The following is a 114939-nucleotide window of genomic DNA, read 5'->3' on the forward strand; positions in this document are numbered from 1 at the left end:
CCCAGCTCGGCGGAAATCTCATGACCTGGACCCTGCACGCCACCGGCCCCCGCCCCCTCGGCGACTGGCCTCACCTCACCACCACCGCCATGCACGCGGCCTGGGCAGACACCCTCGGATTCCACATCACCGAAGCCCTGCCCGACACCCCGCCGCACACCACCCACCTGTGGGCGTGGACCACCGGCTGCTGGCTACGTGTGCGCGTCGACCATCCACACTGGTGGGCCGCCGCCCTCACCCACGACACCACCCCCACCGGCACCGCCTGGCGACCCGACCCCGAACGACTCCCCAGCACCACCATCCACCCGATCCTGCACTGGCCACCCGGCGCGGGTGAGATCGCCCAACGCACCCTCACCCCCACCGACATCCTCACCACCTACCGCATGATCGCGCTCACCCCGCTGCGCGCCAACACCGCGACCTTCTACGGCACCACCGACACCCACCCCACCACCTGATGCCCGCACTCATCGAACTACTCCTCGACATCCCGGCCCACCTCGACATCTACCCCGCCCGCCTGCACGGCGCGGCCTGCGCGCTGCTCGAACAACCCGACAGCGACCACACAGCCCAGATCAAACACTTCTCCACCACCCCACTGGTCGGCACGCCCCACGGCAGCCACTGGCGACTCGGCTGGCTCCCCGACACCCCACCCCCAACGCTGCCCACCACCATCACCTTCGGCGGCACCGACTGCACCATCCTCGACCACCACCACACCCACCACACCTACCTCCAACTCGCCACCACCCCCGCCCCCGTACGCGCCGTCGAGTTCGACATCACCAGCCCGATGTACTTCTCCCGCAACGGAAGAGACCACCCACTCCCCGACCCGGTGCTCATCCTGCGCAACCTCATCACCCGCTGGAACCACCACACCCCCAGCACAACCCACATCCCCGACGACCACGCCCGCGACCTCACCGGCCACATCCACCTCACCGACTTCGACGGCCACACCGTCCGCGCCCGAACCACCTACACCAAACACCAAACCGGCTTCCTCGGCACCCTCACCCTCGCCCTACCCGCCAAAGCCCCCACCCACACCCACCACACCCTCGCCACCCTCACCACCTACGCCACCATCACCGGCATCGGCGCCCAAACCACCCACGGATACGGAACCTGCCGCATCACCCGAACCACACCTCTGTGAACCCACCCGTACAGCGCTCGCACGAAACCCCGAAAAACGCCCCGGTGCTCGCAACCACATCACCGCAGCTCACAGCCGCTGCACACACCCTATCCGGCACGATCAAGATCGAACCAACACCCGCCGTGACGAGGTGCTCGCAAAATGCTACATTCACGCAGATCACAGCCACCGAAAATCGCTAGCCCTCGCTACGCACAGCCCGACCGACAGGGCATAGAAACTGCTCACGAACGTGTACACGGCCACAAAGGCCAGCGTTCTCGCTACGCACAGCCCGACCGACAGGGCATAGAAACACGTCAAGCTTGAAGCTCTGGCCGGCGTAGACCGCTCGCTACGCACAGCCCGACCGGAGGTCGGTGGTCGACCCGCGAATCAATCGCCGGGTTCGTCTTCGGCGGCGGCGAGGTATCCGGCCCAGCTGGCTTGGGCCAGTTCTGCCCATTGGTGTGCGGTGGTGACGTGGATGCCGAACAGGTCGCTGATCACGATGGCCGGTAGGTGACCGGCGGTTTCGATCATCGCCGTGTTGCGGGCGGCGAGGGTGGGCAGACCGTGTCGGTTGAGGACTCGGCTGATCGCGTTCTGTGTACGGGGCGGGGCTGGTGCACGAACAGGTGACAGTGGTTAGGCAGCCTGTCGGGCTGCCGGGGTCATGATCGCTTCGTACTCGATCGGGGTCAACCGGCCGAGCCGGTCCTGGCGCCGCCGCCGGTGGTAGGTGCGCTCGATCCAGACCACGATCGCGATCCGGAGCTGTTCACGGGTGCCCCAGCCGCGCCGGTCCAAGACGTTGCGTTGCAGCAGGCTGAAGAAGCTCTCCATCGCCGCGTTGTCACCCGCGGCGCCGACCCGGCCCATCGAGCCCACCATGCGAAACCTGTTCAGCGTGTGCACGAAGCGCCGCGAACGGAATTGCGACCCTCGGTCGGTGTGGACCACGCAGCCAGCCACCTCACCGCGGCGAGCGACCGCGTTGCGCAGAGCGGTCACCGCCAGCCGCGAGGTCATCCGGGAGTCGATCGAATAGCCGACGATCCGACCGGAGAACACGTCCTTGACCGCGCAGATATAGAGCTTTCCCTCACCCGTCCGATGCTCGCTGATATCGGCCAGCCACAACCGATTCGGGCGATCAGCGGTGAAGTCCCGGTGGACTCGGTCGTCGTGGACCGGTGGTCCTGGCCGTTTTCCCGAGCCGCGGCGGGGTTTGCCGAACGCACTCCACCACCGGTTCGCCGAGCAGATCCGCCACGCTGTCCGACCGGCCATCGGCTCACCCGCGGCACCGGCTTCGTCGGCGAGGAACCGATAGCCGAATTCCGGGTCGTCGCGGTGAGCGTCGAACAGGGCGTTCGCCCGGTAGGCCTCGGCGAGTTCCGCGGCGGTGACCGGGCTCGCCAGCCACCGATAGTAGGGCTGGCGAGCGAGCTTGAGCACCCGGCACGTCACCACGACGGGTATCCCGTCGGCGGCGAGCTCTTTCACGAGCGGGTAGATCTTTTTCCCGGCAGCTGAGCCTGGGACAGATAGGCAGCGGCCCGGCGCAGGACCTCGTTCTCCTGCTCGAGCAGCCGGTTACGGCGCCGCAGTTCCCGCAACTCAGCCGACTCCGAGGTCGTTGCTCCCGGCTTCACGCCCTCGTCGACATCAGCTTGGCGCATCCATTTCGACAAGGTCATCGGATGGATCCCGAAGTCGGCGGCGATCTGGTCCAGGGTCACCCCTTCGTCGCGGTTGCGGGCAACGCGGACGACGTCGTCACGGAACTCGCGGGGATAGGGCTTGGGCACGATGACATCCTTCCAGGCCCGCCTCCCGGCAAGCCAGATCGATGACACCTATCCCTGCAGCAGCCCCGTTCACTGTCGGAGTCGGTGACAGAAGGATCGTGCGTACTTCAGCCGGAAAGAGCGGGGTAGTGAGGGACTCCAGCACCCGCCGAAGGACCTAGCGAGACAGGCGTCTCACGCGAATGTCCGCCGCCGAAACTCCCCACACCGGGGTCCGTTCGATGCTTCCTGGCTTCTACCCACCACGCGCGGGCGAGTTGAAGCGCTTCATCTCCGAAGGCCTGGTCGTGCTCGACACGAACGGCTGCTGGCCTACCTCGACGGCCACAAGCAGCCCACATGGGGCCTGCTTGTGGTGCGGTCGGGCATTGCCCCCAGCACGGTCGGACGGCCCCGCCGGTACTGCAGCGACAACCACCGCCAGCACGGCTGCCAGGCGCGGAAGCGGCACGCCGAGCGGCTCCGTCGCACCGGCAGCGACCCGGACCGCGCACCGTAGGCACCCACCACTGTGGACACGGTCTCGTTGTCGAATCTTAGCTAGACCCGGACTACCATGCGCACACCTCGCAGACAGGTCCGTACCGCTTCCAGTGAACCGGTGGGCGGACATGTCGAACGGCGCACGAACCAACCCCACGCTGGCCACACTCAGGGGAGGTCCGATGACGCAAACAGCTGCCAGCGACGGTGATACCGCACGCCCGGAATGCCGACCTGTCACCAGTCCAGAAGGAAGAGTCGACCGATGAACCTGGTGGAACGCACGAGCGGGCGTACGCTGACTGCGCTGCTGTTAGTCACCGGATTGACCGGATGTGGTCAGGTCTCAGATCGGGAGGCGGCCCGTACCGAACGCCCGCAGCCACCCTCAGCAGCCCAGTCACTGCGAGCCCGGCACCGCCAGTCGCGACCACGCCGCCGGTGCTGCGGCCAACCGCCCTTCCAAACCGCGAATCGTGTTCCAGCACAAGCTGAACGAACTACCTGCTCCGCCGTTGCCCACTCTCGCGACAACCGAGCTGCCATCGGCCTACGTCGAGATCTCCGGTGCTTGGGCGGGCCGGATCGACACCACCAACATGACTCACCCGCCGCTCACCTCGACTTTCGTCGGCTGGGGTGCATCACGAGTCGACCCGACAGCCCGGCCAGTGCCCCATCGATCGACCTGCAGCTGTTCAAAGCCTACGAAGCCAAGACCGATCGCCGTCGCCCCCTCTACTCCCCGGAGTTGACCGTCTCGTTTCCCGACGAGCGCGGCTACACCTGGATCGCGCATTCACCCTGGGGCGGCCCGCTGTCCTGGGACGGCCCCACCATCGCGCTCTCAGCAGAGCGCCGCACCGTGTCCTTCAGCGCCGCCACCGCTGTCCGGACTGATGCCACGGCAAGTGTGGACCTCGACAGGATCTCCTGGGTCGCGTTGGCCGGAGCGATCACCTGCCCGGAACCGTTGCCCGACCTGCCATGAGAACCTACGACAAGTCAAATGAGGAGTCAGATACACTCTGCTACACCCGCGATCGGACTGAAATCTCCACCGGACAGTATCGGGGGTGTTCGAGCATCGCGTGGAAGTCGATGGCGGCACCATCGAGCACGGCGGATTCCGAGGTCATGTGGAACTCTCTCTGAGCCTCGACGAGATCCGCACTCAGCTGGTGGATCAGCTACGGCGGGTCACGCGCCGCTGATGACGATCAGTGCGATCTCAGGGCCCCGACCCGCGCGCGTCGGCTCGCCGGGGCGACACCGCAACCAGGCGAGTTCCCCCCGATGGCCTCGCCACCTCGTTCACCGCCAACCGACCAGCACCCCCTGCGCCGGCATGGCTGCCAGCTTCTCCGGTGTACCCCCGTCGACTCCTACCGTGTAGAGGGAAAAGCTGTTGTCGGCGTTGCGATACATGAACGCGACTCTTCGACCGTCGGGGCTCGTCACGGGATTGAAGACCTTGGCGGTGTTCGTTTTCGGCAGCAGCTTGAGCATCTCGCCGCAGAATCCGATCGGTCGAGGTTCCGCAGCGGTTGAGCGCACGACCTGCGCGCCTTCTGCGTAGGCGTAGTTCCGGCCTACCCACGTCTGCGCGTCGACGGCCGCGCATGCGTCATCGGAGGTGAAGGAGAGCTCGCCGTCCGCGGTGAACAGCGGCCGGGGGATCAACCCAGTCGATCCCACCGTGTACACCACTCGACCGCCACTGGCCTCTCCTGGTTCCAACATGAGAATCTTGGTTTCCTCTCCGAGACGGTGCGAGTAATGGAACCGCCCTTGGCCATCGAATCCGTGACCTATTCCCGTTACCGGGCCGCTGAAATCGTTCTTGGAACCCTGCACACCGGCGGTGACATCGGTGAAATTCCCATCGCGATCCAGCCAGCCCGCATGGAGGTCTCCGTTGATCTTCCTGTTGGCGAGGACTCTCGTCAGGTCGGGCGACACGAGCATGCGGAACTCGAGCTCGCTGTCCAGCCCTGGCTGATGCAAACCGCCGAGCAGTGTCGCGCCGGGAAAGCGGGCGACCGGACTCCGCTGTCCGGTGCTGGGGTCCACGATCTCGATTACCAAGGCATTCGGGTTGCTGATGTATTGGGCAAAGAGCAGACCATGCGTGGGCACCGAAACCGCCGATGTCGATGTGGCCAGCGGTGTGCCGGTGGGCATCGTGGTTGTTCCGCTCCTGACATCGTCTGACGTTGAGCAGCTGACCATGCTGGTAGCAGCAATTGCTATGGCGGAGAAGAAGATACGTGGTCTCATGGTGGATCCTTGTATAGGCATGGGGATAGGGGCCTGGCAGCGGTGGTCGGAGGGTCGGGAGCGGCCAACTCGACCAGCACTCCGATCGCTGAGGCTGAGGCGACACCTGCTGGGGTTAGGTCGGCGACAGCACCAGGAGGCAGGTTATAGATGATCTGTCGGCGATCTCACTCACCGCCGCGCGCCTCCTAGCTTCACGTTCGCAGTGCATCGACTCACCTACGAAGGGCATCTCTTCACTGTTGACACAGCGTGGCGCGCAGCTCGGCTTCGATCTCGTCCTGGGTGGCCGCCACATTTCCTACCGTCCAAGTCGCCCCTGACCGCAGAGACTTGCATGCTGCAAGCCCCGAATACAGTGCGCTGCCGCGGCCGCCTTCGAGTGCTTTGCGATGCTGATCGATGTCGACGCCGTTGGCACGCATCCAATCTTCTGACGGATTGTGCTGACAGACCCATGAGGTGTACTGCACGGCGCCCCCGGTCGGCAAAAGCCCAAATTCCCGCTCGACAGTCGTAAACAAGGCACGCGCCGACGCCGACGCATCGGCGCCAGTCGCTGCGCCAAGTGCGGACATAGAACGGGCGAGATCGGAGATGAATTGCTCTACGGACGGGTCGACCAAGTATCGGTCACAGCCGTCTTCGCCGAGATTGCCGCTCGGCTGCGGCGCCGGAGTCGTCCACCCAGGCAAGACTGCGCCGCCGCCGCCCTCGATCCGCTCTCCGCTGCACGCCAGAGTCCCCGCAATGACCACAATGACCACCGCGCCGGCCCAGAGACGACGTCCGCACGCCGATCCACCGCCCAGTTGCATGTGCCGAGGATAGATGACACCCACGCCCGGCTATGTCCGCCGAACAACGGACAGTTCCAGACAAGAATCCGTCACCTAGCTGCCGAGGCGACCGGGTCGAAGAGCAACCGCACTAGGTCATGTTTCGCAGTACCTTCAGCCATTCGACAGTGAGGGCCATGACGATCCCGGCCCGGTAGGTGCCTGTCGGTTGCCGCAGCCTGCCTGTGTGTCCGAACGCGTTGAATAGGTCCGATGTCCGATCACGGGCAGCGCTGCCACACCAGCTGCACAGGCGGCGTTTCCGACTACGACCCGGTGCTCACGAATTGGGCGAGACCAGGGGACCTTGGGCCGTTGTGGGCGTTGGGTAAGTCGATCGACTTCGGTGTCCCCTGTTCGACCGATACACCCTTGTCTGTGCACGTCATACGGTTTTCGAGTCAGTTTGCACGACCTTGCCTGATGAAGAGAATGCCGAAGTAGCGGAGGAACAGACTGTGCGTACGACGATGAATTCGAAGACCGCGTGGGCGACGGCGGGCCTTGCGACGTTGGCGTTGTCGCTCAGTGCGGCGCCGGGCGTGTCGCTAGCCGACACCGGCAGCGGTGATTCCGGCAGCGCGGTGATCGATACCGGTAGTGGAGTGCTCGATGGCGTCATCGACACTGGCAGCGGCATCCTCGACGGCGGAAGTGGCGTCTTGGGTGAGTTGTTCGGTAGCGGATCAGCGGCGACGCAGCAGTGCAACAACTCGACCAAGTCCGGCGGCGAGGGCGTCACCACGACGATTCATCAGCTCGGCACCGCAGGCCCGACTGGATTCGTTCTGGTCTATGAGACCTACGACGTTCCTGATCGTATCCAAGTATTCTATCAAGGCGCCCAGATTCACGACACCGGCTATGTAGGCGACCAGATCAACCAGGGCACCGGTTCGACGGTCGTCGCGGTCCCGGCCGGCGCGGCGACGTCGGTCACGGTCCGGGTCACCGGCCCGAGCGGCACCAAGTGGGACTACACCGTCCGCTGCCCCTAGGCATTCGCTTGGACCGGGCGCGAAGTCGGGAACATGTTTGTTCCTTTTGCCCGTGGCGGCTCGACCGGTGTTCATCGGGTTGCCGCAAAGGCTACAGCGCTCGGTTGCCATGCGAGAACGTCGGTGTGATCGCTAGTGCCTGGCGTCGCGGCCTCTCGGGGGCGAGGTCTGACATGGAAGGGCTGCCGTGGAGAACGTTTCGAGCGTGTTCCTGATTGGTCTCGTGGGGTTTGCGGTGGTGTGCGGCGCGCTGGCCGCTGCGATCGCGGGTGCGAAGGGCAACAATAGTGTCGGCTATTTCGTGCTCGGGGTGGTGTCCGGGGTGATCGGGATCGTTGTAGCGCTGGTGGTACCTGGTCGGGCGCGACCCCCGCGGGGGTGGGGGCGGATTCATTGCCCACGATGCGGCACCGAACAGAACGTCGAGCCTGGCAAGTTCGAGTTCGTCTGCTGGCGATGTGAATTCGATGGCCCGCTGGAGTGGTAGTGACATTCACGTCGTTCCTTGCCGCCGCCCTTCACCGGGCCCGCAGGATCCGGGTGCGTCTCAGGTGCTCGGCCTTGACTGGTGGGCGAATAATGGGGCGGGTGAGTTCGGATGCGGCGGCGACGCGGCCGGTGCTGGGTGCGCGCATCGATCGGATCGCGGCGTCGACGCTGAGTGTGGTCGAAGCGGCTGTCGCTGTGGTGTATCTGGTCGGTGGTGGCGTCGGCCTCGCGTCGATGCTCATCCACGCCGGACTGTTCGGGTGGGCTCTGTGGCGGTGGACCCGACCGTGGAATCCGGGGTGGGAGTTGATCGTTGCGGGGGCGTACTTGCTGTGCACGCCGCTGATGGTGGACGGCACTGAGTTCACGACAAGGGCCAGTCCCATGTTGGCGGTCGCAGGGACAGTGGTGGTGACAGTGGCGATGTCGCGCCCGATCCGCGTGTCGCTGCCCGCCACGGCGATCGTGGTCGCCGCCTGGGCATCGGGTGCGGTGCTGGTGCCCGGGGTCGATCGACCGTGGACCATCTTCAGTCTCGACTTCCTGGTAGTCGAGTGGGTCGTCGCCGCGGTGTTGCGTTCGCTCGTCTTGCGTTCGGCGCAGATCACCGATGACGCGTTCACCCAGTACACCACCAGCAGAATTGATGCTGAGGTCATGTCGGCGCGCCGCCGCGACGAGCGCGAGACATGGGCGACGCTGCACGACACCGCCGCGTCGACGTTGGCGATGGTCGGCCAAGGCATTGTTGTCGACGACGACCGGTTGCGGGCCCAAGCCCGCCGCGATCTGCAGGCCGTACGGCGCGGCGCTCAGGCGCTGGACATCGACGAATTCGCTCGCCGGATCGATAAGCTCGCGACAGGCATCGACACTCCGGTCCGGTTCTGTGGTCGCGCTGCGGGACCGGACAACCCGCGCACCAGCCAGGCGGTGGTGGCCGCGGTCGGTGAGGCATTGACCAATGTCGACCGGCATGCCGAAGCGAGCCTGGTGACGGTCGAATTCGGGGATCGGAACGTACGCGTCGTCGACGACGGCGTCGGCTTCGATCCCCGCGACACTGCGCTACCAGCTGACCGGTTCGGCATACGGAACTCGATCCGCGGTCGTCTCGCCGATGCGGGAGCCATCGTAGAGATTGTCTCGTCGCCGGGCGCGGGAACCACGGTCGAGATTCGATGGGACACCACCCATGAACCGGACCTGCGCCGTGATGCGGACGACGCGCTCCGGCTGCTGCGCGGCTACGGGTACGGACTGGTGGTGATCGCGGTCGTCGTCACCGGACTACAGAGCCTCAACGCCCTCTCCGCCGCGCACTCCATGGCGCAAGCCGGCATCCTGGCCACTGCCGTGCTGACCGCGTTCGTCGCGGTAGCAGAGATTCGCCATCACCTTCCCACTGCTTTGTGGTGGACGACAGCGACAGTCGTGGTGGTACTCGCACCGCTGCAAACGGCACTACTGACCCCCGAGCAGGTCACCAGCAGCGCAAACTGGGCCGTCGCCGCGCTCGGCTGGCAACTCGCCGCCCTGTCAGTGCATCGAGGAAGCCGCATCGGCCTGGGATTGCTCGCGGCGTTGTGGTCGGCCGGAACAGCCACGGCGGTCGCCGTCGCTACCATCGGGGTTCTGTCGACACTGCTGTACACCGTGATCAGCGTGACGGTCCTGCAGGGTGTTGCGCTTGGATTCAGCGACTTCCTGCGCTGGGCCGTGCGCCGGACGCGACAAGTCGGCACCGACCTGGCCGACCTGCAAATCCAGACCACGCTCACCGCGGCACTCCACCAGGACCGCCGCCGGCGTTATCAGCGCATGTCCCGCCAACTCGTTCCGGTACTGCAACAACTCGCCGACGACCCCCACTCGGCGTCCACACCGGCGGTCCGAGCCGCATGCTCGCTCGAGTCGACCAGGCTGCGACGGCTGTTCGCCGAGGACCCACCCGCGACGGCGGCGCTACTCGACGAACTGCTCCCCGCGATCGAGGCTGCCGAAGCACGCGGAGTCGCCGTGGTCACCCATTCGATCGGCAGGACCGTCGACCTCGATCCACAAGCACACACCGAAGCCCTGACCGTCGCGATAATCTTGCTCGCAGGCACCCGAACCCGCGCCAAGATCGTCCTCACCGGCACGCCCGACCAACGAGCCGATCTCAGCATCACCTGCGACTGCGACGACACCTGCACCCAGGCTGTCACCGCGATCACCCCACAGGCCACGCTGATCAGCTCCGACGGTCTGGTCTGGGCCACAGTGCCGCTGCCCTGAACCCGACCGGAGTCCGGGCAGACAGTGTCCCGGACAACAGAGGTGAAGGTGCCCCACCCCAGTGACAGCGGCATGCCGGTAGCGGTGGTCGACGACCATTCCGTCGTCCACGCCGGCATCGCCGGCTGGTGCGCCGACGCGGACCCACCGATCCGCGTCGCCGCCCGCTACCACAGCCCCGGCGAGATCCTGGCCGACCCCGACGCGACCCCCGACACCCTCGCCGCGGTCGTGTTGGATCTACAGTTCGCCGAATCCAGTCCCGACCTGTCCTCCACAGCAGCACTGTGCGAGAAGGGTTTCCGGATAGTGATCTTCTCCCAACACACCCGCAGCGACCTGATCCTTGACTGCCTCGATCTGGGCGTGGTCACCTACCTGTCCAAGCTCGAAGGCGAAGTCCACCTCGTTGCTGCACTCCAAGCTGCCGGCGCCGACCGCCCCTATCTCAGCCCGACGATGGCCCAGGCGATGAGCCAGGACGCCCGCCCGACCAGACCCACCCTGTCACCACGCGAACGGGAAGTCCTGCTCGCCTGGTTCCAAACCGAATCCAAAGCACTAGTCGGGAAACGACTGTTCATCACCGCGGGAACCGTGAACACCCACCTCGAACGGATCCGCGCGAAATACGCCCACGTCGGACGCCCCGCCCCCACCAAAGCCGCGCTCGTCGCCCGAGCGATCCAAGACGGGCTCGTCGACCCCGACCAGCTGTAGAAGTCTCCAGGCGCACGTTCTGCCGACTGCCCGGCAGAACGTGCGGCCGTGGTGGCGACACGCCTTGTCCCATTTGCGAGGTGCTGCAGTCACGCACCCGCACATCGCAGTGTTGGGCAACGACACTCACTACCGGCAGCACTGGACCTATCGCCTTGACGAATGCATGCCTGCTCGACTCCGGTAACGCCGACCACCGACCTCCTCCAGAGGTCGACCTACTGAACCGGCACGGACCTTGTCACACGCCATGATTCGCGCTCTCGCGGATGCGCTGATCGGCGTCGACGATATCGGTCGATCATCGGACAGACAGGGGAGACGACAAAGGCGGACACTTGCGAAATGCCCGGACGAGTAGTAGCCCTGCGCTGTGTTCTCCCGCTGGTTGTTGCCGCACTCGTGTCGTGTACCGCACCAGACCTCGTGCGTGACGGACTTGGGATCAGCGCCGATTCCGGTTGCGTCGACGCGCGTGGCCCGAACTCCACACTCGACGAGCTCGCTGACGCCATGATGTCGGCGCCGTTCACCGATCCGACCACAGGCAGACGCACCAGCGTCGAAGAGCAAGCGCGAGAAATGGTCAACGCGTTCGAGACACTCACCGGCCCTATGGCATCGATCGATACCTCGCCCGCAGGGGTCCGTGCCAAACTCATCAAAGCCCTGTACTCGGCAGTGCCGGACGGCGGTGACGCCCGGTTCGCCGAAGCGGTATGCGAATACGACGCCTCGGTCTTCGCTCGGCTCGGCCTGATATGGAACGAGCCCCACCAGCTCACCCGCACACCGCATCTGCTGCGTGCCAGCGGCCGCCTGGTCTGTGGCAACGTCGATGGCACGACCGCCGAGGCCTATCTCGAAGAGACAGACGAGCAGGCCGCCGCGGCCCAGGCCGATCCGCAAGTCTATGTTGCCGGGGAAATCACCAAGATCGAAGCCGTGTTGAATGATTGGACAGACGATCCCGACGAGACCGACACCGCCCGGCAGATCCGCGAAGGTCTGGAAGAATCGCTGAGGGTGCTTCGCGAACAGGACCCACACCAGGTCGCCGACGGCCTGAAAATGTTCCGGGACTTCAACTGGCTCGCCATCGAGCACCTGTGCCCATCCACGAGCGTGCTCGGCTTCGGAGAAGCTTGTGGGGAGGTCTCCTCGCCATTGGGCCACAGACCGATGACCGTCCGCACGCATTCAGGCCCCATCGATTGCGAATCCGCGCTGGACATCGTTCGAACTTTCACCACCGGCGAACGCTCGGCGATCGCGCCGTGGGTATGCGCATACAACAACGACGGCGACACGACCGAAGTCGTCATGATCAACTGCCACAACGGGCCAGCACGGATCGTCGTGCCACGCAAGCCAGGCTGATCGGCACGGCCTACTACCGGGTCGGGTGGTCAAGCGGACCACACGTAGATGGCCTCGACCAGTCTGCGGCGCCGAGTTGACCGACACACGGTGTCCGCGGTCGTCGAGCTGGCCACGGACTGGTACCAGCGCGGCGTCGCCGCCCGCCACCGCGCGCACACCGCTGGCACTGAACGTCGGTTGTCTCATATCAACCCGAGGAAGCGCGCTTGGTGCGCCAGGTGCTGGGTCATGCGCTGACGAACCTGATCAACGGTGACCGCGGGGCCTTCGAACCATTCCCCGTCGTTGTAACTGTCAACCCGCCATCCGCCGAACCAAGGAGTGGAGTGTTCCGGTGTGCGCGGGCCGCCTCAGGTCGCCGAACTCAAGGAACGCCTCGCCAAACGGGACGAGACCGTCGCCGAGCTCACCGCCTTCAAGAGCCTCGCCGTCTCGCGGCTGGCCGCCCAGCATGACGAGATCCAGCGGCTACGCGAGGAACTCACCGCCGCCGGTAACATCCGCAGGCTCCAAACCGACGATGCTGCCGCCCGGCTCCGCCAAGCGCCCGTCCACCCATGGAATTTTAGAAAAATATAGATATCCCGAATGAAGGCTGCTAAAGTTCCGGGCCATGAGGCGACTCGATGAAGACTTGGCGAAGGTGACCGCCGAACTGCAGGCGGCTCAGCACGACCTGGTGCGCCTCACCGCTCGGATCGAGGGCCTCCAGGCCCACCAGAAGGCGCTGCAACGGGCAGCTGCGGCGGCTGACGCCTCCGCGGACCAGGGCGTGGACCTGGGCTCGATGACGAAGGCGCGGGCGATCGTGGCCATCCTCAAGGCCGCACCCCATCCCATGAGCTTGCAGGACATCGCCGCGGCTCTGACCGATGCGGGAAAGGCATCCAAGGCCAGCGGCGTCTCGGTCTACCTCGACGGCCTGCTCAAGGACGGCCTGGTGGTCCGCGTCGAACGCGGTCTCTACACGGCCGCATAGCAGCGGCCCGGCGAGGAATGTCAGTGGCGATGGCTACGGTGCACTTCACGGTGACGAAGAGGGGGAGAAGATGACGAGCGCCACCCACCTGCGGTTGGAGGAGCTGACCCCGGGCACCGTGGTCGGTGGCCTGACGCCGGGCGCCGAGGTCACGGTGGTGGCGCTGCAGATGTTCGGCGACACCGCGGCACGGGTCACCTACCGCCGCGCGGACGGCACCGTCCAGGAAACCATCCTCTACCGTGACCAGGAGGCCCAGCTCACCGCGAGCCAAGCGGAAGACGGACGGCGTGGATTCGACGCGGACGCCGAGCTGTTCCGCGTGGCCGCCGAGGCGCTGCGCATCCGCATGGCCGCCCGGGGGGACGCCATGCTCGCGGTGTCCACCAGCGTGCTCGACCCGCTGCCCCACCAGATCCAGGCCGTGTACAACGAGTTGCTTCCCCGCACGCCGCTGCGGTTCCTGCTGGCCGACGACCCCGGCGCGGGCAAGACCATCATGGCCGGGCTCTACATCAAGGAACTGGCCCTACGCGGCGACCTGGAACGCTGCCTGATCGTGGCTCCCGGCGGCCTGGTCGAGCAGTGGCAGGACGAGCTCGCCGAGAAGTTCGGCCTAGACTTCGAACTGCTGACCAGGCAGATGGTGGACGCCACCATCGACGGCAACGTCTTCGACCGCCATCCGCGCCTGATTGCGCGGATGGACGCCCTGTCCCGCTCCGACGACCTTCAGCGCGCGCTGGCCGAGTCCTCCTGGGACCTGGTCGTGGTGGATGAGGCCCACCGGATGAGCGCGCACTACTTCGGCACTGAACTGAAGACCACCAAGCGCTATGCGCTGGGCAAGCTCCTCGGCCGGCTCACCCGGCACCTGCTGCTGATGACCGCGACCCCGCACGCGGGCAAGGAAGAGGACTTTCAGCTGTTCATGGCCCTGCTGGACGACGATCGCTTCGCCGGCAAGTACCGCGACGGCGTGCACCAGCACGACGCCACCGGGCTCATGCGGCGCATGATCAAGGAAGACCTGCTCACCTTCGACGGGAAGAAGCTCTTTCCGCAGCGCCGTGCCTACACCGTCCCCTACGAGCTGTCCCCACCCGAGCAGGAGCTGTACGAGCGCGTCACCCAGTACGTGCGAGAGGAGATGAACCGCGCCGAGCGGCTCGACGGCCAGCGGGGTAACCGGGTCGGCTTCGCGCTGACCGTCCTGCAACGGCGCCTGGCCTCCAGCCCGGAGGCGATTGGGAAGTCCCTTGAACGCCGCCGTCGGCGCTTGGAAGCCCGCCGCGACGAGATGCTCGCCGCCAAACTGGCCGCCGACCTCGACACCAGTGCGGCGTCGGCCCTTGCCGACGGGACACCGCTCCCCACAACGCTGGCCGCAGCGGCGGGGAACGAGGAGACCTTGGACGCGGAACTCGACGATCTGACCGGCTCCGAATTGGAGGAACTGGAGGAGCAGGTCGTCGACTCCGCCTCCGCCGCGCTCACCGCCGCCGAACTGGACGTCGAAATCCAAAGCCTCACCGAGCTGGAACGGCTGGCCACGCGCGTCCTCACGCTCGGCGAGGACCGCAAGTGGCGGGAGCTGTCCGCCTTGCTCCAAGACGACGAGCACATGCGCGACGCGGACGGCTGCCACCGCAAGATCATCATCTTCACCGAGCACCGCGACACGCTCGACTACCTGCAGCGCAAGATCCGCGCCCTCATCGGTCGCGTCGACGCGGTCGCCGCCATCCACGGCGGCACCCCGCGCGAGAAGCGCCGGGCAATCCGCGACCAGTTCAACCAGGACTCCGACGTACGCGTGCTGGTCGCCACCGACGCCGCTGGCGAGGGCCTGAACCTCCAGCGCGCCCACCTGATGGTCAACTACGACCTGCCGTGGAACCCCAACCGCATCGAACAGCGCTTCGGCCGCATCCACCGCATCGGCCAGACCGAGGTCTGCCATCTGTGGAACCTCGTCGCCGACAACACCCGGGAAGGCCAGGTCTTCCAGCGCCTCCTCGACAAGATCGAGCAGCAGAACCGGGCATACGACGGCAAGGTCTACAACGTCCTCGGCGAAATCTTCGACGGCGAGCCACTCCGCGACCTGCTGGTCCGCGCCATCCGCTACGGGGACCGCCCTGAAGTCCGCGCCCAGCTCGATGAGGTCATCGACGCCCGCGTCGGCGAACGCGCCGTCAAGCTGATCAAAGGCCTCGCCCTGGACGCCCAGGTCATGGGCATGGAGGACATCAACAAGATCCGCCTGCGCATGGAGGAGGTCCAGGCTCGCCGCCTGCACCCGCACTATATCCAGGCGTTCTTCCGCGACGCGTTCACCCGGGCCGGCGGCCGACTCATGCCCCGCGAGGCCGGACGCTTTGAGATCACCCACGTCCCCGTCGCCCTGCGCACCGCCCAGCAGCACGCGGCCCTCGGCGGTTTCGTGCAACGCAAGTACGAGCGCGTCTGCTTCGACCGCGACCGCATCAGCGTGCCCGGCAAGCCACGCGCCGACCTCCTGGCCCCCGGCCACCCTCTCTTCGACACGGTCCTCGACCACGTCATCGACCAGCACGCCCGCCTCCTTGCCCGCGGCGCCATACTCGTCGACGCTGCCGACCCGGGCGAACAGCCCCGCCTCCTCGTCGCCCTCGAACAGGAGGTCGTGGACGGTCACCGCCGCCCCGTCGATCGCGAATTTGCCTTCACCGAGCTTCTGCCGGACGGAACCGCCCGCAACGCCGGTCCCGCCCCCTACCTGGATTACCGGCCTGCCACCCCTGCGGAAACTGCGGTCGCCCGCATCCTTCTCGACCGGCCGTGGCTGCACGAGGGCGGCGAGGCTACCGCCCTCGAGTGGGCCATCCGCCAGGCCGTCCCCGACCACCTGCGCGACGTTCGCGAGCGCCTCCTGCCCGCCGTCGAACGCACCCGCAGCCAAGTCGAGCAGCGCCTCAAGCAGGAGATCAACTACTGGCACGCGCAGGCCGGAAAGCTGGAGCTGGACCTCGCCGCGGGCAAGCGCGTACGCCACAAGCCGGACAAGGCCCGCAACTGGGCCGAAGAACTCGAACACCGGCGTGCCCGGCGCCTGGCCGACCTGGACAAGGACGCGGCCCTCCAGCCTAAACCGCCACTCGTCGCTGGCTGCGCGCTCGTCGTTCCCGTGGGCTGGCTCGCCCGCGCCCTCGGTGATACCGAGGATCACCCCGTCGTCGGCCCGCACGCAGCCGACGGCTACGAGACCGACCGCCGGGCCATCGCCGCCGTCCTCAACGCTGAGAAGCTGCTCGGCCGCCACCCTGAGGAGATGGCCCACAACAACCCCGGCTACGACATCCGCTCGCTGACCTCCGACGGCCACCTGATCCACATCGAGGTCAAGGGGCGCCGCCTCGGCGCCGGCGAGTTCTACGTCAGCCGCAACGAGGTCCTCGTCGCCAAGAACCGTGGCGAACGTCACCGCCTCGCCCTCGTCACTGTCCACCCCGACGGCCCCGAACACGACGAGCTGCGCTACCTCGTCGACGCCTTCGCCGACACCGAGTTCGGCGACCTCAAAACCGAAGGGATTGTCCTGGACTGGCAGGACGCCTGGAACAAGGGAGGAGCCCCGCTGTGAGCGGCGCGCACAACAACGGAACCACGCTGCGCAAGCGGAAGCTCATCGAAGTGGCCCTTCCCCTGGAAGCGATCAGTAAGGCCAGCAAGGCCGACAAGGACCGCAAGGTCGGCACCATCAAGAACATCCACAAGTGGTTCGCACCCATGCCCGCACCGGCCTGGCGAGCCCTGCTCTTCGCTGCAACGATCGACGACCCCGGGGACGTGGCACGCCGCGCCGAACTCCTGGACATCATCGAGGGGCTGGTGCCGGACAACGGCACTGCTCCATCGCAGGAGGCGCTCAAGAAGGCCCGCGCCGCGCTGGCCGAGCAGGACGGCGAGCTGCCCGCGGTCCTCGACCCGTTCTGCGGCGGCGGCTCCACCCTGGTCGAGGCCCAGCGGCTCGGCTTTCCCACCGTCGCCAGCGACCTCAACCCTGTCCCCGCACTGATCACCCGGATCGAGACGCAGCTGGTGCCGAGCGTGCTCGGCAAGCCTGCGGTCACCGGACCGGGCCAGGGCATCGAGGGCATCGCTGGCGACCCGCTAGCCGGATTCCTCGCAGCGTCGCGCACTACGCGGGCCTGGTAGAGCGGCAAGTCCGAGAGCAGGTCGGCCATCTGTATGAGCCCGTTGACGATGGCGAGGTCGTCGCATGGCTTTGGGCCCGCACCGTGCCCTGCGCCAACCCCGCCTGCGCCATCCCGTTGCCGCTCTACAGCTCGCCTTGGCTCAGCAAGCAAAAGGGTCGGGAAGCCTGGCTTCGGCCGGTAACTACTTCCCAGGGCATCCGGTTCGAAATCGGCAAGGGCTCCGTACAGACCGTCCCGAACGCGACAAAGAAGGATGGACGCGGGGGCAAGTTCACCTGCCCGTCCTGCGGTACGGACGTCGACGAGAAGTACATTCGCAAGTCCGGGCTCCACGGACATATGGGTTTGCAGATGCTTGCGATCGCGGTCGATGACCAGTCGGGCCGACGTTTCATCCCCGAGCCCGCCGACGCCGTCGCCGATGATGTCCCGATCCCGGACGACGTGCCGGAACTCGAGTTCCCGGGAAACACCCGGGACTTCAGAACACCGCTTTACGGGCTGAAGCGTCAGGCAGACCTATACACTCCCCGCCAGCTGCACACGCTCGGGGCGTTTGCCGACGCCGTAGCCGAGGTGCCCGCGTGGGTGAAGCGCGACGGTGGCGACGAGGAGCAGGCGACGGCCATCGCCTCGGTACTGGCGATCTGCGTCAGCAAGATGGCGCAGGCAAATTCCTCGCAGTCTCGGTGGCGTCTCCGCGATGGGCCGTCAAAGGCGGAGCCGGGCTTCGGGCGTCAGGCGATTCCCATGCTGTGGGACTTCGCCGAGGTGAATCCGTTCGGAGATTCGGTCGGCGGCTGGAGCGTCCAGGTCAACACAGTGACTGCTGGGCTCAAGGCTTTGCCTCGGGCTCTGCGTCCCGGGGTCGTGCGGCAGGTCGACGCCCGCAAGGCCGGATCACTCCTCCCCGCAGGTAGCGCACTCGTCGCCACGGACCCCCCGTACTTCGCGCAGATCAACTACGCCGACCTCAGTGACTACTTCTATGTGTGGCTGCGGCGCGCGGCCGCCGGGATTCATCCGGATCTGTTCGGCACGATGGCCACGCCCAAGACCGATGAACTGATCGCCAACCCCTATCGCCACGGCGGCCAGGAGCAGGCGCGTCAGTACTTCATTGACGGCTTCGTGGAGGTCTTTTCCTCGCTCAAGAGGGCGTCTCGCCCGGACCTGCCAATGATCGTGATCTACGCTCATCGGCAGGAAGAGAGCAAGGACGGCGAGATGGCCTCCTCGGCGTGGGACGCGCTGCTTGAGGCGATGATCACCGCGGGTATCGGTGTGGTCGGAACCTGGCCGTTGCACGCGACCAACAGCACCCGCCAAGTCGGTCAGGGGGCGAACGCCCTGGCCTCCTATATCGTGATGATCTGCCGTCCGCGGGAAGCGACGGCTATGTCCGTTGACCGCCGCGGCTTCATCTCGGCGCTTCGTGAGGAGCTGCCGGGCGCGCTCAGAGACCTTCAGCAGAGCTCGATCCCGGCGGTGGACCTGGCCCAGGCCGCGATCGGTCCGGGGATGGCGGTGTTCTCCCGCTACGCCAAGGTGACAGAGCCGGATGGCTCGGCCATGCGGGTACGTGATGCTCTCGCACTCATCAACGACGAGCTGGCCCGGGTGCTCTCCGAACAGGAGGGCGACTTCGACACGGACACCCGGTGGTGCGTGCGGTGGTTCGAGCAGTACGAGTGGGAGCAGGGGCCATTCGGTGAGGCCGAGCTGCTGGCCAACGCGCTGAACACCTCGGTCCACGGTTTGGAGGACGCAGGTGTGGTCAAGGCGCGGGCAGGCAAAGCCGCCATGCTCCGGCCCGAGGAACTGCCGGCCTCCTACGACCCGGCCGCTGATCACCGCATCACCATCTGGGAGGTGGCGATGCACCTGTCCCGCGTACTGGAGGGCAAGGGGCCGGGCAGCGGTGTGGATGCGGCAGGAGCATTGCTGGCCCGTGCGCGGGCCCGGATCGATGACGACGCGATCAAGGAGCTCGGCTACCTCCTCTACAACATCTGCGAGCGCAGGGGCTGGTCGGACAGCGCGCGGTGCTTCAACAACCTGGTGAGCTCCTGGCCGGACCTGCAGACGGCGGCGCGCGCCGCGGACAAGCAGGGCGCCATGGCAGCGCAGGCGCAGCTGGCCTTCGGCGGCGCGGGCGAGGGCGACGAGGAGGACCTGTTGTTCTGACCAGGTGTTGGGCGAGGGGGCTGTGCGGGACGGCCCGCGCGGCATGCGGTGATATGACGAGGACGATGGGCGGGACGACGAGACCATGGTGATGAGCAACCGCGACCGGATCGGTCGCATGATCGAACTGCTACCGGAGGGACTGCTTCCCCTGGTCGACCGTGAGATGACCAGGCGGCAGGGCGAGGGCTGGTTCGACGACGCGGTGGCACATGCCCGCGAGGGGGGCTTCTCGATCTTGTCCAAGCAGGACCCGCAGTTCCTCATGCAGGTGATTCTGCGGAACTGGGCCTCCTATTTCCGGCAGGCGCTGCCTCCCGCGGCCCGCAACTACGTCGGCGAGCTGAACGACGTCCGCAACAACTGGGCGCACAACACCCCGTTCAACGCCGACGACACCGCCCGCGCGTTGGACACCGCCGAACGCCTCCTCACGGCTGTCGGCGCGCACAAGGACCTGGTGGACCAGGTACGCCGCTCCCGCCTGGAGCACCAGCGCGCCATGATCGAGGCCGAGACGCGCCGGGCCGCCCGCGACATCACCGTGACGCCAGGCGCGGCCGCGGAGGGGCTCAAACCGTGGCGGGAGGTGCTCGTCCCGCACGCGGACGTGGCGCGCGGCGACTTCAACGCCTCCGAGTTCGCCGCGAACCTCGCCCAGGTCGCCCAGGGCGAGGGCGCCCCGGAGTACACCCACCCGATCGAGTTCTTCCATCGCACCTATCTCACTGAGGGCCTGCGGGACTTGCTGGGTAAGTCGCTGCGCCGACTCGCCGGTGACCGCAACGCGCCGCCCACGGTCAACCTGCAGACCAACTTCGGCGGCGGCAAGACGCACTCAATGCTTGCCCTGTACCACCTGTTCAGCCCGGGGCTGCAGCCCCAGCGGCTGCCGCAGGAGGTGCACGAGCTCATCGACGCTCACCCCGGGGGTCTTCCCTCCGAGCCGGTGCGCCGCGTCGTGCTGGTGGGCACCGCGCTCAGCCCCGGCCAGCCCGAGGTCAAGGTCGACGGTACGAAGGTGAACACGCTGTGGGGTGAGCTGGCCTGGCAGCTGGGCGGCCGCACCGGGTACGACCTGGTCGCCGAGGCTGACCGCACCGGCACCAACCCGGGCGCCGCCCTGCAGGACCTGCTCGCCGCCTACGCCCCGTGCCTGATCCTCATCGACGAGTGGGTCGCCTACGCCCGGCAGCTGTACGACACCGAGAACCTGCCCGCAGGCTCCTTCGAGACGCACTTCACCTTCGCCCAGAACCTCACCGAGGCGGTCGAGGCCGTCTCCGGCGCCCAGCTCGTCGTCTCCATCCCCGCCTCCGACGACGGCACCGGGGCCGGCCAGGACACCGAGGTCGGCGGCCCGGCCGGCCAGCATGCGCTGGACCGGCTGCAGAACATCATCCGCCGCAAGGCCGACCCGTGGCGGCCGGCCAATGCGGATGAGTCGTTCGAGATCGTGCGCCGCCGGCTGTTCGAGCCCCAGCGCGGCGAGGCCCAGGTCGAGATCAACAAGGCGGCCCGCGTCTTCACCCGCTTCTACGCCAACCACAAGGCGGACTTCCCGTCCGGCGTGGACAGTACCGCCTACGAGAAGCGCATCAAGGCCGCCTATCCGATCCACCCGGAGCTGTTCGCCCGGCTGTACGAGGACTGGTCCACCCTGGAGCGCTTCCAGCGCACCCGCGGTGTGCTGCGGCTGATGAGCGCGGTGATCCACGCCCTGTGGCGGGACGGCAACCAAAGCCCCATGATCATGCCGGGCGACATCCCGCTCGCCGACCAGCATGTGGCCAGCGAGCTCACCCAGTACCTGGAGGACCGGTGGAAGCCGATCCTCGACACCGACGTCGACGGCACCGACTCCACCCCGCTGCAGATCGACAAGGAGAAGCCGTACCTCGGCGACCGCATGGTCACCCGACGGATCGCCCGTACCGTCTTCCTGGGCTCGGCAGCCACCTTGAAGGCGGCCACCAAGGGCCTCAGCGACCCTTATGTCCGCCTCGGCATGGCCATGCCCGGGGACACCATGGGCAACTTCCGCACCGCCTTGAACACCCTCGCCGACCGCTCCACCTACCTCTACTCCGAGGGCAACCGGTACTGGTACGACACCCAGGCCAGCGTCACCCGGATCGCGAAGGACGAGGCCGACCGGCTGGTCGAGCGCCCCGAGGACGTGTGGGCGGAACTGGTCCGCCGCCTGGCCCCCACGCAGCGCCGCCCCGGCGACTTCGCCGGCGTACACCTCGCGCCGCAGCACAGCAGCGACATCCCGGACGACCCAGAGGCCCGGCTGGTGCTGCTCCACCCGCAGCACCCGCACACCCGCAACAAGGACGACAGCCCGGCCATGCGCTTCGCGGCGGAAGTGCTCGGCTCGCGGGGCTCCGCTCAGCGCAACTGCCGGAACATGCTCGTTTTCCTCGCGCCGGACCAGAAGGAACTCGACAGCCTCATGGAAGCCGCCCGGGAGTACCTGGGGTGGCAGAAGGTCCTGGGCCGGGCCGACGAGCTCGACCTGACCGCGAGCCAGCGGCGCCAGGCCGAGTCCCGCCGCAGCCAGGCCGACGAGAAGGTCGAATTGCGGCTGAGCCTGACATACCAGTGGGCACTGGTGCCCGAGCAGCGGGAAGACCCCGCCAGGCCGGTGCAGTGGGAGGCCATCAAGGTCGAGACCGGCAAGCCGGACCTCGCCGTGCGCACCGCCAATCGCCTCAAGCGCGAGGCGCTGCTGTGGGTCGAGCAAGCGCCGGCGCTGCTGCACCAGAAACTCACCGGCCCCCTCGCCTCCATCTGGCAGCAGGACGGCCACATCAGCGTGAAGCGCATGTGGGACCTGCACACCCGCTACCCCTACATGAACCGGCTCCGTGACCGCTCCGTGCTCGACCGCGGCATCGACGACGTCCTGCACATGATCGACTGGGAACGGGAAGGGTTCGCCCTCGCCACCGGCTACGACGAGGCCACCGGCCGCTACTCCGGGCTTGTGTTGCCGGGCGGGAACGCACGCTTCGGCCAGATCACCGATGCCACCCTGCTGGTCAGGCCCGACCTCGCGCTGCGCCAGCGTGAAGCAGACGTCCAGGCGGCGAAGGCGCAGGCGGCCGACGAGAGCACACCCGCACACACCGCAAACACCAGCGTGAGCGCCAGCGAGCCCGGCGGGCCGCCCGAACCAGGCGCTCAGATCGCGGACGGCGAGGAGCCGACCCGTCCAGCGGCGGTCCCCAACACCCGGTTCTTTGCGCGTGCCGTTCTGACACCGGAGCAGTACAGCAAGAACGCCAGCAAGTACGCCATCGAGATCCTTCCGCACCTGGACCTGATCGGCTCCGAGGTCGAGATCACGGTCGAGATCCACGCGAAGCGACCCGAAGGCTACCCCGACGACAAGGTGCGCACCCTGACAGAAAACGCCAACATCCTGAAGCTGCAAGCTGAGTTCGAATCCGAGTAGAACGGGATGTAGCCGCGTGTCAGCGGCCACCGCTTGGCTATGTCACTTCGAACTGAGCCCACTCGTCCGCCTTCGATTGGACCCACTTCGCCGTAGTTCGCAAGCCTCTGCGAGGGTTTGGAGCGAGGCGCCCCAGGTCGGGGGGTCCAGTTGATCTCGGCATCGCTGGTGGGCTCAGTTGAGAGCAGCACCCTGGGCTCACTTCGGAGTGAGAAAGCCAACCGCTGTCACCCGGCCGTTGACTTGGTCGCCACAGCGCACCGCCCCACGTCAGTGCGCAACGGCGAGGTGGCTGCGCGGAGTCTATATGCAGCAACCCCAGGGTTTGTGATGTCAGACACACCCACGAACTGGCAAAGGGACATGATGGGTCTTCGTAACGCGACACGGCGAAGGAACTCAACCCTCATGTAAAGCGACACGGCCTGCGTGGGACACGGCGACTGCTGACACAACGGCGCTGGCGGCTCCACCCAGGGCGCATCGAAGGTGCCCGGTGTGCGCGTCACCCGCGCGGCGAACCACTGGGACAAGGACCTGTTGACTGCACTATCTCGGGGCTCACACAGGGTGAAGCCAGTTCTGGAGGTGGTGTTCGTGAACGGGGTACGTCGTGCCCTTCTCGACGGTCGAATCACGTTGCCCAAGGTCGGTGCGGTCCGGGAAGGTGTCCAGCCGTCGCTGCCCTATAGGGTTGTGGACGACGCGGGGCGGGAGATCGAGGCGTTCAGCAGGTTTCTGCGGGATATGGCGCTCACGGATGCGAGTCCGTTGACGGGCCGGTCCTATGGTCACGACCTGTTGCGCTGGTGGCGTCTGGTGCGGCTGGTCGAGGTCGGATGGGAGCGCGCGACTCGGGCCGAAGTGGAGTTGCTGGTCGGGTGGATGCGCATCGCACGGAACCCGCAGCGTGTGCGCAAGGGCGTTTCGGCGGGGGCGGCCGGGTCGGTGAACCTGCGCACCGGCAAACCGACTCTGGGTGCGGGGTACGCGCCGGCGACAGTGAATCACGCATTGTCGGTGCTGTCGGCGTTCTATACCTTTCATATGCATTTCGGTCGTGGTCCGCTGGTCAATCCGGTGCCGGTGGATGCCGCCCGGCGGCAGGTTCTGGCGCACCGCAGTCCGATCGAACCGAATGTCAGGCACCGGCGGGCTCCGTTGCGCCAGAAGAGCGACTGATCGGACGCCGCGTTCGATTCCCGATCGATTGTGGGACGAGGTGTTCGCCGAGATGACCAACGACCGTGACCGCGCTCTGCTCGCCTTTTTCGTCTCCAGCGGTGCCCGCGCCAGTGAACTGCTCGGCTTGCGCGGCCGGGACATCGACTGGGGTGGGCAGCGAGTCTGGGTGGTCTCCAAAGGAAGTCGGGTGCTGGAGGCTGTTCCCGGTTCGCCGGAGGCGTTCCGATATCTGGTGCTCTACTTCGGCAGGTGTGGGACGCCGGCATCTGAAGAACCTGTGTGGCGGACCCTGCGGGGAGGGTCTCGGCCGTTGTCGTATTGGGCGATGCGGCGGGTGCTGCAGCGGGCCAACGAGCGGCTGGGCACAAACTGGAGTCTGCACGATCTGCGGCACACTGCTGCTGCCCGGATGGCGGCCGACCCTGCATTGACGTTGCCGGAGGTCCAGGCGGTGCTTCGCCACCGGCAGTTGTCCACGACGACTCGCTATCTGCAGCCGCGGGTGGAAGAACTGCACGACAAGCTGGCCGAGCATTACAACCGACCGCGGCCACAGCAGACCTTCACTCCCGGATATGACCTCGACGACTTCCGGACGGTGTTCGGTGGCTGAGCCAAAGACGCGGGCCCGGCAGCGGCCGGTCCGTCCGGAGATCCGGAAGACCAAGTTCGTCCGCCACGCTGTGATCGCTGCCCCGGTTCCGGCGCCGGCTGTTGCCCCACGGCCTTGCGGTGTCCTGGGCAGTGCCCTGGTGGACGAGATCCGCACGGCGGCCGTTGCCATATGGCCGCACCCACTGGGCCGTCGAGGCAGCCGCGACCGCGGGTTGCGGGATCTGCTGCAGTATCTGAGCGGTTTTCCGGGGAGCAGCTGGCAAGAGCGGTGGGAATCCAGCGGGCTCGACGGGCGCGGTCGTCCGGTCCGGGGTCTGGCTGCTACACCCACCAAGGGCACCGAGCTGACGCAGGCGTTGGAAGCGCTGATCAGCATGCGGATCATCCAGCCGACGCTGGAAGCGTTCCGGGCCAACCAGTTCCGTGACTACCCGGAACGCTTCCGGATCGCACAGGCCGACCCGCAGCTCGACGCCTTCTTCGATGCGGTGGCCGCCACCGACACCAGCCCGCATTTTCGGCGGCGGGCACTGTTCGACGTCTGCACCGCGATCACCACCCAGGGCATCGCCTTCGCCGACCTCACGCCCGAAGCGTTCCTGCATTACGCCTGCCACACCCGTGATGCCGGGCTGGCGTGGAAATCTCACAGTTTCGACGGCAATCAACCGGCAACATCTGGGCTCATAGCGCGCAGTGCGTACTCGAAAAGGGTGAGCAATCAGGAACTTCCAGGCCGAACGAGACTCGCCGAGAAGAGGTCGCAGGTTCGGGGCCTGCCACTCCGATCGGAATGGCACCTCGCAGCCCGGTCCGGTGCACTTCCGCATTTGTGTCACGACACGAGGTTCGACCTGGGGCATCAGGGGCCGCGTTCGTCTCGTCGGGGTGGTGTCGGTCGGCTGATCCGTGATCGAGTGGTCGCTGTGGCGCAGCAGATCGTGTGTATTGTGTCGGTCCATGTGCACACTTGACTTGCGCTTTGGCCGGAAGTTGTGTGTCGTGGAGTCGTGACCAACACTTCCGGAGACGCGTATCCCCTGGCGGACACGATGACCACCTCCGTCGCGGTGCACGACGGGGCCACCGTGTTGACGGTGGCCGGCGAGGTGGACCTGGCGACCGCTCCCGCGCTGGAGAATGCGATCGAAGGGGTGCTCGGCGAGAAGCCGGCGGCCCTGATCATCGACCTCACGCGGGTCAGTTTCCTGGCTTCGGCCGGGATGGCGGCGCTGGTTGCCGCGCATCAGCGGGCCGGTGCGGCGACCACGATCGCGGTGGTCGCGGACGGGCCCGCCACCAGCAGACAGTTGAAGATGACCAGCTTGGACCAGGTGTTCGCGCTGTATTCGACCCTGGACGCGGCGCTGGCCGCGGTCGGCAAGGGCTGACCGCTCCCGAACCACGAACGGCGTCCCGGCGGAGAGCCGGGACGCCGTTCGTTCTGCGCTGTGTTCGTTCCGCGCTTGCCGGGGTCAGAGCAGTTCGCGCAGCTGCTCGATCAGTTTCACCCGTTCGGCGGCGGTGCCTGCCATCGGCACCACGTTCAGCACGGTGGCGCCCGCCTCGCGGAAGGCGGCGATGCGTTCCTTGACGAAACCGGCGGGGCCGACCAGGGAGATGTCGCGGACGAGCGCGTCGGGGACCACCTTGGCGGCCTCCTCCTTCTTGCCGGCCAGGTAGAGCTCCTGGATGCGGTCGGCTTCGGCGCCGTAGCCGTACTTGGTGGCCAGGGTGTGGTAGAAGTTCTTGCCCTTGGCGCCCATGCCGCCGATGTAGAGGGCCAGGTGCGGCTTGACGAACTCGAGCAGCGGGGTGACGTTCTCGCCGATGGCCAGCGCCGGGCCGGCGAACACCTCCAGCTCGCCCAGGGCGGGATCGCGCTTGGCGCGGCCCGCGGCCAGCGATTCGCCCCAGACCTCGGTGGCCTTCTCGGGCAGGAAGAAGATCGGCTGCCAGCCCTCGGCGATCTCGGCGGCCAGTTCGACGTTCTTGGGGCCGAGGGCGGCCAGCAGGACCGGGATGCGGTCGCGCACGGGGTGATTGATGAGCTTGAGCGGCTTGCCCAGGCCGGTGCCGCGCTCGGCGGGCAGCGGGATCTGGTAGTACTTGCCCTGGTATTCCAGGCGTTCGCGCCGCCACACCTTGCGGCAGATCTCCACCAGTTCGCGGGTGCGGCCGATGGGCGCGTCGTAGGGCACGCCGTGGAAGCCCTCGATGACCTGCGGGCCGGAGGCGCCGAGGCCGAGCAGGAAGCGGCCGTCGGAGACGAAGTCCAGGCCCGCGGCGGTCATGGCGGTGAGGCTGGGGGTGCGGGTGTAGAGCTGCAGGATGCCCGACGCCAGCTGCACCCGTTCGGTTCGGGCGGCCAGGTAGCCCAGCGCGCTGACCGCGTCGAAGGAGTACGCCTCGGGCACGAAGACGATGTCGAGTCCGGCTCTCTCCAGGTCGGCCACTTCGGCCGCCACCTCTTTGAAGCCGCCCGAGTAGTTGATGCCCAATCCGATCCGCATAGTGCTCAACATAACCCCGGCTATCGCGCGGGCGCGCACCGGCTCGCGGTGTCGGGCGCGGACGGCGCGCGGGCGCCGAGTAGCGTGAGGCCGTAGTCACTCGCCGAAGCAGGAAAGGCCACCCTCCGTGTCGCAGCCGACCACGTCGTCCCAGGCCACGTCGTCCCCGAGCGGGTCGTCCCAGGAAGCCGCGTCCTTCGGTGCGGCCACCCTCGCCGGGTACCTGTCGGAGCTGGCGGCGAAGGTGCCCGCCCCCGGTGGCGGCGCCGTCGCCGCGCTGCACGCCGCCCAGGGCGCGGCGCTGGTCGCGATGGTGGCCCGCTACACCACCCGGGCCAAGGACGCCGAGCACCGGCCGGTGATCGACCGGATCATCGAGGCCGCCGACGCGGCCCGCGCGCGCTCGCTGGCGCTGGCCGAGGCCGACGCCGCCGCCTTCACCGCCGTCGGCGACGCCTACAAGCTGCCCAAGAGCACCGACGCCGAGGCCCAGCACCGCCAGGAGGCCATCACCGCGGCGCTCATCGAGGCCGCACGCGTTCCGGCGGCCGTGGTGGATGAGGCCGACGAGGTGCTTTCGCTGGCCGCCGAGCTGCTGCCGATCGGCAATCCGAACGTGGTCACCGACATCGGCGCCGCCGCCGACGCCGCCCGGGCCGCCGCGACCAGCTCGCAGCTCAACATCGAGATCAACGTGGCCTCGCTGCCCGCCGCCGAGGGCGATCGGTTCGCGCCGACACTGGCCAGGATCGAGGAGATCACCGCGCGTGCCGACGGCCTGCACGTCGACGTGCTGCACGCGGTCCGCTCGTCCTAGCGCTCCGGCGTCCTCGCGGACTCGCCGACACGCCCGTCCGCGTGATCGCCCGGCTAACCGCTGGCATGTGAGGTGACCAGCGGCGTCGGAGCCACCTCGAACCCCAGGTCACAGGTAGTCGCGGCGCGGTTGCCCGCGGCCATCTACCGTTGGGTGTCATGAGTGACGAGGTGCCGTCCTCGCCAGGGGGCGATCATGATCCGGCGCGGCAACTGCTCGAACGCCGCGAGCAAGCGTGGAGCAATTTCCGCGCGGCCAGGATCGCCCTCAACGATCTGCGCATCCGCACCAATATCGACGGCTGGCCGACCTGGGTGCACCGACTGCCCGGCGGCAAGCTCGAACGCGCCGAACGCAAGCTCGACCGGCTGCGCCGGGAGCTGTCGCGCCACGGTGTCGGCGCGGAGGACCGGCGCTGGGGGGTGCTGTCGGGCGGCGAGACCCCCGGCACCCAGGGCGTGGTCGGGCTGGAGGCGACCATCGCCCGGCTGGTCCCGCGCTACCGGCTCGTCGCGCCGCGCTGGACCGAGGGGCTCGCGGCGGTCGCTCGCGCCTGCCCGGCGGTGCGCGAGCAGGCCGCCGAGGGCGACCGTTCGGGCGTGCACCAGCTGACCCAGCACCTGTTGACGCTGATCCGCCTGGCGCCCGACGACCTCGCACGCCGCCCGCTGATCGACCACCTGCCCGGTTCGCTGCGCCCGATCCCCGCCGACCCGGCCGGGCTGCGCCGGTCGGGGCCGGGCCCGGTCGAGGTGTCGTTCGAGATCCGCACCAGCACCATCGAACTCGACACGATCACGGTGGCCCCGGCGCTGCGCGGAATGGGTCTGGGCAGCGCGAACCTGCTGCATCTGTGCCGGGCCGCCGACGAGCACCGGATGACCATCGTCGGCAGGCTGGTGCCGATCTTCCACGACGAGACCGCGATTCCGGCGCTGGCCGCCTGGTGCCGCCGCTACGGGTTCACGGTGCAGGAGCGGGTCGGCGGTCGGATCACCCGGGCGCCGGAGACACCGAAAGCCGGTGTGACGGGACGCTTCTGACCCTCACGCCGCCGCGCGCGCCTGCCTGGCCACCCCGGCCCGGACGGCTCGCGCCGCCCGGCGCGCCCGCTTCTGCTGCGCGGTGATCAGCCGGATGACGGCCCGGTCGATGATCTGCTGTTGCTCGGTGAGATCGGTGACGCGGTCGGCCCGCCGCATCGCCGCCGCGATCGTCGCGCCCTCCTCGAACGCGGCCACCACCCGCGGGTCCACATAGGAGGACTTCGCGATGGCGGGGGTGTTGCCCAACGCGTTGGACACGTCCACCATCACCGCCCGGATCGCCTTGTTGCGTGCGCGCTGCGAGGTCGGCGGCGCGATGGCGCCGAACCCGACGGCGGCCAGCACCGTGCCCTGCCAGGTGCGCAGGTCCTTGGCGCTGCACTCCTCGCCGACCAGCTCCTTGAAGCGCGCGTTGATCTCCTCGGCGTGCAGTTCGCGGTAGGCCCCGTCGGGGCAGCGGTAGGTGAGCAGACGCTCGGACTCGGCGCGGCTGCGTTTCAGCGCGCGCACCGCCCTGGCCAGGGCGGGATCCTCGATGCGGACCCGGCGGCGGATCCCGCTCTTGGCGATGTAGTCGAAGGTCATTTCCGCGCCCGACACCGTGACCTGCGCGCGGAGCAGGGTGGCCATGCCCCTGGTGCCGTTCTCCTGCGCGTACTCCTCGCCGCCCACCCGGAAGACGCCGCGATCGATCAGCCCGAGCGCGACCGCCTCGACCCGGCGCCGCTCCAGGCCGGGCAGCTCGAGATCGGCGGCGATCTGCGCGCGGAACTCCGGTAGCCGGGCCGCCATCTCCAGCACCCGGTCGAACTTCACTTCGTCGCGTTCGCGGCGCCACTGCTCGTGGTAGAGGTACTGCTTGCGCCCGGCGGCGTCGACACCGACGGCCTGCAGGTGCCCGTTCGGGTAGGGGCAGATCCACACGTCCCGCCAGGCGGGCGGAATGACCAGTGCCTTGATCCGCGCGAGGGTCTCCTCGTCGGTGACGGTTTCGCCGTCGCTGGTGACGTAGGAGAAGCCGCGCCCGCGCCGCACCCGCAGGAAGCCGGGGCCGTCGGGTCTGCTGCGCCGCAATCGCATGGGGACTCCTTCCACATCGTGCGGGCGGGGTACCCACGAACACGCCGACTATGGGTATGGAGGAGGGGTGTTTCACAACGGCCGGGCACTGTTGATCATGCGAGCGTAGACTGGTCTACCCAGGCCCACACCAGCTCGAAAGGGGTGGCCGCCATGAGGAGCGTTCGTCGCCACCTGTTCCTCGCGATCGTGGTCATCGCGCTGGCAGTGTTCGGCTCCGGCGCGGCGGCCGCGACGCTCGTCGGCACCACGACCACCGGCACGATCGCCGCGATCACGCCGTCGGACGGCCGGGTGGTGGGCATCGCCCATCCCGTGACCGTCGAATTCACCCAGCCCGTCACCGACCGCGCGCGGGTCGAGCGCGCCGTCCGGGTCGAGGCCACCGCACCGCTGCCGGGCACCGTCGCCTGGACCGGTGACCGCACCCTCACCTGGACTCCGTCGGCCCCGTTGCCCGCCGACAGCACGATCACCGTGCGGGCGGGCGATGTCCGCACCGAATTCCGCACCAACGCAGGCGTTTACGCCGAGGCCGACCTGTCCGCGCACACCTTCACCGTCAGCATCGGCGGCCAAGTGGTGCGCACCATGCCCGCGTCGATGGGCAAGCCGGGCTTCGAGACCCCGACCGGGACGTTCCCCGTGCTGGAGAAGTTCCGCTCGATCGTCTTCGACTCGCGCACCATCGGCATCCCGTTGAGCTCGCCGGAGGGCTACCTGATCGACGGCGAGTACGCGGTCCGGCTCACCTGGGGCGGGGTGTTCGTGCACTCGGCGCCGTGGTCGGTCGACTCGCAGGGCTACGCCAACGTCAGTCACGGCTGCATCAACCTCTCCCCCGACGACGCCGCCTGGTACTACAACACGGTCGGCATCGGCGATCCGGTCTACATCCATTGGTGAGCGCGGTCCGCGCGTCGCTTTTCGCCCTTCCCCACTCCCCGGCGGTATCGTGCCCCGGGGAGTTGTTTCGAGGCAGGCGCGCGCCGATCGGATGAAGGGTGGGGACAGTGAATCGACCGGACTCGGGGATGCGGCCGCACACACCGGCGTCCTCCGGCGAACGGCCGCCGTTCGATCCGTTGTCCGACACCCCGCGACCGGTGCGGCCCCCGGCGTTCTTTCCGGAGGACGACGTCTTCGCGCGGATGATCGACCGCACCCCCAAGCGCAAGCCGATCGCGCGCTGGGCGCCGGTGCTGCTCGGCTCGCTCGCGGCGGTGGCGCTGGTCGCCGCCGCGGTCGTCTTCTTCCGCGGCGCCCCCGATCCGCAGCACACCGCGACCGACCAGCCGGCGCCCGCGCAGCCCGCGCCCGCGGACCGCTGCCCGGCCGAGCGGGTGGGTGAGCGGATCCAGGGCAACGGCGTCGGCGGCACCGATTCCGGGCCCGCGGCGATCTTCGCCTTCCAATACGCCTACTACGTGCAACGCTCGGCCGAGCTGGCCAGGGCGGTGGTCGCCCCCGACGCCGCGGTGCCGACCGTGGCCGAGATCCAGCGCGGCATCGATTCGGTGCCGGCCGACACCATCCACTGCGTGACGATCAGCCCCGGCGCCGGTGCCGACCAGTACCGCGTGGTGATCACCGAATACCGGCCCGGCCAGGCCCCGGTCAGCTACAACCCGCAGGTGGTGAGCGTGGCCACCAGCGCGGACCGCACCCTCATCACCGCGATCGCCGCCGACGGTTGAGCCGTCAGCCGCGGTGCCGCTCGGCGGCCTCGACGACGTGCCGCATGAGCAGCGCGGTGGTGACCGGCCCGACCCCGCCGGGTACCGGGCTCAGCCCGGCGGCCTTGCCGCGCACCGACTCCGCGTCCACGTCACCGACGATGCCGCCGTCCTCGGCCTCGTTGGTGCCGACGTCGACGACCACCGCGCCCGCACGCACGTGATCGCCGGTCACCAGTCCGGCGCGGCCGACGGCGGCGACCACCACATCGGCCGTGGAGGTGATCGCGGCCAGGTCGGTGGTGCGGGAATGGCAGACGGTGACCGTCGCGTTCTCGGCCAGCAGCAGCTGCGCCAGCGGCTTGCCGACCACGTTCGAGCGGCCGACGACGGCGACATGGCGGCCCGACAGCGCGATCTCGTGATGCTTCAGCAACTCCACCACCGCCTGCGCGGTGGCGGGCACGAAGCCCGCCAGCCCGGCGGCGAGCAGGCCGAGCGAGAGCGGGCTCACACCGTCGACGTCCTTGTCGGCCGCGATCGCCGAGCTCACGTCGTCGAGCGCGACGCCCGCGGGCAGCGGGGTCTGCAACATGATGGCGTCGAAGGCGGGGTCGGCGCTGCGTTCGCGCAGTTCGGCGCGGATGCCGTCGGCGGTCGCGTCGGCGCCGAGATCGATACGCTCACAGGCGATTCCGAGCCGTTCGGCGGCCTTGCGCAGCGAGTTGACATACCAGGCGCTGGCCGGATCGTCGTTGGCCACGATCAGCGCCAGCCGCGCGGCGACGCCCCCCGCGGTGAGCGCTTCGGCGCGCTGCTTGGTGTCGGCGTTGAGGGCGGCGGCGAGTTCCTTGCCGGTCAGCGAAACGGTATCCACGTCGGGACAGCCTAATCCTCGCGTCCCGGCGCGCCGGTGCTGCGGGTGCACACGACCGCGGCGAGCAGCCGCAATTGCGCCGCAATCGGGGCGGCCGGTCGTATGGTGGGTGTGCTTCGCCCGCCGGCCCCGGCCGGTCGATCCAGCCGTGGACCCGTTCACTCGTGGAAAGGTGTCGACCGTAGTGAAGATCTCGAGGCAGTGGAAGTCCCTGGTCGCCGCCGGCTTCGCGGCCCTGACCCTGTCCGGTCTGGCGGGTGCGCCCGCCCAGGCCGCCCCCGAAACCGACGCCCTCTACAACTCCGCGCAGCGCCACTTCACCGACGGCAACGACGGGGCGGGACGCGCCGACCTGCGCGCGCTGCTCGCGATCGACCCGGCCGACGCGGAAGCACTCTCGCTGCAGGCCATCTGGTCGCACTACGCCGGCGACGTCCCCGCCACGGCCGACGCGCTGGCCCGGCTCCAGGTCGTCGACCCCGGCCTGGCCGGCGGCACACATCACGTGCTGCACGCGATCGGCGCCGCCGCGGGCACCCTGCCGAATCCGCTGCCCGCCCTGGTGGGTCCGCAGACCGGCATCGTGGTGCTCGGCTACGGCCTGCTGCCGGACGGCTCGCTCCGGCCCGAGCTGGTCAACCGGCTCACCGCCGCCTGGATCCAGGCGATCGCCTCCCCCTTCTCCCCCGTCGTCGTGACGGGCGGGAATCCGCAGAACGGCATCACCGAGGCCGAGGCGATGCGCAACTGGCTGGTCGGGCGCGGCCTGCCCGCCGCCCGCATCCACGTCGAGAACCGCGCCGGGTCGACCGTGCAGAACGCGCTGTTCAGCACCCGGCTGCTGCGTGACATCGGCGCGAGCAGCGCCGTCGTGGTCACCTCGCCGAACCACATCCGCCGTGCGGTCGCCGATTTCATCGTGGCGGGCATTCCCGTGGTGGGTGCGATGACCTCGCTGGAACAGCTGGTCTCGCAGCTCCCGCCGCCGCCCCGGCACGCCCAGCGCGGCATCTACCTCGACGCCACCCGCACCTTCCAGCTCGCCACCTCGCGCTGAGTCGGCCGGCCGGACCCGGGGCTCCGTCCGGCCGACTGCCGAAGGCGCCGATCACCCGCCGGGATGCAGCCCGGGGTAGTTCGGGCGCGGGCCCGCCGCGGGCCCGGTCCACGGAGCCGTTCCCTCGGTTCTCGGCGCGTCGACCACGCGGCGCTGCCGGTCGGCGACCGCCCCGGCATCCACCTCGCGCCGGGCGAAGGCGATGTCGCGGACGCTGCGCACCGACAACCGGCCCAGCGACGTCGCGGCGAAGAACAGGATCAGCGCGCCGAGGCCGGAGAAGTAGGTGAGGTGCAGCAGCGCCCGTTTCCCGTCGGACGCGGCCACCGGGTCACCGGCCGAGCCGATCCCCAGCGGCTCCGCCAGGACCGGCCCGATCACGAACCACACGCCCGCCGCGACCGCCAGCCACGCGCCGAAGCTCGCCACCAGCCGGTTGCGGCTGGCCAACATGAGCAATCCGCCGATGATCGCGGCGACACCGGGCAGTACCTCGAGCCAGCCGCGCGCCGCCGTCCACGTCCACGGCTCGTCGGGGGTGAACGCGAAATCGAAGGACGGCCCGATGAACGGGATCAGCGCGCCCCAGACGCCCAGCAGCAGCACCGCGAGGCCGCCGAGAGCTCCCCGGCTCCGGGGAATCCGCAGCGGACGGCCACGGTCGGCAGGAACTGTGTCGTCGACGTCTCTCATGACGCCTCCATTCGTCGAAGTGGGTGCTCATCAGGCCGCCTACCCCGTATGCACCGCACTACGCCTGCGCGACGAGGACCATCGCGGTCTCCGCCACCGCGACCCGGATCGACCCCGGCACGCCCGGCCCGGGTCGCACAGCTCGCCGCGTTCGGCGGTCGCGCTTATCCGGTGGCGCGCACGGTGCGGTCGACCCCAGGATGAACGGATGCGACATGTGGACGCCGAGGTGGTGGCGCGCCTGCGGGCGGCGGGCTGTGTCTTCGCCGAGGAGGAGGCGGCCCTGCTCACCGACGCCGCCGCCGAGACAGGCACATCGCTGGCGGAGCTGGTGCGGCAGCGGGTGTCGGGCACGCCGCTGGAGTACGTGGTGGGGTGGGCGGAGTTCCGTGGCTTGCGGGTGGCCGTGCGACCGGGCGTCTTCGTGCCGCGCCGCCGGACCGCGTTCCTCGTCGATACCGCCCTCGCGGTCGCGCGGGAGCGGCCGGGGACGCTGTGCGTGGTGGACCTCTGCTGCGGCTGCGGCGCGCTCGGGCTGGCGTTCGCGACGGAGATGCGCGCCCACGGCCGCACCGTGGAACTCACGGCCGCCGACGTCGATCCGACCGCGGTGCGCTGTGCGCGCGGCAACCTCGCCGGTCACGGCACGGTGCACGAAGGCGACCTGTTCGACGCGCTGCCCACCGACCTGCGCGGCCGCATCGACATCCTGCTCGCCAACGTCCCCTACGTCCCGACCGCGGGCATCGCCCGGATGCCGCCGGAGGCGCGCGACCACGAGCCGCGTGCCGCCCTCGACGGGGGCGCCGACGGGCTCGACGTCTTCCGCCGGGTCGCCGCGGCCGCGCCCGACTGGCTGGCTCCGGGCGGCACCGTGTTCTTCGAGAGCAGCCGCGAACAGGCAACGGCGGCAAGCGAGTTCCTGCGTGCCCGCGGGTTGCGCGCAGCGCGCGCCGAGTCCGACGAGCGCTACGCCACCGTCGTCACCGGGACGCGCTGAGCGTTACTTCTTGCGCCCGGTGAACTGATCCATCGAGTGATAGACGCCGACCGTGTCCAGGAACAGGTCGCGCAGCTTCACCGGCAGCAGGCCGGACAGCGCCTTGTTCAGGCGCGAGGTCCACGGCAGCACCACCAGCGGCGTGCCCTTCTTCATCTCCTGCCAGGAGGTGTCGACCACCGCGTCCTGCTTGAGGATCGGGGTGAACCAGAATCCCTTGGCGCCGTCGAACATCCCGGTGTCGATGTAGGTCGGGCAGACCGTGGTGACCTTCACGTGGTCGTGGCCCGCCTGCTCGAGTTCCAGGCGCACCGAGTCCGACCAGCCCAGCGCCGCCCACTTCGAGGCCGCGTAGACGCTCATGCGCGGATTCGACACCAGACCCGCCGAGGACGCGATGGTGAGCACCCGGGCCTGCCCGGTGCCGCGCACCATCGCGGGCAGGAACTCGAGCGTGATGTACATCGGGGCGAGCGAGTTGATCGCCATCGTCTTCTCGATGTCGGCGACGTTCTCGGTCTCCCAGAAGTAGGTGTTGCCGCGCACGATGCCCGCGTTGTTCACCAGCACGTCGATGTCGCCGACGGTTTCGCGGGTGGTGGCCGCCGCCGCCACGATCGCCTCCCGGTCGGACACGTCGACCACCTGGGTGTGGATCTGCGTGCCGCGCCCGGTCATGCCCTCGGCGGTCTCCTTCAGGTCCGGCTCGTTGATGTCCCACAGCACCACGGCGGCCGCGCCCTCGCGGACCGCGCGCTCGGCGAACAACTTGCCCAGGCCCATGGCGGCGCCGGTGACGAGCACCTTCTTGCCCGCGACCGTCTCCAGTTTCATACGGCGTCCTCTCACTTCTGGCGCAGCTTCTTCATGACGCCCAGGTAGAGCGTCATCGTCTTGGCCCACAACTGCTCGGACATGCCGGGCAGCGGCGCGATCGGCAGCACCCGCTGCACCGCGATGGTCTGGGTGTCGACGTACTTCAGCAGCCCCTCCGGGCCGTGCCTGCGGCCGTTGCCGGAGATGCCGAGCCCGCCCGACGGCGCGTCGGCGCTGCCCCAGGCGGCGATGAAGCCCTCGTTGACGTTCACCGACCCGGCGCGGATGCGGGCGGCGACGCGGCGGCCGCGCTCGGCATCCCTGGTCCACACGCTGGCGTTGAGTCCGTAGGGGGTGTCGTTGGCGGCCTCGACCGCGGCGTCCTCGTCGGCGACCCGGTAGATCGAGACGACCGGTCCGAAGGTCTCCTCCCGGTAGACCGTCATCTCCTCGGTCACGTCGGTGAGCACCGTCGGTTCGTAGAAGTAGGGGCCCAGATCCGGGCGGGCGCGGCCACCGGCCAGCACGGTCGCGCCCTTGGCGACCGCGTCGTCGACGTGGGCCCGCACGGTGTCGAGCTGGCGCTGGAAGGTCAACGACCCCATGTCGGCACTGTAGTCGAGGGCACCGCCGAGCCGGATCGACCGGACGTGGCCGACGAACTCCTCGACGAACCGGTCGTGCACCGCCTCGTGCACGTAGATCCGCTCGATCGACTCGCACAGCTGCCCCGCCGAGGCGAAGCACGCCCGCACCGCGATCTTGGCCGCGCGCGTCACGTCGGCGTCGTCGAGCACCAGCAGCGGATTCTTGCCACCGAGTTCGAGCGAGTAGCCGATCAGCCGCTCCCCCGCCTGCTGGGCGATGGTGCGTCCGGTCGCGCTGGAACCGGTGTAGTCGACGTAGTCGGCGCGCGCGATCACCTCGCCGCCGATCACCGACCCCCGGCCGAGCACCGCCTGCCACAGCCCCTTCGGCAGTCCGGCCCGCTCGGCGGCGTCGATCGCCCACAGCGCGGTGAGCGCGGTCTGATTGTCCGGGCGGGCGATCACGGCGTTGCCCGCGACCAGGGCGGGCAGCGCGTCGGAGGCGGCCAGTGCCAGCGGGTAGTTCCACGGCGAGATCACCGCGACCACACCCTTCGGCCGGTGCAGCACGTCGACCTGGGTGAGCACCGGCATGACACCGCGCGGCTTGCGGGGCGCCAGCAGCCGCTCGGCGACCGAGGCGTAGTACCGCGCGTTCACCGCCACGTCGGCGACCTCGTCGAACGCGTGTGCCCGCGACTTGCCGGTCTCGGTCTGCACGATGTCGAGGATGGTGTCCTGCTCGGCGAGCACGATGTCGTGCAGGCGGCGCAGCACCGCGACCCGCTCGCGCACCGGTCGCCGGGCCCACTCGCGCTGGGCCGCCCGCGCGGTCGCGAAGGCCCGCTCGATGTCGGCGGTGGCGGACTGGGGCAGATCGGCGATCTTGCGCCCGGTGGCGGGCGCGAACATCTCGACCGTGCCCGCGCCGCCCGCGACGGCGCGGTCCAGCAACGGCTTCACCAGGTCGGCGGGCAGCGCGGAGTCGAGGGCAGGCAGGGGGGCGGTCGGCATCGGCGGCCCTCTCGTGGGTTCTCGGGAGACGGAGGCGTCAGGTTTAACTGAACAGTGGTGTTAGATTAATAGCTGGAAGGCGCCGCCTGTCAAGCTCTCCGTGGCGGCGCACCGCTGCCACCGCCGTCGTCTCGTGAGGAATCACCATGTCCGAGGTCACCTCCGCGAGGCGCGGCCGCCCGCGCCAGACCAGGGAGCAGGCCGAGGAAGTACGCGCCAGGATCGTCGCCGCGACCGCGGCCGTCTTCACCCGCAACGGGTCGCGCGGCCTGAGCGTCGCCCAGATCATCGAGCAGGCCGGCCTGGCCCGGCCCACCTTCTACCGCTACTTCGGCAACGCCGAGGAACCGCTGCACGTGCTGCTCACCCGCTCCAACGAGGGCCTGGTCGGCGGCATCCGGGACGCGCTCACCGGCTCCGACGAACCCGTGCAGCTGGGCATCCGTCTCATCGACGCCTTCGTCGGCTGGGCCCGTGGCCACGGCCCGATGCTGCGGCCGCTGTTCGCCGAACTCCACGACCCGGCCTCTCCGGTGTCGGCATACCGGGAGCGGGCGCTGGAGGACATCCGCACGACGGTGCGGGAGAAGTTCGTCGAACTGGGACGGCCGGTTCCCACCCCCTTGGACCTCGACGCCGCCCTGCACCTGTGCGAATACGTGGTCTACCGCTTGTCGGCGGCCACCGCGCCGGGCGAGGAACCGGACCCGGACGTCCTCGCCCCCGCGCGACTGACCATGATCCGAGTCCTGTTGACCACCTTGGGAACTCGCGCGGACCTGGAATACGCGCTGGAACTGCCGTGGATCTTCCCCCGCGAGTGAGCGCCGCGGCGACGGGCACGATCCGGTCGGGAGCGATCGTGCCCGGACAAACGAAAAGGCTCCGCACCGTTCCGGTGCGGAGCCAACACGTCACGCTCGATCAGATGGCGCGGACGTCCTGAGCCTGCGGGCCCTTCTGGCCCTGCCCGATCTCGAACTCCACGCGCTGCCCCTCATCGAGGGTCTTGAAACCCGTGCCACCGATGGCCGAGTAATGCACGAAGACGTCAGGACCGCCTCCGTCTTGGGCGATGAAGCCGAAGCCCTTCTCGCCGTTGAACCACTTCACGCTGCCTTGAGCCATGCTGATTTCGATCTTTTCTGTAGGCGAGCCGGGAAAACACTGCGAAAACCCGGTCTCCCCGACCACTCTTCCACATGGGAGCGATGGACGGGCGAGAGTGTGACCTATCGCTCCCGGACGGAGCGATGGGCGCACCGCTCCCGCATCCTTCGCTCGCGGTCTCACGTCGAGCCACGCCGGACCGGCAGCGGCGTGGTGCCCGACACATCCTCCTCACTGCTCGACCTGCGAAGCCCCATTTCCGGCACGGGCAAACCGGGGCTTCCAATATGTCATCGAGTGACATTATAGTCTCCATCACACAACCCGAACACGACGAAGGAGTGGTGATCATGACCGAGCGCTCGATGGATCAGGTGGACAACTCGGCGGCGGTGGACGAAACCCTCATCGAGGAGGTCTCTATCGACGGCATGTGCGGTGTCTACTGACACCTTCGACCCAGCTCGTGCCTACGCCCTCGCGCCGACGGTCTCGATCCGGCCGGAACCGTTCGGCGCGCTGGTGTACGACTTCGTCACGCGGCGACTGTCGTTCCTGAAGACCCCCGAGCTGGTCACCGTCGTCCGAGAACTGGCCGGCCAACCGACCGCTGTCGCGGCGCTGGCGGCGGCCGGGGTTCCGGCCGAGCAGCACCCCGGCTATCTGCGCGCCCTCGCGAGCCTCTGCCAGGCGGGCACGATCCGCCCCCGGGAGACCGACGGCGACGGACAGGAGTAGCAATGAAACTGGTGGAGCACTTCAAGTACGGTCTGGACGCCCCGATCTGCCTGACGTGGGAGCTGACCTACGCGTGCAATCTCGCGTGCTCGCACTGCCTGTCGTCCTCGGGACGACGCGACCCCCGCGAACTCACGACCGAGGAAGCCAAGGCGGTCATCGACGAGCTGCAGCGGATGCAGGTCTTCTACGTCAACATCGGCGGCGGTGAGCCGACGGTCCGGTCGGACTTCTGGGAGCTGCTCGACTACGCCGTGGACCATCAGGTCGGCGTCAAGTTCTCCACCAACGGCGTGCGGCTGACCCCGGCCCGCGCCGAACAGCTGGCCGCCACCGACTACGTCGACGTGCAGATCTCCATCGACGGCGCCACCGCCGAGGTCAACGACGCCGTCCGCGGACCGGGCTCGTTCGCGATGGCCTATCGGGCAATGGGCAACCTCGCCGACGCCGGGTTCGAGAATTTCAAGATCTCGGTGGTGATGACCCGCCACAACGTCGGCCAGCTCGACGAGTTCAAGGCCATCGCCGACCGCTTCGGCGCCCAACTGCGCATCACCCGACTGCGGCCCTCCGGCCGCGGCGCCGACGTCTGGGACGAGCTGCATCCGACCACCGAGCAGCAGCTCGAGCTCTACCACTGGCTCGTCGCCCACGGCGAGGGGGTGCTGACCGGTGACTCGTTCTTCCACCTCAACGCCCTGGGCTCCACTCCCCTGCCCGGATTGAACCTGTGCGGGGCCGGCCGGGTGGTGTGCCTGATCGACCCGGTCGGCGACGTCTACGCCTGCCCCTTCGCCATCCACGACGAATTCCTGGCAGGCAACGTCCGCGACCCCGGCGGCTTCGAATCCGTCTGGCGCACATCGGAACTGTTCGCGCAGCTGCGGCAACCGCAGACCGGCGGGTCCTGCACCTCCTGCTCGGCGTTCGACTCCTGCCAGGGCGGCTGCATGGCGGCGAAGTTCTTCACCGGCCTGCCGCTGGACGGCCCCGACCCCGAATGCGTCTACGGCAACGCCCAACCCGCGCTGGCCGGCGTCGGTGCGTCGCGGCCCACCCCGGACAAGGACCACTCGCGCACCGGACGGGCCCGCAAGTCGGTCACCCTCGGGCTCCCCTCCCTGGGCCCGGTCCGCACCAGCGTCCCCGACCGCGCCTGCGACACCGACCCGCTGGCGGGGCTGCGACGCTAGGCCACACCCGGCGCGGCGGCGAGCGGCCGCCGCACCGGGCGCTCTCGCGGAAGCGGCCCGGCATGCGATAGAACTGGCTGATGAGTGAAACGCGTGCGTTCGCACGGAAAGCCTGGAGTCTGCTCGAGCCCGTCCACGCGGTGACCTACTTCTCCCCGGAAGCGGTGACGGCCTTGAAGGAGGCCGGATACCGCAGGCCGTGGATGGGGTACTTCGCGGGACGGTCGGCCCCGCTGGGTGCGGTGAGCGCCGAAGTGGTGCACGCGTTGTTCTACAACTTCTCCTTCGAGCGGGTCGCCAAGGAGGTGCCCGGCGCCTGGCAGATCGCCGGACCCGAGGTGGCGCTGGCGGCGCGTGAGCAGGGCTCGGTCGCGGCACTGCGCCGTCATCTCGGCGAGGCGGCCACCAGCGAACAGGTCGAGCGCGCGGCCGAATTGGCCGCGCGGGCGGCCGCGTCGGCGCCGCTGGAGGGCCGCACGCTGTTCGCGGCCAACCGGGCGCTACCCGAGCCCACCGACCCGCTCGCCAAGCTCTGGCACGCCGCCACCCTGTTGCGCGAGCACCGGGGTGACGGCCACATCGCGCTGCTCATCGCCGCCGGCATCGGTGGCCGCGAATCGCATGTGCTGCAAACGGTGGCCAACGGGACACCGCGCGAGGTGTACACGATGCTGCGCGAGTTCGACGACGCGGAGTGGGCGGCCTGTCTGGCATCGTTGACCGCCAAGGGCTTGGTCGCCGACAACACGCTCACCGCCGAGGGCGAGCGGGTGAAGGCCGAGATCGAGGACCGCACCGACGATCTCGCCGCCGAAGCCTTCGCGGTCCTCTCGGAGTCCGAACGCGACGAGTTGCTCACCGCGCTCCGGCCGGTGACCCGGGCCGTGGTCGACTCCGGGGAGATCCCGTCGATCACCCCGATCGGCGTCGACCTGCGGGAGACCGCGAACCAGGGCTGAGACCACGACACGGTCGGCGGAAGACGTCGGCGTGCTCGACCCGCCCACTGCCCGAACGTGCGTCGCCTCTGGCGGTCATCGGGTGCGAGCGACATGGTGCACGCTGACGTTGCCCATGCCGGTGCGCGCGATCACCTGCACGGCATCCTTGCCCGCCGGCTCGACCGGGTTCAGCCGGTTCCGCACGTCGCCGGTGTGCGCGGTGGTGTCCATGACCACAGCGCTGCGCGGGTCGACGCCCACGGTCAGGTCGCCCATGCCGGTCTCGAGCCGCAGGACACCGCGAACGGCCTCGCCGACGCGGATCGCCCCCATCGAGGTCTTGGCGGTGACCGCGTCGCGTGGCCGCTCCACGGTGATGTCGCCGGAGGAGATCTCCAGCTCGCAGCGGCCGGATTCGCCCGCGACCGTCAGATCGCCCACCGCGGCGGTCGCTTTCACCTGGGAGCCGGTGGGCACCTCGACCGTCAGCTCGATCGAGGGGTTGCCGCCGAAGGGCGTATAGGTGCGCCAGGACTTCGGCGTCCGCACGGTGAGTGTGCCCGCGGTGAAATCGACGACGGTGCGTTCGACCGCTCGGATGTCGGCGGTCTCGGCCGCATCGGACGGGCGGACGTGGACCACGGTGTCGGCGCGTTCGGTAGCCCTCACCGTGACATGCGCGGACAGCACGTCGACGACGACGGAGATCGGCTCGGGGGTCGCGAAAGTGAACATGATCGGTACTCCTCTGGTGGATCGGGGATCAGGGAGAACTGTCACCTGCTCGGCTGATACGGGCCTGACACCGGTCTGACACCACACCCGACACCGTGTCGGCCCAGGTCAGCGGGTCCGTCACCGTCGGGCGAACGATGCCGGACCCGGCACGGCAGAATGGATCGGTGCAGATCGGGTTACTTGGGCCGCTGGAGATCCGGACAGCGGACGGCGGTTCGATCGAGATCCCGGGCGCCCCGGTTGCGTGCCCTGGTGATCGCGCTCGCGTTGGCGGCGGGGCGTCCTGTTCCCAAAACCACCCTGGTGGACTGGATCTGGGGCGAGCAGCCGCCTGCCGACGCGGTCAACGCCCTGCAAGCGCTGGTTTCCCGGTTGCGGCGACTGCTGCCCACCGGGCTGATCGACGGACAGGCCGGCGGCTACCGGCTCGCGGTCGATGCCGAGTCGGTCGACGCGGTGCGTTTCGAGCGGTTGATCGACCAGGCCCGCGGCGCCGACGACGGCGAGCGGGCCGAGCTGCTGCGGGCGGCGCTCGAACTGTGGCGCGGCGCGCCGATGCAGGACGTCGAGGTGCGCGACAGCCAGGCCGTGGAGGCGGTGGTCACGCGGCTGGAGGGGCTGCGGATGGCGGCCCTGGAGGAACGCTACGACGCCGAGATCCGGCTCGGCCGCGGCGCCGAGATGGCCGATGAGCTGGCCGACCTGGTCGCCCGGAACCCGATGCGTGAGCGGCTGGTCGCCGCGTTGATGCGGGCACTCGGCGCCGCGGGCCGCGGCGCGGAGGCGTTACAGGTGTATCAGCGGGCCAGGGAATCGCTCGCCGACCTGCTGGGCGTGGACCCCTCGCCGGAACTGTCGGCCCTGCACGTCGCGCTGTTGCGTGGCGAGGGCGGCGCACAGCCCACCGGCCGCAGCACCAATCTGCGCGCCGAATTGACTCGCTACGTCGGTAAACACGCCGACATCGCGGCAGTGCGCGACCTGGTGGCCGAGCACCGGCTCACCACGATCACCGGTCCCGGCGGTTCCGGCAAGACCCGGCTGGCCGTGGAGACCGCGCGCACGCTGCTCGACGATCTGCCGGACGGGCCGTGGCTGGTGGAACTGGCCCCGCTCGGGCAGAACAGCGACCCGGCGCAGACGGTGCTGGCCGCGCTCGGCCTCCGCGACGCGCTGCTCGGTGGCGCGCCGGCCGTCGAACCGATGGACCGGCTCGTCGCCGCCCTGCGCGACCGGGAAACGCTACTGATCCTGGACAACTGCGAGCACGTCATCGAGGCCGCGGCCGCCTTCGCACATCGGTTGCTCGGGGAATGTCGCCGGTTACGGATCGTGGCGACGAGCCGGGAACCGCTCGGCATCACCGGCGAGGCGTTGTGGCAGGTGGCGCCACTGGCCCTACCCGAAGACGACGCCGATCCGGCAACCATCGAGGCCGCGCCCGCGGTGCAGTTGCTGCGCGATCGGGCGAGTGCGGTGCGACCCGATCTCGACTCCGATGCCGCCGCCCTGGCCACGATGGCGCGGGTGTGCCGCGCGCTCGACGGGATTCCGCTGGCGATCGAACTGGCCGCCGCCCGGCTACGCACCATGACCCTCGACCAGCTCGCCGATCGCCTCGACGACCGTTTCCGCCTGCTCACCGGCGGCAGCCGCACCGCCCTCCGGCACCACCGCACGCTGCGGGCGGTGGTCGACTGGAGTTGGGAACTGCTCAGCGACACCGAACGGAACGTGCTGCGCCGGCTGGCGGTGTTCACCGGCGACGTCAGCCTGGACGCGGCCGAACACGTCTGCGCCGGTGCCGGATTCGCCGGCGCCGTCGAGCGCTGGGAGGTGCTCGACCTGCTCACCTCGCTCGCCGAGAAGTCGCTGCTGGTCGTGGCCGGCGACACCGCACCCCGCTATCGGATGCTCGACACGATCAAGCAATACGCGCGCGACCGGCTCGCCGAGTCGGACGAGGTGGAATCCGCGCGCCGCGCGCATCTGGCCTATTTCACCGGGCTCGCCGACACCGCGGAACCCCATCTGCGCCGCGCCGACCAGCTGACCTGGCTCGTGCGACTGGAGGCCGAGTACGACAACATCGTCGGCGCGATGCGGGGCGCGCTCGCGGCGGGCGACGCGGCAGGCGCCACCCGGCTCGCCGCGGCGGCGGGCTGGTACTGGTGGCTGAGCGGGCACAAGGCCGAGGGCCTGGAGCTGCTCACCGCCGCGGCCGAACTGCCCGGCGAGGTGGACGACGAGACCCGCGCGATCGTGTGCGGGCTCGTGGCGCACTTCCTGCTGTCCGGCCCGAACGACGGTGGCCAGGCGATGGCGTGGATTCAGCGTGCCCACCGGTTGACCACGGAAAGCAGCGTCCGTTACCCGTTGCTGGCGTTCACCGGCGCCCTGGAACGCCTGCGGCAGGGCCCCGACGAGATGCTGTCGGCCTTCGAACCGCTGCTGGCCGAGGACGACCCGTGGGTACGAGCGCTGGCCCGGCTGCAACTGGGCAAGATGCGGATCGCGCTGGGCAGAGCGGGCCAGGAGGCGGACGCCTACCTCGAAACGGCGCTCGCCGAATTCCGCACGATCGGCGAGCGGTGGGGCATGTCGTTCGCACTCACCGAGCTGGCCAACCGCATCGCCACCCGCGGCGAATTCGGCAAGGCCAGTGAACATCTCGATCATGCGGTCCGGGTCGTCACCGAGATCGGCGCGCTCGAGGACATCTTCTTGATCCGCGCCAGGCAAGCCCAGCTGTACTGGTTGACCGGCGATGCGGAGGCGAGCGCCACCGCGCTGGCCGACGCGCAGCGGTTCGCCGACCGGTCCGCGTGGCCGAACGCCCTCGGTGTCTTCGCCCTCACCCGGGCCGAACTCGCCCGCTGGCGCGGCGACACCGAGGAGGCGGAGCGGCAGGTCAAGGCCGCGGAGTCGCTGCTGAACGAGGCGGCGGATCAGGAATTCGCCGCCGCGCAGATTCACGATCTGCGCGGCTACCTGGCGACCGAGCCGGACGAGGCCCGCGCCCACCGCGCAGCGGCGTTGCGGATCGTCACCGTCGCGACCTACGCGCCGCTCACCACCGCCGTGCTCGTCGGGATCGCCGACCAGGCGCTGCGCGAACAGGACGACGAGCAGGCAGTGCGGTTGCTCGCGGCGGCCGCCGCACTGGCCGGCCTGCCCGACCGCTCGATACCGGACTGGGTCCGCATCGAGCAGACGGCGCGACGCCGCCTCGGTGAGCAGCGCTTCACCGAGGCGACGCGGGAGGGTGCGCGGGCCGACTGGCAGGAGCTGGCCGCCGCTACGCTCGCTTCGTGAACGTGGCGCGCGACCACAGGTAGCCGACCAGGGCGAATGCCGCGCACCAGGCCAGCGCGGTCGCCGTGTCACCGCTGGATGGCGTGCCGGCCAGAAAACCGCGGATCGACTCGATGATCGGCGTGAAGGGCTGGTACTCGGCGAACTGCCGCACACCCTGGCCCATCTTGTCGGCGGGCACGATCGCACTGCTCAGGAACGGCAGCATGATCAGCGGAACCACGGTCATGCCCGCGGCTTCCGGCGTCGTGGCCGCCATGCCCAGCGCCACCGTCAGCCAGGACGCCGCGAACGAGGTCGCCACCACGATGCCGAGCGCGCCGAGCCAGTCGAGCGCCGACGCCCCGGGCCGGAAGCCGAGCAGGAACGCCACCACGACCACGGCTGCCACGGCCACCGCGTTGGTGAGCATGGTGGCCACGACATGGCCGGTGAGCACCGCGCCCCGGGACACGTGCATCACTTTGAAGCGGTTGATGATCCCCTTGGTCATGTCGGAGCTGACCGCGACCGCGGTGCCCGAGAGCCCGTAGCTGATCGCCAGCAGGATCAGGCCCGGTGTCGCGTAGTCGATGTAATCGCCGCCAACGTCGAAGGCGTTGCCGAAGACGTAGACGAAGATCACCAGCATCAGCACCGGCATGAACGCGGCGTTGAAGACAGTGACCGGTGAGCGGGTGATGTGGGTGAAGTTGCGGCGCAGCATGATCGAAGAGTCGGTCAACGATGCGGTGATGGTGCTCATGATGCGGTGGCCTCCGTGGTCGCGCGACCGGTCAGGGCGAGGAAGACGCCGTCGAGGTCGGGGGTGTGGACGGTGAGATCCTCGGCGTCGAGGAAGTGTTCGGCGAGCCGGTCCAGCAGGGCACGCAGAGATTTCGTGCCGGCGTCGCCCGGGACTCGCAGGATGAGGGCTTCGTCGTCGCGGGTCGCCTCGGGCAGCGCCCGCGCGGCGGCGTCGAGGGTGGCGGCGTCGGCGAAGCGGAGCCGGATGTGGCTGCCGGGCACGCGGCGCTTGAGTTCGTCGGCGGTGCCCTCGGCGACCAGGTGGCCCTGGTCGAGCACCGCGATCCGGTCGGCCAGATGATCGGCCTCCTCGAGGTACTGGGTGGTGAGGAAGATCGTCACCCCGTCGGCCGTCAGGTCCCGCACGATGTCCCACAGCATGCGGCGGCTGCGCGGGTCCAGGCCCGTGGTCGGCTCGTCGAGAAAGACGATCTGCGGGCGGGTCACCAGCGTCATCGCCAGATCCAGTTTGCGGCGCATGCCGCCGGAGTAGGTCGCCACTCGCTTGTCGGCCGATTCGGCGAGCTCGAACCGCTCCAGCAACTCGTCGATCACGCGGGTGCGGTCCGCGCCCCGCAGCCGATGCAGGTCTGCCATCAGCCGCAGGTTCTCCCGGCCGGTCAACAGGTCGTCCACCGCCGCGAACTGGCCGGTGACCCCGATCGCGGAGCGCACCGCGTCGGCGTCGGTGGCGATGTCGTGCCCTGCTACCCGCGCGGTGCCCGCGTCGGGGGTCAGCAGGGTGGTGAGCACGTTCACCGCCGTCGTCTTGCCCGCCCCGTTCGGGCCGAGCAGCGCGAAGACGGTGCCCGTCTCGATGTTCAAATCGATGCCGTCGAGGACGATCTTGTCCCCGTAGGCTTTCCGCAGCCCGGAGGCCGCGATCGCTGTGGTGTCCATGCAGCAAGGGTCACCGGCCGGACTGATACGGCCCTGATACGGCCCTGACACACCCACTGACACGAGATCTAGAACCTGTTCTAATCTGAGAGGGACTGCGCGAACCGGGACCGGTGGGTCCCTCGACGGGAGTGAGTGATCGTGCCTGTAGCCCTGACCGCGGATCAGGCGGCGTTGGCGGAGAGCGTCGGCGGATTCGCCGCGCGCCACGCCACCCGCGAGTACACCCGCAGGAACACCGAGCAGCTGAAGCGGGGCGAGCGGCCCGCGTTCTGGCCGGAGCTGGTGGCCACCGGGTTGACCGGGGTGCATCTGCCCGACGAGGTCGGCGGGCAGGGCGGTGCGGTCGCCGACATCGCCGTGGTGGTCGCCGAGGCGGGCCGCGCGTTGCTGCCGGGACCGCTGCTGCCGAGCGTGGTGGCCAGCGCGATCGTCGCCACCGCCGCGACCGGGGCGGGCGCGGAGAAGGCGTTGCGGCACTTCGCCGAAGGCGGCACCGGGGCGGTGCTCCTGCCCGAGCACGGCGTCACGGTGTCCGACGGGGAGGCGCGGCTGTCCGGGCGCAGCGGCCTGGTGCTCGGCGCGCCCGGGGCCGAGCTGTTCGTGGTGGCGGCAGGCTCGCGGTGGTTCCTGATCGAGCGGTCGGCACCGGGGGTGGGCGTGGAGATCGAAGACGGCGCCGATCTCGGCCGCGATCTCGGCCGGGTCGCCTTCCAGGACGTGACGCCCGCCGCCGAACTCGACGGCATCGACGGCGACCGCGCCGCCGACATCGCGGTGGCCTTCCTGGCGGTGGAGGCGGCCGGTGTCATCCGCTGGTGTTCCGACACGGCAACCGAGTACGTGCAGGCGCGCAAGCAGTTCGGCCGACCGATCGGCGCGTTCCAGGCGGTCCAGCACCGCACCGCCCAGCTGCTGATCACCAGCGAACTCGCCACCGCGGCGGCCTGGGACGCCGTGCGCGGGCTCGACGACGAACCCGATCAGCGCGCGCACGCCGTCGCGGGCGCGGCACTGATCACGCTCGGCAACGCCGTGCACGCCGCCGTCGAATGCCTCGCCCTGCACGGCGCGATCGGCTTCACCTGGGAGCACGACCTGCACCTGTACTGGCGGCGCGCGATCACGCTGGCCGGTCTGGCCGGGCCGGGCGAACGGTGGGAGCGGCGGCTGGGCGAGGTCGCCCTGCGCGGGCCACGCACCTTCACCGTTCCACTGCCGGAGACCGATACCACCTTCCGGCAATGGGTTTCGGGGATCCTCGACACCGCGGCCGAACTGACCAACCCGCACCCGAGCACGATCGGCGACCACGACTCGGTCAACACGGGTCCGCGCCGCACGCTGCTGGCCGACCACGGCCTGGTCAGCCCGCCCATGCCCAGGCCGTACGGCATCGAAGCCGGTCCGCTCGAACAGCTGATCCTGCAGGACGAGTACGACCGGCACGGCATCGCCCAGCCCTCGATGGGCATCGGTCAGTGGGTGGTGCCGATCGTGTTGCAGCGCGGCACGCCCGCGCAGCTGGAACGCCTGGCCGGTCCGGCGCTACGCGGCGAGGAGATCTGGTGCCAGCTGTTCAGCGAGCCCGAGGCCGGGTCGGACGTGGCCTCACTGAGCCTGCGCGCCACCAAGGTCGACGGCGGCTGGCAGCTGAACGGCCAGAAGATCTGGACCACGCTGGCGCACCGCTCCGACTGGGGCCTGCTGCTCGCTCGCACCGACCCGGAGGCCGAACGGCATCGCGGGCTGACCATGTTCCTGGTCGACATGCACGCCCCCGGTGTCGACGTCCGGCCGATCACCCAGTCCAGCGGTGACGCCGAATTCAACGAGGTCTTCTTCGACGACGCGTTCGTTCCCGACGACATGGTGCTCGGCGAACCCGGCCAGGGCTGGGCGCTGACCCTCGAAACCCTCGCCCAGGAGCGGTTGTTCATCGGCGGCGTGCGCGACCCCGGCCACAACCAGCGCATCAGGGAGATCATCGAGCGCGAGGAGTACGCGGGCAGCCGGGACGAGGCGCTGCGGACGCTCGGCCGGATCAGCGCCCGCGGCGCCGCCATCTCGGCGATGAACCTGCGCGAGACGATCCGCCGCCTCGACGGCCAAGGCGTCGGACCGGGCACCAGCATCGCCAAGGCGGCCGCGGCCATGCTGCACACCGACGCCGCCGCGGCCGCACTGGAACTCATCGGGCCCGCCGCCGCGCTCAGCGAAGCTCGCTCGGAGGTCGTGCACCACGAACTCGACATCCCCACCTGGGTCATCGGCGGCGGCACCCTGGAAATCCAGCTCAACACGATCGCCACCCTGGTGATGGGGCTGCCGCGCAAGTAGGCGCCGGTGATCGCGCCGGCGGCCGGTGCCCCGTCGAGGACAGGCACGTCGACCACGCCGGGATGCCCTCCCGCGACGAGCCGGCCGCGCTCGCGCAAGGCATATTTCGCCCAGGGCCACGAATTCGTCGTCGTCGAATGGGCACACCGGCCCGCTGCCGACCAGGGTGCCTGCCGCGACGGCGTGCTCGGGTTCGGTGCGGCTATCTCGGCGCGCTTGTTACCGGCGCGTCCACGGGCTGTCCGTCTCGCCCGGCGAGGCGTTCCTCGACGCGGCGGATGAGGGACCGGACGCGCTCGTCGCGGGCCAGCCGGTCGTCGAGGACCACGTTGACGACGCCGCGCAGCAGGGCGTACGCCTCCCACTGGCGGGGCGCGATGGTGCGGGGGGCGCGGCGCAGGATGCCGTCGGCGATGGAGACGGCGGCCTCGCGGGCGGTGATGCGCTGGTCCAGCGGCCAGGGCAACAGGCCGCCCACCTCGCGGCCGAGCTCGTCCTCGTCGAGGGTGTGCCGGGTCATCGCGGTCTCCACGATGCCCAGGTAGGCCACGCCCGCGCTGGCGCCGAGCCCGGCCAGCTCCACCCGCAGGGCCCGGCCGAACTGTTCGACCGCGGCCTTGGTGGTCATGTACGGCGAGCCTGCCATGCCGGGGGCGAACGCCGCGGCCGAGGAGACCACCACCACGTGGCCGCCGGTGGCGACGATGTCGTCCAGCGCGGGGTGCACGGTGTTGAACACGCCGGTGAGATTCACCGCGACGACACGGTCGAAGTCGGCGGGGTCCATCGTGCGGATCGTGGCGGGCTCGGGCACCACCCCGGCATTGGCGACCACCACATCGATGCGGCCGAAGTGTTCGCGCACCCGGGCGACGGCCGCGCGCATGGCCGCCCGGTCGCGCACGTCGGCGGCGACGGCGTACCCGCGGATGCGCAGATCACGGGCCGCGGATTCAGCCGCGGCGGCGTCGACGTCGACGACGGCCACGTGGGCGCCGCGCGCGGCGAGCAGCCGGGCCAGTTCCCGGCCGATGCCGGTGCCCGCGCCGGTGACCAGCGCGACCCGTCCCTCCAGGTCGAAGATCGGCGGGCCGGAGACCGCGGCGAACGGGACGGCGGTGAGCAGCCCGCGCAGCCCTGGCAGTTTCATCGGGTCCTCATCTCGTACGAGTCGGCGTCGAAATGCCGTGTGCGGCGAGCGTATTCGAAGCTCCAGTTCGGGTACAGACCGGAGTTGGCGCCGTCGGCGGTCTGGTAGTAGCTGCGGCACCCGCCGGTCAGCCAGGCGGTGTCGCGACTGCGGGCGTTGACGTCGTCGAGGAAGGCTCGCTGCACCTCCGGGCGCACCGCCACCCGCGTGACGCGCTGGGCGCGCATGGTTTTCAGCGCGTCGACGATGTAGCGGGCCTGCGCCTCGATCATGAAGATGGCCGACTGGTTGCCCGCCGCGCCGAACGGGCCGAGGGTGCAGAAGAAGTTCGGGAATCCGGCGATGGCCGCGCCGAGGTAGCTGCTGGGCCGTTCCCGGTAGATGTCGGCGATGGAGCGTCCGTCGACGCCGTGCACCCGCTGGAAGATCGCGGGCGGCACCCCGAAGCCGGTGCCCCAGATCAACGTGTCGATCGGGTACTCGGCACCGTCCACGGTGACGATGGAGTGCGGCCGGATCTCGGCGATGCCCGCGGTGACGACCTCGACGTTCGGCTGGGTCAGGGCGGGATAGTAGGCGTCGGAGAAGATCGCCCGCTTGCAGCCGATCACATAGTCGGGGGTGAGGATGCGCCGCAGCCGCGGATCGCGGACCTGCCGCAGCAGTTGCAGTTTGGCCAGGGTCTCGAACGGGTGACGGAAGCGCTTGTCCACGAAACCGACCAGGCCGAAGCTCTCGATGCCGGTGTAGTAGGCGCCGCGGATCGCCTTGCCGAGCGCGGGCAGGCGTCGCAGCAGTGCCCGCTCCACGCCGGTGGTGCTGCGATCCAGCCGCGACACGATCCACGGCGCCGACCGCTGGAACACCGTCAGCTGCCCGACCAGTGGCTGGATCTCCGGGATGAACTGCACCGCCGAGGCGCCGGTGCCGATCACCGCGACCCGCTCACCGCGCAGGTCGTGCTCGTGATCCCAGTGCAGCGAATGGAACTGGGTGCCGGCGAAGCTCGCCCGGCCCGGCAGGTCGGGGATGCTGGCCTCGCTGAACGGCCCGACCGCGGAGATCAGCACGCCCGCGGTGTAGTCGCCGCGGCTGGTCGACACGCGCCAGACCTCGGCGTCCTCGTCCCAGCGCGCGTCGCGCAACTCGGTGCCGAACCGCATGTGCGCCACGACGCCGTGTTCGGTGGCGACGCGCTCGAGGTAGCCGAGGATCTCCGGCTGGGTGCCGTAGGTGCGTGACCAGTCCGGGTTGGGCGCAAAGGAATACGAATACAGCTGCGAGGGCACGTCGCAGGCGCAGCCGGGATAGGTGTTGGCCCGCCAGGTGCCGCCGAGGCCCTCGGCGCGTTCCAGGACGACGAAGTCGGTGAGGCCCGCGGCGCGCAGTTCGACGCCGAGGGCGATGCCCGCGATGCCCGCCCCGATGATCACCACGGGGACGTGCGCGGCAGTGTTGTCGGTCGCCACGGCGGCGACTCCTTCCCGGGGCGGGTGCCCCTTCACAGATCCAGCACCAGGTCGCCGTCGGCGGCGCGCGAGACGCAGGTGAGCATCGACTCGGCTCGCTCGGCGGCCGACAACGCGCGGTCGCGGTGATCCACCTGCCCGGCCAGCACGCGCACCTTGCAGGTGCCGCAGTAGCCCTGCCGGCAGGAGTAGGCCACCCCGGGCAGCACGCGGCGGATCGCGGCCAGCGCCGTCTCCTCCGCACCGACCCGCACCTGGGTTCCACTGCGCGCCAAGGTGATCGCGAACTCCGCACCGCCCGCCACCGGTGGCGGGGAGAAGCGTTCGGTGTGCAGCGAGATGGACGGATCGTCGCCGACCGCGCGCACCGCGGCGGCCAGCATCGGGGGCGGACCGCACACGTAGACGGCCGTGCCGGGCAGCGCGGTGCGCACGATCGCGGCGACATCGGGCTGACCGTATTCGTCGTCGGGCCGGATATCGATGTCGGCGCCGGGCACGGCGGCGAGTTCGGCACGGAACGGCATGCTCGCCAGGGAGCGGCCGGTGTAGACCAGGCGGGCGTCGCGGCCGGCGGCCCGCGCGGCGCGCACCATCGGCAGGATCGGGGTGATGCCGATCCCGCCCGCGAGGAACAGGTAGCGGGGCGCGGCGACGAAGTCGAAGGCGTTGCGCGGGCCGCGGATCCGCAACCGGTCGCCGATGCGCACGGTGTCGTGGATCTCGCGCGACCCGCCGCCGCCGTCGGCGATGCGGCGCACCGCGATCCGGTAGCGGCGCCGGTCGGCCGGATCGCCGTTGATCGAGTACTGCCGCTGCGCGCCGGAGGGCAGGAAGACGTCGAGGTGCGCGCCCGGCGTCCAGGCGGGCAGCTGCGTGCCCGCCGGGTGGCGCAGCGTCACGGCCACGACGTCCTCGGCCACGGTCTCGATCCGCTCGACCACCACCGGCAGGTCGTAGCCGGTGCGCCGGACCGGCTGGGGGCGGGAGAGCAACGGCGCGGCCGGACTCTGCACGAACAACCGTTTGTAGGCGTCGGTGGCCGAGACGATCAACCGGAGGCCGGCACCGGGCCGGTAGCCGGTGGTCATGACTGTCCGCCGCGGGCGGCGGGCGAAGTGGCCAGGTAGCGCAGCGCGTTGTCCATCGGGCCGAGCTGGGAGGGATGGAAGCCCGGGCGCAGGTAGCGCGGGATCTCGGTGAAGAAGGTGGTGAAGCTGGGCACCACGCCGCGCAGGGACGCGCTCGCCAGCTGCAGCGGCCACCAGCGGCCCTTGCGCGGCGAGGGATCCTTGGCGAACAGGTAGCCGCCGGAGGCGATGAACAGCACCAGCAGGCCCATGCTCGCGATCAGCGCCTGCCGCGCCTTGCGGGCGTAGCTGCCGTCGACGTGCATGTAGGCGTCATAGACCACGCTGCGATGCTCCACTTCCTCGGCGCCGTGCCAGCGGATCAGATCCAGCATGGCCGGGTGCATGCCCTTGTCCTCGAGCACGTCGTTGGTGAGCAGCCATTCCCCGATGACGGCCGTGTAGTGCTCCATGCCCGCGAACAGCGCCAGCCGTTCGCACAGCCAGGCGTGCGCCGCCTTGCCGGTGAGTCCGTGGTCGCCGAGCACGCGGTCGACCAGCCAGGCGACCAGCTCGACCATCGGCCCGACCTCGAGGCCGAGCCGCTCGAGCTGCCGGCGTGCCTCTTCATGGGAGCTGGCGTGCATGGCCTCCTGGCCGATGAAGCCACGCACCTCCTCGGCCAGCCGTTCGTCGGAGATCAGCGGCAAGGCCTCGGCCAGGGCGGCGGCCATCGCCCGTTCCCCTTCGGGCAGCACCAGATGCATCACGTTGATGATGTGGGTGGCCATCACCTCGCCGGGGATGTAGTGCATCGGCACGGTGGAGAAGTCGAAGGCGACATCGCGGGGGTGGATCGCATGCGCCTGCTCGGTATACGCGGCAGTACCCATCGGACTGTCCTCACGTCTCGTCGTTGAAACCGGAGAACTAGACGATATTTGCTGACATCAGTCAATGTCAACATCAGGTGATGTCAACTTTTCGGTGTGAGAGGATCGAGGCATGGTCGCCGATTCCGAGGGAGCTTTCGCGGGCATGCGCACGTGGCGGGGCCTGGCCCCGGCCGACCGGATCGCCGCGCGCCGGGCACAGCTGATCGAGGCAGCCACCGAACTGATGGCCACCGTCGGCGCCTCGGAGGTGTCGATGCGCGGGGTGTGCCGGCAGGCCGGGCTCACCGAGCGGTACTTCTACGAGAACTTCCCGAACCTCGACGCGCTGCTCACCACGGTGCTCGAGACCGTGGTGGTCGCCGCGCGGGACCGCCTCCTCGAGGCACTGACCGAAGCACCGCTCGAACGCGACGCCATGTTCGAGCACGTGGTGGCGACGTTCACCGACTTCCTGCTCGAGGACCGCAGGCGCGGGCGGATCATGTTCGTCGAATCGCAGGCGACCCCGGTACTGAGCAAACGCGGTGACGAGCTGATCGCCCTGTTCACCACACCCATCGCGATCACCATCGGCGGCGGCGACCAGCGCATGCCCCCGCCGGACCATCTCGACAGCATGCTCAACGCCAATGCCATCTTCGGCGCGCTGGCCTACCTCTACCGGCCGTGGCTGGACGGCACGTTCGAAGTACCGCGCGAGCGCTTCGACCGGCACGCCGTGCGCGCCCTGACGAACCTCTCGCTCGTCCGTTCCGCCGACGAGGCTGCCGCACAAGCGGATTCCCGCTCCCCCCGGCAGTGAAGTCACTCACAATCCACGGCCCCCGACGGTCTTCCCGGTGCGAGTAGCCCGCCGATCGCCACCGCCGGGCGGGCAGGCGGCCGGTCGGTCGCGAGAGGCGAAGCGAATCACCGTCGGGCGCAGGGTTGTTCCCGTGCGGTAGCCGACTGTGAGCGGTCATAGCCGATCGGTCACCGACCTGTGAGCCGAGCCGACACCGTCCGGTCTCCCCCGCCCCGGCGCGGCCACGCACGCGAATCACACTGGCGCCCAGACTAGTTACTCTCCGGTAATGTCCGCTGCGCGATCAGCGTCGATCCGCCACCGACAGTCCTCGGCGATTTCCAGGAGATGCCCGTGTCGCATTCCCGCTTCGAATCCCTCGGCGCGTACCTTCCCTCGACGGTCGTCTCGACACAGGAGCTGATCTCGCGGTTGCGGCAACCGCCCGCGTTCGATCTCGAACGGATCACCGGCGTGCGGGAGCGCCGGATGCGCGACACGAACCCGGCCGCGCCCGAGGACTCGTTCACCCTCGCACTGCGCGCCGCCGAGGACTGTCTGTCCCGATCCCGTTATGCCCCTGGCGAACTCGATGTGATCATCTCCAGCTCCATCACACGCAGCAGGCACGGCACGCGGATGTACATGGAACCCTCCTTCGCGTCCATGATCGCGAAGGAGATCGGCGCCCACACGGCGATGACCTTCGACGTGTCCAACGCGTGCGCCGGAATGCTCACCGGCACCTACATTCTCGACCGGATGATCCGCACCGGTGCCGCCCGCACCGGCATGGTGGTCAGCGGGGAGGCGATCACCCCGATCGCCGAGACCGCCGTCGAGGAGATCTCCGACACGTACGATCTGCAGTTCGCCTCGCTGTCGGTGGGCGACTCCGGGTGCGCGGTGGTGCTGGACGAATCGGTCGACGACGCCGACCGCATCCACTACATCGAGCTGCTGACCGCCGCCGACCACGCGCACCTGTGCCTGGGCATGCCCAGCGGCCGCACCCAGGGCGTGGCGCTCTACACCGACAACCGGCGGATGCACAACGAGGCCAGGTTCCTGCTGTGGCCGCACAGCCAAGCCGGTTACCTCGAACGGCACGGTCGCGACTTCGCCGACGAGGGCTTCGATTTCGTCATCCACCACCAGTTCGGCGCCGCGGCCGTGCCGCACATGAACGCGCTCGCGGCGCGCGAGTTCGGCGCACCGATGCCGCCCGACCTCAACGTCATCGACAAGTACGGCAACACCTCCACCACCTCGCACTTCCTCGTGCTGCACGACCAGCTCGGCGCGCAGCGCATCCCCGCGGGGTCGAAGCTGCTGATGGTGCCCGCCGCCTCGGGCATCGTGACCGGTTTCCTGTCCACCACCGTCTCCTCCCTGAAGGTCTGAGGTATCGACATGGGCGTGCGAATCACATCCACCGGCGTGAGCCGCTCGGGCGAGACCCACAGCGTGGTCACCCACGGCGGCCGGGCGGCCCGGCAGGCGATGCAGCGGGGCGGGGTGCGGCCCGAACAGATCGGCGTGCTGATCAACACCGGCGTCTTCCGTGACTCCAACACCGTGGAGCCCGCGGTGGCCGCGCTGATCCAGCAGGCGGCGGGCCTCGGCCTCGAGTACGGCAAGGGCGATCCGACGACGTTCTCCTTCGACCTGATGAACGGCGCGGCCGGGGTGGTCGACGCGATCGGCGTCGCGAGTGCCGTCCTGGGCGCCGGCGGCGTCGAGCATGTGCTGATCGTCGCGGGCGACACCCATCCGTCGCTGACCCGCGCGGTCGCCGACGACGCATTCCCCTATGCGACGGCGAGTGTGGCGATATTGCTCGAGCGGACCGACGAGCCCGACGGGTTCGGCCGCGTGCACACCGCCGCCGCGCCCGGCGATCCCGGCACCCGGGCCTACGTGGACACGGCCACGATGGGGACAGCCGGACGCGGGGTGATGACCGTCGAGCGGGACGCCGACTTCGAGGACCGGCTGCTGCCGGTGGCGCTCGCCGCGGCCCGCGCGGCGCTCGACGATTCGGACGATCCGGCCACCACCGCGCTCATCGCATCCACCCCCGGCCCGCGGTTCCCGCTGCGCCTGGCCGAGGCGCTCGGCCTGCCCGCCGACGCGGTACGGCTGCCCGACCTCACCGACGGCGACCCGCACACCGCCGCGCTGCCGCTGGCCTACGACCGCGCGGTGCGGGAACAGACACTGGCGGACTACACCTCGGTGCTGTTCGTGGCCGCCGGCGCGGGCCCCGCGGCGAGTGCCGTGCGCTACCGGCTGCCCGCCCTCGTGGGGGCGCGGCCGTGACGGTGCGGTGGTGGGCGCCGGTCGAGCGGTTCCGCGAGTTCGCCCGCGCGGACCCGGACCGGGCGGCGGTGATCCACCCGGACGGTATCGGCGGGGACGGACTGCCCCGGTACCGCACGCTGACCCGGCGGGAACTGGACGACTGGTCGGAGGCGATCGCGCGTCGCCTGCTCGACGCGGGCGTCGATACCGGCACGAGAACCATCGTCCTGGTGTTGCCCGGTCCCGAGCTCTACGCGATCCTGCTGGGACTGTTCAAGATCGGCGCCGTACCGGTGGTGATCGACCCGGGCATGGGCATCCGCAGGATGCTGCGGTGCCTGCGCGCGGTGGACGCGGCGGCTTTCATCGGTATACCCCGGGCACAGGTCCTGCGAGTGCTGTTCCGCCGCAACTTCGCTGGGGTGCGGACCGTGGTGACCGTGGGCAGGCGCTGGTGCTGGGGCGGATTCCGGCTGGCCGAGTTCGGCCGGGCACCGACGGGCGCGGGCGTGCTCGAGGGTGCGGCCGCCGACCCGGACGAGCCGCTGTTGATCGCGTTCACCACCGGCAGCACCGGCCCGGCGAAGGCGGTGCGGTTGACGCACGGCAACCTGACCGCCATGCTCGCCGCGGTCGATGCCGAGCGCGACCACGTCCCGCCGGATACCTCCCTGGTCACACTGCCACTGGTCGGCGTCCTCGATCTGCTGCTCGGCGCGCGCTGCGTGCTGCCGCCGCTGATCCCAAGCCGGGTCGGCTCGACCGACCCCGCGCACGTGGTCGACGCCATCACCCGCTTCGGCGTCCGCACCATGTTCGCCTCCCCCGCCGTCCTCGTCCCGCTGCTGCGGCATCTGCGCGCGCACCCGGCCGCGTTGCCGACCCTGCGCAGCGTCTACTCCGGCGGCGCCCCGGTGCCCGCCTGGTGCATCGCCGGGCTGCGCGACGTGCTGGCCGAGGACGTGCTCGTCTACGCCGGGTACGGCGCCACCGAAGCGCTGCCGATCTCCACCGTCGAATCGCGGGAATTGCTGGGCGGCTTGGTGATCCGGGCGCACCGCGGCGAGGGCACCTGTCTGGGGCGGCCCTCCCCCGGCGTGCAGGTGCGGATCGTCGCCGTCACCGACGAACCGATCCCCACGTGGGCCGAGGCCGAGGCGCTGGCTCCCCGGCTGGCCGACACCGACGGAATCGGCGAGATCGTGGTCAGCGGAGCACATGTCAGCACCGGGTATCACTGGCCCGCCGAGGCCGACCGCGTCGGCAAGATCACCGACGACGGGCGGGTGTGGCACCGCACCGGTGACCTCGGCCGCCTCGACGAGCAGGGCCGGATCTGGTTCTGCGGGCGCAAGAGTCAGCGGGTGCGGACCGCCGCCGGGACGCTGTGCACGGTACAGGTCGAGCAGGTGTTCAACGCGGTGCCGGGCGTTGCCCGGACCGCTCTGGTCGGCGTCGGAGCGCCCGGCGCACAACGCCCGGTGCTGTGTGTGGAGACCGAGCCGGGCGCCGACCGGCTCGCCGTCGAACTACGGCTGCGCACCCGAGGGGCCGAGTTCGCGCTCACCGAATCGATCGACGACTTCCTGTTCCACCCGGGGTTCCCGGTCGACATCCGGCACAACGCCAAGATCGGTCGCGAGCAGCTCGCCCGTTGGGCCGCCGGGCGGTCCACCGCCGGACCCGCGCGCCTGCGGGAGGTGATCCGGCGATGAGAGTTGCCGTCCTGCGGTCGATTCCGCTGATCGGGTGGCTCTACCTGGTCGCCGGGTTGGTCCTGGCCCGCTCGGGCCACGCACCACGCTTCCCCATCCTGCGGACGCTGTGGTGGATCGATGCGTTCCTCAGTGTGGTCGTGCACGCCGCCCAGATTCCGCCGGCACTGCGGGCGGCCGCGGAGTCCGGTCGTCCCGCGTGGCGGACGGCGGTGCTCACCCAGATCTTCGGTCTCACCTGGTGGCGCACCGCGCCCGGCGCGCGGGAGGTGCCACGATGAAGGTGCTCGTGACCGGTGCGTCGGGCTTCCTCGGCGGTGCGCTGGTGCGCAGGCTGGTGCGGTCCGGGGCCCACGAGGTGACGGTGCTGGCCCGCCCCGCCAGCGATCTCGGCGGCCTCGGTGACGCGCTGGCCCGGGTGCGGGTGGCCCGTGGCGATCTCACCGACCCGGCCTCACTCGCGGCGGCGGTGGTGGGCGCCGAGGTCGTCGTGCACAGCGCGGCGCGGGTGGACGAACGCGGCACCCGCGCGCAATTCGAGCGGGAGAACGTGCACGGCACCGAGGCCCTGCTCGCCGCGGCCCGCGCGGCGGGCGTGACACGGTTCGTCTTCGTCTCCAGCCCGAGCGCCCTGATGGATCGCGACGGCGGCGACCAGCTCGACATCGACGAGTCGGTGCCCTACCCCCGCCGCTACCTCAACCACTATTGCGCGACCAAGGCCGCCGCCGAACGCCTGGTGCTGGCCGCGAACGCGCCCGGCTTCACCACCTGCGCGCTGCGGCCACGGGCCATCTGGGGTGCGGGTGACCGGTCCGGGCCGATCGTGCGCCTGCTGACTCGTACCGCCCAGGGACGCCTGCCCGACCTCTCCGGCGGCCGCGACGTCTACGCCTCGCTGTGCCACGTGGACAACATCGTCGACGCCTGCGTCAAGGCGATGACCGCCGACGCCGTCGGCGGCAGAGCCTATTTCGTGGCCGATGCGGAGCGGACGAACGTGTGGCGGTTCCTCGCCGAGGTGGCCGAACGGCTGGGCTACCGGCCACCCACCCGCCGCCCGGACCCGCGGGTGCTGGGCGCGGCGGTGACGGTGATCGAGGCGCTGTGGCGGATCCCGCCGATCGCCGCGCGCTGGTCGCCGCCGCTGTCGCGCTATGTCGTCGCGCTGATGACCCGTTCGGCCACCTACGACACCTCGGCCGCCGCCCGCGACCTCGGCTACCGGCCGATCGTCGACCGGGACACCGGCTTGGCCGCGTTCCTCGACTGGCTGGCCGCCGAAGGCGGCGTCGAGGCCGTCACCCGCCACGTCCGCTGAGCATCCGGAGCCGAGCTTGACCTACCGCCGTCGCATCACGCCCACCGAACGTCTCTACCTCGCGGCCAGGGAGGTGGCGCCGCCGTTCCTGATGCACCTGGTGGTGCACGGCAGCGGCGCGATCGACCCGGCGCGGCTGCAGCGGGCCGTCGACCTCGCCTCGGCCGCGAATCCCGGTGCGCGCCTGGTACGCGACGGCGCGCACTGGATCGACAGCGGCGTGGCGGCGCGGGTGCGCGTGGTCGCCGAGCACACGCTCACCTACCCGGAACTCGAGGCCGATCCGGTCCTCGGCAGCCCGATCGAACCCACCGCCGACCGCACCTGCGAGGTTCTGCTGCTCACCGCCGATCCGGTGACCGTGGTGTTCCGCGTGTTCCACGGGGTGATGGACGGGATGGGCGCGCGACTGTGGGTCGACGACGTCTTCCGGGCGTTGCGCGGCGAGGACCCGCTCGGCGCGCCCGACCCGGTCGCGGACGCCGACCTCGTCGCCCGGCTCGGCGCGCCGGGCACGCCCACCCGGCTGCTGCCCGTGCATCGCAGCGCCGCGGGTCACGGACGCCAGGACCCGGCGCGCCGCGCGCTGCTGCGGCACCGGACCGTTGCCGCGGGCGGCAAGGGCGTGGTCGCGCGGATCGCCGCCGCGCTCGCCGACGCCGCGGGCAGACCGTCGCGGATCATGATCCCGGTCGATCTGCGCAGACACGATCCGCGGCTGCGCTCCACCGCCAACCTCGCCCTGCCACTGTTCGTCGACGTCGCGCCGGGTGACGGCGGGCAGCGGGTGAGCGCGGCCATGCGGGCCGGGCTGGCCGCCCGCCGCGAGCTGGCCGAGATGGACAACGGCGGGCTCACCGCCTTCCCACCGGCGGTGGTGCGTGGCGCCCTGCGGGCGGGCAACCTGCTCGGTGCCCGCACCGGACGGAACCTGGTGTCGGCCACGGTCTCCCACATGGGCACCGTCGACCTCGCCGCGCTCACCGCACCCGGCTTCACGCCGACCACGATGCGGATTCTCCCCCAGCACAGCGGGATCATGCCGCTGCTGTTCGGCATCCTGGAGACCCCGGCCGGGCTGGAGATCACCGTCTCCTGCCGCAACGGCGCCGGAGTCGAAGCGCGCCTGGAGGCGCTGCTCGACCGGATCGTCGCCGCCCTCGAAGGCGACCACACCGGGGCCGGCACCGGGCACTGACGCACCCGCCGTCTGCTCCGGTTGACATGAACCGACCGGTTGCTGGACTTGCCTGCGCGAGGCGCGGGCCTGCCGAGACGCGGTCCCGACTGCCGGATTGGCGCGAACTTCCAGCGATGTGATATGGCCGTGTCCTGGGTCACCTCCGGCGAAAGTGCAGTTTTGAACGACCACTATGCTCTAAATTCGCACCCTGCATGTTCGTCGTTCGGGATGCCGATGGTCCGTCGCACAGCGGGCCGGTATCCGCCCAGCGAGGAGGTCCATTCACGTGGAGATCGACCATTTCAGTCACGGCTTGCTCACCCCCGTGGTGGCCTACCTGTTGTCGTTCACCGGTTCGTTGCTCGGCTTGCGCTGCATGACTCGCGTGCGCACCGCGTCACCGTTCGACGGCTGGCTCATCGCCGCGTCCGTGGCCATCGGCGGCACCGGCATCTGGGTCATGCACTTCGTGGCCATGCTCGGCTTCCGCATCCACGGCGCGTCCATCAAGTACGACGTGCCGGTCACGTTGGCGAGCGCGATCATCGCCATGCTCGTGGTGTGGATCGGGTTGTGCCTGGCCCAGCAGCCGCGCCTCGGCCAGCAGGCCCTCGTCGTCGGCGGCGTGGTGACCGGACTCGGCGTGGCGGCCATGCACTACTCCGGCATGTACGCGATGAAGACCGACGTCGAAATCGGCTACGAGTGGTCGAAAGTGGTCCTCTCGCTGGTGATCGCCGTCGTCGCGGCCACCGCGGCGCTGTGGTTCACCCTCAACGTCCGCGGCACCCTGTCCACCATCGGCGCCGCGCTGGTGATGGGCCTGGCCGTCGCGGGCATGCACTACACCGGCATGTTCGCCATGCACCTCGGCCACCAGCACCACACCCCGCCCGCGGGCGCGGGCGCGAGCCAGCTGCTGACCCCGCTGATCGTCAGCGTCAGCCTGCTCACCATCGGCATGCTCTTCCACCTCGGCCTCACCGACATCAACGGCCCCGACCGCCGTTTCGCGCGTCGCGCCACGGATCAGGCGTATTGGCCCACGCGGGAGTGATTTCGGGGGGGGGAACCGATTCCGTGGAACCGATCTTCCGGTTGGTGCGTCAGAACCAGGACACCCACCGACCGAGGAGGTTCCCCGTGCCCGATCCACTCGCCCCGTCCTCGAACCGCCTGCGGTGGGAGCACGCCGCACTGGCCGACCTCGACCGCGCCTGCGCCGGATTGCTCGACGCATTGACCGCGGCGCACGATCAGGCACGCGCGCTGGCCGAGCGCCCACACTGGGGTCTCGGCGAGGCCGACCCCGCCCTCCACTCCGCGGCCGCCCTGGCGGAACTGTTCCGCGAGAAGGCGTCCGATACACCCGGCGGAGTCGGCGGGGCACTCGCGGCGCACACGGCGGAGGTCACCGAATTCCGCGACCTGATCGCCGCTGTCTGCGCCGCGCTCCCGGACATCGACACAGGATCGGCTCGGAGACTCGACGGACCGCTCTCCTAGCGCGTGTGTCGGGACCTGAACGACGGCCCGGTCGGGATGCGCTACTCCACGAGCCCGACCGGCCCCGCCTGACAGTCGTCCGGCCGATGGACCCGAGCGGCGACAGCTGTGGCGAGGCGCGCGTGGTCGTCTTGGTGGCTCGCCACAGCGGAATCGCGAGTGGCACACCCGCGCCTCTCACGCATGGAGATAGGGAACGTCTGCCCTCGGATCACCATCGTTCTCGTACGGACCACCCAGTTCCCGCAACCGCCGTCTGCCGCTGTCGGTTATCCGCACCCGGAAGATCTCGCTGGGTGCGATCTCGTCATCGCGGATGTTCAGGTAACCCGGCACCCCGTTGTACCCATCCGCGATCCGCCCGATCGCTTCTTCGGTTACCGCGTTCCACGGCGCCCAGCCCCTGCCGCCGCCGGGACGCTGCGAACTCGATGAATCCCTTGCCCGCCGATCCGCCCGGTTCAACGAACTCGTAGTGAATTCAACCGTGATCACTACTCTTGTCCAAGTAGCCGAAAAGCTCCTCGATTTGCCTTATCCCCTCTCTCACCTCAGGCGATAGGGAATCGATCGATAGCTCCCGGGCCTTCCGCAGGATCGGTAGGCGATCATTGGTTTGTAACTCCTGCAAGCGGTAGGCAAGATAGTCCGAGTCGGGATCGTCGATCCGTCTTCCCAACTCGCCCAAAATTGCGACCAGTCCGTCGCGGCCACCGAAACGAGCCAAGACCTCGGTGGCCTCCAGTTCTACCGCCATGTCATCGTCAGAAAGAAGTTCCGCCAGTCGTTCCATCGCTTGTCCGGATGGGAGCAGCTTCCCGAGTTCAACAGCCGCACGCGCACGAATACTCCAGTCCGCCGAGTGCGAGTCGGCGAGCACATGCCCTGAATCCATACTGCTCCTCTTATGGAATCGGTGCGGGCGCGTTCCCGCAGGGGGCGGGGAGGCACTTCGCGCTGCGCGAACGATCGGCGACGAGGACAACGTGTCGGCGTTGCCGCGTAGGACGACAAGGGAGCAGACCATCACGCAGAGAGCCGCCGACCACTGTTGTGGCCGACGGCTGTCTGCTGGATCAACCTCGCGCCGCTGAGGAATCGAAGGCGTCGAGCAGGCGCTCGGCCGCCAGAGCAGGGGTGAGCGTCCCCTCGCGCACTTCACGCTCCACATCCGCGCGAATCGCCTTGACCTCCGGTGCTTCCGCCAGCCGCCGCAGCAATTGGTCGTGCACCATCGTCCAGGTCCAGTCGATCAACTGCCTGCGGCGTTTCTCGTCGAAAGCGCCCGCGTCGGTGAGTACCCGGCGGTGTTTGAGCACGGTTTCCCAGAACTCGTCCAGGCCGGTGCCTTCCAGGCCGCTCATGGTGAGGACCGGGGGGCGCCAGAGTGCGTCGCGCGGGTGGATCAGGCGCAGTGCGCCGGCCAGTTCGCGGGCGGCCGACTTGGCCTCGATCGCGTGCTTGCCGTCGGCCTTGTTGACGGCCACGATCTCGGCCAGTTCCAGCACACCCTTCTTGATGCCCTGCAACTGGTCGCCGGTGCGCGCCAATGTGAGGAAGCAGAACACGTCGACCATGTTCGCGACCGTCACCTCGGACTGTCCCACACCGACGGTCTCGACCAGGATCACGTCGTAGCCGGCGGCTTCGAGCAGGACGATGGTCTCCCGGGTGGCCTTGGCGACGCCGCCGAGGGTGCCCGCGGTCGGCGACGGCCGGATGAAGGCGTTGGGCTCCACCGACAATCGGGCCATGCGCGTCTTGTCGCCGAGGATCGAACCACCGGTCCGGGTGGACGACGGGTCGACCGCGAGCACGGCGACCTTGTGTCCCTTCCCGATCAGGTACATGCCGAGCGCGTCGATGAAGGTCGACTTGCCGACGCCGGGCACACCGGTGATGCCGACTCGGTTGGAGACCACGGCGGTCGCCGAATCACCGTCTTCGGGGGTGAGGCGCAGCAGCAACTGTTGCGCGAGGGCCCGGTGATCGGATCTGGTCGATTCGACCAGGGTGATCGCCCGTGCCAGGGCCGCTCGGTCGTTGCGCCGGACGGCGGCGGCGAGTTCGTCTACGTCGATCTTCCGCCGCGCCCGGGTGGGCGCGGCGGAACCCGGGTCGCTCATTCCGCCGCGGAACCCTCCAGTTCGTGACCCAGCTCGCCGGCGAGCTTGCGCAGCAGGTCGATGGCGGCGTCGGCGATGACGGTGCCGGGCGGGAAGATCGCCGCGGCGCCCGCCTGGTACAGCTCGTCGAAGTCACCGGGCGGGATGACGCCGCCGACCACGACCATGATGTCGGGGCGTCCGACATCGGCCAGTGCCTGCCGCAGGGCGGGCACCAGCGTGAGATGGCCCGCGGCCAGCGACGAGACACCGACGATGTGGACGTCGTTGTCGGCCGCCTGCTGCGCCACCTCCTCGGGGGTCTGGAACAGCGGGCCCACATCGACGTCGAAGCCGAGGTCGGCGAAGGCGGTGGCGATCACCTTCTGGCCTCGGTCGTGCCCGTCCTGACCCATCTTGGCGACGAGGATGCGCGGACGCCTGCCCTCGGCCTCGGCGAACTCCTCGACCAGCTTGCCGGCGATGGTGATGTTGGTGACCTTTCCGGCCTCGTCCCGGTACACACCCGACAGGGTACGGATCTCGGCCTGGTGGCGGCCGTAGACCTTCTCCAGCGCGTCGGAGATCTCCCCGACGGTGGCCTTGGCGCGGGCGGCGTCGATGGCCAGGGCCAGCAGGTTGTTCTCCATACCGCCCTGGGTGGCGGCGGCGGCGCGGGTGAGCTCGGCCAGGGCACGGTCGACCGCGTCCTGGTCGCGCTCGGCGCGCAGGCGGCGCAGCTTCTCGATCTGCTCGGCGCGCACGCGGGAGTTCTCGACCTTGAGGACCTCGACCGCCTGGTCCTCCTCGACCTGGTACTTGTTGACGCCGATCACCGGCTGCTGGCCGGTGTCGATGCGCGCCTGGGTGCGGGCGGCGGCCTCCTCGATGCGCAGCTTCGGGATGCCCTCCGAGATCGCCTGCGCCATACCGCCGTGCGCCTCGATCTCGGCGATGTGCGCGCGGGCGCGCTCGGCCAGCTGATGGGTCAGCCATTCGACGTAGTAGGAGCCGCCCCACGGGTCGATCGGCCGGGTGGTGTTGGACTCCTGCTGGATCAGCAGCTGGGTGTTGCGGGCGATGCGGGCCGAGAAGTCGGTCGGCAGCGCCAGCGCCTCGTCCAGGGCGTTGGTGTGCAGGGACTGGGTGTGGCCCTGGGTGGCGGCCATCGCCTCGATGCAGGTGCGCGCCACGTTGTTGTAGACGTCCTGGGCGGTGAGCGACCAGCCGGAAGTCTGCGAATGGGTGCGCAGCGACAGCGATTTCGAGTTCTTCGGCTCGAACTTCGACACCAGCTCGCTCCACAGCAGCCGGCCCGCGCGCAGCTTGGCGACCTCCATGAAGAAGTTCATGCCGATCGCCCAGAAGAATGACAGCCGGGGGGCGAACTTGTCGACCTCCATGCCCGCGTCGATACCGGCCCGGATGTACTCCACGCCGTCGGCGAGGGTGTAGGCGAGTTCCAGGTCGGCGGTCGCGCCCGCCTCCTGGATGTGGTAGCCGGAGATGGAGATCGAGTTGAACTTCGGCATCTTCGCGCTGGTGTAGGCGAAGATGTCGGAGATGATCCGCATCGAGGGCTTGGGCGGGTAGATGTAGGTGTTGCGGACCATGAACTCCTTCAGAATGTCGTTCTGAATCGTTCCGGCCAGCTGCTCGGGCTTGACGCCCTGCTCCTCGGCGGCCACCACGTACAGCGCCAGGATCGGCAGCACCGCGCCGTTCATGGTCATCGACACCGAGACCTGGTCCAGCGGGATGTGATCGAAGAGCTGGCGCATGTCCAGGATCGAATCGATCGCCACGCCGGCCATGCCGACATCGCCCTGCACGCGCGGGTGATCGGAGTCGTAGCCACGGTGAGTGGCCAGGTCGAAGGCAACCGACAGACCCTTCTGGCCCGCCTGCAGGTTGCGACGGTAGAAGGCGTTGGAGTCGGCGGCCGTGGAGAAGCCCGCGTACTGGCGGATGGTCCACGGCTGGTTGACGTACATGGTCGGGTACGGGCCGCGCACGAACGGCGCCACACCCGGCACGCTGTCGAGCGGGTAGCCCGCCGCGGCGACGGCGTCCCGGTCGGCCTTGGTGAACACCGGCGGCACGTCGATGCCCTCCGGGGTCGACCAGGTCAGCTGCTCGGGGGTGTAGTTGTTGGCCGCGGCGGCCGTGCGCACGAACTCCTCGACCTGCGCGGCGTCCACCGCGGCGGGCTCGGGATCGTGCTCGGTCAGCGGCACCTCGGCGAAGTTGCCCACCAGGTGGGCCACGTCGCCCGGTTCTTCGATGTGACTGAGGGTCATCAGGCTCCCACCTTCTCCAGCAGGCCGGACAGTTGCGCCACCGCGTCGATCTTCGCGGTGAGGAAGCCGTCCGGGCGCTGCGCCGCGTCGAGGTCGGCGACGGCCTTCTCCGCGCCGGCCAGCAGCACCGTTTCCACTCCGGCCGCGCGCAGCGCCGCCACCGCCGCACCGGCCTCCGCGCCGTAACGCGCGTCCGAACCGCACAGCACCGCGATCGGCGCGCCCGCTTCCTTCGCGGCGGCCTCGACGGCCGACACCTCGAGCGGGCCCGGATTCACCGACGCGATGCCGCCCGAGGCGAGCAGGTTCGCGATGAAGGTGACCCGCACGTTGTGCTCGGCCACCGTGCCCAGCGGCACCAGCAGCGCCTTCGGCCGCGCGCCGTTGGCCTCGAGGTAGGCGTCGGAGCGGTCACGCAGCGCTTCGAAGGCGGCGCCGTAGCGGGCGATCTCGCCGGGCGTGCGCGCCTGCTCCGACAGCGGCTTCTCGGCCAGGTTCGGGAATTCGTTGACGCCGGTGACGGCGGTCCTGCGGTGCGCCACATCGGCGTCGCGGGTCGCCTTGGTCTCGGCGATCCGCTGCCCGAGCAGGCCGGCGTCCAGCGCGGCGCGGTAGCCGCCCGCCTTCTCCAGCTCCTGCATGAACTCCCAGGCCTTGGCCGCGAGCTTCGCGGTGTAGTCCTCGATGTACCAGGAACCCGCACCGGGATCCTGCACGTGACCGAGGTGGGATTCCTCGAGCAGCAGCAGCTGGGTGTTGCGCGCCATGCGGTCGGAGAACGACTTCGACACACCGAGCTCGCCGGGCGGCAGCGCGCAGTCGAACGGCAGCACGGTCAGCGAGTCGGCCCCGCCGACGCCCGCGCCGAACGCGGCCAGCGTGGTGCGCAGCATGTTCACCCACGGATCACGCTTGCTCATCATCGCGGCCGAGGTGACCGCGTGCTGGGGGGCGCCGCCGAAGTCGGGCGCGCCGCAGACGTGCGCGACCCGCGCCCAGACCGTGCGCGCCGCGCGGAATTTCGCGATGGTCGCGAACTGGTCGTCGGTGGCGGCGAGGCGGAACTCCAGCTGACCCAGCGCGTCGGCGATGTCGACACCGGCGCCGGTGAGCGCGCGCAGGTACTCGAGGCCGGCGGCCACCACGGCGCCGAGTTCCTGGGCATCGGAAGCGCCGGCGTTGTGGAAGACGGTGCCGTCCACGGTGATCGCGCGCACCGTCTCGGTGCGGGCGACGGCCTGCTTCGCCAGCTCGACGGCCCGGTCCGAGTCGACGTCGGCCGCACCGGCGAAGCGGCTGGTCAGCGGCGCGGCGCCGAGGCCGATCCGGATGGCCGCGCGGTCGTCGACGCGGTAGTCGTCGAGCACCGCGTACAGCTGCGCGGCGGCCTCGGGCAGGGCCGCGCCCGCGGCCAGGCTGAGCGGCGCGAGCTCGAACAACAGACCGCGCAGGGCGGTCGGCAGTTCGGCGACGGGCACGCCGTGCTCGCCGACGCCCACCCGCACGGCGCTCAGCCCGTTCTCCAGCCCCGCGAGGATCTCCCGATTCGCCGCGGCGGCATCGGTTTCGGTGATGTCCGCGCACACGTCCCAGCCCCGGTGCACGTCACGGGTGGCGTCCCGGCCGCGCACGAACGGGAAGACGCCGGGCAACGGCGGCTCCGGGCGCTCGTCGCGCCGCGTGTAGAGCGGGGCGACGGCCAGTCCGTCGTAGGTCGTCTGCGTGAGCAGCTGTTCCGGCTCGTCGGGCAGATCGGCCACGTCCACCTTGCGCGCCTTGGCGAGCACGCCCGCCACTCCCTTGCGCCACGCGGCGTACTGCGGAACCGTCTCCGCGCCGGGAGACGGATCTGAAGCAATCGGCATAGCTGCTGTCCCTCTTCCACTCGACCACGGGGCGCGCACCTCGTGTGTGCGCCCGATACCTCGCATTCGCCCAGCTCAGCGAGCACATTGGTTAACGAGCATTCGTCCCGTTTCCCTTGATGCTAGCGGCAGCGGACGCGGCGGTTGACCCTGGCCGCCACTACCAACCGGTAACCTGTCGCGAGTGACCAGGCTGTTGCGGAATCCGCGTATCGTCGTCGCCCTCGCCGGGCTCGGCGCGCTGTTCGCGGTCGCGCTGCTGGTGCCGTTGCCCACACCCCAGCAGATCCAGGACTGGGCGGGCTCGCTCGGTGTCTGGTTCCCGCCGCTGTTCTTCCTGTTCTACGCGCTGGTCGCGGTCGCGCCGGTCCCGCGCACCGTGCTGACGATCAGCTGCGGGGTGCTGTTCGGTTCGCTGCTGGGCAGCGCGATCGCGTTGTCCGCCACCGCCGTCGCCGCCGTGCTCGCCCTGCTTCTGGTGCGCGCGCTGGACCGCGACCGGGTGGCCGCGCGACTCACCCATCCTGCCGTGCGGGCGGTCGACGACCGGCTGCGCCGACGCGGCTGGCTGGCCGTGGGGTCGCTGCGGCTGATCTCGTTCGCGCCGTTCTCGGTCGTCAACTACTGCTGTGCGCTGACCTCGATCCGGGTGCGCCCCTATCTGCTGGCGACCGTGGTCGGTTCGGCGCCCGGCACCGTCGCCACGGTGATCCTGGCCGACGCGCTCACCGGTGGCACCCATCCGGCCATGCTCGTCGTCTCCGCGGTGTGTCTCGGCATCGGCCTGGTGGGCCTGGTGGTCGATGCGCGGTGGCAGCCGGTCGACCCCGCGCCGGAACCGGTCGCCGTCGCCGCGGGGCCGCGCTCCTAGGTGCGCCGCTCGCCGCGGCCGAGGTAGTGCAGCGGAACGGCGGCGGCCAGCGCGGTCACGACCACGAAGACGAACAGGGCCGGGATCGGGTCCAGCCGCGGCAGCCAGGTGAACTCGGCCGCGTAGGAGGCGGCCAGCACGGTGGGCGGCAGGAACACCGCGACCACGCCGGTGTGCAGCCGCAGGATGCCGCTCTGGCGCACCCCGAGGCAGGCGGTGGCGGTCTGGGCCAGGAAACGCAAGCCGTCGTGCTCGCGCTCGGCCCGCCGGGCCACGCCCTCGATGTCGGCCACGAGCGAGCCGATCCGCTCGCCGAGCCCGCTGGTCTGTGCGGCGTAGTCGACGTCGAGATGGCGGGCGGCCGCGGCCAGCTGCGCCTGGGTCTCGCGCACCCGGGCGACGACCCGTTCGGCGGCGCCGAGCCGGTGGATCACCTCGCGGGCAGGCCCGGCGCCCAGCCCGTTGCCGTGCTCGGCGGTGGCGGCGTCGAGGATGTCGCGCTGCGCCTCGACGGTATGGCCCACCCAGCGCAGCACCCGGTCGGAGGCGTCGTTGAGCGCCCACAGCAGGGCGAAGGTCACACCGTAGGAGGAACCGGTGAGAGTGGCGTCACGGCGCATGGCCGCGATGGCGGTCTCGAACGGCAGGAAGGGCTCGGCCGGTTGCAGCGTGACGACGAACTCGGTGCCGAGCGCGAAGACGATGGTCTCCCGCTCGACCCGCTCGCCGCGGCAGTAGTTCACCGTCACCGGCAGATACGTGAAATCACCGTGCGCGGTGACCCCGTCGCGCGGCGTCGTGAAATCGACGCCGAGCCGCTCGCGCAGCACCGCCGCGGTGTCCTCGTCCGAGGACGGCAGCGGGATCCAGTGCATGCCGAGCACCTCGGTGTCGAACCGATCGGCGGGCGCGCGTAGGGATTTCGTCATCGTGACCTCCCACGCACCGATGAAACGGCGATGCGCGGACGCGACGGGGTCGCCGCGCGGGCGGCGGGCACGGGTTCGAGGCGGGCAGTGCTCACGGCGGGACTCCAGGCAGGGGCTGGTCGGGACACGTCGGATCGGGCGTCCGTGCGGCGTTCACGCTGTGGCCCTTGACGATTCGGGCGCGGCGCACGGATCAGCGACGAACCGGACAGCTTCGTCGCACGGGAAATGACCGGCAGTAGGCATCGATACTGTCATCCGGCATCTGCCGCTCACCCCGCTTCGTTCGTCGGAATCCGGCGCGCGAATCGCGCCATCGTTCATTAGAACGGCGGCGCGCGGCACAGTCAATCGAGGCGGAAAGTATTCGACGCCCGTTCACCGGTCGTACCGCTTGGTCCGAATCCCGGTGTGCGCCAACGCGAGCCCGGGCGGCTCGCGGTGTGGGTCAGCGGGCAGCGGCCAGCAGATAGCCGGAGGCGTTCGAGCGGATCAGGGCGCCGTCGAGGAACTGCGCCTCGGTCATCCCGAGCCGGGTGCTCACCAGTTCCAGCGCCATCCGCAGCACCTCGCGCTCGGTGGGCGCGACCACCTGCGACTGTTCCAATCGGGAGCCGCGCTCCACCCGCACCCGGCACCGCCAGCCGGTGCGCTCCCCCACCGGCACCGGCCGACCGATTCCCGCCCAGACCGGCACGCCGTTGCGGCGGAACTCGCCGGTGGCCAGCGGATCGCCGATCGTTCGGCGTCCCGCCCGCACGGTCCCGCTCGTCGATTCTGGCAAAGCACCGGCGAACGGCTGGTCGTACATCGGATTCTCCCTGAACGTCGGATGACGGCGCCTGCCCACGGCCCTCGAACGGCACACACCGTAACCCGAGACCGGACCGTCCGCAACTTTTCAGCAAACGGCACGGCGGGAGTCGCACAGCTCCGTTCAGTCAGTCGGTCACGGTGTGCCCGGGCGGGGCTGCCACGCACCGTCCTGCGGATCCGTCTGCGGCGCGGGCGGCCATGCCTGCTGCTGCGCGGGCGGTTGCTGGGGCGCGGGCGGCCGCACCGGCTGGCCCACCGGCGGCGCCATCCCCTCGACCGGCTGCCGTGCGGTCGCCTCGGCGGCGCGCACGGCACGTTCGATGGTCGGGTCCGACGCCATGTCGAACCAGTCGGCCACGTCGGAGTCGTCCTCCACCTTCACCGGTTCGCTGTCGTCGGCGGGCGGCTCGTAGCGGAACACGCCGTCGGCGTCCTTGCTCGCGAAGCTCTTGGCGAAGCCTTCCAGCGCCTTGCCGAAATCGCTGGGCACCAGCCAGACCTTGTTGGCATCGCCGCGGGCGACCATCGGCAACGTCTGCATGTACTGGTAGGCCAGCAACTCCGGGGTCGGCTTGCCCGCCTTGATCGCGGCGAAGACCTTCTCGATCGCCTTGGCCTGGCCCTGCGCCTGCAGGTACGCCGCCGCCCGCTCACCCTGCGCGCGCAGGATGCGGCTCTGGCGTTCACCCTCGGCCGCCAGGATCGCCGACTGCTTGGCACCTTCCGCGGCGAGGATCTGCGCCTGCTTGGCGCCCTCGGCCGTCTTGATCTGCGATTCGCGGGTGCCCTCCGCGGTGAGAATCATCGCCCGCTTCTCGCGGTCGGCCTTCATCTGCTTCTCCATCGATTCCTGGATGGAGGGCGGCGGATCGATGGCCTTGAGCTCGACGCGGGCCACCCGCAGGCCCCAGCGCCCGGTCGCCTCGTCGAGAACGCCGCGCAGCTGGCTGTTGATCTGGTCGCGCGAGGTCAGCGTCTCCTCCAGCGTCATCCCGCCCACGACGTTGCGCAGGGTGGTGACGGTGAGTTGTTCGACCGCGGCGATGTAGTTGCTGATCTCGTAGACCGCCGCCTGCGGGCTGGTGACCTGGAAATACACCACCGAGTCGATCTGCAGGGTGAGGTTGTCCTGGGTGATCACCGGCTGCGGCGGAAAGGAGACCACCCGCTCACGCAGGTCGACCTTGGCCCGGATGCGGTCGGCGAAGGGCACCAGGAAGGTCAGCTGGCCCGACACCGTCCGCGAATACCGCCCGAGCCGCTCGATGACGGCGGCCTCGGCCTGCGGCACCAGCGCGATCGATTTGAAGGCCACCACCACGATGAGCAGCACCAGCACCGCGGCGACGATCAATACAGCCATCACGGACCCTTCCACACGACGGCCGTCGCGCCGTCGATCTCCATCACGGACACGGTCGTCCCCGGTTCGAAGACGTCCCCCTGATTCATCGGCCGCGCCGTCCACACCTCGCCGGCCAGCTTCACCAGCCCGGCGGTGTCGGTCACCTCCTCGAGCACCAGCGCGGTCTTGCCCGGGAGCGCGTGCACGTTGGTCGGCACCGGCGGCGGTGTACCGAACCGGCGGCGCAACACCGGACGAACCCCGAGCAGCAGCACGAGGGTGATCACGCCGAAGACCACCGCGTCGACGATCACCGAGGTATCGGCGGCGGCGCTGACCCCGGCCGTGCCGAGGGCGGCCACCCCGATCATCAGCAGGGTCAGATCCCCGACGAGCATCTCCGCGGCCGCGAGCAGGATTCCCGCGACCAGCCAAGCGATTGCGGCCACGCCCCCACTGTAGTCCGGGGACGCCGCATCGCGCGGGTGCTCGGTGAACGTCGGGCGACACCCTCGCGTCGCAGAACCGAAATCGCGGCGTGGCCGGGTAGTTTCGGACGGGTGGGTACGCGTGACAGGTTCGGCGGTGACAGTCGCTCCGGCGACATCTACTCCGGCGACATCTTCTCCGGACATGCCAGGACGAAGAAACGGGCGGTGCCGACGGTGCCCGCCGAACGCGATCTCGTGGTGGAGGACGCCGCGACCGGATTCTGCGGCGCCGTCGTCGGATTCGACCGCAGCTACGACGGCGAGTTCGTGAAACTCGAGGACGGGCGCGGGGTGGTCCGGCTGTTCGCGATGCGCGAGGCGGCGTTCCTGATCGACGGCAAGCCGGTCACGTTGGTGCGCCCGGCGGTCGCCGCGCCGCGGAAGCCGACGCGCTCGGCGTCGGGGTCGACCCGGGTGGAGGGGCTGCGCGCGAAGGTCGCCAAGGCCAGTCGCATCTGGGTGGAGGGTGTGCACGACGCCGCACTGGTCGAGCGGGTGTGGGGCCACGACCTGCGGGTCGAGGGCGTGGTCGTCGAGCACCTGGAGGGGCTGGACAACCTCGCCGAGCGGCTCACCGCGTTCGGGCCGGGCCCGGGCAGGCGGGTCGGCGTGCTGGTCGACCACCTGGTCACCGGCTCCAAGGAAACCCAGCTCACCACCGGTCTCGGCCCGCACGTGCTGGTGACCGGCCACCCCTACGTCGACGTGTGGCAGGCGGTGCGCCCGGCCGCGCTCGGCATCCGGGAGTGGCCCGCGGTGCCGCGCGGGGAGGACTGGAAGACCGGCGTCTGCCACCGGCTCGGCTGGGGAACGCCGCAGGACGGCTGGCGGCGGGTGTACCAGGCGGTGACGAGCTTCCGCGACCTGGAGTCCCCCCTCATCGGCGCGGTGGAACGGCTCATCGACTTCGTCACCGAACCGGAGTAGCCACACCCGCGGGTGCGCGAGCGCGAACCCCTTTATGCTCGAAGATTATGTGCTCTCCCAGTGCCACGCTGACGGTGTGGGCCGGCTCCTGGCTGGCCGGCAACAGTGCGCCCGACGATGTGCTCGAGGCGCTGCACGCCTGGGCGTCCAGGCACACCATCGCCGCCGGTGACCCGGTCACCGGCGGCCGCTCCGACCTGCCGTGGTCCTCGCGCGGCGCGGCAGCGGGTAGCGGGGTCATGCCGCTGCTCAAGGTCATTCGCGAGGCGATGAGCGCGCCGCAGGCGCAGCTGCGACTGGTGCTGCCGGTGCCCGGCGACGTGCGCGGACTGCCGGTCGGCACCGAGTTCGCCGCCGACGCGATCGAGGCCGAGGAGGGCCTGTTGATCGGCGCGCCCGGCGCCGAGGGCACCGGGCTGATCCCGCTGTGGGCCGACGACGACACCCTGCAGTGGACGATCTACACCGTCACCGTCCCCCCGGCGGCCGGACCGGACCTCTCCCTCGGCGAGGCCGAGTACACGATGCGGGAAGCCGTCCGCGACGCCGCCGACGCCCTGATGAAGCTGCACACCACGAGCATCGGCGCCGCGGACTCCGACCCGCGTGAACTGATCGAAGCCGAGCTGGCCGGTTACGCCCGCCACGACTACCCCGAGTCGATCCCGTTGCGCGCCAAGCGGATTCTCGACACCGCCGACCACGTCGCGGCCATCCTCACGGTGGCGCAACGGGAACCGGCGTCGGCGCCGACCTCCGCCAGCGCGATCGGCGCACAGGAGAATCTGCTGCGCCCGCTGTGGGACGCCATCCGCGCCGCCCGGCTGGTCGCGGTACACGCGGCCGCGCGCGGGTGAGGCGATCGGTGAGCGCCGGTCAGCGGCCCGCGGCCGCCGGGCGGCGTTGCGGCGCACAGCATCCGCTCGCGCACGGCACCCCGTCGGTGGTGCAGCCGTAGCCCGGTTCGGCGCCCAGCCTGCGCGGGGCCAGGCCGTCCAGATGCTCACGCATCAGCTCCACCACCAACCGCGGGAACCGCGGGTCGGTGCCCGGCGTCGACGCCCGCGCGAACGCCATGCCGAGCTCGGCGGCCTTGTCCTTCGCCTCGTTGTCCAGATCCCAGATGACCTCGAGGTGGTCGGAGACGAAGCCGACCGGGCACACCACGACCGCGTCCACCCCCCGGCCCGCCAGGTCCTCCAGATGGTCGACGATGTCGGGCTCGAGCCACGGCACCTGCGGCGGCCCGGAGCGGGACTGCCACACCAGGTCGTGATCGGCGAAACCCGTTGCCGCCGCGCACAATCGGGCGGCATCGGCGACCTGACGGCTGTACAGCTCGCCGCCGTCGGCGGGCGGACCGGCGGCGGCGTCGGCGGCGACCGGCACCGAGTGCGCGGTGAACACCAGCCGGGCACGGTCACGCCGATCCGCGGGCAGCCGTTCCAGGGCGGCGCGGATCGCGTCGGCGAACGCCTCGATCAACAGCGGGTGGTCGAAGTACTGGCGCAGCTTGGTCAGGTGCGGGGCGGCGGGGCCGACGGCCGCCCTGGCCCGCTCGATGTCCTCGTGGTACTGGCGGCACCCGGAGTAGCCGCCCCAGGCCGAGGTGGGGAAGACCAGGGCGCCGGTCACTCCGTCGCGGGCCATCTCCGCGACGGTGTCCTCGACCATCGGATGCCAGTTGCGGTTGCCGAAATACACCGGCAGGTCGATGCCCGCCTCGTCGAGTTCGCGCTCGACACCGGCGATGATGTCGCGGTTGAGCGCGTTGATCGGCGAGACGCCGCCGAAGTGCAGGTAGTGCTGGGCGACCTCCTCGAGGCGGGCACGCGGCACCCCACGGCCCCGGGTGACGTTCTCCAGGAACGGCATCACGTCCTCGGGGCGTTCCGGGCCGCCGAAGGACAGCAGCAGCAGCGCCTCGACGGCCACGGGTCCTCCCTTCGCTCAGTTGGCCGACCAGTTCTCCGGGAACCAGGTGTTGTGGCTGGCACCGCCGTCGACGTAGATGATCGAACCGGTGGTGGCGGGCAGCCAGTCCGACAGCAGCGCCACGATGGACTTGGCCACCGCGGTCGGGTCGTCGACATCCCAGCCGATCGGCGAGGCGCCGTCCCAGTAGATGTTGAGCTGGTTGAGCTTGGCCGCGTCGTCGGTGGCGGTGCCCGCGATGGCCTTGGCGGCCAGCGTCTTGATCGGGCCCGCGGCGATCAGGTTGGAGCGGACCTTCTTGGCGGTGCCGACCTCGCGGGCGACGTAGCGGTTCACCGACTCCAGCGCGGCCTTGGCCACGCCCATCCAGTTGTAGTACGGCATGGCGGTGCGCGGGTCGAAGTCCATGCCGACCAGCGAGCCGCCCTCGTTCATCACCGGCAGCACCGCGCGGGCCAGCGAGGCGTAGCTCCACGCGGAGATCTCGAACGCCTTGGCCGCGTCCGGGCCGGGGCCCTCCAGGAACGGCAGCGCCTCCGGGCCCATCAGGGTGCGCGGTGCGAAGGCGATCGAGTGCAGCACACCGTCGAGTCCCTCGGGCGCGAGCTCGCGGATCTTGTCCGCGAGTCCGGCCAGGTCCTCCTCGTTGGTGACGTCGAGACCGATGGCGGGCGGAACCTCCTTCGGCAGCCGCTTGGCGATGCGGTCGATGAGCCGCAGCCGCTCCGGGATACCGGTGATGATCACCTTCGCGCCCTGTTCCTGGGCCATCGCCGCCGCGTGGAACGCGATGGAGGCGTCGGTGATGATGCCGGTGACCAGGATGGTCTTGCCTTCGAGCAGTCCGCCCATGAGTTTCTCGGTTCTCCTGATGTCGAAAGTCCGTTGCTGCGGGCCAGCGGGATACTAGTGGCCCATGCCCATGCCGCCGTCGACCGGGATCACCGCGCCGTTGATGTAGGAGGCGTCGTCGGAGGCGAGGAAGCTGATCGCGGCGGCCACCTCCTCGGGCTGACCCGGACGGCCCGCGGGCACACCGTACTTCAGCACGACCTCGCGCATCTCCTCGGTGACCTCGTCACGAGTCATGTCGGTCTCGATGAAGCCGGGGGCGACCACGTTGGCGGTGATGTTGCGCGACCCGATCTCGCGGGTGATCGATCGCGCCATGCCGATCAGGCCCGACTTGGACGCCGCGTAGTTGACCTGGCCGGGACCGCCGCCGAGGCCGACGACCGAGCCGAGGAAGATGATCCGGCCGAACTTGGCCCGCAGCATCGCGCGGTTGGCGCGCTTGGCGCAGCGCCACGCGCCGGTGAGGTTGGCGTCGATCACGCTGGTGAACTGCTCGTCGCTCATCCGCATGAGCAAGGTGTTGGCGACGATGCCCGCGTTGGCCACCAGCACCTCCACCGGCCCCTGGTGCGCCTCGACCTCGGCGAAGGCGCGGTCGACCGACTCGGTGTCGGTGACGTCGCACTTGACGCCGAACAGGCCGTCCGGCACGCCCGAGCCACGATGGGTGACGGCGACCTTGTGACCGTCGGCGAGCAGGCGTCGCGCGACCGCGAGGCCGATGCCGCGGTTTCCGCCGGTCACCAGGACCGATCGCGATGTGATGTTGGTCATGGGAGTTAACCTATCTGTTCGAATTCCTGCGTCCGCGTGCGGGCAGCGCACCTTGTGCGATGCCACAACGGCGTGCGGCTACGGCAGGCGTTGACGATAGAGCAGGCCCGTCACGATGCCCGCGGCGACGACCAGCATGCCGAGCAGCAACCACGGGCGGCTGGCATCGCCGCGGGTGGTCTCGTAGCCGATCTGCTCCTCGAGCGTGTCGTAGACGGCGGTCAGTTCCTCCAGGCTGGAGGCGGTGTAGAACTCGCCGCCGGAGAGCTTGGCGATCTCGCGCAGCGACTCGTTGTCCACCGGCACCTTGACCCGCTGCGAGCCGCCCTGGCCGTCCTGGTCGGGGATCTCCACCGAGCCCCATTCGGTACCGAAGGAGATCGTCGAGACCGGGATGCCCTTGCTCTTGGCGAGGCGGGCGGCGGTGAAGGCATGCCGGGGGTTGTCGACATCCTTGTCGTCGGGCACGGTCTGTTTGCCGTCGGACATGAGCACGATACGCGCCGGCGGCGGGGTCTCGGCACCGCCGAGCACGGTCGCCAGCGTCTCGATGGACTGCAACGCGGTGAGGATGCCCTCGCCGGTGGCGGTGCGCTCGGCCAGCTTGATGTTGTCGATGGCGGCCTTGACCGCCTCCCGGTTGGTGGTCGGCGACTGCATGACCGAGGCCGTGCCCGCGAAGGTGACGAAGCCGAGGTTGATGCCCTGGGTGAGGCCGTCGACGAACTCCTTGCCCGCCTGCTGGGCCACCTCGAGCCGGCTCGGCGGCACGTCGGTGGCCTCCATCGACAGCGACACGTCCATGACGAGCACGACCGTCGCCCGGTTGCGCGGCACCTTCTGCACCGAGGTCGGTCCCGCCGCGGCGATGGTGAGGAACACCAGGCCGACCAGCATCAGCGCGATCGGCGCGTGCCGCAGCGGCGAGGGCCGCGACGGCGCGACCTTCTCCAGCACCTCCATGTTGCTGAACCGCAGCATCTGCCGGTGCCGGGACCGCTGCACCAGCACGTAGCCGAGCGCGATGAGCGCGACCACCGCCAGGAAGCCGAGCCAGATCAGTGCGGTGAAATGCGAAATACTCACTGGCGAGGCACCCGCCCGGTCGGGGCGCCGAAGCTGTGGCGCCGGGTGGACACGAACCGGACCACGTCGGCGATCCAGTCGCGATCGGTCTGCAAGGTCAGCACCGGTGCACCGCAGCTGCGCAGCGCCTGGGCCACCTGGTCGCGGTGGCGTTGCGCGGCGGCGGCGAAATCGGCGCGCAGCGTGGGCGTGACGCTGAATTCGCGGGTGCGGCCGGTCTCGGGATCGTGCAGCACCACATCGCCCACGTCGGGCAGTTCCAGGTCGCGGGGATCGAGTACCTCGACGGCCAGCAGATCGTGCCGCGCGGAGATGGCGCGCAGCGAACGCTGCCAATCGATCTCGCCGAGGAAGTCGCTGATGATCACCGCGAGTCCGCGTTTGCGCTGCGGGCGGCGCAGCGATTCGATGGCGCCGCGCAGATCACCGCGCACGCCGTCGCGCGCGTGCGGGGTGGTCGCGATCGAGCGCAGCAGCGTCTGGGCGTGGATCCGCCCGCTGCGCGCGGGAATTCGCACCAGCTGTTCGCCGGTGGCGACCACCGCGCCGATCCGGTTGCCCCCACCGCTGGTGAGGTAGGTGATCGCGGCCGCGGCGGCGATCGCCAGATCCCGCTTCTGGCAGGCGGCGGTGCCGAAGTCGAGACTGGCCGACAGGTCGAGGACCATCCAGGTCTCCAGCTCGCGGTCGGCGATCATCTGCCGCACGTGCGGATGCGTGGTGCGGGCGGTGACCGACCAGTCCATCTGGCGCACGTCGTCGCCGGGCTGGTAGAGCCGCGACTCCCCCGGCTCGGACCCCGGGCCGGGAATCAGGCCGAGATGGTCGCCGTGCAGCACGCCGTCGAGGCGGCGGCGCACGGTCAGCTCCAGGGTCTTCAGCGCGGCCGACAGCCGCGCGTCCGACAGCTCGCCCGCCCGGAACGAGGGCGGGGCATGCGATGACATCGTCACTCGGGAAACCTCGGGTCGAGCGTCGCGCGGGTTCTCGGGCACACCCGACGCCGACGTCACTTGGGCTGGTTGGTGCCGGCCGGGGCCATCGGGGCCTGGGCGCCCTGGTTCGGCGCGCCCTGACCCTGCTGACCCGGCTGACCCTGACCCGGCTGGCCCTGACCCGGCTGGCCCTGACCCTGCTGGCCTTGACCCGGCTGGGCGGGCGGCTGCGGGATCTGCTGCTGCGGCGGACCCGCGGGAGCGGCCTGCGCGCCTGCGGGCACCGCCTGCGGCGCGACCTGCGGCAGGCCGACGGTCTGCAGGACCCGCCGGATGACGTCTTCCGGGCTCACCTCGTCGGCGAGCGCGTCGTAGGACAGCACCAGCCGGTGGCGCAGCACGTCCGGGATCACCTCGACCACGTCCTGCGGCACCACGTAGTCGCGCCCGCGGATCAGCGCGACCGCGCGGGCGGCGGCGATGATGCCGAGGCTCGCGCGCGGGGAGGCGCCGTAGGCGATCCAGTTCGCGACATCGGCCATGCCGTAGTCGAGCGGCTTGCGGGTCGCGGCGATGACCCGCACGACGTAGTCGACCAGCGCGTGGTGCACGAAGGTGTTCGCGGCGACCTTCTGCAGCCGGATCAGGTCCTCGGGGCCGAGGATCTGCTTGGCCTCCGGCGGGGTGACGCCCATCCGGTAGATGATCTCGCGCTCCTCCTCCACCGAGGGGTAGTCGACGACGACCTTGAACAGGAAGCGGTCGCGCTGCGCCTCCGGCAGCGGGTACACGCCCTCGCTCTCGATCGGGTTCTGGGTCGCCATGACCAGGAACGGATCGGGCATCGGGTAGGTCTTGCCGCCGATCGAGACGTGCCGCTCGGCCATCACCTCGAGCAGCGCGGACTGCACCTTGGCCGGTGCGCGGTTGATCTCGTCGGCGAGCACGAAGTTCGCCACCACCGGACCGAGCTCGGTGTCGAATTCCTCGCGGCCCTGGCGGTAGATGCGGGTACCGATGAGGTCGGTGGGCACCAGGTCGGGGGTGAACTGCACACGGGAGAAGGACCCGCCGACCACCCTGGCGAAGGTCTCGACCGCCAGCGTCTTGGCGATGCCGGGCACACCTTCGAGGAGCACGTGACCACGGGCGAGCACACCGACGAGCAGCCGTTCCACGAGCCGATCCTGGCCCACGATGACCCGCTTGACCTCGTAGATCGCCTTCTCGAGGGTCTGGACGTCACGCTCCAGGGTGCCCGACGCGGGTTCCGGCTTGTCCTTTGCCAGATTCGCCCCGCTCACACTGTCCGTCGAAGTCACCAACATCCCCGCTTTCGCCTCGGTCTTAGTGCGTGCGGCACCAACTATTCCAGGTAATCGCCCGCGATGCCGCAACCGGCTCCGCGATCGGTGGAATTCGGCGCTCGTCAGGAGGTGACGATGCGGACCGCGTACGGCATGATGCCGTCCTCACGCACCGGCGACACCTTCACCACGTCGCCGGACTGGGGCGCTTCGACCATCTTCCCGTCACCGAGGTAGAGGGCCACGTGCTGGCTGCCGCCCGGCCCCCAGAACAGCATGTCGCCGCGGGCCTTCTGGGCCAGCGGGACCCGGGTGCCCGCGTTGTACTGATAGCCGCTGTAGTGCGGCAGCGAGACGCCGATCCCGGCGAAGGCGTAGACCATCAGGCCCGAGCAGTCGAAGCCGACCTTGTTGTAGTCGCCGTAGCTGTCGGCCACGCCGCCGTCGCGGATGCCGAGGGTGGGGCCGTCCTCGTCGCCGCCACCCCAGGCGTAGGTGACGCCCAGCTGCGAAAGTGCCCGGTCCACCACGACTTCCACCGCCGCCGAGCCGCTCACCGACGGTGAGCTGGGCTTGGGGGTGGTGCTCTTCTTCGGGGCGGGGGCGTCCTCGAGTTCGGTGTGCGGGCGTTTGCCCTCGCCCAGCTGTGCGGCGCGTTCGCGGGCGGCCTGGTCGGCGGCGGCGCGGGCGGCGGCGGCCGCGGCGGCGACCCGGATCGCCTCGGCCTCCTCGGCGCGGCGTTGCGCGTCCCAGGCCTGGTAGGCCTCGCGCTGGTTCTGTAGCCCTTGCACGTTCGCGCGCGCGGCGTCCAGACGGGACTGGGCCGCGTCGCGTTCGCGGAGCAGGCCGTCGCGACGCACGGTCTCGCTGTCGAGGGCGGCCTTGGCGGCGGCCACCGCGCTCTCCGCCTCGGCCTTCTTCTGCTCGGCGGCCGCCGCCGCGGCATCGGCCAGCGATTTGGCTTCGCGCGCATCGGAATTGCGGTTGCCCTGTTCGATCTGGGCGCGGCGCAGCGCGTCGAGCACCTGCTGCTGGTTCTTCGACACCAGTCCGAGCACCTCGGAGCGGTCGATGGCGCCGGTGGGGGTGGCGGCGGCCAGGTAGGTCACCATCGAGCCGGACGCGGGCCTGGTGTAGGCGCGGGTGGCGAAGTCGTCGAAATTGTGCCGGGCCCTGGCGACCTCCTCGCCCGCGGTGGCCAGATCGCGCTGGGTGGTCTCGACGCGGGCGGCGGCCGCGTCGGCGGCCGCGCGTGCGTTCTGCAGGTCCACCAGCGCCTTGTTGACCTCCTCGCGGCGCACCGCGACCGCGTCGTCGAGTTCGCGCAGCTGGTGTTCGACGTCGGCGACCTGGTTGATCAGGGCACCGACCTCGCCGATCCCGGCCTCGACGCGGGCGCCCGCGTCGGCGATCTGTCCGTCACTCGGATTCGGTGGCGGGGGCGGTACGGCGGTACCCGGTCCGGCCGACACGACCAATGCGGTGCAGATCAGCAACCCCACGGCGACCCACAGCTTCGATCGCTGACCCGCACGGCGGCTCTCGCGCATCGCACCTCCAAGGACTCGAATCCGGCCTCGCCTCACGAGCCCCACCGGGGACCTCCCAGCTCATCCGTCGGCGGATAGCTCTGCTACCACTTGTTCCCCATCGGCGATCACTCGAACCGTACGACACTTTATGCTCCGTGAGAACTCTGGTAACAGAATCACAGCGGGGTAATTCGTGCGTTGCCGGGCATTAGCCGGATACGAGTTCGGGTTTGCTGCCGGAAAACATACCGACCGTCTGGAAAACTCCCCGACGGACGTGGCGCCGGTCGAGAATCAGGCGATGGTCGCGGTGTCCCGCTCGGCGACGGCGGGTCGCTCCTGCGCGGCGGCGCGGCGCGCCTTGATCAGATGGAGACCTGCCACCGCCAGCGCGGTGCCCGCGATGAGCACACCGGTGATGGCGGTCCAGGAGAAGGTCTCCGGCTGTTCGAGCCGGTCGACGAAGATGCGCGCGGCCTCGACCGAGTTGCCCTGTTTGCTCTTGGCCGCGTCCTCGGCCCACTCGAGCTTGACCCGGCTGATCGAATCGCTGTAGGTGCCCACCCAGTCGTCACTGAGGACCACCACGGTGCCCTGCTCGGTCTTGCCGACCTCGGTGGCCAGGTCCCGTAGATTGGAGTCGTGACCGGGATTGCCGGGAATCACCACGATGCTCAGCGGGATGCCCTCGGCTCGCGCTTCGGCCACGATCGCCTCGAGTCCGGACTGGTCCTTGCCCTTCGGCGCCGCCACATGGTTGTCGGCGACGTCCTCCTTGATCGACTCCAGGGTGTTCGCGTCGACGGTGGGCGGCAGTTCCGCGGCGAGCGGGGAGAAAACCGAGGTGTGCGAGGGGGCCATCTTCCATCCGGTCTGTCCAGCCACGTCACCGATGTGCGCGGCGGCGGGCATCCAACACTGCCAGAGCACAGTACGTCACGCGGTCACCGGGTGTTCGCCCACGCCACGCCGACCGCACCCCGCACGTTTCACAGGACAAGCGTACTGTTAGGGTCGTGGCGCGAGGAACCGGCACTCCCAGTGGCCGGAGCCCCTCCAAAGACTCGAGTCACCGGCACAGCCCCGCCGGTGACCCACCCTCACCGACGAGTGGAGCTGACGTGACGACAAGTATCGATACTTTCGGCGCCAAGGGCACCCTCGAGGTCGGAAGCAACTCCTACGAGATCTTCCGCCTCTCCGCCGTGCCCGGCACCGAGAAACTCCCCTACGCACTGAAGGTCCTCGCGGAGAACCTGCTCCGCACCGAGGACGGCGCGAACATCACCGCCGACCACATCCGTGCCATCGCGAACTGGGACGCCTCGGCCGAGCCGAACACCGAGATCCAGTTCACCCCCGCCCGCGTCATCATGCAGGACTTCACCGGCGTGCCCTGCATCGTCGACCTGGCCACCATGCGCGAGGCCGTCGCCACCCTGGGCGGCGACCCGGACAAGGTGAACCCGCTGGCGCCCGCCGAGATGGTCATCGACCACTCCGTCATCATCGACGTGTTCGGCCGCGAGGACGCCTTCCAGCGCAACGTCGACATCGAGTACCAGCGCAACGGTGAGCGCTACCAGTTCCTGCGCTGGGGCCAGACCGCCTTCGACGACTTCAAGGTCGTCCCGCCGAGCACCGGCATCGTGCACCAGGTCAACATCGAGCACCTGGCCCGCGTCGTCATGGTCCGCAACGGCCAGGCCTACCCCGACACCTGCGTCGGCACCGACTCGCACACCACCATGGTCAACGGCCTGGGCGTGCTGGGCTGGGGCGTCGGCGGCATCGAGGCCGAGGCCGCGATGCTCGGCCAGCCGGTCTCGATGCTGATCCCGCGCGTGGTCGGCTTCAAGCTCACCGGTGAGATCCAGCCGGGCGTCACCGCCACCGACGTGGTGCTCACCGTCACCGACATGCTGCGCAAGCACGGCGTGGTCGGCAAGTTCGTCGAGTTCTACGGCAAGGGCGTGGCCGAGGTGCCGCTGGCCAACCGCGCGACCCTGGGCAACATGAGCCCCGAGTTCGGCTCCACCGCCGCGATCTTCCCGATCGACCAGGTGACCGTCGACTACCTGCGCCTGACCGGCCGCAGCGACGAGCAGCTCGCGCTCGTTGAGGCCTACGCCAAGGAGCAGGGCCTGTGGCACAACCCGGACTTCGAGCCGGAGTACTCCGAGTACCTCGAGCTGGACCTGAGCACCGTGGTGCCCTCGATCGCAGGCCCGAAGCGCCCGCAGGACCGGATCCTGTTGTCGGAGAGCAAGATCGCCTTCCGCAAGGACATCCACAACTACACCTCCGACGCCGAGGGCGCCCCGCACTCGAAGCTGGACGAGGCCGTCGAGGAGTCCTTCCCGGCCAGCGACCCGGCCGTGCTGTCCTTCGCCGACGACGACGCCGTGCTGCCGACCGCCGCCAACAACTCCGAGGGCCGCCCGACCAAGCCGGTCAAGGTGCACAGCGAGGAGTACGGCGACTTCGTGCTCGACCACGGCGCCGTGGTGGTCGCCTCGATCACCTCCTGCACCAACACCTCCAACCCCTCGGTCATGCTGGGCGCCGCCCTGCTGGCCCGCAACGCCGTGGAGAAGGGCCTGGCGCGCAAGCCCTGGGTCAAGACCTCGATGGCGCCGGGTTCGCAGGTCGTCAACGGCTACTACGAGAAGGCCGGCCTGTGGCCGTACCTGAACAAGCTGGGCTTCAACCTGGTCGCGTTCGGCTGCGCCACCTGCATCGGCAACACCGGCCCGCTGCCGGAGGAGATCTCGCAGGCCATCAACGACAACGACCTCACGGTCACCGCGGTGCTCTCGGGCAACCGCAACTTCGAGGGCCGCATCTCCCCCGACGTGAAGATGAACTACCTGGCCTCGCCGCCGCTGGTCATCGCCTACGCGCTCGCGGGCACCATGGACTTCGACTTCGAGACCGACCCGCTGGGCAAGGACACCGAGGGCAACGACGTGTTCCTGCGCGACATCTGGCCGTCGCCGAAGGAGATCCAGGACACCATCGACGCGGTGATCAGCCGCGACATGTTCCTCGAGGACTACAAGGACGTGTTCAAGGGCGACGAGCGCTGGCGTTCGCTGCCCACCCCGGAGGGCAAGACCTTCGCCTGGGACGAGAACTCGACCTACGTCCGCAAGGCGCCGTACTTCGACGGCATGCCGCAGGAGCCGACCCCGGTCACCGACATCACCGGCGCCCGGGTGCTGGCGCTGCTGGGCGACTCGGTCACCACCGACCACATCTCCCCGGCGGGCAACATCAAGCCCGGCACCCCGGCCGCGCAGTACCTCGAGGCCAACGGCGTCGAGCGCAAGGACTACAACTCCTACGGCTCGCGGCGTGGCAACCACGAGGTGATGATCCGCGGCACCTTCGCCAACATCCGGCTGCGCAACCAGCTGCTCGACGACGTCTCGGGTGGCTACACCCGCGACTTCACCCAGGAGGGCGCCCCGCAGGCGTTCATCTACGACGCCGCGCAGAACTACCAGGCCGCGGGCATCCCGCTGGTGGTGCTCGGCGGTAAGGAGTACGGCTCGGGTTCCTCGCGTGACTGGGCCGCCAAGGGCACCCGCCTGCTGGGTGTGAAGGCCGTCATCACCGAGTCCTTCGAGCGCATCCACCGCTCGAACCTGATCGGTATGGGCGTCATCCCGCTGCAGTTCCCGGCGGGCGAGTCGGCCAAGTCGCTGGGCCTGGACGGCACCGAGGTGTTCGACATCGAGGGCATCACCAAGCTGAACGAGGGGGTCACCCCGAAGACGGTGAAGGTGACCGCCACCAAGGCCGACGGCGAGAAGATCACCTTCGACGCCGTGGTCCGCATCGACACCCCCGGTGAGGCCGACTACTACCGCAACGGCGGCATCCTGCAGTACGTGCTGCGCAACATGATTCGCGCCTGAGTGCGCTCGTCGACGACGATGTCGTCGACCCAGTCGGCAGGTCCGCGCACCGCTTCTCCGGAAGGCGGTGCGCGGACCTCGCCACATCGACCGCAGTCCGCCGAGGAGGAGCTCGCCCATGCCCAAGGTCAGCGATGACCACCTCGCCGCGCGGCGCAGCCAGATTCTCGACGGGGCGCGGCGCTGCTTTGCCGAATACGGCTACGACGGCGCGACCGTGCGCAGGCTCGAGGAGGCGATCGGGCTCTCGCGCGGCGCCATCTTCCACCATTTCCGCGACAAGGACGCGCTGTTCCTGGCGCTGGCCCAGGAGGACGCCGAGCGGATGGCCGACGTCGCGGCCAACCAGGGCATCGTGCAGGTCATGCGCGACATGCTCGCCCATCCCGAGCAGTTCAATTGGCTCGGAACACGTTTGGAGATCGCGCGCCGGTTGCGCACCGACCCGGAGTTCCGCGCGGGCTGGACCCAGCGCTCGGCGGAGCTGACCGCCGCCACGTTGGCCCGCCTGGAGCGGCGCAAGGCCGCGGGCGCGCTGCGTGACGACGTGCCCACCGATGTGCTGCTGGGGTATCTGGATCTGGTGCTCGACGGGCTGATCGCCCGGATCGCCTCCGGTCACACGAACGAGAACCTCTCGGCCGTGCTCGATCTCGTCGAAGCCTCGGTGCGCCGTAAGGACTGACCGGGCGCTCCACGACTCTGTGCCGGGGCACGGACGGTGTGGCGCTACCCGCAATACGCCGCGCACGCCCGGTGGGAGCTGCTGCGCGCCGCCGGAGTGGCCCAGGACAAGCTCATCGCCTCGGGCGTGGGCCCGGTGACACCGGAGAACACCATCCGGTCCGTCCGGGAGCTGCGCGGCGGCGACGAGCTGCGCGTGACCTGCGCGTCCGAATGGTCCGATGGCAAGACCATTCGCCTGCGCCAGGAGAGCCGCAGGATGGACGGCACGGCGGCCGCCCCTGACCGGTTGCTGCGAGGTCGCTGTGACCCGGTCCGCGGCATACCGAAAATCTTTCGGTACAAGCGGGTTCGGACACCGTGATCGACGTGTCGAACGGCGTGGATTCCGCCGAACCCGGCCGCGGGCCGCGGTCGCGCCGGTAGTATTCGAGACGCGCTCGCACCGTCCCCGGCAAATCGCGAGCAGATCGGAGAGCAGTACCGCATGGCCCCCGCGATCCCGCACCCCGCATCCGGCGGCGTCGTCCGCGCCGGTCTGGGCTGACCGGAGTCCAGGCCATGCCCGCGCGCCGAGGGTCGGTCCTCATCGTCGCCGCGGCCGGCGACCCGCACGCCGCGGCGGTGGCCGAGATCGTGCGAGAAGTCCACGGCCTCAACGCCATCCAGCTCGACCCGGCCGACTATCCACGCAACTTCGGCAGCTTCCGGCTCGGCAGGCTCGGCACCGCCCGCTCGCTGGCGCAGTCGGTGGGGCTCGACGACGCCCGGGCAGTGTGGTGGCGCCCGCCCCACCCCGCGACCGCGGCCGGCGGCACCGCCGCGGAGGCGCACCGTCGGGCCGAATGCGACAACTTCCTCGAGGGCATGCTGTGGTCGATCCCGGCGCACTGGGTCAACGATCCCGCCTCGGACCGCACCGCCTGCCGCCACATCGTGCAGTGGGAGACCGCCCTGCGCGCGGGGCTGTGCGTGCCCGAGACGCTGGTCACCAACGATCCCGACGAGGCCCGTAGTTTCGCCGAATCCCGGCCCGGCCCAGTGGTTTTCAAACGCGGCGGCGGCGCAGGACCGCGCCTGGTCGACCGCGCGGATCTCGCCGCCGCAGGCCTGCGCCGCACCCCGGCCACCTTCCAGGACTACGTGCCCGCCGACTGCGACCTGCGGGTGGTGTGGGTGGACGGCGTGGAGTGGGCGGTGCGCATCGATGTGCCGCCGGGGGTCGACCGGCTCGCCGACCGGCCCCCGGCGAGCCTCGGCTTCGGTGTCGCCCAGCTGCCGGCGTCGGTGAGCAAGTCACTGGCCACGTTGATGGGCGCGCTCGGCCTCGGCTTCGGCGTGCTCGACCTGCGGCTCGGCCTCGACGGGGAGTACTGGTTCCTCGAGGTCGATCCACGCGGCCGCTTCGAGCACCTGGTGGCCGCCACCGGGCTGCCGATGTTCCGCAGTGTCGCCGATCTGCTCGCCGAGGACTACGGACCGGTCACCGGACACTGAAAAGCCCTGTGCCACCGGCCGTCACCGCCGGTGGCCCAGCACCCGCGCCCCCTACTTGTCCGGATTCTTGCGCCGGTTGGCACCGCCGCGGCTGCGCAGCTGCACATGCGACTCCACCAGCACGTTGTGGATGAACCCGTAGGACCGACCGGTCGCGCGGGCCAGGGAGCGGATGCTCGCCCCCTGCTCGTATTGCTTCTTCAACTGCGATTGCAGGCGGTCACGCGATTTTCCCGTGACGCGTGTGCCCTTGCTCAATGTGGCCTTGTTCTGTGTGGGCCTGTCGCTCATGGCTTCCTCCGAGTCGCCGAGCAGCGCGTTATTCCAGGCTAAGCACTCCACAGTCCACGATCAACGAAATGTTGTGATGAAACTCACGCGAGCTGAATCAGTTCCAGGTACTCGGCCGACCAGTGGTCCTCGGTGCCGTCCGGCAGCAGGATCACCCGCTCCGGCGAGAGCGCCTCTGCCGCGCCCGGATCGTGGGTGACCAGCACGACCGCGCCCGCGTAGGTGCGCAACGCGTCGAGCACCTGCTCGCGCGAGATCGGGTCCAGGTTGTTGGTCGGCTCGTCCAGCAACAGCACGTTGGCCGCCGAGGAGACCAGTCCGGCCAGCGCCAGGCGGGTCTTCTCACCGCCGGACAGCGTGCCCGCGGGCTGGTCGAGCTGCGGGCCGGAGAACATGAAGGCGCCGAGCAGGCCGCGCAGGTCCTGCTCACCCGCGTCCGGGGCGGCGTGGCGGATGTTCTCCCAGACGGTGGCCTGGTCGTCGAGGGTGTCGTGCTCCTGGGCGAAGTAGCCGACCTTGAGGCCGTGCCCGGGCACCAGCCGTCCCGCCGTCGGCTGCTCGACACCGGCCAGCAGCCGCAGCAGCGTGGTCTTGCCCGCGCCGTTGAGACCGAGCACCACGACCCGGCTGCCGCGGTCGATGGCCAGGTCCACGCCGGTGAAGATCTCCAGCGAGCCGTAGACCTTGGTGAGGTTCTCCGCCATCAGCGGCGTCTTACCGCAGGGCGCCGGCTCCGGGAACTTGATCCGGGCCACCTTGTCGGCGACGCGCACCTCGTCGAGTTCGTCGAGCAGCCGCTCGGCGCGCTTGACCATGTTCTGCGCCGCAACGGCTTTCGTCGCCTTGGCACCGAGCTTGGCGGCCTGTGCCTTGAGCGCGGACGCCTTCTTCTCGGCGTTGGCGCGTTCGCGGCGGCGCCGCTGCTCGTCGGTGGCGCGGGCGTCGAGGTACTTCTTCCAGCCCATGTTGTAGACGTCGACCTCACCGCGCACCGCGTCGAGGAACCACACCTTGTTCACCACGGCCTCGAGCAGCTCGACGTCGTGGCTGATCACGATCAGGCCGCCGTCGTGGTTCTGCAGGAAGCCGCGCAGCCAGGTGATGGAGTCGGCGTCGAGGTGGTTGGTCGGCTCGTCGAGCAGCAGGATGCGGTCGGAGCGGCCGCCGCTGCCGTCGGAGGCCGAGAACAGGATGCGGGCCAGCTCGATCCGGCGGCGCTGGCCGCCCGACAGCGTGCGCAGCGGCTGCCCGAGCACCCGGTCGGGCAGGCCGAGGCTGTGGCAGATCCGCGCGGCCTCGCTCTCGGCGACGTAGCCGCCCAGGGCCGAGAAGCGCTCCTCGAGCCTGCCGTACTTGCGCACGGCCTTCTCGCGCTCGGCCTCGTCGGCGACTTCGGCCATGAGTGCCTGCTGCTTCTCCATGTCCCGGATCAGGGTGTCCAGCCCGCGCGCGGACAGCACGCGGTCGCGGGCCAGCACGTCGAGGTTGCCCTCGCGCGGGTCCTGCGGCAGGTAGCCGATCTCGGTGGAACGCAGGATCTTTCCGGCGTAGGGCTCCCCTTCACCGGCGAGGATGCGCAGGGTGGTGGTCTTGCCCGCACCGTTGCGGCCGACCAGGCCGATCCGGTCGCCCGCCTGCACGCGCAGCGCCGGACCGGGCGCCGAGAGCAGGGTACGGACTCCGGCCCGGACCTCGAGGTCGGTCGCGGTGATCACAGGCTGGCTCCTCCGGGCGGTGCGTCGACATGCTGGGCGAACTCTGCGCGCCCAGTCTCACGAACCGGCAGCCTCACGAACCGGCATCGTTCCGAACGGCAGTGGTTCCGAACCGGCAGTGTAAGAACTGGGCAGGCACAAGAACCACCCATTTTACCCGCGCGAGCCCTCCGTCCCGGCATCGAGGACGCCGGTGTGACCGACCTGACCGCGGCGTTCGCCGCTTCGGTAGCGTGCGGTGCCATGAGTAGCGATCTGTTGGGCAAGAGCGCGCTGGTCAGCGGCGCCAGCCGGGGTATCGGCAAGGCGGTGGCGGCGGAGTTGCTACGCCGCGGGGCGAACGTGCTGATCACGGCACGCAAACCCGAACCGCTGGCCGAGGCCGCCGCCGAACTGCGCGCCCTCGGCCATCAGGGCGAGGTGGCGACCATCGCGGGCAACTCCGGTGACGCGCAGGCCCGCGCGGAGGCGGTCGGGCGAGCGGTCACGGAGTTCGGTTCGCTGGACATCCTGATCAACAACACCGGCATCAACCCGGTGTTCGGCGCGCTGATGGACGCCGACCTGGACGCGGTGCGCAAGATCTTCGACGTCAACGTGGTGGCCGCGCTCGGTTACGCCCAGGAGGCGTACAAGGCGTGGATGGGCGAGCACGGCGGCGCCATCGTCAACGTCGCCAGCGTGGCGGGCCTGCGCTCGACCGGCGTCATCGCCGCCTACGGTGCGTCCAAGGCCGCCCTGATCCGGCTCACCGAGGAGCTGGCCTGGCAGCTGGGCCCGAAGATCCGGGTCAACGCGGTGGCGCCGGGCGTGGTCAAGACCAAGTTCGCCGACGCGCTGTACTCGGCCGACGAGGAACGGGCGGCGAGCGTGTACCCGATGAAGCGGCTCGGCAGCCCCGAGGACGTCGCCCGCCTGATCGGCTTCCTGGCCTCCGACGAGGCCGCCTGGATCACCGGCGAGACGGTGCGGGTCGACGGCGGCCTGCTCGCCACGGGCGGAATCTGACTCGGCGTCCCGTGCCCGTACCTCACGATCCCCCGCCACGCAGGCAGTCGACCCGGTGCGGGTCGGCCGTGCACGCGGGTGGTGCCCGATGACGTTCGACGTCGTCGTCTGCGGACTGGGCCCGGCGGGCCGGGCGCTCGCGCACCGCTGCCTGCGCCGGGGACTGCGGGTGGCGGTGGTGGACCCGGCGCCGCGGCGGCGGTGGTCGGCCACCTACGGGGTGTGGGCCGATGAGCTGCCGGACTGGCTGGATCGCGCCGTGGTGCGGGCACGGATGACGCAGCCGGTGGCCTGGGGGTCGCGGCGGCACGTCCTGGACCGGGACTACGCGGTGCTCGACACGGGGCTGTTGCAGGACGCGCTGACCGTCGACGGCGCGGAGGTGGTGACCGGCCGCGCCGCGGGGCTGACCCGGCGCTCGGTGACGCTGGCCGACGGGCGGGTGCTGCGCGCGGACCGGGTGGTGGATGCGCGCGGGCTGTCCCGCTCCCCCCGCCGGGCCGAGCAGACCGCCTACGGCGTCGTCGTGGCCGGGGACCGCGCCGATCGCGTGGAGCCGATGTTCATGGACTGGCGCGACGACAACGGCGCCGAGCCCGGGGCGCCCCGCTCGTTCCTCTACGCGGTGCCGCTCGGCGCCGACGCGATACTGCTGGAGGAGACCTGCCTGGCCGGTCGCCCGGCCCTCGAGCCTGCCGAGCTGCGGCGGCGACTGCACCACCGGCTGGCGGCGCGCGGCATCGACCTCGACGGCGGCGAGCCGGTCGAACGGGTGCGGTTCCCGGTGCAGGGCGCCCGGCCGGGGCGACGGCGGTTCGGCGCTGCCGGTGGCTTCACGCATCCGGCCACCGGCTACAGCGTCGCGGCCGCGCTGGGCGCCGCCGACGACTGGGCCGCCGGTGCGCCCACCGGACTCGCGCGGGCCAGGGCCACCCACCTGTTGCGCGCCGCCGGACTGCGCGCGCTGCTCGCCCTGCCGCCCGCGGAACTGCCGGTCTTCTTCGACACCTTCTTCGAGCTGCCCGCCCCGCATCAGCGCGCCTATCTGTCCGGCCGTACCGATCCGGTGGGCACCGCGGCCGCGATGCGGACGCTGTTCACCGCGTTGCCACCCCGCCTCCGCACTCGAATCGCCGCTGCGACCTGCGGCTTCCCGTTTCGGTCGCAGATGCCGACCGGTTCGGCCATGATGGAGTGATGGCACGAGCTATCTGGAAGGGCTCGATTGCGTTCGGGCTGGTCAACGTTCCGGTGAAGGTCTACACCGCCACCGAGGACCACGACATCAAGTTCCACCAGGTGCACGCCAAGGACGGCGGCCGGATCAAATACCAGCGCGTGTGCCAGATCGACGGCAAACCGGTCGACTACGTGGACATCGCCAAGGCCTACGAGTCACCCGAGGGCGAGACCGTCATCCTCTCCGACGAGGACTTCGCCCGCCTGCCCGCCGCGGAGAAGCACGAGATCCCGGTCCTGCAGTTCGTTCCGTCGGAGCAGATCGACCCGATCCTGTTCGACAAGAGCTACTACCTCGAGCCCGACTCCAACACCCCCAAGGCCTACGTGCTGCTGGCCAAGACGCTCGAGCGCATCGACCGCACCGCGCTGGTGCATTTCACGCTGCGGCAGAAGACGCGGCTGGCCGCGCTGCGGGTACGCGACGGAATGCTGGTGTTGCAGACGCTGCTGTGGCCGGACGAGGTGCGCGCGATCGAGTTCGACTCGGTGCGCGACGCCGCCGAGCCGCGGCCGCAGGAGATCAAGATGGCCGAGACGCTCGTGGAGAGCATGTCCGACGACTTCGATCCCTCGCAGTTCACCGACGAGTACCAGGTGGAGCTGAAGAAGATGCTCGACGAGGCGATCGAGCGCGGCGGCAAGGTGCCCGAACGCGCCGAGCCCGCGCCCGCCGAGATGGATGCCGAGGTGGTCGATCTGGTCGCCGCGTTGCAGCGCAGCCTGGAGGCCAGCGGCAGGCGCGCCGCCGGTTCCGGTGGCACCGCGAAGAAGACGGCCAAGGCGCCCGCGAAGAAGGCCACCAAGGCGGCGGCGAAGAAGACCGCCGAGAAGCCCGCGGCGAAGAAGACGGCGAAGAAGACCGCCGCCCGCAAGGGCGCCTGATCCCCTGCTACAGTGCGTGATCGAGTTCAGGAGGGAACTCGGCTTCACCTACCGGGCCACGGGCCCGGCGCTCGACGGGGGGACGCATGCACCGCCTCGGCAGGACAGCCGCGGGCGTGATCGCCGTGATCGCGCTGCTGCTCTCGCTCACCGCCTGCGGTGACGACATCGAGAGCGCCCGCGACTACATCGCCGCGAAGTACACGCGCGCGAGTTCGCTCGACCAGGCCAACGACGGGCGCGCCTACACCGCGGCCCTCGCGCCGGCCGCCGCGGTCGGCGCGATCACGGCCGCGGCCCGGCCGCTGGACAACCGCACGCTGGGCGAGCGCACCTACCTGCAGTACCGCGACGACATCATCACCGTCGCTCCGCACGGCGCCGGGGCGCTGATCCTGGTCGATCAGTACCGCAACGGGTATCAGCGCCACCACTCGACGGTCTCGGGTTTCGGGTGGCCCAGTCAGCCGCCGGGCAGCGAATACCGCAGCAGCAGCGGCAAATAGCGGAGAAGGACGGAAAGAGACATGCTCGCAGATCTCGCGGCCGAGGCGGGCGCCGCGCTGGCCTACACCGGTGTCGGCCTGGTACTCATGGTGCTCGGCTTCGTGCTGGTGGACGCGCTCACGCCGGGCAATCTGCGCGCCCAGATCTGGGTGGAGCGCAATCGCAACGCCGCGGTGCTGGTCGCCTCGAATCTGTTCGGCGTCGGCGTGATCGTGGCGATGGCCATCTGGACCTCGCACGGCGCGCTGGGGGAAGGACTGCTGGCCTGCGCCGTGTACGGGGTGATCGGGCTGGCCGCGATGGCGGTGTCCTTCGTGCTGCTGGATCTGCTGACACCCGGCAAGTTCCGCGAGGTGGTCGCCGAGCAGGCCCTCCACCCGGCCGTCTGGGTGACGGCCTCACTGCACGTGGCGGTCTCCCTCGTGGTGGCCGCCGGCCTGTCCTAGTGCGCGCGGGCACCCGTACCCGGAACCCGGTCGCGCCGTCGCCGGTCCGGGCCAGGACGGCGCGGATCGCGTTGCTGCTCACCGCGTTCGTGTGCGCGGCCTGCGGGCTGGTGTACGAGCTGTCGTTGGTGACGCTGGGCAGCTATCTGCTCGGCGACACCGCCGCGCAGGCCTCGATCACGTTGAGCGTCATGGTCTTCGCGATGGGGATCGGCGCGCTGATCGCCAAACCGCTGCGCGGGCACGCCGCGGCGGCGTTCGTGGCGGTGGAGTTGGCGCTGGCGCTGCTGGGCGGGCTGTCGGTCCTGCTGTTGTACGCCGCCTACGCCTGGCTCAACCTCTACACCACCGCGCTGATCGCGGCGGCGAGCGTCATCGGGATGCTGGTGGGCGCCGAGATCCCGCTGCTGATGGAGCTGTTGCAGCGGATCCGCCGCCAGGCACCGGGCGCCGCGGTGGCCGACCTGTTCGCCGCGGACTATGTCGGTGCCCTGCTGGGCGGGCTGGCGTTCCCCTTCCTGCTGCTGCCGGTGTTCGGTCAGATCCGCGGGAGCCTGCTGGTCGGGGTGCTGAACGCCGCCGCCGGGCTGGCCCTGGTGTTCGTCCTGTTCCGCGATCGGTTGACCCGCCCGGCCCGGCTGCTGTTCACCGCCCTCACCGCGCTGGTCGCGCTCGTGCTCGGCGGCAGCTACGTCTACGCGGACCGGTTCGAGGCCACCGCGCAGCAGGCCCTGTTCGCGCATCCGATCGTGCGCCACGAGCAGACCCGGTATCAGAGCATCGTGCTCACCGAATCGCTGTCCCCGTTCGCCACCCCCGACGTGCGGCTCTACCTCAACGGCGACCTGCAGTTCTCCTCGGTGGACGAATACCGCTACCACGAGGCCCTGGTGCATCCGGTGCTGGCGGGTCCGCGCGCGCGAGTGCTGGTGCTCGGCGGCGGCGACGGGCTGGCGTTGCGGGAGATCCTGCGCTACCCCGACGTGGCGGAGGTGACACTGGTGGAACTCGATCCGGGGATGATCCACCTGGCCCGCACCGAGCCGCGGCTGCTGGCGCTGAACCGGCACGCCTTCGACGATCCGCGGGTGCGGGTGATCAACGAGGACGCCTTCGCCTGGCTGCGCGGGCAATCCGGCCGGTTCGACGCGATCATCGTTGACCTGCCCGATCCGGACCAGACCTCCATCGCCAAGCTCTACACCAAGGAGTTCTACGCGATGGTGGCGCAGGTGCTCGCCCCCGGCGGCACCGTCGCGGTGCAGTCGGGGTCGCCGTTCTTCGCGCCCCGCTCCTTCTGGTGCATCGCCGCGACGATCCGCGCCGGTGGCTTGCGGGTACTGCCCTACCACGTGGATGTCCCCAGCTTCGGCGACTGGGGGTTCGTGCTGGCCACCCGGGACGCCGAGCCGGTGCTGCGCCTCGACCCGCCCGCTCCCCCGCGCTCGATCGATGCCGAAAGCCTGCGCGCGGCAGCGGTGTTCGCCCCGGACCGGCGCGATCCCGGCGCACCGGTCTCGACGCTGATGCACCCGGTGATCGTGGACCTGGAGCTGCGCGAGTGGCGGTGAGCCGAGGTCGCGCGCGCCGCCCGGGTCACACCAGATCGCGTGGAATCCGCCGATGCCAGTTCTGCGAGTACACCCGGGTGGCCACCGGCCGTGGATCGTCGGCCGGATCGCCGAGTTCGTAGGCGTCCAGCCGGGCGTCCAGCACGAAATCCTGCGGCGTGCAGCGCAACACGGTGTGCGTGGTGATCTCGGTGCGCCAGTTGTCGCGGGCGAAAGCGCGGACCGTGCGGGTTTCGCCGCGCACCGAGGTGGGGTCGTTGCCGCGGAAACTGAACCACTCGGTGGTGGCGCGGCGCACCAGGGTGCCGGTGTCGTCGAGCCGGATGAGGCCCTGGTCGTTCTCGATCTCGAGGGTGGAGACGCCGGTGGCGAGGTCGCGCTCGACCTTCCAATGGTGTGTGCCCCGTTCGATGTTCGTGGCCGGGGCGGGCGGGGCGGCTTCGGGGTCGTCGAACGGCCGCAGGCGCTCGTCCTCGGCGCGCCGGGGCCGCTGCGGCAGCGTGAGCAGGGATTCGCCGGTGGTGACGGTGAGCATCACCGGTTCCGGCGAGGGCCAGGCCAGCGGCCAGTACGAGGAGGAGATCGACAGCCGGATGCGGTGGCCCGGCGGGAACGAGTGCGCCATGCCGTTGAGCGCCAGGCGGACCCGATAGGTGCGGCCGGGCTCGAGGGGGCGCGGCTCGCCGCTGCCGTCGCGGTGGGTGAGGTTGAGCAGGCCGTAGGTGACGCGGGTCGCCTCACCGTTGGGGGCGACATCGGACAGCCGCGCGGCCACCATCGCGTTGGGCCGGTCGGCGGCGACGGTGAGGGCCAGCTCCGGCTGGCCGAGCACCTCGAAGGTCTCGGTGAGTTCCTCGGTCTCGTAGACCAGCGAACCGCCGTCCTCCTCGCGCTGGTCCGACGGCAGGTCGGGGGTCGCGGCGTAGGAGGCCCACTTGCCCGCGAACATGCCGACGCTCAGCGGCGACTGCACCCGCATGGTGCGGGCGGGCACGTCGTCGGCGTCCTCGGCCAATCCGTAACGGGTGAGTGTGAATTCGCGCGGCACGATGTTCGGAGAGGGCCAGGACGGCTCGCCCACCCAGCGGCCGGGGCGGTCGGCGTAGGACGGTTGCGGGGAGATGCTGTCCTGCATCCAGGCCCGCAGCATCGGCTCGTCCATGACGCCGGTGTCGCGGCCCTTGAGCCAGTGGTCCCACCACCGCACCAGTTCCTGCAGGAACCCGATCGCCGGGCCGGGCACGCCCAGGTGCGGGTACTTGTGCCCCCACGGCCCGATCAGCCCGCGGCGCGGCACGTCCAGGTGCTCGAGCAGGCGGAAGATGGCGTTGGTGTAGCCGTCGGCCCAGCCGCCGACCGCGAGCACCGGGCAGTCGACGGCGCGGTAGTCCTCGTTCACCGAGGCGCGTTTCCAGTACTCGTCACGGTGCTGGTGCTCGAGCCACTGCTCGATCCACAGCCCGCTGCCCGCGAGCCGTTCGCGCCACATGTCCCGCCACCGGTCCCCCACGATGGCCGGGTCCGGGGGCAGGCTGTTGAAAGCGAACATGACCGTGGCCTCGGACAGGTTGTCCGAGAGCAGGCAGCCGCCCATGTAATGCATGTTGTCGACGTAGAGGTCCTCGGTGGCCGAGGCGCTGACGATCGCCTTCAGTGCGGGCGGGCGGCGGGCGGCGACCTGCAGGCTGTTGAATCCGCCCCAGGAGATGCCCATCATCCCGACGTTGCCGTCGCACCAGGGCTGGTCGGCCAGCCACGCGATCACGTCACAGGCGTCGTCGTGTTCGGTGGGCAGGTACTCGTCGGTGAGCACGCCGTCGGAGTCGCCGCTGCCGCGCAGATCCACCCGGACGCTGACGTAGCCGTGCCCGGCCAGGTACGGATGGTTGAGCGCGTCACGGGCGCGGGTGAGATCGCGTTTGCGGTACGGGATGTATTCGAAGACGGCGGGTACCGGCTCGTCGGTCACCGGCCGCCAGATCCGGGCGGCCAGCCGCGCGCCGTCGCGCATGGGTATGAAGACGTTCTCGGTGTCGAGAACCTCGTAGGGGAACTTCTCGACGATACGCACTCAATCGACCTCCTCGAACTCGAACGGCAAGGCGGCCAGGCAGTCCCGGTAGCGGCGCTCGAGGTCGTCGGCGTCGCCGGCGCCGAGGTAGAGGGTGGCGAGCTTGTACCGGTAGGCGTCCTGGTTGGGCAGATCGGAGAGCCGGTCGCCGACCTGCACGTCCAGCCGCACGATGGTCCCGGGGAAGCGCTCGCGCAGCGCCTCGATCTCGGCCGGGCCGGGTACCCGGGTGACGATCCCGTCCTCGTACCGGGGCACGAAACACTGTGCGGCCACGGCGAATTCGCCCTTGCGGTGCGGCATGCGCGGCTCGCGGCCCAGCGCGATGTCGATCGCGACGGTGTGGTTGGTGGTGCCGTCGACCTTGACGAACAGTTCGCTGTGCGACTGGGAGATGCGGGTGTTCACCTCGATCAGCCACAGCTTGCCGGTGTCGGCGTCCCACATGAACTCGGAGTTGAAGCAGCCGTTGTCGTAGCCGACGTGGCGCAGGTAACGCTCGGTGACGTCGATCATCTGCCGCTGGATGTCCTCGGGCACGGTGCGCGCCGGATAGTCGAGGTGGTCGAAGCTGTGGCCCGCCGCGTCCTTGCGCATGTCGAACACGCCGTGCACGCGGTAGTCGCCACGGAACATCGAGCCCTCCGGCGCGGCCTGGGTACCGGTGACGATCTGCTCGGCCAGGCACGTGCGGCCGCCGGCGACCCGCACCTGCTCGGGCACCTCGACGCGGGCGAGGGCCTGGTCGAAGGGGTCGGCGATGCGGCCGATCTCCGCCCGGATCTGCGCCACCGCCGCGGCGAACTCCTCGGCGTTCGACACTTCGAAGCCCAGCTGCGAGGAATGCGACTTGATCGGTTTCACCCAGAACGGGAACGACAGGTCGATGTGGTCCAGCGCCTCGGGATCGAACGGGTCGAAGGCGCAGAAGGCGGGCACGTGGTCGGGCACGACCTCGCGCTGCAGCACCCGGCTCCACAGCTTGTGCTCGGTGCGCAGCACGCTCTCCAGGCTGGGTGCGGGCAGGTCGTACTCGGCGGCCAGGATGGGCACCAGCACGCTGGTGGGAAAGTCCCAGTGCGCGATGATCGCGTCCACGGGGCCGTCGAAGGCCCGCAGCTCGGCGCGGCACCGGTCGAGCAGGTCGTCGAAGTCGAAGGTCGGTGCCGCGATCAGCGTGTCGTAGTCGAGCAGCCCGTGCAGCGCGAGTCCTTCGGGCAGCTCGACGGTGCCGATCTCGGCACGTTGCAGATCGGTCAGGGCGGGTACGAACACATTCTTCGTCACCCGTGAGGGCTATCCGGCTACCCCACCCTCAAACCCCGCGGAGCGGCCACCGCACGCCTGTCCGTCGGCTCCGGCGCAGGCAGACGTGCGCAACGACCCGCACCCGTGCATCGCGACACATTCGGTGCGGTCGCCGGGCACCGCGACGCGGCCGCGCACGTGCGGGCCGCGCCGGGGTGAGGGAGGCGGATCAGAGCGCCAGCAGGCGTTCGCGGGCCGCGGCGTACTCGGAGGCCAGCTGGTCGACGACCTTCGCGGCCGGGCGGATCTCGCTGACGGCGCCGACGCCGTGGCCCGCGCCCCAGATGTCGCGCCAGGCCTTCGCGCCGACCGCCTCGCCGTCGCCGAAGTCCATGGCGGCGGCCGTCGTCTCGGCGAGCCGGTCGGGGTCCAGCCCGGCGGCGACGATGCTCGGCCGCAGATAGTTGCCGTGCACGCCGGTGAAACGATCGGTGTAGACGATGTCGGCGGCGCCGGAGTCCACGATCATCTGCTTGTATTCGGGCGCCGCGTTGGCCTCCTCGGTGGCGATGAACGCCGAGCCGATGTAGGCGAAGTCCGCGCCCGCGGCCTGCGCGGCCAGCACCGAGCGCCCGTGCGAGATCGAGCCGGACAGCGCCAGCGGACCGTCGAACCAGGTGCGGATCTCCTGGATCAGCGCGAACGGCGACTGGGTGCCCGCGTGCCCGCCCGCGCCCGCGGCCACCGCGATGAGACCGTCGGCGCCCTTCTCGATCGCCTTGCGGGCGAAACCGTTGTGGATCACGTCGTGCAGCACCACACCGCCGTAGGCGTGGATGCGCTCGTTGACGTCCGGGCGCGCACCGAGCGAGGTGATCACCACCGGCACCCGAAACTCCTCGACCACACGCAGATCCTCTTCGAGGCGCTCGTTGGTCTTGTGCACGATGAGGTTCACCGCGTACGGCGCGCTCGGCGCCTCGGGGTTGGCGGCGTCGTGGGCGGCCAGCGCCTCGGTGATCCGGGTCAGCCACACCCGCAGCTCGGACTGCGGGCGGGCGTTGAGGGACGGAAACGAGCCGATCACCCCGGCCGTGCACTGCGCGATCACCAGATCGGGGTTGGAGACGATGAACATCGGCGACGCGATCACCGGCAGGCGGAGTCGGTCGCGCAGAACGGGTGGCAGGCTCATCACATTTCCTCGCGGGTGTGGGACAGTCCGCCCGAGCATAAGCGCACGCTTGTACCGGTCTGCGCCGATGGCCCGCGCAAGCGACGGCGCCCGCGCGGCCGGCGGCCCGGCGGTGACGACGCACCGCATCGCTCCCGCGGCGCGCAAACGGCCTAGGGTTGCGGTATCCGGGCCGCGGACGACAGGAGGACTCTCGTGGATGCGAACAAGGTGGCGGGAACCGCGTTGCGCGGGTTCAACGCCGGACTCAGCGCGCTGCTCGACGTGCCGGTGCTCGGCCCGCTGCTGAGCAAGGGGCTGGCGCGGATCACCTACGTGGGCCGCCGATCCGGGCGCACCATCAGCACGCCGGTCGGCTACCGGCGGGTGGGCGACGACATCGTCATCGGTGTCGCCATGCCGCAGAAGAAGACCTGGTGGCGCAACTTCCTCGGGGACGGCGCGCCGATCACGGTGCACATCAACGGCATCGACCGGCGCGGGCACGCCGTCGCCACCAAGGACGAGCGCGGCGGCGTCTCGGTGCGGGTGCGGTTCCAGCCGCAGGGCTGAATACTCAGCGGTCCCATTCGACGGCCAGCGCGTTCGGTCCGCGCAACGCCGTGCCGACCTGACTGGTCACTCGGGCCCGGTCGGCGGCGCCGGGCCGCAGGCGGAGTCCGGGCAGGCGCGCCAGCAACGCGCCGAGCGCGGTGGTGAGTTCCGCGAGGGCGAGCCAGTTGCCGGGGCAGCTGTGCGGGCCCTGCCCGAACGAGAGCATCGCCGTCGCCTGCCGGGTGATGTCGAACCGATCCGGGTCGGGGTAGTGGCCGGGGTCGCGGTGTGCGGCGGTGATCGCGAAGATCATCGGCGTGCCGGCCGGGATCGAGATGCCGTGCCACTGAACGGCTTCCGGGCAGGCGCGCGGCAGCAGGCCGACCGGGGGCTCCCATCGCAGCCCCTCCCAGACCGCCCACCGCACCCATTCGTCCGGGTCGGCGGCGACCCTGGCCAGCTGCTCGGGGTGGGTGAGCAGCGCCGAGAGGATGTTGCCGAGCCCGAGCATCGTGGTGTCGGCACCGGCCGGGAACAGCAGGCGCAGGAACGAGAGCACCTGTTCGTCGGTGAGGTGCTCCCCCTCCGCCGAGGTGGTGACCAGCAGCGAGATCAGGTCGTCGCCCGGGGCGCGTCTGCGCTCAGCCAGGACCGGCGTGACGTAGGCGGTGAATTCGCGGGAGGCGCGCCGTGCGGCGTCGGGGTCGAGCGGAAAGTGGAACAGATCGCGCGCCCAGCGGTGCACGGTCGCCTCGTCGGCATTCGGCAGGCCGAGCAGTCTGCTGATCACCAGTACCGGGTAGCGGGTGGTGAATTCGGCGACCAGATCGGCGGTGCCCCGGTCGGCGAAGTCGTCGATCAGCTCGTGCGCGAGCGGCTCGAGCAGCGGCTCGACCAGTGCGGCTACCTTGGCGCGGCGCAACGGCGGGGTGGCGATGCCGCGGGCGATGCGATGCTCCCTGCCCTGCATGCATTGCAGGGTGTGCCCGAGCACGGGTCCGGTGGTGAGCCGGTAGGTGACGGCGGCGGGGAAGGTGAGCTCGTCCTTGAAGGCGGCCGCGACCAGGTCGTGCGTCAGCAGCAGGATCCCGCGCGAGCCCGCGAACGGCACCGTCGCCCAGGGTGCGCGGCGGCGCAGGTCGGCGAGGGTGGCGTGCAGGTCCGGTAGGTCGTGGAAGGCGAAATCGAGACCGTCGAGGCTGGTCGGTGTTGACATCGGCAACTCCTGATGCGAATATTCGCACTGGTGGATGCGAATAACTGTACTGCCGACCGTAAGAGGACGGATGGCCGCTGACAAGACCGAGTCGGTGTCGCCGCCCACGCAACGGGTCGTGTCGGTGGTGGAAATGCTCGCCGCCGACGGACCGCGCACGTCCGCGCAGATCGCCGACGCACTGGGATTGAGCCGGTCGACGGTCGGCGCGGTGCTGCAGGGCTTGCACCAGCGGGCGTGGGTCCGACGCCGCGCGGACCTCAGCTACGAACTCGGCCCCGCCCTGCGCCGGATCGCCGGGGCCGCGACGCCGGATCCGGTGGAGGCCGAACTGCGCGCGCTGGCCCGCACGGTGGACTGCGGCGTGGCGCTGCTGCGCCTCGACGGCGGCGAGCTCCGCTTCGACGCGGTGATCGACGAGCACGGCCCGATCCCGCCCGGCATCGCCGTCGGCACCCGGCTACCCCTGATACCGCCCGCCGCGGCCACCCTCGTCGCCCACGCCGGGCCCGAGCTGCGCCGCCACTGGCTGGCAGCCGCCGAGCCAGCCCGCCGCGCCGAGTACGAACGCCTGCTCACCGACATCCCCGCCGTCGGCGCCGCCGTCTGGGGCGTGGACTCCGCGGGCCTGCGCGCCCTCGACGTGCTCGCCGACGTGGTCGCACACCTCGCCGACGAGCCGGGCAGCCGAGCCCTGCGGCACCGGGTCCTGTCCCTGCTGTTCGACATCAGCGGCACGGCACACGACCCGCGGGCACTCGCCGCCGACAACCCCCTGCCGGTCAGCTACCTCGCCGCGCCGGTACTCGCTCCGGACGGCACTCCCCGCGCCGAACTGCTGATCGGGCCCTTGCGCGCGTCGGTCCCCAAGCCCGACCGGGACCACTACCTCGCCGCGCTGACCGAGTCCGCCCGGACGATCGGGCGGACCAGCCCGCCGCGGTAGGACCGAGCGGCCCGCGACCACACCGCACCGGCACGCCCGGCGGGGCGGCACGCTCGCCCGGAGTGACGTCGGCGCATCGCCGCCCACCACACCGTGTGCGTCCTCGACGCCCGATGCGGAGGGCGGACCTGCCGCGCCGCGGGACCCGGTGGAGTCCCGCGGCGGCATCGGTCAGTCCCTGGTGAGGGTGCCGTCGATGCGGCGCCAGATGCCGAGCGGGTTGGCCGCGCGGATCTCGGCGGGCAGGAGGTCGTCGGGGATGTTCTGGTAGGAGACCGGGCGCAGGAAGCGCTCGATGGCCAGGCTGCCGACCGAGGTGGTGGCGGGCGCGCTGGTGGCCGGGAACGGGCCGCCGTGCACGACGGCGTGACCGACCTCCACGCCGGTGGGCCAGCCGTTGAACAGCACCCGGCCGGCGAGTAGTTCCAGCTCCGGCAGCAGGCGGCGGGCCAGCTCGTGGTCCTGGGTGGTCGCGTGCACGGTGGCGGTGAGTTGCCCGTCGAGCACCTCGATCAGCTCGGCGAACCGGTCGGGGGCGCCCACCCGCACAACGATCGAGGCCGGGCCGAAGACCTCCTCGCGCAACGCGGGATCGGCCCGGAAATGCTCGGCCGTGGTGACGAACAGCTGCGGCACCCCGCCGCAGGCCGCGGTCGCCGCGGCACCGACCGCCACCGAACGCACCTGCGGTCCCGCGCCGAGCCTGCGCACCCCCTCGGCATAGGCCGAGGCGATACCGCTGTTGAGCATCGGCGCGCCCGCGGCGGCCTCCACCGCCGCCGCGGCGGCCGCGACGAACTCGTCGGCACCCGGCCCGTCGGCGAGGAACACCAAGCCCGGGCTGGTGCACAGCTGCCCGACCCCGGTGGTCAGCGATGCCACGAACTCCGCACCCAGCTGCGCGCCGCGCTCGGCCAGCGCACCGGGCAACACGAAGACCGGATTGACGCTGGACATCTCGGCGAACACCGGGATCGGCACCGGTCGCGCGGCGGCGGCCGCGGTCAACGCGAGCCCGGCCTGCCGGGAACCGGTGAAGCCGACCGCGCGGATGCGCGGATGCCGCACCAGCGCCAGACCGGTGTCACGGCCACCGTGGACCAGCGAGAACGTGCCCTCGGGCAGGTCGTGCGCCCGCACCGCGGCGCGCACCGCGCGACCGACCAGCTCGGCGGTGCCGGGATGGGAGGGGTGCGCCTTCACCACCACCGGCGCGCCGGCGGCCAACGCGGAGGCGGTGTCGCCGCCCGCGACGGAGAACGCCAGCGGGAAGTTGCTCGCGGCGAACACCGCGACCGGGCCGAGCGGGATACGGCGTTGGCGCAGATCGGGTTTCGGCAGCGGGGTGCGCCGCGGGTCGGGCCGGTCCAGCCGCGCACCGGTCCAGCCGCCCTCGCGCACGACCTCGGCGAACAACCGCAATTGGCCGGTGGTGCGGGCGATCTCGCCGCGCACCCTGGCCTCGGGCAGACCGCTTTCCGCGATCACCCGCTGCACGAGCACGTCACCGAGGCCGTCGAGCTGGGCGGCGACGGTCTCCAGGAACGCCGCGCGGCGGTCGGGGCCGGTGTGCCGGTAGGTGTCGAAGGCGGCCCAGGCCAGCTCGGCGGCGCGGTCGACCTGGGCGTCGTCGGCCTCCCGGTACTCCGGGTCGAGCCGCTGCCCGCTCGCCGGATCGACGGCGCGGAACGGCGCGGCGGCGCCGGGCACGTCGGCGGCACCGACGAGGTTCGCCCCCGTCAGCTGTTCGGTGGTCGCGGCGGTCATCAGCTCACCTTCTTCACGAGATCGGCCAGTTCGGCGAGTTCGGCGTCGTCCAGGTCGGTCAGCGGGCTGCGGACCGGACCCGCGGTACGTCCGATCACCGTCATACCCGCCTTGATGATGCTCACCGCGTAGCCGGGCTCGCGGTTGCGCAGCTCGCAGTAGGGGATCACGAACTCCGCGAGCGCGTTGAGCACGAACGGGGCGTCGTTGCGCCGCACCGCGCGATAGAAGTCGAGCGCGAACTGCGGCACGAAGTTGAAGATCGCCGAGGAGTAGGTGGTCACGCCCAACGCCAGGTAGGGCAGCGCGAACATCTCCGCGGTGGGCAATCCGCCGACATAGAACAGCCGGTCGCCGACCTCGGCGTAGATCCGGGTCATCTGTTCGATGTTGCCGATGCCGTCCTTGAACCCGATCAGGTTCGGGCAGCGGTCGGCCAGTTCGGCGACCGCCGGCGCGGAGTAGGCGGCGTTGGCCCGCGAGTAGACGATGACACCGAGATCGGTCGCCGCGCAGACCTGGTGCACGTGCTCGACGAGCCCGCGCTGCCCGGCCTCGGTGAGGTAGGGCGGCAACAGCAGGATGCCGTGCGCACCGGCGCGTTCGGCGGCGCGCGCCATCTCGATCGCGGTGGCGGTGCCGTACCCGGCCGGGGCGATGACGGGCAGCCCCTCCGGCGCCTCCCGCACCGCGGCGGTGACCACCTGCTCGACCTCGGCCGGGGTCAGCGAGAAGAACTCGCCGGTGCCGCCCGCGGCGAACAGCCCGGCCGCGTCGTGGCCGCCCAGCCAGGCGATGTGCTCGCGGTAGGCGGCCTCGTCGAAGGAGCCGTCGGCCCGCAGGTGGGTGACCGGGAAGGAGAGGAGTCCGGAGCCGAGACGTGCGGCGATGTCCTGCGGAGAGGCTGTGGTCATGGTGTGCGCTCCTGTTCGGGGTGGCCTGCTGACCTCACCCTAGGAACGGCTTATGATTCACGTCCAACACTGATTTCCTATCTATCAATACAAGGTCTGTATCGATGTTCACCTTCGCCCAGCTCACCGCGTTCGTCGCGGTGGCCGAGGAACTGCACTTCGGGCGCGCCGCCGAACGCCTGCGGATGACCCAGCCGCCGTTGAGCCGCCAGATCCAGCTCCTGGAGAAGGATCTGGGCGCCGAGTTGTTCGACCGCTCCAACCGCAGCGTCAAGCTCACCCGCGCCGGGCGGGCCTTCCTGGTCGACGCCCGGCGCCTGCTCCAGCAGGCCGAGCGCGCCTCGCTGGCGGTCCGCCGGGTCTCGGCGGGCACCGGCGGCGTGGTGCGGCTCGGTTTCACCGGCGCGAGCGTGCACTCGGGCTTGCCGCGCGTACTGGCGACCGCGCGCGCCGCCCTGCCCGAGGTCGACCTGGAGCTGCGCGAGCTGGTCACGATGGATCAGGTGGAGGCACTGTCGGAGGGATCGCTGGATCTGGGCATGGTCCGCCCGCCCATCACCCGCCCGGACCTGACCACGCGCCCATTCCTGCGGGAGGGCCTGGTCGTGGCCCTGCCCGCCGAGCACCGGCTGGCCGGCGCCGACACCGTGGACGTGCGCGCGCTGCACGGCGAACCGCTGGTGATGCACGCCCCCGTCGAAGCCAGGTACTTCCACGAACTCGTGACCGCCGTCCTGCACCGGGCGGGAGTCGTGCCCGTGGTCACCCAGTACATGACCACCGTGCACAGCATCCTGGCGCTGGTGGATCTGGGCTGGGGCGCGGCACTGGTGCCGGAGTCGGCGGCCGCGATGCGATTCGAGCAGGTGGCGTTCCGGCCACTGACCGGCATCGCGGCGCACGCGGAGCTGACGCTGGTCTGGCGACAGGGGAACGAGAACCCCGCGCTGGCGAAATTGCTGGACGAACTGGCGGAACCGGTGAACCGGGCGGCCGGGCACGATACCTTTCCTGTATCGGTCCATCCGTAATCAGTGTTGGACGTGAATCACCTGAGGTCTTTACATTCGTTGCTTGTGAGGCGAGTCACTCGCCCCGAACAGACCTCTTCCCCACCGCACCGCACCAGCAGGTGGTTCGACCGAAAGGAGTGGACGATGTCGTTCACTCGACAGCCGACGGCGGAATTGGAATCCGCGGTGTCGAAGTTCTTTCGACGCGTCGTCCCGCTGTTCATCATCATGTTGATCTGCAACCAGATCAACCGCTCGAATATCGGCTACGCGAGGGAATACCTGGAAGCCGACGTCGGCATCGGCGCGGCCGCCTACGGATTCGGCGCCGGCGTGTTCTTCATCGCCTACGCGATCTTCGAATTGCCCAGCAACGTGATGATGGAGCGCTACGGCGCGCGGATCTGGCTCACCAGGATCATGGTCAGCTGGGGGCTGATCTCGGCCGCGATGATGTTCGTGCAGAACGCGACCATGTTCTACGTCCTGCGCTTCCTGCTCGGCGCCGCCGAAGCCGGGTTCTTCCCGGCGGTGATCTTCTACCTGGCCAAGTGGCTGCCCAACAGTCACCGTGGCCGGGCGACCGCGCTGTTCGTGGCAGGCTCGTCGGTGGCCGCGGCGATCTCCGGCCCGCTCTCCGGGCCGCTGCTCGCACTCGACGGCGGGCTCGGCCTGCACGGCTGGCAGTGGCTGTTCGGGCTGGAGGGCATGCTCTCGGTCGTCGTCGGCATCGTCGCCTACTTGTTCCTCGATTCCCACATCAAGGACGCCAGGTGGCTGTCCGCGGGTGAGAAGAAGGCGCTGATCGACACCATCGAGGCCGAGGAGCAGGACAAGGCCGCGAATTCCGGTGTCGCCCACCGTGGCTCGCGCTGGCGGATGCTCGCCGATCCGAAACTGCTGCTGTTCTGCTGGATCTACTTCGCGATCCAGCTGTCGATCTACGCCAACACCTTCTGGCTGCCCTCCATCGTGCGCCGCATCGACGGCACCAACGACATCACCGTGGGCCTGCTGTCGTCGCTGCCGTGGATCTGCGCGGTGGTCGCGATGTATGTCTCGGCGCGAATCGGCGACCGCACCGGCAACCGCAAGCCGCTGCTGGTGATCGCCCTGCTCACCGCCGCCGTCGGCACCTACCTGGCCGCGGTCACCTCGCCCTGGCTCGCGCTGGTGTTCCTGTGCATCGCCGCGATGGGCTTCAAGAGCGCCAGCCCGCTGTTCTGGTCCATCCCGCAGGGCGGGCTGCATCCGCTGGTGCTCGCACCGGCCATCGCCATCATCAATTCGATCGGCAATCTCGGCGGATTCGTCGCCCCGTACGGGTTCGGCCTGGTCAAATCGGCGACCGGCGAGGTCACCTGGGGCCTGTACGCCCTGGCCGCCGCCTCCGTGCTCGCCGCCGCCTCGGTCGCGCTGATCCGCCGGACCGGCGCATCGCACCCGCCCGCCGAGGATCCCGGGTCCGCCGATCCCGACCCGACGCCCGCCCGCCCGGCGCCCCTCGGCGCCACCGTCGCCACCGTGGAGAACCGTTCATGACCAGCACCGCCCGCACCCCCCGCGTCACCGAGATGCGCGTCGTGCCGATCGCAGGCCACGACAGCATGCTGCTCAACCTCAGCGGCGCGCACGCGCCCTACTTCACCCGCAACCTGGTGATCCTCACCGATTCCGCGGGCCGCACCGGCGTCGGCGAGGTGCCCGGCGGGGAACGGATCCGCGGCACCCTCGAGGAGGCCCGCGGCCTGGTGATCGGCCGCGGCCTCGGCGAACACCACGCCGTGCTCGGCGACATCCGGCGCACCTTCGCCGCCCGGGACGCGGCGGGCCGCGGCAACCAGACCTTCGACCTGCGGGTCACCGTGCACGCCGTCACCGCCGTCGAATCGGCGCTGTTGGATCTGCTCGGCCAGCACCTGGAGGTGCCGATGGCCGCGCTGCTCGGCGACGGGGTGCAGCGCACCGACGTGCCCGCCCTCGGCTACCTGTTCTTCGTCGGCGACCGCAATCGCACCGACCTGCCCTACCGCTCCCCCGCGGACGAACCGGCCGACGCCGACGACTGGCTGCGCAGGCGCCACGAGGCGGCCATGACCCCCGAGGGCGTGGTCGAGCTGGCCCGCGCCGCACGCGCCCGCTACGGATTCCGCGACTTCAAGCTCAAGGGCGGTGTGCTCGCAGGCGCCGAGGAGGCCGCCGCGGTGCGGGCGCTGGCCGAGGAGTTCCCCGACGCCAGGATCACACTGGACCCCAACGGCGGGTGGCTGCTGCGCGAGGCCGTGCCGTTGTGCCGCGACCTGCGCGACGTGCTCGCCTACGCCGAAGACCCGGTCGGCCCGGAGGGCTCGTTCTCCGGGCGCGAGGTGATGGCCGAGTTCAAGCGCGCCACCGGACTGCCCACCGCCACCAACATGATCGCCACCGATTGGCGCGAACTCGGCCACACCGTCCGCACCGGCGCGGTCGACATCCCGTTGGCCGACCCGCACTTCTGGACCATGGCGGGCTCGGTGCGGGTGGCGCAGCTGTGCGACGCGTGGGGCCTGACGTGGGGTTCGCACTCCAACAACCACTTCGACGTCTCGCTGGCCATGTTCACCCACGTGGCCGCGGCCGCGCCGGGTGAGATCACCGCCATCGACACGCACTGGATCTGGCAGGACGGCCAGCGCATCACCCGCGACCCGTTCCGCATCGTCGAGGGCCGGATCGCCGTGCCCCGGCGCCCGGGCCTCGGTGTGGAACTGGACGAGGAACGGGTCGCCGCCGCCCACGAGCTGTACCTGCGGGCGGGCCTCGGCGACCGGAACGACGCCACCACGATGCAGTACCTCATCCCCGGGTGGCAGTTCGACAGCAAGCGCCCCGCCCTGGTGCGCTGAGCAGGTGGGGGCGAGGCCACCTCGCCCCACCTCGTTATACTCCCTCCGTGCTCATCGAGGTCGACAGACTCCAGCCGCCCGCCCGGGCGGCGTAGCCCACGGTTCGGCGTTCGCGCGCAGGCGCGTCCGTCGCCATTCTCCCGCCGCCCGGCAATCGAACTCTCGCGCCGCGATCGGTCCTGTCGCGCCACCTGCCCGCGACCCACGGCATCGCTCGCGGCTCTCCCCATCCCCGCGCACCGTCCCACCTCGCGGACGGGCGCGACTTCGATTGCCCGCCAGGGCGTCAGGAGCTTCGATGCCGACCTCGTCCACCACTTCCGGAATCGTCCTGCACGACGTGTCGTTCGATTGGCCCGACGGGACCGCCGCGCTGCGGCACCTCGACGGCGCGTTCCCGTCCGGCCGCACCGGTCTCGTCGGCCGCAACGGCGCGGGCAAATCCACGCTGCTGCGGCTGATCTCGGGAGACCTCACCCCCACCACCGGCCGCATCGACGTCGCCGGGCCGGTCGGCTACCTGCCGCAGACGCTGACCCTCGACACCGACGCCACGATCGCCGACCTGCTCGGCATCGCCGACACGCTCGCGGCACTGCGCGCGATCGAGTCCGGCGACGCGGACGAACGACACTTCGACACGATCGGCGAGGACTGGGATCTGGAAGCGCGCGCGGCCCAGGCGCTGCACGAGATCGGCTTCGCCGCAGCCGATCTCGATCGCCGGGTCGGCCACCTGTCCGGCGGCGAGGCGGTGCTGGTCGCCGTCACCGGGTTGCGCCTGCGCCGGACACCCGTCACCGTCCTCGACGAGCCCACCAACAACCTCGACCGGGCCGCCCGCAGCGACCTGGCCGCGCTGATCGACACCTGGCCCGGCACCCTGGTGGTGGTCAGCCACGATCGCGCGCTGCTCGAGCGCATGGACCACACCGCGGAGCTGCACGCCGAGCGGCTGGAGTTGTTCGGCGGGCCCTATTCGGCGTGGCGGCAGCACCTCGACCAGCGACAGGCCGCCGCCGAGCAAGCCGCGCGCACCGCCGCGCAGGTGCTGAAAGCCGAGCAGCGCCAGCGCATCGAGGCCGAGACCAAACTCGCCCGCCGCGAACGCACGGCCCGGGCGACCCAGCAGCACGGCGGCATCCCCCGGATCGTGGCGGGCGATCGTGCCGGCCGGTCCCAGAACACCGCGGCCGCGCTGCGCGGCACGCAGGAGGCGAAGGTCCGCGCGGCCGAACGTGCCCGCGCGGCCGCCGCCGCCCGGGTGCGCAGGGAGGAACGGATCCACCTGGAGTTGCCCGACCCGGATGTGCCGGCGGGACGGCGGATCGCGGAGATCGGTGACGGCGCGACCACGGTCGTGATCCAGGGGCCCGAACGGGTGGCGCTGGTCGGCCCCAACGGCGCCGGGAAATCGACGGCGCTGGAGACCCTGCTCGGGCGGCGCGCCGCGACGGCGGGGCGGGTCGGCGGCACCCTGTTCACCGATCGCGTCGCATACCTCCCGCAACGCCTGGACAACCTGGACGAGCGGGCGTCGGCGCTGGAGAACCTGCGGGCCGTGGCGGGCTCGCTGCCACCGGCCGCCCTGCGCAACCAGCTGGCCCGGCTCCTGCTGCGCGGCGCGGCCGTGGACCGGCCGGTGTCGACATTGTCCGGCGGTGAGCGCTTCCGTGTGTCGCTGGCGCGGCTGCTGTTCGCCGACCCACCCGCCCAGCTGCTCGTCCTGGACGAACCGACGAACAACCTCGACATCGCCAGCGTCGAACAGCTGGTGGCGGCACTGTCGGGGTACCGGGGCGCGGTCCTGGTGGTCAGTCACGACGAGCAATTCCTCGCCGACCTCGGCGTCGACACGGTGATCGCACTCGACGCCGGCGGGCGCATCGCGCCGGACGCCGCCCCACCGGCGAACCGCTGACCCGGTATCGGCGAACGGCCCGGCTTCCGGTTGCCGGCCGTTCGCCGATACCGCCTCGGCGGTCCACGCGCTCCGTATGATCGGAGACGATCTGTCCCGGGTCCGCCGAGATCGTGCGGTACGGCAGCGCGCTCGCGGCCTCGGGGCCGACCGGCCCAGCCCGGCGCGCCGGAGTCGATGAATGTCCTGAGCAGCGCGCCGACCCGATGGACCCGACCGAGCAATTCGATTTCGGAGGTGTCGCGATGAAGGCTCTGCAGTATCGGACGATCGGCGCCCCGCCGGAAGTGGTGACGGTGCCCGATCCCGAACCCGGCCCGGGACAGGTGTTGCTGAAGGTGTCGGCGGCGGGCGTGTGTCACTCCGACATCGCGGTGATGTCGTGGCCGGAGAGCGAGTTCCCGTACGAGTTGCCGCTCACCCTCGGCCACGAGGGCGCGGGCACCATCGCCGCGCTCGGCGACGGCGTGCGCGGATTCGCGGTGGGCGATTCGGTGGCGGTCTACGGTCCGTGGGGCTGCGGCACCTGCCACCCGTGCGAAGGCGGCCGGGAGAACTACTGCGTGCGCGCGGGCGAACTCGGCATCTTCCCGCCCGGACTCGGCGCACCGGGCGCCATCGCCGAATACATGATCGTCGACGACGTCCGCCACCTCGAATCGCTGGACGGACTCGACCCGGTGCGCACCGTGCCGCTCACCGACGCCGGGCTCACGCCCTACCACGCCATCAAGCGGTCGCTGCCCAAACTGGTGCCCGGCTCGACGGCCGTGGTGATCGGCGCGGGCGGGCTCGGCCATGTCGCCATCCAGTTGCTGCGCGCGCTCAGCCCGGCGCGGGTGATCGCGCTCGACATCGGCGAGGAGAAGCTGGAACTGGCGCGCCGGGTCGGCGCACACGAGACCGTGACCTCCGACGAGCACGCCGCCGACCGGGTCAAGGAACTGACCGGCGGCCGCGGCGCGACGGCCGTGTTCGATTTCGTCGGCGTGCCGCCCACGACCGCGACCGCCGCGGGCTGCGTGGCGATGGAAGGCGACCTGACGATCGTCGGCATCGGCGGCGGGTCGGTGCCGGTCGGGTTCGGCACCACCCCCTTCGACGTGTCGGTCACCGCCCCGTACTGGGGCAGCCGGGGCGAACTGCGCGAGGTGCTGGACCTGGCCCGCGCCGGCGCGGTCGAGGTGCACGTGGAGACCTACGCGCTCGACGACGCCCCCGAGGCCTACGAACGCCTGCACAAGGGGCAGATCAACGGCCGCGCGGTGATTCTGCCGAACGGATAGGGCCCGCGATGTCGACGACGGGCGCACGGCTCCGACGTTCCCGGTGAGGATGGGCAGCGGCCCGTCCACGACCGAGGAGCGACCCATGAAGTACGTCATTCTGATCCACTCCAACCCGCAGCCGTGGGGGCACCCGACCGGCGACTACCTGCCGGAGTTCCAGGCGTTGCCCGCCGCGGAACGCGAGCGCATCACCGGTGATTTCGAGCGGCTGCTCGGCGAGATGCAGGAGAAGGGCGAACTGGTCACCGGGGAGGCGCTGGGCGCGCCCGAGGCGGCGCGGCTGTACCGGTGGGAGTCGGGGCGGCCGGTGGCGGCCGACGGTCCCTACTCGGAGGCCAAGGAACACCTGGCCGGGTTCTTCCTGATCGATGTGGCCGATCGCGCGCG

The 114939-nt window shown here is 70.1% G+C and carries 106 protein-coding genes (2 of these 106 running past the window's edge); 63 read left to right on the plus strand and 43 right to left on the minus strand.

All coding sequences use genetic code 11. The features are described from left to right. The 3 genes in view from CRM89_RS11060 to cas6 are tightly spaced (each overlapping or abutting the next) and all read left to right on the plus strand, a layout consistent with a single transcriptional unit that may run on beyond the window. Window positions 1–24 carry the final stretch of an RAMP superfamily CRISPR-associated protein gene (locus tag CRM89_RS11060; RefSeq protein WP_172964495.1) on the plus strand. The gene continues 1248 nt to the left of window position 1, outside the view, so 24 of the gene's 1272 nt are visible here — the last part of the coding sequence; the start codon falls outside the window, past its left edge; its stop codon occupies window positions 22–24. Beyond that, entirely contained in the window at window positions 21–467 is a 447-nt protein-coding gene (locus tag CRM89_RS11065) for a hypothetical protein (protein ID WP_098083948.1), read from the plus strand. Before CRM89_RS11060 ends, CRM89_RS11065 begins: the two co-directional genes overlap by 4 nt. Next, complete coding sequence (cas6, locus tag CRM89_RS11070; protein WP_098083949.1) at window positions 467–1177, plus strand: CRISPR system precrRNA processing endoribonuclease RAMP protein Cas6; 711 nt, start codon at window positions 467–469, stop codon at window positions 1175–1177. Before CRM89_RS11065 ends, cas6 begins: the two co-directional genes overlap by 1 nt. A 378-nt stretch (window positions 1178–1555) precedes the next feature. On the opposite strand, the gene CRM89_RS30930 is transcribed toward cas6, so the two are convergent. Further along, a complete protein-coding gene (locus tag CRM89_RS30930; RefSeq protein WP_172964496.1) occupies window positions 1556–1702 on the minus strand; it encodes a hypothetical protein in 147 nt (48 codons plus the stop codon). A gap of 105 nt (window positions 1703–1807) precedes the next feature. Next, window positions 1808–2973 (minus strand): IS3 family transposase gene (locus CRM89_RS11075; RefSeq protein ID WP_371391985.1). Its coding sequence is split into 2 segments (ribosomal slippage): window positions 1808–2691 and window positions 2691–2973, totalling 1167 coding nucleotides; the frame shifts between segments, so codons are not numbered across the junction. Window positions 2974–4207: 1234 nt separating this feature from the next. Between CRM89_RS11075 and CRM89_RS30935 the strand changes: the two genes are divergently transcribed. Both CRM89_RS30935 and CRM89_RS30940 read left to right on the plus strand, forming a co-directional pair. After that, the gene (locus CRM89_RS30935; protein ID WP_098083950.1) at window positions 4208–4447 is read left to right on the plus strand and encodes a hypothetical protein; all 240 of its coding nucleotides are present in this window, start codon (window positions 4208–4210) and stop codon (window positions 4445–4447) included. An 85-nt stretch (window positions 4448–4532) separates the two neighbouring features. Continuing rightward, window positions 4533–4670 carry a hypothetical protein gene (locus CRM89_RS30940; protein WP_172964497.1) on the plus strand — a complete coding sequence of 46 codons (138 nt, stop codon included), beginning with the start codon at window positions 4533–4535 and terminating at the stop codon, window positions 4668–4670. 100 nt (window positions 4671–4770) lie between these two features. Here the strand turns inward: CRM89_RS30940 and CRM89_RS11085 are convergent, their stop codons facing one another. Beyond that, a complete protein-coding gene (locus CRM89_RS11085) occupies window positions 4771–5736 on the minus strand; it encodes a hypothetical protein (protein WP_127516175.1) in 966 nt (321 codons plus the stop codon). 236 nt (window positions 5737–5972) lie between these two features. Next, window positions 5973–6554 carry a hypothetical protein gene (locus CRM89_RS30405; protein ID WP_127516177.1) on the minus strand — a complete coding sequence of 194 codons (582 nt, stop codon included), beginning with the start codon at window positions 6552–6554 and terminating at the stop codon, window positions 5973–5975. Window positions 6555–7045: 491 nt separating this feature from the next. Here CRM89_RS30405 and CRM89_RS11090 point away from each other — a divergent pair, with 491 nt between their 5' ends. The 15 genes from CRM89_RS11090 to CRM89_RS11150 all read left to right on the plus strand — a co-directional run bounded on the left by CRM89_RS11090 (window position 7046) and on the right by CRM89_RS11150 (window position 26467). Continuing rightward, window positions 7046–7573 carry a hypothetical protein gene (locus tag CRM89_RS11090; RefSeq protein ID WP_098083952.1) on the plus strand — a complete coding sequence of 176 codons (528 nt, stop codon included), beginning with the start codon at window positions 7046–7048 and terminating at the stop codon, window positions 7571–7573. A 187-nt stretch (window positions 7574–7760) separates the two neighbouring features. After that, entirely contained in the window at window positions 7761–8060 is a 300-nt protein-coding gene (locus tag CRM89_RS30410; protein ID WP_127516179.1) for a hypothetical protein, read from the plus strand. Window positions 8061–8161: 101 nt separating this feature from the next. Then, window positions 8162–10342 (plus strand): sensor histidine kinase, encoded by a 2181-nt coding sequence (locus CRM89_RS11095; RefSeq protein WP_127516181.1) that lies wholly within the window; start codon window positions 8162–8164, stop codon window positions 10340–10342. Between the two features lie 72 nt (window positions 10343–10414). Further along, window positions 10415–11062 carry a response regulator transcription factor gene (locus tag CRM89_RS11100; RefSeq protein ID WP_098086953.1) on the plus strand — a complete coding sequence of 216 codons (648 nt, stop codon included), beginning with the start codon at window positions 10415–10417 and terminating at the stop codon, window positions 11060–11062. Window positions 11063–11407: 345 nt separating this feature from the next. Beyond that, entirely contained in the window at window positions 11408–12442 is a 1035-nt protein-coding gene (locus CRM89_RS11105; RefSeq protein WP_127516182.1) for a hypothetical protein, read from the plus strand. 339 nt (window positions 12443–12781) lie between these two features. Then, window positions 12782–13024, plus strand: coding sequence for a hypothetical protein (locus tag CRM89_RS11110; RefSeq protein ID WP_098083955.1), 243 nt, complete (start codon window positions 12782–12784; stop codon window positions 13022–13024). A gap of 34 nt (window positions 13025–13058) precedes the next feature. Beyond that, the gene (locus CRM89_RS11115) at window positions 13059–13424 is read left to right on the plus strand and encodes a hypothetical protein (RefSeq protein WP_127516184.1); all 366 of its coding nucleotides are present in this window, start codon (window positions 13059–13061) and stop codon (window positions 13422–13424) included. A 70-nt stretch (window positions 13425–13494) separates the two neighbouring features. Next, window positions 13495–17049, plus strand: coding sequence for a helicase-related protein (locus CRM89_RS11120; RefSeq protein ID WP_172964498.1), 3555 nt, complete (start codon window positions 13495–13497; stop codon window positions 17047–17049). After that, entirely contained in the window at window positions 17046–17624 is a 579-nt protein-coding gene (locus CRM89_RS11125) for a DUF1156 domain-containing protein (RefSeq protein WP_172964499.1), read from the plus strand. The genes CRM89_RS11120 and CRM89_RS11125 overlap by 4 nt, the downstream gene beginning before the upstream one ends. A 116-nt stretch (window positions 17625–17740) precedes the next feature. Then, entirely contained in the window at window positions 17741–19813 is a 2073-nt protein-coding gene (locus CRM89_RS11130) for a DUF1156 domain-containing protein (protein WP_127516186.1), read from the plus strand. Between the two features lie 91 nt (window positions 19814–19904). Further along, a complete protein-coding gene (locus CRM89_RS11135; protein ID WP_228833824.1) occupies window positions 19905–23276 on the plus strand; it encodes a DUF499 domain-containing protein in 3372 nt (1123 codons plus the stop codon). A 498-nt stretch (window positions 23277–23774) separates the two neighbouring features. Then, complete coding sequence (locus CRM89_RS31315) at window positions 23775–24458, plus strand: hypothetical protein (protein ID WP_216641971.1); 684 nt, start codon at window positions 23775–23777, stop codon at window positions 24456–24458. 52 nt (window positions 24459–24510) lie between these two features. Then, a complete protein-coding gene (locus tag CRM89_RS31320) occupies window positions 24511–25074 on the plus strand; it encodes a site-specific integrase (protein ID WP_216641972.1) in 564 nt (187 codons plus the stop codon). A 139-nt stretch (window positions 25075–25213) separates the two neighbouring features. Continuing rightward, a complete protein-coding gene (locus CRM89_RS11145) occupies window positions 25214–26050 on the plus strand; it encodes a hypothetical protein (RefSeq protein WP_127516188.1) in 837 nt (278 codons plus the stop codon). A 78-nt stretch (window positions 26051–26128) separates the two neighbouring features. Continuing rightward, entirely contained in the window at window positions 26129–26467 is a 339-nt protein-coding gene (locus CRM89_RS11150) for an STAS domain-containing protein (protein ID WP_011209956.1), read from the plus strand. A gap of 84 nt (window positions 26468–26551) precedes the next feature. Here CRM89_RS11150 and CRM89_RS11155 read toward each other — a convergent pair whose 3' ends face one another. Beyond that, complete coding sequence (locus CRM89_RS11155) at window positions 26552–27589, minus strand: LLM class F420-dependent oxidoreductase (protein ID WP_060590338.1); 1038 nt, start codon at window positions 27587–27589, stop codon at window positions 26552–26554. 127 nt (window positions 27590–27716) lie between these two features. Between CRM89_RS11155 and CRM89_RS11160 the strand changes: the two genes are divergently transcribed. Then, window positions 27717–28406 carry a cyclodeaminase/cyclohydrolase family protein gene (locus CRM89_RS11160; protein WP_098083961.1) on the plus strand — a complete coding sequence of 230 codons (690 nt, stop codon included), beginning with the start codon at window positions 27717–27719 and terminating at the stop codon, window positions 28404–28406. A gap of 158 nt (window positions 28407–28564) precedes the next feature. Next, entirely contained in the window at window positions 28565–29449 is an 885-nt protein-coding gene (locus CRM89_RS11165; RefSeq protein WP_011209959.1) for a hypothetical protein, read from the plus strand. 3 nt (window positions 29450–29452) lie between these two features. On the opposite strand, the gene CRM89_RS11170 is transcribed toward CRM89_RS11165, so the two are convergent. Beyond that, complete coding sequence (locus CRM89_RS11170) at window positions 29453–30532, minus strand: DNA topoisomerase IB (protein ID WP_011209960.1); 1080 nt, start codon at window positions 30530–30532, stop codon at window positions 29453–29455. A gap of 153 nt (window positions 30533–30685) precedes the next feature. Between CRM89_RS11170 and CRM89_RS11175 the strand changes: the two genes are divergently transcribed. Both CRM89_RS11175 and CRM89_RS11180 read left to right on the plus strand, forming a co-directional pair. Further along, window positions 30686–31438: a L,D-transpeptidase family protein gene (locus CRM89_RS11175; protein ID WP_098083962.1), complete on the plus strand. Its 753-nt coding sequence runs from the start codon at window positions 30686–30688 to the stop codon at window positions 31436–31438. A 107-nt stretch (window positions 31439–31545) separates the two neighbouring features. After that, complete coding sequence (locus tag CRM89_RS11180) at window positions 31546–32229, plus strand: hypothetical protein (protein WP_127516190.1); 684 nt, start codon at window positions 31546–31548, stop codon at window positions 32227–32229. 4 nt (window positions 32230–32233) lie between these two features. Here the strand turns inward: CRM89_RS11180 and CRM89_RS11185 are convergent, their stop codons facing one another. After that, window positions 32234–33085: a bifunctional 5,10-methylenetetrahydrofolate dehydrogenase/5,10-methenyltetrahydrofolate cyclohydrolase gene (locus tag CRM89_RS11185; protein WP_098083963.1), complete on the minus strand. Its 852-nt coding sequence runs from the start codon at window positions 33083–33085 to the stop codon at window positions 32234–32236. A gap of 184 nt (window positions 33086–33269) precedes the next feature. On the opposite strand from CRM89_RS11185, the gene CRM89_RS11190 reads away from it, so the two are divergent. Further along, complete coding sequence (locus CRM89_RS11190) at window positions 33270–34142, plus strand: ElyC/SanA/YdcF family protein (protein WP_082668564.1); 873 nt, start codon at window positions 33270–33272, stop codon at window positions 34140–34142. A 51-nt stretch (window positions 34143–34193) separates the two neighbouring features. Here CRM89_RS11190 and CRM89_RS11195 read toward each other — a convergent pair whose 3' ends face one another. After that, window positions 34194–34835, minus strand: a complete 642-nt coding sequence (locus tag CRM89_RS11195) for a hypothetical protein (RefSeq protein ID WP_060590329.1) — start codon at window positions 34833–34835, stop codon at window positions 34194–34196. 208 nt (window positions 34836–35043) lie between these two features. Here CRM89_RS11195 and CRM89_RS11200 point away from each other — a divergent pair, with 208 nt between their 5' ends. Continuing rightward, the gene (locus CRM89_RS11200) at window positions 35044–35835 is read left to right on the plus strand and encodes a putative protein N(5)-glutamine methyltransferase (RefSeq protein WP_098083964.1); all 792 of its coding nucleotides are present in this window, start codon (window positions 35044–35046) and stop codon (window positions 35833–35835) included. A gap of 3 nt (window positions 35836–35838) precedes the next feature. Here CRM89_RS11200 and CRM89_RS11205 read toward each other — a convergent pair whose 3' ends face one another. Continuing rightward, window positions 35839–36669, minus strand: coding sequence for an SDR family oxidoreductase (locus CRM89_RS11205; protein WP_098083965.1), 831 nt, complete (start codon window positions 36667–36669; stop codon window positions 35839–35841). An 11-nt stretch (window positions 36670–36680) separates the two neighbouring features. Then, a complete protein-coding gene (locus CRM89_RS11210; RefSeq protein ID WP_098083966.1) occupies window positions 36681–38252 on the minus strand; it encodes a succinic semialdehyde dehydrogenase in 1572 nt (523 codons plus the stop codon). Between the two features lie 146 nt (window positions 38253–38398). On the opposite strand from CRM89_RS11210, the gene CRM89_RS11215 reads away from it, so the two are divergent. Further along, complete coding sequence (locus tag CRM89_RS11215) at window positions 38399–39076, plus strand: TetR/AcrR family transcriptional regulator (RefSeq protein WP_060590321.1); 678 nt, start codon at window positions 38399–38401, stop codon at window positions 39074–39076. A gap of 100 nt (window positions 39077–39176) precedes the next feature. Here the strand turns inward: CRM89_RS11215 and CRM89_RS11220 are convergent, their stop codons facing one another. Continuing rightward, the gene (locus CRM89_RS11220; RefSeq protein WP_060590319.1) at window positions 39177–39380 is read right to left on the minus strand and encodes a cold-shock protein; all 204 of its coding nucleotides are present in this window, start codon (window positions 39378–39380) and stop codon (window positions 39177–39179) included. A gap of 347 nt (window positions 39381–39727) precedes the next feature. Here CRM89_RS11220 and mftA point away from each other — a divergent pair, with 347 nt between their 5' ends. From mftA to CRM89_RS11240, 4 genes are all read left to right on the plus strand, one after another. Beyond that, the gene (gene mftA / locus CRM89_RS30080) at window positions 39728–39811 is read left to right on the plus strand and encodes a mycofactocin precursor MftA (protein ID WP_371392058.1); all 84 of its coding nucleotides are present in this window, start codon (window positions 39728–39730) and stop codon (window positions 39809–39811) included. Further along, window positions 39801–40100 carry a mycofactocin biosynthesis chaperone MftB gene (gene mftB / locus CRM89_RS11230; RefSeq protein WP_011209975.1) on the plus strand — a complete coding sequence of 100 codons (300 nt, stop codon included), beginning with the start codon at window positions 39801–39803 and terminating at the stop codon, window positions 40098–40100. Before mftA ends, mftB begins: the two co-directional genes overlap by 11 nt. Window positions 40101–40102: 2 nt before the next feature. Next, window positions 40103–41296 carry a mycofactocin radical SAM maturase gene (gene mftC / locus CRM89_RS11235; protein WP_098083968.1) on the plus strand — a complete coding sequence of 398 codons (1194 nt, stop codon included), beginning with the start codon at window positions 40103–40105 and terminating at the stop codon, window positions 41294–41296. Window positions 41297–41376: 80 nt separating this feature from the next. Then, entirely contained in the window at window positions 41377–42255 is an 879-nt protein-coding gene (locus CRM89_RS11240) for a hypothetical protein (protein ID WP_098083969.1), read from the plus strand. 75 nt (window positions 42256–42330) lie between these two features. Here CRM89_RS11240 and CRM89_RS11245 read toward each other — a convergent pair whose 3' ends face one another. Then, a complete protein-coding gene (locus tag CRM89_RS11245; RefSeq protein ID WP_098083970.1) occupies window positions 42331–42972 on the minus strand; it encodes a DUF4097 family beta strand repeat-containing protein in 642 nt (213 codons plus the stop codon). A gap of 255 nt (window positions 42973–43227) precedes the next feature. Between CRM89_RS11245 and CRM89_RS11250 the strand changes: the two genes are divergently transcribed. Next, window positions 43228–46290 carry a BTAD domain-containing putative transcriptional regulator gene (locus CRM89_RS11250; RefSeq protein WP_229434694.1) on the plus strand — a complete coding sequence of 1021 codons (3063 nt, stop codon included), beginning with the start codon at window positions 43228–43230 and terminating at the stop codon, window positions 46288–46290. On the opposite strand, the gene CRM89_RS11255 is transcribed toward CRM89_RS11250, so the two are convergent. Together CRM89_RS11255 and CRM89_RS11260 are read right to left on the minus strand one after the other, a co-directional pair. Continuing rightward, on the minus strand, window positions 46274–47035 hold the full coding sequence (locus CRM89_RS11255; protein ID WP_098083971.1) for an ABC transporter permease: 762 nt from the start codon (window positions 47033–47035) through the stop codon (window positions 46274–46276). The genes CRM89_RS11250 and CRM89_RS11255 overlap by 17 nt on opposite strands. Beyond that, complete coding sequence (locus CRM89_RS11260) at window positions 47032–47976, minus strand: ATP-binding cassette domain-containing protein (protein ID WP_098083972.1); 945 nt, start codon at window positions 47974–47976, stop codon at window positions 47032–47034. Before CRM89_RS11260 ends, CRM89_RS11255 begins: the two co-directional genes overlap by 4 nt. Before the next feature lie 141 nt (window positions 47977–48117). Here CRM89_RS11260 and CRM89_RS11265 point away from each other — a divergent pair, with 141 nt between their 5' ends. Next, a complete protein-coding gene (locus tag CRM89_RS11265) occupies window positions 48118–50316 on the plus strand; it encodes an acyl-CoA dehydrogenase (protein ID WP_229434695.1) in 2199 nt (732 codons plus the stop codon). A gap of 202 nt (window positions 50317–50518) precedes the next feature. On the opposite strand, the gene CRM89_RS11270 is transcribed toward CRM89_RS11265, so the two are convergent. Genes CRM89_RS11270 through CRM89_RS11285 form a run of 4 tightly spaced genes read right to left on the minus strand, consistent with a single transcriptional unit; the run spans window position 50519 to window position 54898 of the window. Further along, window positions 50519–51466 (minus strand): SDR family oxidoreductase, encoded by a 948-nt coding sequence (locus tag CRM89_RS11270; protein ID WP_098083974.1) that lies wholly within the window; start codon window positions 51464–51466, stop codon window positions 50519–50521. Continuing rightward, window positions 51463–52935 (minus strand): NAD(P)/FAD-dependent oxidoreductase, encoded by a 1473-nt coding sequence (locus CRM89_RS11275; protein WP_086839708.1) that lies wholly within the window; start codon window positions 52933–52935, stop codon window positions 51463–51465. Before CRM89_RS11275 ends, CRM89_RS11270 begins: the two co-directional genes overlap by 4 nt. A 32-nt stretch (window positions 52936–52967) precedes the next feature. Beyond that, the gene (locus CRM89_RS11280) at window positions 52968–54026 is read right to left on the minus strand and encodes a PDR/VanB family oxidoreductase (RefSeq protein ID WP_098083975.1); all 1059 of its coding nucleotides are present in this window, start codon (window positions 54024–54026) and stop codon (window positions 52968–52970) included. Next, window positions 54023–54898, minus strand: a complete 876-nt coding sequence (locus tag CRM89_RS11285) for a metal-dependent hydrolase (protein ID WP_011209986.1) — start codon at window positions 54896–54898, stop codon at window positions 54023–54025. Before CRM89_RS11285 ends, CRM89_RS11280 begins: the two co-directional genes overlap by 4 nt. Before the next feature lie 112 nt (window positions 54899–55010). Here CRM89_RS11285 and CRM89_RS11290 point away from each other — a divergent pair, with 112 nt between their 5' ends. From CRM89_RS11290 to CRM89_RS11325, 9 genes are all read left to right on the plus strand, one after another. Continuing rightward, on the plus strand, window positions 55011–55703 hold the full coding sequence (locus CRM89_RS11290; RefSeq protein ID WP_011209987.1) for a TetR/AcrR family transcriptional regulator: 693 nt from the start codon (window positions 55011–55013) through the stop codon (window positions 55701–55703). A 336-nt stretch (window positions 55704–56039) separates the two neighbouring features. Then, a complete protein-coding gene (locus CRM89_RS11295) occupies window positions 56040–57089 on the plus strand; it encodes a 3-oxoacyl-ACP synthase III family protein (protein ID WP_106427705.1) in 1050 nt (349 codons plus the stop codon). Between the two features lie 9 nt (window positions 57090–57098). Further along, a complete protein-coding gene (locus tag CRM89_RS11300) occupies window positions 57099–58007 on the plus strand; it encodes a hypothetical protein (RefSeq protein WP_098083976.1) in 909 nt (302 codons plus the stop codon). Further along, entirely contained in the window at window positions 58004–59704 is a 1701-nt protein-coding gene (locus CRM89_RS11305; protein WP_098083977.1) for a fatty acid CoA ligase family protein, read from the plus strand. The genes CRM89_RS11300 and CRM89_RS11305 overlap by 4 nt, the downstream gene beginning before the upstream one ends. After that, on the plus strand, window positions 59701–59985 hold the full coding sequence (locus tag CRM89_RS30945; protein ID WP_172964500.1) for a hypothetical protein: 285 nt from the start codon (window positions 59701–59703) through the stop codon (window positions 59983–59985). The genes CRM89_RS11305 and CRM89_RS30945 overlap by 4 nt, the downstream gene beginning before the upstream one ends. Continuing rightward, complete coding sequence (locus CRM89_RS11310; RefSeq protein ID WP_172964501.1) at window positions 59982–61025, plus strand: NAD(P)-dependent oxidoreductase; 1044 nt, start codon at window positions 59982–59984, stop codon at window positions 61023–61025. The genes CRM89_RS30945 and CRM89_RS11310 overlap by 4 nt, the downstream gene beginning before the upstream one ends. A 16-nt stretch (window positions 61026–61041) precedes the next feature. Beyond that, complete coding sequence (locus tag CRM89_RS11315; RefSeq protein WP_098083979.1) at window positions 61042–62223, plus strand: peptide synthetase; 1182 nt, start codon at window positions 61042–61044, stop codon at window positions 62221–62223. Between the two features lie 271 nt (window positions 62224–62494). Continuing rightward, window positions 62495–63265, plus strand: a complete 771-nt coding sequence (locus CRM89_RS11320; protein WP_011209993.1) for an MHYT domain-containing protein — start codon at window positions 62495–62497, stop codon at window positions 63263–63265. An 86-nt stretch (window positions 63266–63351) separates the two neighbouring features. Continuing rightward, window positions 63352–63714, plus strand: a complete 363-nt coding sequence (locus tag CRM89_RS11325; protein ID WP_127516192.1) for a hypothetical protein — start codon at window positions 63352–63354, stop codon at window positions 63712–63714. A gap of 177 nt (window positions 63715–63891) precedes the next feature. Here CRM89_RS11325 and CRM89_RS30415 read toward each other — a convergent pair whose 3' ends face one another. The 5 genes from CRM89_RS30415 to CRM89_RS11345 all read right to left on the minus strand — a co-directional run bounded on the left by CRM89_RS30415 (window position 63892) and on the right by CRM89_RS11345 (window position 69984). Then, window positions 63892–64209, minus strand: a complete 318-nt coding sequence (locus tag CRM89_RS30415; protein WP_127516193.1) for a hypothetical protein — start codon at window positions 64207–64209, stop codon at window positions 63892–63894. After that, a complete protein-coding gene (locus tag CRM89_RS30950) occupies window positions 64196–64609 on the minus strand; it encodes a HEAT repeat domain-containing protein (RefSeq protein WP_172964502.1) in 414 nt (137 codons plus the stop codon). Before CRM89_RS30950 ends, CRM89_RS30415 begins: the two co-directional genes overlap by 14 nt. 181 nt (window positions 64610–64790) lie before the next feature. Then, a complete protein-coding gene (gene meaB / locus CRM89_RS11335) occupies window positions 64791–65840 on the minus strand; it encodes a methylmalonyl Co-A mutase-associated GTPase MeaB (RefSeq protein ID WP_060590283.1) in 1050 nt (349 codons plus the stop codon). Continuing rightward, a complete protein-coding gene (scpA, locus tag CRM89_RS11340) occupies window positions 65837–68119 on the minus strand; it encodes a methylmalonyl-CoA mutase (protein ID WP_011209999.1) in 2283 nt (760 codons plus the stop codon). The genes meaB and scpA overlap by 4 nt, the downstream gene beginning before the upstream one ends. Then, entirely contained in the window at window positions 68119–69984 is a 1866-nt protein-coding gene (locus tag CRM89_RS11345; protein WP_098083982.1) for a methylmalonyl-CoA mutase subunit beta, read from the minus strand. Before CRM89_RS11345 ends, scpA begins: the two co-directional genes overlap by 1 nt. A gap of 184 nt (window positions 69985–70168) precedes the next feature. On the opposite strand from CRM89_RS11345, the gene CRM89_RS11350 reads away from it, so the two are divergent. Further along, entirely contained in the window at window positions 70169–70855 is a 687-nt protein-coding gene (locus CRM89_RS11350; RefSeq protein WP_011210001.1) for a TVP38/TMEM64 family protein, read from the plus strand. Here CRM89_RS11350 and CRM89_RS11355 read toward each other — a convergent pair. From CRM89_RS11355 to CRM89_RS11370, 4 genes are all read right to left on the minus strand, one after another. After that, window positions 70852–71784 (minus strand): CorA family divalent cation transporter, encoded by a 933-nt coding sequence (locus tag CRM89_RS11355; RefSeq protein ID WP_098083983.1) that lies wholly within the window; start codon window positions 71782–71784, stop codon window positions 70852–70854. The two genes, CRM89_RS11350 and CRM89_RS11355, sit on opposite strands and share 4 nt — an antisense overlap. A gap of 448 nt (window positions 71785–72232) precedes the next feature. Further along, complete coding sequence (locus CRM89_RS11360; RefSeq protein ID WP_228790109.1) at window positions 72233–72595, minus strand: hypothetical protein; 363 nt, start codon at window positions 72593–72595, stop codon at window positions 72233–72235. Between the two features lie 138 nt (window positions 72596–72733). Next, entirely contained in the window at window positions 72734–73963 is a 1230-nt protein-coding gene (locus tag CRM89_RS11365; RefSeq protein WP_011210004.1) for an SPFH domain-containing protein, read from the minus strand. Then, complete coding sequence (locus CRM89_RS11370; protein ID WP_011210005.1) at window positions 73963–74394, minus strand: NfeD family protein; 432 nt, start codon at window positions 74392–74394, stop codon at window positions 73963–73965. The genes CRM89_RS11365 and CRM89_RS11370 overlap by 1 nt, the downstream gene beginning before the upstream one ends. A 156-nt stretch (window positions 74395–74550) precedes the next feature. Between CRM89_RS11370 and CRM89_RS11375 the strand changes: the two genes are divergently transcribed. Further along, entirely contained in the window at window positions 74551–75363 is an 813-nt protein-coding gene (locus CRM89_RS11375; RefSeq protein WP_086839874.1) for a DUF3097 domain-containing protein, read from the plus strand. 47 nt (window positions 75364–75410) lie between these two features. After that, window positions 75411–76220 carry a hypothetical protein gene (locus CRM89_RS11380; protein WP_060590274.1) on the plus strand — a complete coding sequence of 270 codons (810 nt, stop codon included), beginning with the start codon at window positions 75411–75413 and terminating at the stop codon, window positions 76218–76220. A 19-nt stretch (window positions 76221–76239) separates the two neighbouring features. Here the strand turns inward: CRM89_RS11380 and CRM89_RS11385 are convergent, their stop codons facing one another. The 8 genes from CRM89_RS11385 to CRM89_RS11420 all read right to left on the minus strand — a co-directional run bounded on the left by CRM89_RS11385 (window position 76240) and on the right by CRM89_RS11420 (window position 84648). Continuing rightward, complete coding sequence (locus CRM89_RS11385; RefSeq protein WP_098083984.1) at window positions 76240–77298, minus strand: ferrochelatase; 1059 nt, start codon at window positions 77296–77298, stop codon at window positions 76240–76242. A gap of 15 nt (window positions 77299–77313) precedes the next feature. Next, entirely contained in the window at window positions 77314–78150 is an 837-nt protein-coding gene (inhA, locus tag CRM89_RS11390) for an NADH-dependent enoyl-ACP reductase InhA (protein ID WP_011210009.1), read from the minus strand. A gap of 54 nt (window positions 78151–78204) precedes the next feature. Further along, window positions 78205–78927, minus strand: a complete 723-nt coding sequence (gene fabG1 / locus CRM89_RS11395; protein WP_011210010.1) for a 3-oxoacyl-ACP reductase FabG1 — start codon at window positions 78925–78927, stop codon at window positions 78205–78207. Window positions 78928–79005: 78 nt separating this feature from the next. Continuing rightward, the gene (locus CRM89_RS11400) at window positions 79006–80013 is read right to left on the minus strand and encodes a VWA domain-containing protein (protein WP_011210011.1); all 1008 of its coding nucleotides are present in this window, start codon (window positions 80011–80013) and stop codon (window positions 79006–79008) included. Beyond that, window positions 80010–80960 carry a DUF58 domain-containing protein gene (locus CRM89_RS11405; protein WP_060593255.1) on the minus strand — a complete coding sequence of 317 codons (951 nt, stop codon included), beginning with the start codon at window positions 80958–80960 and terminating at the stop codon, window positions 80010–80012. Before CRM89_RS11405 ends, CRM89_RS11400 begins: the two co-directional genes overlap by 4 nt. Window positions 80961–81022: 62 nt before the next feature. Then, the gene (locus tag CRM89_RS11410; RefSeq protein WP_098083985.1) at window positions 81023–82276 is read right to left on the minus strand and encodes a MoxR family ATPase; all 1254 of its coding nucleotides are present in this window, start codon (window positions 82274–82276) and stop codon (window positions 81023–81025) included. 101 nt (window positions 82277–82377) lie between these two features. Further along, complete coding sequence (locus CRM89_RS11415; RefSeq protein ID WP_011210014.1) at window positions 82378–83805, minus strand: Nfa34810 family invasin; 1428 nt, start codon at window positions 83803–83805, stop codon at window positions 82378–82380. A 276-nt stretch (window positions 83806–84081) separates the two neighbouring features. Next, on the minus strand, window positions 84082–84648 hold the full coding sequence (locus tag CRM89_RS11420; RefSeq protein ID WP_050768295.1) for a DUF6676 family protein: 567 nt from the start codon (window positions 84646–84648) through the stop codon (window positions 84082–84084). Window positions 84649–84908: 260 nt separating this feature from the next. Here CRM89_RS11420 and acnA point away from each other — a divergent pair, with 260 nt between their 5' ends. The 4 genes from acnA (at window position 84909) to CRM89_RS11440 (ending at window position 89891) form a co-directional block, all read left to right on the plus strand. Continuing rightward, complete coding sequence (gene acnA, locus CRM89_RS11425) at window positions 84909–87710, plus strand: aconitate hydratase AcnA (RefSeq protein WP_060590267.1); 2802 nt, start codon at window positions 84909–84911, stop codon at window positions 87708–87710. Between the two features lie 118 nt (window positions 87711–87828). Next, window positions 87829–88395, plus strand: a complete 567-nt coding sequence (locus CRM89_RS11430) for a TetR/AcrR family transcriptional regulator (RefSeq protein ID WP_011210017.1) — start codon at window positions 87829–87831, stop codon at window positions 88393–88395. Window positions 88396–88431: 36 nt separating this feature from the next. Then, on the plus strand, window positions 88432–88758 hold the full coding sequence (locus tag CRM89_RS11435; RefSeq protein WP_098083986.1) for a thioesterase family protein: 327 nt from the start codon (window positions 88432–88434) through the stop codon (window positions 88756–88758). Between the two features lie 197 nt (window positions 88759–88955). Beyond that, window positions 88956–89891 (plus strand): hypothetical protein, encoded by a 936-nt coding sequence (locus CRM89_RS11440; protein ID WP_098083987.1) that lies wholly within the window; start codon window positions 88956–88958, stop codon window positions 89889–89891. Between the two features lie 51 nt (window positions 89892–89942). Here the strand turns inward: CRM89_RS11440 and CRM89_RS11445 are convergent, their stop codons facing one another. Both CRM89_RS11445 and CRM89_RS11450 read right to left on the minus strand, forming a co-directional pair. Beyond that, the gene (locus tag CRM89_RS11445) at window positions 89943–90182 is read right to left on the minus strand and encodes a helix-turn-helix domain-containing protein (protein WP_011210020.1); all 240 of its coding nucleotides are present in this window, start codon (window positions 90180–90182) and stop codon (window positions 89943–89945) included. A gap of 83 nt (window positions 90183–90265) precedes the next feature. After that, window positions 90266–91897, minus strand: a complete 1632-nt coding sequence (locus tag CRM89_RS11450; RefSeq protein WP_098083988.1) for an ABC-F family ATP-binding cassette domain-containing protein — start codon at window positions 91895–91897, stop codon at window positions 90266–90268. A 243-nt stretch (window positions 91898–92140) separates the two neighbouring features. On the opposite strand from CRM89_RS11450, the gene CRM89_RS11455 reads away from it, so the two are divergent. From CRM89_RS11455 to CRM89_RS11480, 6 genes are all read left to right on the plus strand, one after another. Further along, window positions 92141–92905, plus strand: coding sequence for an SDR family oxidoreductase (locus tag CRM89_RS11455; protein WP_011210022.1), 765 nt, complete (start codon window positions 92141–92143; stop codon window positions 92903–92905). A gap of 88 nt (window positions 92906–92993) precedes the next feature. After that, window positions 92994–94103, plus strand: coding sequence for a lycopene cyclase family protein (locus CRM89_RS11460; RefSeq protein WP_098083989.1), 1110 nt, complete (start codon window positions 92994–92996; stop codon window positions 94101–94103). Then, window positions 94103–95029: a Ku protein gene (locus tag CRM89_RS11465; protein ID WP_011210024.1), complete on the plus strand. Its 927-nt coding sequence runs from the start codon at window positions 94103–94105 to the stop codon at window positions 95027–95029. Before CRM89_RS11460 ends, CRM89_RS11465 begins: the two co-directional genes overlap by 1 nt. A gap of 116 nt (window positions 95030–95145) precedes the next feature. Continuing rightward, a complete protein-coding gene (locus tag CRM89_RS11470) occupies window positions 95146–95535 on the plus strand; it encodes a DUF4247 domain-containing protein (RefSeq protein WP_172456772.1) in 390 nt (129 codons plus the stop codon). Between the two features lie 21 nt (window positions 95536–95556). Continuing rightward, window positions 95557–95982, plus strand: coding sequence for a DUF350 domain-containing protein (locus tag CRM89_RS11475; RefSeq protein ID WP_011210026.1), 426 nt, complete (start codon window positions 95557–95559; stop codon window positions 95980–95982). Further along, window positions 95982–97553 carry a polyamine aminopropyltransferase gene (locus CRM89_RS11480; RefSeq protein ID WP_098083990.1) on the plus strand — a complete coding sequence of 524 codons (1572 nt, stop codon included), beginning with the start codon at window positions 95982–95984 and terminating at the stop codon, window positions 97551–97553. The genes CRM89_RS11475 and CRM89_RS11480 overlap by 1 nt, the downstream gene beginning before the upstream one ends. 25 nt (window positions 97554–97578) lie before the next feature. Here CRM89_RS11480 and CRM89_RS11485 read toward each other — a convergent pair whose 3' ends face one another. The 3 genes from CRM89_RS11485 to CRM89_RS11495 form a co-directional block, all read right to left on the minus strand. Then, window positions 97579–99624, minus strand: a complete 2046-nt coding sequence (locus CRM89_RS11485) for a CocE/NonD family hydrolase (RefSeq protein ID WP_172964503.1) — start codon at window positions 99622–99624, stop codon at window positions 97579–97581. Continuing rightward, window positions 99625–100911, minus strand: a complete 1287-nt coding sequence (locus CRM89_RS11490) for an acetyl-CoA carboxylase biotin carboxylase subunit family protein (protein WP_041560231.1) — start codon at window positions 100909–100911, stop codon at window positions 99625–99627. Window positions 100912–101101: 190 nt separating this feature from the next. After that, window positions 101102–102067 carry a nitronate monooxygenase family protein gene (locus CRM89_RS11495; protein WP_098083991.1) on the minus strand — a complete coding sequence of 322 codons (966 nt, stop codon included), beginning with the start codon at window positions 102065–102067 and terminating at the stop codon, window positions 101102–101104. 195 nt (window positions 102068–102262) lie between these two features. Here CRM89_RS11495 and CRM89_RS11500 point away from each other — a divergent pair, with 195 nt between their 5' ends. After that, window positions 102263–102619, plus strand: coding sequence for a nitroreductase/quinone reductase family protein (locus CRM89_RS11500; protein WP_011210031.1), 357 nt, complete (start codon window positions 102263–102265; stop codon window positions 102617–102619). Window positions 102620–102623: 4 nt separating this feature from the next. On the opposite strand, the gene CRM89_RS11505 is transcribed toward CRM89_RS11500, so the two are convergent. Further along, on the minus strand, window positions 102624–103817 hold the full coding sequence (locus tag CRM89_RS11505) for a cytochrome P450 (RefSeq protein ID WP_098083992.1): 1194 nt from the start codon (window positions 103815–103817) through the stop codon (window positions 102624–102626). 70 nt (window positions 103818–103887) lie between these two features. Here CRM89_RS11505 and CRM89_RS11510 point away from each other — a divergent pair, with 70 nt between their 5' ends. Further along, a complete protein-coding gene (locus tag CRM89_RS11510; RefSeq protein WP_172964504.1) occupies window positions 103888–104763 on the plus strand; it encodes a MarR family transcriptional regulator in 876 nt (291 codons plus the stop codon). Window positions 104764–104934: 171 nt separating this feature from the next. Here CRM89_RS11510 and CRM89_RS11515 read toward each other — a convergent pair whose 3' ends face one another. Then, entirely contained in the window at window positions 104935–106530 is a 1596-nt protein-coding gene (locus CRM89_RS11515) for an aldehyde dehydrogenase (NADP(+)) (RefSeq protein ID WP_098083994.1), read from the minus strand. Beyond that, on the minus strand, window positions 106530–107444 hold the full coding sequence (gene kdgD / locus CRM89_RS11520) for a 5-dehydro-4-deoxyglucarate dehydratase (protein ID WP_098083995.1): 915 nt from the start codon (window positions 107442–107444) through the stop codon (window positions 106530–106532). The genes CRM89_RS11515 and kdgD overlap by 1 nt, the downstream gene beginning before the upstream one ends. Window positions 107445–107548: 104 nt before the next feature. Between kdgD and CRM89_RS11525 the strand changes: the two genes are divergently transcribed. The 6 genes from CRM89_RS11525 to CRM89_RS11550 form a co-directional block, all read left to right on the plus strand. Continuing rightward, window positions 107549–108475, plus strand: coding sequence for a LysR substrate-binding domain-containing protein (locus tag CRM89_RS11525; protein WP_098083996.1), 927 nt, complete (start codon window positions 107549–107551; stop codon window positions 108473–108475). 126 nt (window positions 108476–108601) lie between these two features. Continuing rightward, window positions 108602–109999 (plus strand): MFS transporter, encoded by a 1398-nt coding sequence (locus tag CRM89_RS11530; protein ID WP_098083997.1) that lies wholly within the window; start codon window positions 108602–108604, stop codon window positions 109997–109999. Continuing rightward, a complete protein-coding gene (gudD, locus tag CRM89_RS11535) occupies window positions 109996–111342 on the plus strand; it encodes a glucarate dehydratase (protein ID WP_098083998.1) in 1347 nt (448 codons plus the stop codon). The genes CRM89_RS11530 and gudD overlap by 4 nt, the downstream gene beginning before the upstream one ends. A gap of 298 nt (window positions 111343–111640) precedes the next feature. After that, complete coding sequence (locus CRM89_RS11540) at window positions 111641–113263, plus strand: ABC-F family ATP-binding cassette domain-containing protein (protein ID WP_098083999.1); 1623 nt, start codon at window positions 111641–111643, stop codon at window positions 113261–113263. Window positions 113264–113508: 245 nt separating this feature from the next. Continuing rightward, window positions 113509–114549: an NAD(P)-dependent alcohol dehydrogenase gene (locus CRM89_RS11545; protein ID WP_098086956.1), complete on the plus strand. Its 1041-nt coding sequence runs from the start codon at window positions 113509–113511 to the stop codon at window positions 114547–114549. Between the two features lie 85 nt (window positions 114550–114634). Then, a protein-coding gene (locus CRM89_RS11550; protein WP_041561131.1) for a YciI family protein crosses the window boundary here: on the plus strand, window positions 114635–114939 show its 5' portion. It continues 88 nt past the right edge of the window; 305 of the gene's 393 nt are visible here — the first part of the coding sequence; it begins with the start codon at window positions 114635–114637; its stop codon lies beyond the right edge, outside the window.

This window comes from Nocardia sp. FDAARGOS_372 (genome assembly GCF_002554515.1).
Classification (GTDB): Bacteria; Actinomycetota; Actinomycetes; order Mycobacteriales; family Mycobacteriaceae; genus Nocardia; species Nocardia farcinica.

Bases quoted from the DNA above. Each gene is read 5' to 3' on its own strand.
- CRM89_RS11065 (WP_098083948.1), top strand. From the start codon at position 21: ATGACCTGGACCCTGCACGCCACCGGCCCCCGCCCCCTCGGCGACTGG.
- cas6 (WP_098083949.1), top strand. From the start codon at position 467: ATGCCCGCACTCATCGAACTACTCCTCGACATCCCGGCCCACCTCGAC.
- CRM89_RS30930 (WP_172964496.1), bottom strand. From the start codon at position 1,702: ATGATCGAAACCGCCGGTCACCTACCGGCCATCGTGATCAGCGACCTG.
- CRM89_RS11085 (WP_127516175.1), bottom strand. From the start codon at position 5,736: ATGAGACCACGTATCTTCTTCTCCGCCATAGCAATTGCTGCTACCAGC.
- CRM89_RS30405 (WP_127516177.1), bottom strand. From the start codon at position 6,554: ATGCAACTGGGCGGTGGATCGGCGTGCGGACGTCGTCTCTGGGCCGGC.
- CRM89_RS11090 (WP_098083952.1), top strand. From the start codon at position 7,046: ATGAATTCGAAGACCGCGTGGGCGACGGCGGGCCTTGCGACGTTGGCG.
- CRM89_RS11100 (WP_098086953.1), top strand. From the start codon at position 10,415: ATGCCGGTAGCGGTGGTCGACGACCATTCCGTCGTCCACGCCGGCATC.
- CRM89_RS11105 (WP_127516182.1), top strand. From the start codon at position 11,408: ATGCCCGGACGAGTAGTAGCCCTGCGCTGTGTTCTCCCGCTGGTTGTT.
- CRM89_RS11115 (WP_127516184.1), top strand. From the start codon at position 13,059: ATGAGGCGACTCGATGAAGACTTGGCGAAGGTGACCGCCGAACTGCAG.
- CRM89_RS11120 (WP_172964498.1), top strand. From the start codon at position 13,495: ATGACGAGCGCCACCCACCTGCGGTTGGAGGAGCTGACCCCGGGCACC.
- CRM89_RS11135 (WP_228833824.1), top strand. From the start codon at position 19,905: ATGAGCAACCGCGACCGGATCGGTCGCATGATCGAACTGCTACCGGAG.
- CRM89_RS31320 (WP_216641972.1), top strand. From the start codon at position 24,511: ATGACCAACGACCGTGACCGCGCTCTGCTCGCCTTTTTCGTCTCCAGC.
- CRM89_RS11150 (WP_011209956.1), top strand. From the start codon at position 26,129: ATGACCACCTCCGTCGCGGTGCACGACGGGGCCACCGTGTTGACGGTG.
- CRM89_RS11155 (WP_060590338.1), bottom strand. From the start codon at position 27,589: ATGCGGATCGGATTGGGCATCAACTACTCGGGCGGCTTCAAAGAGGTG.
- CRM89_RS11165 (WP_011209959.1), top strand. From the start codon at position 28,565: ATGAGTGACGAGGTGCCGTCCTCGCCAGGGGGCGATCATGATCCGGCG.
- CRM89_RS11170 (WP_011209960.1), bottom strand. From the start codon at position 30,532: ATGCGATTGCGGCGCAGCAGACCCGACGGCCCCGGCTTCCTGCGGGTG.
- CRM89_RS11175 (WP_098083962.1), top strand. From the start codon at position 30,686: ATGAGGAGCGTTCGTCGCCACCTGTTCCTCGCGATCGTGGTCATCGCG.
- CRM89_RS11195 (WP_060590329.1), bottom strand. From the start codon at position 34,835: ATGAGAGACGTCGACGACACAGTTCCTGCCGACCGTGGCCGTCCGCTG.
- CRM89_RS11200 (WP_098083964.1), top strand. From the start codon at position 35,044: ATGCGACATGTGGACGCCGAGGTGGTGGCGCGCCTGCGGGCGGCGGGC.
- CRM89_RS11205 (WP_098083965.1), bottom strand. From the start codon at position 36,669: ATGAAACTGGAGACGGTCGCGGGCAAGAAGGTGCTCGTCACCGGCGCC.
- CRM89_RS11210 (WP_098083966.1), bottom strand. From the start codon at position 38,252: ATGCCGACCGCCCCCCTGCCTGCCCTCGACTCCGCGCTGCCCGCCGAC.
- CRM89_RS11215 (WP_060590321.1), top strand. From the start codon at position 38,399: ATGTCCGAGGTCACCTCCGCGAGGCGCGGCCGCCCGCGCCAGACCAGG.
- CRM89_RS11220 (WP_060590319.1), bottom strand. From the start codon at position 39,380: ATGGCTCAAGGCAGCGTGAAGTGGTTCAACGGCGAGAAGGGCTTCGGC.
- mftA (WP_371392058.1), top strand. From the start codon at position 39,728: ATGGATCAGGTGGACAACTCGGCGGCGGTGGACGAAACCCTCATCGAG.
- mftC (WP_098083968.1), top strand. From the start codon at position 40,103: ATGAAACTGGTGGAGCACTTCAAGTACGGTCTGGACGCCCCGATCTGC.
- CRM89_RS11240 (WP_098083969.1), top strand. From the start codon at position 41,377: ATGAGTGAAACGCGTGCGTTCGCACGGAAAGCCTGGAGTCTGCTCGAG.
- CRM89_RS11245 (WP_098083970.1), bottom strand. From the start codon at position 42,972: ATGTTCACTTTCGCGACCCCCGAGCCGATCTCCGTCGTCGTCGACGTG.
- CRM89_RS11255 (WP_098083971.1), bottom strand. From the start codon at position 47,035: ATGAGCACCATCACCGCATCGTTGACCGACTCTTCGATCATGCTGCGC.
- CRM89_RS11260 (WP_098083972.1), bottom strand. From the start codon at position 47,976: ATGGACACCACAGCGATCGCGGCCTCCGGGCTGCGGAAAGCCTACGGG.
- CRM89_RS11270 (WP_098083974.1), bottom strand. From the start codon at position 51,466: ATGAAACTGCCAGGGCTGCGCGGGCTGCTCACCGCCGTCCCGTTCGCC.
- CRM89_RS11280 (WP_098083975.1), bottom strand. From the start codon at position 54,026: ATGACCACCGGCTACCGGCCCGGTGCCGGCCTCCGGTTGATCGTCTCG.
- CRM89_RS11285 (WP_011209986.1), bottom strand. From the start codon at position 54,898: ATGGGTACTGCCGCGTATACCGAGCAGGCGCATGCGATCCACCCCCGC.
- CRM89_RS11290 (WP_011209987.1), top strand. From the start codon at position 55,011: ATGGTCGCCGATTCCGAGGGAGCTTTCGCGGGCATGCGCACGTGGCGG.
- CRM89_RS11300 (WP_098083976.1), top strand. From the start codon at position 57,099: ATGGGCGTGCGAATCACATCCACCGGCGTGAGCCGCTCGGGCGAGACC.
- CRM89_RS30945 (WP_172964500.1), top strand. From the start codon at position 59,701: ATGAGAGTTGCCGTCCTGCGGTCGATTCCGCTGATCGGGTGGCTCTAC.
- CRM89_RS11310 (WP_172964501.1), top strand. From the start codon at position 59,982: ATGAAGGTGCTCGTGACCGGTGCGTCGGGCTTCCTCGGCGGTGCGCTG.
- CRM89_RS30950 (WP_172964502.1), bottom strand. From the start codon at position 64,609: ATGGATTCAGGGCATGTGCTCGCCGACTCGCACTCGGCGGACTGGAGT.
- meaB (WP_060590283.1), bottom strand. From the start codon at position 65,840: ATGAGCGACCCGGGTTCCGCCGCGCCCACCCGGGCGCGGCGGAAGATC.
- scpA (WP_011209999.1), bottom strand. From the start codon at position 68,119: ATGACCCTCAGTCACATCGAAGAACCGGGCGACGTGGCCCACCTGGTG.
- CRM89_RS11345 (WP_098083982.1), bottom strand. From the start codon at position 69,984: ATGCCGATTGCTTCAGATCCGTCTCCCGGCGCGGAGACGGTTCCGCAG.
- CRM89_RS11355 (WP_098083983.1), bottom strand. From the start codon at position 71,784: ATGACGAAATCCCTACGCGCGCCCGCCGATCGGTTCGACACCGAGGTG.
- CRM89_RS11360 (WP_228790109.1), bottom strand. From the start codon at position 72,595: ATGTACGACCAGCCGTTCGCCGGTGCTTTGCCAGAATCGACGAGCGGG.
- CRM89_RS11365 (WP_011210004.1), bottom strand. From the start codon at position 73,963: ATGGCTGTATTGATCGTCGCCGCGGTGCTGGTGCTGCTCATCGTGGTG.
- CRM89_RS11380 (WP_060590274.1), top strand. From the start codon at position 75,411: ATGTGCTCTCCCAGTGCCACGCTGACGGTGTGGGCCGGCTCCTGGCTG.
- inhA (WP_011210009.1), bottom strand. From the start codon at position 78,150: ATGGGCGGACTGCTCGAAGGCAAGACCATCCTGGTCACCGGCATCATC.
- fabG1 (WP_011210010.1), bottom strand. From the start codon at position 78,927: ATGACCAACATCACATCGCGATCGGTCCTGGTGACCGGCGGAAACCGC.
- CRM89_RS11405 (WP_060593255.1), bottom strand. From the start codon at position 80,960: ATGTCATCGCATGCCCCGCCCTCGTTCCGGGCGGGCGAGCTGTCGGAC.
- CRM89_RS11410 (WP_098083985.1), bottom strand. From the start codon at position 82,276: ATGTTGGTGACTTCGACGGACAGTGTGAGCGGGGCGAATCTGGCAAAG.
- CRM89_RS11415 (WP_011210014.1), bottom strand. From the start codon at position 83,805: ATGCGCGAGAGCCGCCGTGCGGGTCAGCGATCGAAGCTGTGGGTCGCC.
- CRM89_RS11420 (WP_050768295.1), bottom strand. From the start codon at position 84,648: ATGGCCCCCTCGCACACCTCGGTTTTCTCCCCGCTCGCCGCGGAACTG.
- CRM89_RS11430 (WP_011210017.1), top strand. From the start codon at position 87,829: ATGCCCAAGGTCAGCGATGACCACCTCGCCGCGCGGCGCAGCCAGATT.
- CRM89_RS11440 (WP_098083987.1), top strand. From the start codon at position 88,956: ATGCCCGCGCGCCGAGGGTCGGTCCTCATCGTCGCCGCGGCCGGCGAC.
- CRM89_RS11445 (WP_011210020.1), bottom strand. From the start codon at position 90,182: ATGAGCGACAGGCCCACACAGAACAAGGCCACATTGAGCAAGGGCACA.
- CRM89_RS11455 (WP_011210022.1), top strand. From the start codon at position 92,141: ATGAGTAGCGATCTGTTGGGCAAGAGCGCGCTGGTCAGCGGCGCCAGC.
- CRM89_RS11460 (WP_098083989.1), top strand. From the start codon at position 92,994: ATGACGTTCGACGTCGTCGTCTGCGGACTGGGCCCGGCGGGCCGGGCG.
- CRM89_RS11465 (WP_011210024.1), top strand. From the start codon at position 94,103: ATGGCACGAGCTATCTGGAAGGGCTCGATTGCGTTCGGGCTGGTCAAC.
- CRM89_RS11475 (WP_011210026.1), top strand. From the start codon at position 95,557: ATGCTCGCAGATCTCGCGGCCGAGGCGGGCGCCGCGCTGGCCTACACC.
- CRM89_RS11495 (WP_098083991.1), bottom strand. From the start codon at position 102,067: ATGAGCCTGCCACCCGTTCTGCGCGACCGACTCCGCCTGCCGGTGATC.
- CRM89_RS11505 (WP_098083992.1), bottom strand. From the start codon at position 103,817: ATGTCAACACCGACCAGCCTCGACGGTCTCGATTTCGCCTTCCACGAC.
- CRM89_RS11510 (WP_172964504.1), top strand. From the start codon at position 103,888: ATGGCCGCTGACAAGACCGAGTCGGTGTCGCCGCCCACGCAACGGGTC.
- CRM89_RS11515 (WP_098083994.1), bottom strand. From the start codon at position 106,530: ATGACCGCCGCGACCACCGAACAGCTGACGGGGGCGAACCTCGTCGGT.
- kdgD (WP_098083995.1), bottom strand. From the start codon at position 107,444: ATGACCACAGCCTCTCCGCAGGACATCGCCGCACGTCTCGGCTCCGGA.
- CRM89_RS11525 (WP_098083996.1), top strand. From the start codon at position 107,549: ATGTTCACCTTCGCCCAGCTCACCGCGTTCGTCGCGGTGGCCGAGGAA.
- CRM89_RS11530 (WP_098083997.1), top strand. From the start codon at position 108,602: ATGTCGTTCACTCGACAGCCGACGGCGGAATTGGAATCCGCGGTGTCG.
- gudD (WP_098083998.1), top strand. From the start codon at position 109,996: ATGACCAGCACCGCCCGCACCCCCCGCGTCACCGAGATGCGCGTCGTG.
- CRM89_RS11540 (WP_098083999.1), top strand. From the start codon at position 111,641: ATGCCGACCTCGTCCACCACTTCCGGAATCGTCCTGCACGACGTGTCG.
- CRM89_RS11545 (WP_098086956.1), top strand. From the start codon at position 113,509: ATGAAGGCTCTGCAGTATCGGACGATCGGCGCCCCGCCGGAAGTGGTG.